Below are 111,580 nucleotides of genomic sequence, written 5' to 3'. Positions count from 1 at the left end.
TCACCCCGAGGTCGCGGGCCTGTTGGCGCTCATGCTGTTGCACCATTCCCGTCGCGCAGCCCGGACCACGCCCGACGGTGCGCTCGTTCCCCTCTCCGAGCAGGACCGCTCGCTCTGGGACACGCAAACGATCTCCGAAGCGGTCGATATCCTCCAGGCCGCGTTGCAGCGGGATCGGTTGGGCGAGTATCAGGCTCAGGCTGCGATCGCGGCCCTGCACGCCGACGCCCTGACCGCCGAGGAGACCGACTGGGTGCAGATCGTGGAGTGGTACGACGAGCTCGCACGACTGACGGAGAGCCCCGTCGTCCGACTGAACCGGGCCGTCGCGGTCGGCGAGGCTGACGGCGCCCGATCGGGGCTCGCGGCGCTGGCCCCGCTCGATCCCGCACTTCCCCGCTACGTCGCCGTGTCGGCATACCTGCATGAACGCGCTGGCGACACCACCCGGGCGGCGCAGTTGTACGCCGAGGCTGCGGAGCTCGCGACCAACGTGCCCGAACGGAATCACCTTTTCGTGCAGGCGGCGCGCCTCAATTCGGCGACGTGAACCGCAGCGGAGAACGGATCACCGCGACTGAGGAACAAGCGGGGCTGGCGAGCGTCCGGATCGGTGCGATACGCCCCGAGTCTTGACCAATACGATCGTATGGGAGAGTATGAACCATACGATCGTATTGATTTCGAGGAGGTTCGGTGTTCCGCATTCTGGAGGTCGTCGGCATGCTCGCTCCCGTCGCGGGCATCGTCGTCATGTGCGTGTATCGGCGTCGTGCCGCCACCGGTGTTGCCTGGGGCGTCGTCGGCGCAGTCGCCGCGTTGGTCGCGTCGGCCGTCGGGTTCTTGGGGCCGAGGCTGTCCCTTCTAGGTGGTGGCATGGACTCCGGGGATGCTCTGCTGGGCAACATGCGCTCGTGGGCGCTACTCCGAGTGGGGCTCCTGCTGCTCAGTGTGGTTCTCCTGGTCGTCGGCGCTTTCTCGGGACGGGGCGGAGATCGGACGCCGGTCGTTTGGCTCGCCGCCGGTATTCCGCTGGTGATCGTCGGATTCGCGCTGACCTTTGTTCATGTGCGCTTCGGCGGGGATCACGAGGGTCTGTCGGAGATCGTGGGCCTGCTGGTCGAGACGGCGCAATTCGCGCTGCTGGGGCTCGGGGTGCTCCTCCTCTGTCTCGCCGTCGTGAGCGGGCGTTCCGCAGCGGACGGCCGGCGCGAGCCGGCGCAGATGGTGATAGGAGCCGCTATGCAGGCCAAGCAGTTCTACGATCGTGTCCATGCCCGCCGCCGCTGACGCCCTCACTGAGCATGTCATCGCCCAGATCTCCGAGTCGGGGCTCGACGGACTGAGTGTGCGGACCGTTGCGACCCGGGCCGGCGTGTCGATCGGCGCGGTGCAGCATCATTTTCCGACGAAAGCGGCGATGCTGCGGGCTGCGTTGCGCACCGTCGCCGCCCGGGCCGCCGAGCGCTATCGCGGGGCGGCGGAGATCGACGGTGCACGCGAACGTCTCGTCGCGCTCCTTGATCTGCTGCTGCCCAGCGGGATTGACGACGACACCGCGCGAGTCTGGGTCGCGTTCTCGGCGCGAGCGCTCACGGATCCGGAGATCGGGGAGGTGTACCGCGACCTGTGGTCGCGATTACGGTCAGCGATAGCGGATCTTGTCGAGGAGGCCGGAGCTCCGCGGACTCCTCGGGCCGAGGCGGATCGCATTGCGATGACGGCGCTGGCTCTGGCCGACGGGCTGACCGTCGACGTTCTCGCTGGTGCGGTATCGGTCGAGGAGGCTCGTGCCGCTATGGCCGCAGCGGTGTGATGCCGCGTCCACGGGCGGCACGTCGTGATCGACGTATTACTCGAGGCGTACTGCCGGTCACCAGGCGATGTCGCCGACGCTCTGGAGCGGCCGGTGGTCGGCGAGACTCTCGGGCGCGTTGTAGGTGTCACCGCCGCGGAGCTCGTCCGCAAAGCGCAGTTCAGTCCGCTCCTCGATGGTCGTGAGGCTCACCTGGTAGGCGCGGAACTCGTCGAGATCGAGCGCTTCGAGCCGGTCGAGGTTCTGGGTGAGGAGGAATCCGCGGGCGACGAGCTTCCCCTCGCTGACGAAGGCGACCACCTTGAAGAACTCGCGGGGGAGTGCGACGCCCCGGTAGGTGCGGTCGTCGTCGCCGAAGACAGGCCCGCCGAAGACGCTGACCTTCAGGTTCTCCGCCTCGGCGTCGGCCAGGACGGCGTTCTCGATGAGTCCCCAGATGCCTTGGCGGGCACTCTGGTTGAAGTCCTCGACCTGAGGGGAGATGTTGGTGTAGTAGAAGGAGTCGGTGTTCGCCTGCTCGGCTTCGGCGGTGCTGCCCCAGGTGAGATCGGCGCGGCGCGCGACGTGTCCGCGGTCGATGCGGTTGCCGGAGTAAAGCTCGTTGCCGACCTGAGTGTCCGCGGGGAGGCGGGGGTCGAGGACGAACTTCGATCCGCTCCGCTGGATGTTCTTGAGGGTGTTGCCGTCGATGTTCCAGGCGACCCAGCGGGTAAGGCGGCGCGACCGGCTCTGCGTCAGCGAGAAATGCGTGTAGTCGATGATCGGGCTGCCGTCGACCTCCACCGCGTCGTCGGCCACGCTCGCATCCACCCCGGGCACCGGCACCGCAGCACCGAGGAAGTCGGGGTCGTACCCGGCGCCGATCCGAGCCCCACCCGCGGCCTGCGCCGCGGGGGCACCGTCGGGCGGTGTGAGGGTGATGCCGAGCTTGGTGAACACGGACTTGCCGAGGCACGCGAGTGCGTGGTCGTCGGGGCTGCCGGCGGCTTCCCCGCCGAAGTGCAGGCCGGCGAAGACTCCTGTGGGGCGGCCGTTGGCGGCTTTGAACAGCCACACGGCTCCGGAGTCGCCGCCTTCACTGATCTGGTTGTCGGGGGCGGGATTCCGGGGATCGGGCCCGATCTCGAAGCCACCGATCTGCTGTTCGCCGACGCTGCCGCCGTAGTCGATCTTCACGACGACGTCGACGCGGCGCACGAGGCCGTGCGTCACGCCCGTGGTGCGGCCGCTCTTGATCACTTTGTCACCCAGCTCGGGCTCGCCGAGCTCGGTGGGCGCGACGGTCAGCCCGAGCGGTTCGGGGGTGTAGCCGCGGTCCACGATGGTGGCCACGGCGCAGTCGCCGGCGACGCCGAGATGCGAGCGGCACAGCACCCCGAGGCGATTGTCGTCGACCCGGTCGTCGTCGTAGGCGCCCGGCTGGACGACGGTGTCGCCGATCTTCCCGTCGGGGCCGTTGAGGACGTGCCAGTTCGACAGGATGAGCGGGGTGCCGTCAGTACGGTCGTAGACGATCGCGCCGATAGTGCCGGCGGAGACCTTCACGTTGCCGACGCTGATGCCCGGCCTGATCGGGTCCAGGCGGGCCTTGGCCTCGGCCGGCGCCGCCTCGGGTTCGGCGACGATCCGGTACGAGGCCTCGTAGCTGCGCTCGAGCACATCCGTGGGCACCGCGACACCGTCGACCTCGACGGACTCCGGCAGCAACGAGGTACCCAGGCTCTCGAGCGCCTCGGGCGCGACCTTCCGGCGTACCGTGAACTGCACCGCGACGGTGTCGGTCGGCTTGCCGTCGACGACCTTGTAGCCGATCCCCACTGACGTCACGTTCGGGTCGGCGAGGTAATCGGCGGCGCGTGCGCGGACGAAGCTGCGTAGTGCCTCCGTAGACGCAGGAGCGGCGCCCTTGGCCTGCTCGGTCGACGGTGCTGTGGGCTTCCGTTTGTTACCGGCCATAACTTCAACGGTAGGCGAAGTCGCCGAAGCCGGCCGGGTGAGCGAGTACCACGCGTCTCACCGGGGGACTCACCGGGAGGGGTACTCGCCCCCGTTGACCGCGAAGGTCTGCGCGGTGATCTGGCGCGAGTCCGGGTGTGCGAGAAATGCGACCGTGTTCGCGATGTCCGCCGGAACGCCGGCGCGCTTGGTCATCGCTGCGTCGATCAAGGAGGCGCGGCGGGCGTCGGTGAGGGCGTCCCGGAAGAACTCGGTGCGGGCGATGTACCCGGGGGAGACCACATTGGCGGTGATTCCGCGCGCCCCGACGCGGCGAGCGAGTCCGATGTTCCACGACGCGAGCCCCGCCTTGGCGGCCCCGTACGACTCTGCTCCCTTGTCGGCGGCGATCGAGCCGATGGAGATGATCGCGCCGCCACCCGTCATGGTCGGGAGCACCGCCTCGGTCATCAGGACCGCGCTGATGAGATTGCTCTCGAGGTTGCGCCGCCACGCTGCCGCGAGCGCCGGGAGATCGCCCGGTTCGGGGTGGTCGAAATCGGTGTTGCCGCCCGCGTTGTTGACCAGGACGGTCGTCTCGGTGATCTCCTGGTCGACGAAGGCCTGGATCGCCTCGGGATCGGTGCCGTCGAGAGGCGCGGCTCGGACGGTGTCACCGATCTCGGCTGCCGCGGCGGACACGACGTCGGCACGGCGGCCGGTGATGACGACCTCCATGCCGTCGGCGGCGAGGCGCTCGGCGATCGCCCGGCCGATACCGGTTCCGCCGCCCGTGACGATTGCGATGGTGGACATCCAGATCCTCCTGCGCTAGATTACGTTTAGACCTAAACATAGACGGAGTGGTGCGCGGTGGCAAGAGAATTGAGCGAGTCCGATCCGGTCGACGCGATCGCCCTCGCGTGGCAGCGCGAACGCCCGGACCTTCCGGTTCAGTCGATCGGTGTCATCACGCGAATCTGGCAGGCCGCCAAGATGCTCGGCGACGAACGGACGCGCCTGCTGCGGGAGCAGGGGGCGGACACCGCGACGCTGGATCTGTTGTCGACCCTTCGCCGGTCCGGGCAGCCGTATCGGCTGACCACTCGGGAGCTCGGGCAGGCGGCGATGGTGACGGCGGGCGCGATCTCGCAGAGGGTCGAGCGCGCCGAACGTGCGGGTCTCGTGCGTCGCGCGAACAGACCCGGAAGCCGCACGGTCGACGTGGAACTCACCGAAGCCGGCCACCGCGAGGTGGACCGACTCGTGACGGAGGTTCTCACCCGCGAACAGGCCCTCCTCGCAGGATTGTCGCCGGACGGTATGAGCGACCTCGCCGAGTCGCTTCAGGGCCTACTGGAGCACCTGCACGGCGAGTTGGGCCGGACGAGACCGAGTCAGGTCGGAGACGGGTAGGAACCGCTGGGGTGTGTCCGCGCCGCGTGTACGTCCGTGCTGGGAACGAACGACGCCGCCCGCCCTGAGAGTCAGGGCGGGCGGCGTCGTCAGAAGCGCTGTGAATCAGTACTTGCCGAAGGCGAGCGCCACGTCGTGGCCGCCGAAGCCGAACGAGTTGTTCAGGGCGTACTTGAAGTCACCCTTGCGCGCCTCGCCGTGCACCACGTCGAGCTCGATCTCCGGATCCTGGTTCTCCAGGTTCAGGGTCGGCGGGATGACGCCGTCGCGCAGCGACAGCACCGTCAGGGCGGCCTCGAGGGCGCCGACGGCACCGATCGAGTGGCCCAGCGCGCCCTTGGGGGCGTAGATCGCCGCGTCGGTGCCGACGACCGCGTTGATGGCCTTGGCCTCGGCGAGGTCGCCGATCGGCGTCGCGGTGGCGTGCGCGTTGATGTAGTCGATGTCCTCGCGCTTGAGGCCGGCGGTCTCCATGGCGCGCTTCATGGCACGAGCGGCGCCGCCGCCCTCCACGTCGGGGGAGACCATGTGGTAGCCGTCCGAGGTGATGCCGGCGCCGAGCAGGCGGGCGATGGGCTTCGCGCCGCGGGCGAGGGCGTGCTCCTCGGTCTCGATGATCATCAGCGTCTGGGCCTCGCCGAAGACGAAGCCGTCGCGGTCCTTGTCGAACGGGCGCGAGGCGGCCAGCGGATCGTCGTTGCGGGTCGAGAGGGCGCGCATCATGGCGAACGGGGCGATGACGGGGCTGTCGATCTTGCCCTCAATGCCGCCACAGACGGCGATGTCGGCGTCGCCCATGACGATCTGGCGCCAGGCGTGGGCGATGGCCTCATTGCCGGTCGAGCAGGCCGAGACGGGGGCGATGGCGCCGGCGCGGGCGCCGATCTCCAGGGCCGAGACGGCGCAGGCGCCGTTGGGCATGGCCATCTGCACGGTGAACGGCGAGACCTTGCGGACGCCGTGATCGCGCAGTGCGTCGACGGCCTCGACCATCGACTCGCCGCCGCCGAGACCGGTGCCGACGACCGCGGCGAGGCGGTTGTGGTCGACGTCGGGGCGGCCCGCGTTGTCCCAGAGGCGCTTGGTGATCACGTGTGCGGCCTGCTCCACGTAGGACATGCGGCGCTTGGACACGTGCTGCTTGCTGATGTCGCCCGCGTACTTGCGGTCGGGGCGCTCGGGGACCTCGGAGGTGGGGTCCTCGAGCAGCTGGCCGCCGAAGCGGACCGGGAGGTCGGCGATGTCGACGCCGATGAAATCGCCCTTGAGCTCGCGAATGCCGCTCTTGCCGGCCAGAAGGCCCGCCCACGTGGACTCGGTGTCGGTGCCGATCGAGGTGGTCATCTCGATCGCGGTGACGACGACGTTGGGGAACTGTCCGCCGAGCGTGCTGAAACTCCGGATGTCTGCCATGCCTTCCATGAAACAGGATCGAAACGTCCTTCCGGCTGTTCTCAGGTGAGAACTTCACAGCCGTCTCTTGTGGGATCGTCACGAACCGTTCGGTTCACCTTCAGTCGTCGTCGGCCCCGCGGTCGATGCGCAGCACCCCGTCGACGCCGCCCAGGGCAGCGCCGGCCTCGGTCACACCCCGTCCCACCAGGGACAACGCGACGGTGACCTCGTGGCCGTCACCGTCGTCGTCGACGGGCCCGTCGACCACCGTGAGCGACGCCACAGTCCAGCCCCGCCGCGAACAGGCGCCGAGGACCTCCCGCAGGACGCCGGCCCCGTCGCGGTAGGTGAGGGTGAATCCGCGCTCGGCGGTCCCTCGCGCCGCGACCATCCTCCCGAGGGGCGTGAACCCGAGGACCGCTACGAAGTGCAGGACGGTCACCGCGACGGCCAGGATCTCGAGCCCCGCCCCTGCGGCCATACCGATCGCGGCGGTCTCCCATACCGCCGCGGCGGTGGTGAGCCCGCGGATCGCGCCCCGCCGCGTGATGATGAGCCCCGCGCCGAGGAAGCCGATCCCCGAGACGATCTGCGCCGCGACGCGGGACGGGTCGAGGACGACGGTGCCCGGGGCCAGGACATTGCCGAAGCCGTACTTGCTGACCAGCAGGATCAGCGCGGACGTGGTCCCGACGATGGCCTGGGTGCGCAGGCCGGCGCTCTTGCCGCGGAACTCGCGCTCGAGCCCGACCACGGTGGACAGGGCGAACGCGAGGACGAGTTGCTCGATCTGGCGCCACCCCTGGCCGGCGCTGATCCATGAGTCCGCGAGCGTGCTCACACCTCCATGGTGCTCCCGATCGGCTCGGATGCAACCGGTTCCCGATAGCGGACGCGGAAGGTCAGGGCGACCGCCCCGGCCCCGATCGCGAAACAGAGCAGCGTGAAGGGCAGGTTCCCGATCGGATCCCCGGCCGCGCTGACGCCGTCCTTCGCGCCGAAGTAGTCGGGGAGCGCCGCGATCCACAGGCCCGCGAAGACCACGAGGTACAGGCTCGCGTACGCCTGGACCAGGGGGTTGCGGTGCACCGGGCCCGACGGTGCGCCGGGGGACAGGGACCGTCGGACCGCGTACAGGGCCGCCCCCGCCATCACGGCCAGCTCCAGGGCGTACACGGTGCCGCGCACCGTGTCACCGGCGAGGCCGATGACCGTTGCGGGCAGGGGCAGGACGAACGTGCCCACCGATGCCGCGAGGCCGATGACGACCGTGCGCCACACCAGCTGCGGTCCGGTGAACCGGGCGCCGGCGTCGACGTGCCGACCGACCATGTATTGCACGCACAGCGCCAGCGACATCGGCCAGAGCGCGGCGAAGACCACGACCGAGCCCATCGGAACGGACGCGAAGAAGGGCAGGTTGATCGGGTTGTCGGGCGCCCACTCCCACCACCGCAGTTGCGGCCCGATGTGATCGAAGATCTCGTAGAACGCGCCGTGCACCAGCCCGACGGTGCACGCGCCCAGGATGATCCCGCACCGCCGGAAGACGCCGAGCATGCGGACGATCTCGAACGACATCGTGGCCATCAGGGGGTAGATCGCCACGATGTACAGCGGGAGCCGGCCCCAGAGGAAGTCGACGGTGAAGAGGTTGTGCGCGAACATCGTGTCCACGTGGCCCTCGATGCCGAACGCGCCGGGGAAGTACAGCGGCGGCTCGATGATGAACAGGTAGGCGGTCGCGCCGAACCAGACCGCCAGGTTCGTCGCGTCGCCCTGGCGCCAGCGGCGGACGGCGTGCACCAGCATGAGGACCGAGCCGACGACGATCGTCACTTCGAGGACGGGCAGCGTCCAGTTCTCGAGGTGGAACGGGCTGCGGAAGGAGACGAGGCCGCCCGTGTCGTCGCAGGTGAAGCCCATGCGACGAGCGAGTGCGTCGAAGGTGGGGGTGCACATGTCCATCGGTCAGGCCCCGATCGCCGCGTCCGAGGTGTACCACCGGGTGCAGTCGACGCCCTCGTCGTACCGGCGCAGCCACTCGCCGGCGAGGACGGGCAGGTTCTCGTGCGCGGGGTCGTGCAGGGGCATCTGGCTGCGGATGATGCCCTTCATCGCGACGGCCTGCTCCGCCTTGGGGAGCACGTCGAAGGCGCGCGGCATGGCGCCCTTCGTCAGGTGCGGCGCCACCGCGACGAGCACCTTCTGCTTGAGTCGGTAGCGCCCGAACATCGAGAGGGCGTCGACCTTGCGGTCCTTGAGCGGCACGTGCTGGTTGAAGCCGGCGCATGCGATCCGGATCACCTTGAGCACGTGCGCGAAGATCGACGGTGCCATTCGCATCCGGTAGACCTCACTGCCGACCAGCGCGTTGTAGATGATCAGCGCGGAGCTCCGGTGCTCGACCTCCTCGACGAAGTGCCACAGGAACATCGACGCCACCCGGTCGTCGCCGGGCCGGAACAGCGCCTCCTCGTTGTCGAGCATGAGCTTGAAGACCGGCGTGAACGTGGCCTCCAGGTCGGCCGTGTAGGCCAGCCGGTAGTCCGTGGACGTGGCCTCGGTGAGGAGGTCGAACTCGCCGATCACCGCGTCGAGGGTGTTCTCCAGGCCCGGGTACCGATCGATCAGCGCCTGGACGTGTCGACGGTGCGCGGTCGAGTGATGCCCCTCCTGCTGCATGAACGCGGTCGCCTCCGCGGCGACCTCCTCGTTGGGGAACTCCTTGCGCACCTGCAGGATCAGCTTGACGATCATCTTCTCGAAGCCGACCGCGAGGAAGCTGACCGCGTTCATCATCGACGAGAAGGCGGGGTTGTCGGGGTTCCACAGGAAGGGCACGGGAGCCTCGTCGAAGTGGAAGTCCATCTTGCGGGGGTGCAGGTCCGTCATGGGCTCACCATACACATAGAACAGGTTCTGTATGGTGAGAACGCGCGAAGCTGTAGCCTGGGGCGATGGCACGCAGGGGATGGGGTGGTTCGCCGCCGGCCGGCGACGAGGAGGCGTCCGCACGCATCGTTGCCGCCGCGGTGGAGATCATCGGTGAGCGCGGCACCACGTCCATCGCGGAGGTCGCCGATGCGCTCGGCGTGATCCGGCAGACCGTCTACCGCTACTTCCCGACGGTCGATGCGCTGCTGCAGGCGGCTGCCGTCCAGTCGGTTGGCGCCTTCCTCGACCGGCTCGCGGAGCACGTGCACGGCATCGGTGACCCCGCGGAGGCGGTGGTCGAGAGCATCGTCTTCACCCTCGATCAGGTGCCGCGGGCCCCGCACCTGCGCCTGATGCTCGCGGGGGAGCACTCGCACACCGAGGCCATCGCGTCCGGCCAGGCGATGGCCTTCGGCATGACGATGATCCGCCGGTTCGACGTGGACTGGCCCGCTCACGGTTACGACGAGGCCCGGCTGCGCGAGCTGGTCGAGTTCCAGCTGCGCATCATGCAGTCCTTCTTCATCTCCCCGGGCGACCCGCCTCGCACGCCCGACGACCTGCGCGCCTACCTCCTCCGGTGGGTCGCGCCTGCCGTCGTGTCCGTGGCGTTCAGCGAGTAGGCGCCGATATCCGAAAGCCCGGTTGAATCGCGGTGATTCGTGCCTGCTGGCCGTTCACCAGGTCGACTGCGTCGCCGACCTGCACCAGCTTCAGGCTCTGCCCGAACCGGGATTCGTGCGAGACCGTCTCGTACTCGGTGTCGGTATCCCGTTCGGTGAGGACGAAGGTGTCCTGTTCGCCGTCGGGGTACTCGATCGTCACGATCGATCCTCGGAATGCCCTGCTGTCGGTCGAGACGCCGTTCCGCCTCGCCCAGTCGGCCGCCCGATCGCGTTGCCTCAGGTAAGTCCCCTTCGCGCGTTCCAGGTCGGCGAGCCGCGTTGCGATAGCGCGGTCGTCGTCACTCAGTTGTTGGTAGTCCTCGAGGCGTTCGCGGCTGTCCCGGCACTCGTCCATTCGGCTCCGCAGGTCGCGTCGCCGCGCGAGGAGCGCTTCCTCGGCGATGCGGTACTGCTCGATCTCCCGGTCGAAGGCGGCTTCGTTCGGAGTGTTCGTGGGGGCGTCAGCGGATGCTGTTCGATGGTCCGCGGTCGTCGTGCCGGCTGTCGTCCGGTCCGCGGCGGCCCCTTCGCCTGCGGCCGAGGGGGTGGCCTGCCGGTCTGACGATGCGGAATCGATGTCCGGCGTCTCGTCCGACTGCTGCCGCACGGTAGGGGCGGGCTCATTCGTGGTTCGCGCGACGTAGCGATCTTTGAGGTCGCCGAGCTTGCGGCTGACGATCCGCCACCGTGTGCGGCCGGGCTGGTCGTTCATGTCGGGCGGCTCGTCCGCAGCGGCGCCACTGGACGCTGGAGTGATCGTGCTGTTGTAGAACATCTGCCGTGGATCGCGTAGATGGCGGGCGGCCGCCGTGAACGACTCCTCGATCTCGCGGGCGTACTTCTCGACCTGCGCCGGTGATTTGTACGCGGGATTGGCGGCGAGCGGGTGCCAGGAGTCGATCACGCGGACGCCTGCTGCGAGTTCGGGGTACGCCTGCTGGAGCCGCGGCCACGCCGCCTTCGCCTGTACTCCGTGGAGGAGCACGACGCGCAGCCGTGGAAGGAGTGCCACGAGTCGCGCGAGCGCGTCGGTCGCGTGGCGTACGTCCTCCTCGGTCGGGGCCAGCGTGCGGTGACCGCGCCGGACGGTCGTCGTGGGCTGCCATGGGAAGCTGTTCCACGCCTGGATGTCGCTCACGTCGATGCCCGCCTCGGCGAGCAGCGTCTTGTAGCGCTCAGCGGTGGGGTCGGCGTTCTCGATGCAGAGCATGCCCGAGCCGTCGTGGCTGTCGGCGCGAGTTTTCGGTCCGGGGTCCTGCAGGAGCGCCAAGAGGCGGGCGTTGACTCCGCCGTACGTCGGTGCGACGTACGGAACGAACGCCCCGTCCCGCTCCTCCCGCAGCCGGTCGACCAGCTCGTTCACGGGCCGCACGTGAGGGTCGTACCGCCGTCGGTAGAGGTCCTCGCGATACGTCGCATCGCTGCACCACTGCATGATTCCCACCCTTCTGGAGACTCAGCTCGCTGAGCCGGTCGCCTCCTCCTCGACCTGCACTGCAACCCTGCTGCAACGCTTGACTCGTAGTGTTCCAGATCACACCGACACGAACCGTCGGTGAAACACGCCGATACCGCCCCGGAAACACACCGGGAACAGGATCGACCGTGATCAGGAAGGCCCACATGAGTACAGAGCGCCAGGCGCCGCACCAGCTCCACCACGACGGGGTGGACGCGACCATCGAGTCCGACGACTACCTCGCCAAACGCACCCTCCGGTCGGGATCCGCCGGCTGGGTGCTGCTGGCGGGGCTGGGCGTGAGCTACGTGATCTCCGGCGACTACGCCGGATGGAACAACGGCCTCGCGCAGGGCGGGTGGGGCGGTCTCGCGATCGCCGCGGTGATCATCGCCGGCATGTACCTCGCGATGGTGCTCGGCATGGCCGAGATGTCCTCGGCGCTGCCGGCTGCCGGCGGCGGCTACACCTTCGCCCGTCGCGCGCTCGGCCCCTGGGGCGGCTACGCCACCGGCATCGCGATCCTCATCGAGTACTCGATCGCGCCCGCCGCGATCGCGACCTTCATCGGCGCGTACGTCCAGTCCCTCAACCTGTTCGGGATCACCGACGGCTGGTGGGTCTACCTGTTCGTGTACGCGCTGTTCATCGGCATCCATCTCACCGGTGCCGGCGAGGCGCTCAAGGCGATGTTCGTGATCACCGCGATCGCGCTCGTCGGCCTCGTGATCTTCGCGATCTTCGCCATCGGCAAGTTCGACGCCCACAACCTGACCGACATCGCGGTCACGAACGCCGTCGGCGCCTCGAGCTGGCTCCCGCACGGCTACCTCGGCATCTGGGCCGCCGTGCCCTTCGCGATCTGGTTCTTCCTCGCCATCGAGGGCGTCCCGCTCGCGGCCGAGGAGGCGCGCGAGCCCGAGAAGAACGTGCCCCGCGGCATCATCGTCGCGATGCTCATGCTCGTCGTCACCGGCGCGACGGTGTTCTTCCTCGCGCCCGGTGCCGTCGGCGCGCAGGCGATGTCCACCTCCGGCAATCCGCTGGTGGAGGCGCTCGGCGAGGGCACTGCTGCGAAGGTGGTCAACTACATCGGCCTCGCCGGCCTGGTCGCGAGCTTCTTCTCGATCATGTACGCCTACTCGCGTCAGACGTTCGCGCTCTCGCGTGCCGGCTATCTTCCGAAGAGCCTGTCGGTCACCAACTCTCGCAAGGCGCCGGTCCTCGCGCTCATCGTGCCCGGCGTCATCGGCTTCGCTCTCTCGCTCACGGGTAAGGGGGCGATGCTCCTCAACATGGCCGTCTTCGGCGCCGCCGTGAGCTACGTGCTCATGATGATCAGCCACATCGTGCTGCGCCGCCGCGAGCCCGACATGCCGCGCCCCTACCGCACTCCCGGCGGCGTCGCGACCACCTCGTTCGCTCTCGTCATCGCCTGCGTCGCCGTGGTGGCCACCTTCCTCGTCGACCCGACGGCGGCCGGCCTGACCCTCGCCGCGTTCGCCGCCTTCCTCGTTTACTTCGGGGTCTACAGTCGGCATCATCTGGTGGCCAATTCGCCCGACGAGGAGTTCGCCGCCCTCGCCGATGCCGAACGGGATCTGCAGTGATGCGCCGTCGGGCGGCCGTGCTCGCCGCGGCCGTGCTCGCCCTCACCCCCGCAGCGGTGGCCTGCTCCTCGAGCGAGGCGGGTTCGCAGTCCGCCGAGTGCCGCACCCTCGCCTCCGACAAGGGCTGGTACGGCGACAACCGTGAACGTCTCCAGAAGCTGATCACCGAGCGCGGCCACTGCGGCACCACGCGCGACGGCGCCGCCCCCGTCGCGCTGTTCGACTGGGACAACACCGTGGTGCGCAACGACATCGGCTCGGCGACCGCGTACTGGATGATCCGCACCGGCAAGATCCGTCAGCCCGCGAACGGCGACTGGCGGACCACGAGCCGCTACCTGGTCCCCGAGGCCGCGCAGGCGCTCGCGGACGCGTGCCCCACCGCGCTCGCCGCCCCCGGTGCGCCGCTGCCCACCGATCGGGACGCCCGCTGCGCGGACGCGTTGGTCGCGGTGGTCGACGACGGTGAGATCGGCGGCAAGCCGGCCTTCGCCGGGTACGACCACAGGCGGATGGAGCCCGCGTACGCCTGGGTCGTCCAGCTCATGGCGGGATACACCGAAGCCGAGATCGAGGACTTCGCGAAGAGCGCGCGCACCGAGGCGCTCGCCGCGCCGGAGGGTGCGAAGCAGCGCATCGGGACCACCGAGGTCTCGGCCTGGGTGCGCTACTACAGCCAGATCAAGGATCTCATCGGGACGCTGGCGGACAACGGCTTCGACGTCCGGATCATCTCCGCGTCCGCGCAGCCCGTCGTGCGGGCGTGGGCGCCCGAGGTGGGCCTCGCCCCCGACAAGCTGATCGGCATCCGCCCCGTCGTCACCGACGGGAAGATCGTTCCGCACCTGCGCGGATGCGGCGATGTGCCCGACGGTGACGACTCGATGATCAACTACATCGACGGCAAGCGGTGCCTGGTCAACCAGGAGGTCCTCGGTATCACCGGGGCGCAGGCCTGGCAGCAGGCGCCGGAGACCCGGCGGCAGGTGTTCTCCGCCGGCGACTCCGTCACCGACCTCACCTTCCTCGGCGATGCCACCGGCCTGCGGCTCGTGATCAACCGCAACGTCCCCGAGCTGATGTGCACGGCCTACGCGAACACCGACGGCAAGTGGCTGGTCAACCCCATGTTCATCGAGCCCAAGCCGCAGGCGAAGCCCTACGCGTGCGCCACTGCGGGCACGGACGCCGCCGGCGCGAAGGTGCCGGTCCGCGGCGCCGATGGCGCCCCGCTGGGCTCCGTCGCGGATACCGTCTACTAGAAGTCACGTCTGAAAACGGAGCAATCATGATCCGCAGCCAATCCGTCCGTGGGGAGACCTTCACCTTCACGTCGATGGCCGACCTGCTGGCCAAGGCCACGCCTCTGCGCTCGGGCGACGAGCTGGCCGGATGCGCGGCCGCGTCCGACGCCGAACGCGCGGCGGCGAAGTGGGCCCTCGCCGAGGTCCCGTTGACCGCAATGCTCGAGGAACTCGTGGTGCCCTACGAGTCCGACGAGGTCACCCGCCTCATCATCGACACCCACGACCGGTCCGCCTTCGCCCCGATCGCGCACCTCACAGTCGGGGACCTCCGGGACCTCCTCCTGCGGATCTCCGTCGCCGACGATGCCGGTGCCCGGCTCGCCGCCCTCGGCCCCGCCCTGACGCCGGAGATGGTGGCGGCGGTGAGCAAGCTGATGCGCAACCAGGACCTCATCGCCGTGGCCCGGGCAGTCCGCGTCACCGCGGGCTTCCGGACGACGGTCGGCCTGCCGGGCACTCTCGCGACGCGGCTGCAGCCCAACCACCCCACGGACGATCCGCGGGGCATCGCCGCCGCCACCCTCGACGGCCTGCTGCTCGGCTGCGGCGACGCGGTGATCGGGATCAACCCCGCCACCGATTCGCCGCACGCCACCTCGGACCTGCTGCACCTGCTCGACGAGGTGCGCACCAGGTTCGACATACCCACCCAGTCGTGCGTGCTCAGCCACGTCACCACGACGCTCGGCCTCATCGAGCAGGGCGCTCCCGTCGATCTGGTCTTCCAGTCGATCGCCGGGACCGAGGGTGCCAATTCCGCCTTCGGCGTGACGATCCCGCTGCTCGAGGAGGCGAACGCGGCCGCGCGCGAACTGGGGCGCGGCACCGTCGGGAACAACGTGATGTACCTGGAGACCGGGCAGGGCTCGGCGTTGTCGTCGGGCACGCACATCGGTACCGACGGCGCTCCCGTGGACCAGCAGACGCTCGAGACCCGGGCGTACGCCGTCGCTCGGCACCTCGACCCGTTGCTCGTGAACACCGTGGTCGGCTTCATCGGGCCGGAGTACCTCTACGACGGCAAGCAGATCACGCGCGCCGGCCTCGAGGACCACTTCTGCGGCAAGCTGCTCGGCCTGCCCATGGGCGTCGACGTCTGCTACACCAACCACGCCGAGGCCGACCAGGACGACATGGACGATCTGCTGACGCTCCTCGCCGTCGCCGGGGTCTCCTTCGTCATCACCGTGCCCGGTGCCGACGACGTCATGCTCGGCTACCAGTCGCTGGCCTTCCACGACGCGCTCTACGTGCGCCGCGCGCTCGGCCTGCGGCCCGCGCCGGAGTTCGACGCCTGGCTCGCACGGCAGGGGATGACCGACGAGTCCGGCGGCCTCCGCGACGTCGCCGTCGAGGCCTCTCCGCTCCGCGAACTCGCGGCCGGAGTCGGGCGATGAGCTCGCTAGAGCGCGCCGACGGCGCCTTCTGGGACACCCTGCGGACCACGACGCAGTCGCGGATCGGACTGGGCCGCACCGGCGATGCGCTGCCCACGCGCCGGGTGCTGGAATTCTCCGCCGCGCACGCCGCGGCGCGGGACGCCGTGCACCAGCCGCTCGACACCGATGCCTTCGTCGCTCGCGCACGGGGGCTCGGCCTCGGCGAGCCGATCGTCGTGACCAGCCGCGCGGCCGACCGCGGGGAGTACCTGCGCCGCCCCGACCTCGGGCGCGCGCCGTCCGATCTCTCCGCTGTCCCGAAAACGGGGGCGGACCTCGGTCTCGTCCTCGCCGACGGCCTCTCGCCGAAGGCCCTCACCGATCACGGGACGGCGCTGGCGGGCGCGATCCTCGCCGCCCTGCCGCCCGATGTGACGGTGGCGCCACCCGTCATCGCGACGCAGGCGCGCGTGGCGCTGGGCGATCACGTGGCCCGGGCGCTCGGCGTGCGCACCCTGCTCGTGCTGATCGGGGAGCGTCCAGGACTGTCGGTGGCCGACAGCCTCGGCATCTACCTGACTCATCGCGCCGACCCCGAGGACTTCGGGTCGGGCGTCACCGACGCGCACCGCAACTGCATCTCCAACATCCACCCGCCTGAGGGCCTGGGCTACGCCGACGCCGCCCGGATCGCGGCGTCCCTGGTGGTCGGTGCCCGGCGGCTCGGGCGCTCCGGTGTGGATCTCAAGGACACCTCGCGGGCGGAACTGGAAGGCCCTGACCAGCGCGGACTACACTGACGACAGTCCGAGCGAAGGAGTCGGAAGATGATCGGCAAGCGGATCCAGGAGAACATCGACGCGGTCACCCGCATCGCCGCCGATTCGGTGCGCAAATCCGGTGAGATCGTCGAGGGCGCCGGTGAGGCGCTGAAGGGCGACGTGATGGGCGGCGTCAGCAGGATGGCGACCAGCGCGGCCGACATCGCGACGTCCGCCACCGCCGAGGGGGTCAAGCTCGCAGGGGAGAACCTCTCCGCCGCACGCGAGGCCTCCGATGCGGTGGCCGACAAGGTGACCCGGAAGGACTGATCACCGCGCGGTCCGCCGGTATCCGCCGGGTGTGAACCCGAGGACCTTGCGGAAGTCCCGCACGAGGTGCGGCTGATCGGCGTAGCCCAGCTCCGCGGCGATGTCCGCGATCGCCGTGTCCGGCTCGGTGCTGAGCAGGTGCGCCGCCTGCTGCAGCCTGCGCCTGTGGATCAGCGCCAGCGGGGTCAGGCCCACGTACCGGCGGGTGAGGCGCTGCGCCGTCCGAGGGGAGACTCCGATCGTTGCGGCCGCGTCCTCGACGGTGACGATTCCCTCATCCTCCTCGATCGCGACGACCAGGCGATTGGCGAGCTCGGCCTCGTCGGACACCGTCGGAACCCGTGCCGTGAGCCAGTTCTCGACGGTGCGGCAGGCGCCTGCGATGTCGCCGCGCGCCATCGCCGCGGCGACGTCCGCGTGCAGGTCGGGGGCGTCGACGGCGGGGTAGTCGTCGAGGATCGCGCGGGCGTCGTCGGTGACGGCCGGCGTGGCTGCGGGGCGCAGCAGTGCGCCCACGGCCCAACCCGTGCCGACGAGGTCGCGGTGCGAGCGCTCGGTCGTCGCGCCGGCGAGCCCGACGAGGTCCGTCTCGACCACGAGATTGAGAGCGGGAAAGGCGAGTACGTCCTGGCGGGAGGTGCGGCCGGGGGCGATCACCCACTGGGAGATCCAGAACCAGCGCACCAGCGGCTCCGCGGCGGGCGACGGCGCGCGGCGCTCGAAGGTCGGCAGTCGCGCCGGATAGAGGATGCCGCGGGGATTCACGCGTCGATCCTAGGCGCGCGGGATCTGTCGCGAATGTTCAATCACGGGTGCCGGGCAGGCTCGTAGCGTGAGGGGCATGACAGAGAACACGACCGCCGCGAACGGCGCACACACCACCGATGGCGTCCCCAACTCCTTCTCCTCGCTGACGCCCTTCCTGGCGATCCCGAACGCCAAGGCCGCCATCGACTTCTACGTCTCCGTGTTCGGAGCCCGCTCGCTCGGCGTCACCGAGATGGGCGGCGTCGTCGTCCACGCCGAACTCGACTTCGGGCACGGTCGGCTCCAGCTCGGTGAGCCGAACGAGCAGTTCGGCCTCGTCGCCCCGCCCGACGGTGACGCGGACTGCTACTCGCTCGGCCTGTACTGCGGCAACGTCGACGAGGTGGTGGCACGCGCCGAGGCCGCGGGTGCCACGATCCGGGAGCCGGTCACGAACTTCGTCTCCGGCGATCGGTTCGCCAGCATCCGCGACCCGTACGGCGTGCGCTGGTCGATCATGACCCGCGTCGAGGACCTCAGTGACGAGGAGAGCGCCGCCCGCGTCGAGGAGTGGGCGGCGGCCCAGGGCTAGTCCGCGACCTGCGGCGGGATCGGGTCCAGCGGCTGCGGGGTGTCCTGCGGCATCGTCTGGAACCGGACGTCGGCGGAGCCCGTCGGGTTGGCGTTGGCGTCGCCGGGGTTCAGCCACTTGAACCGCACGGTGATCTGGCCGGGGCCGTTGCTGCCGACCACGGACGTGAAGGCGTCGCCCTTCGGCGTGGGAGTGCCGGCGAACTTCTGGTGGTCGAACAGCAGAATCTGTACGGGCGAGCTGCCGGTGCCGCGGTCGGTGTCGAGGCGCACCCAGTTGAGTGTGCAGTCGACGGACCCGCCCATCGCCGTCACGCGCCAGGGCACGCCCGGCAGCGGCGGTGCGATCGTCCGGATCGCGTCGTCGATGCGGTTCTGCGGGAGCTCGGGGCAGGACACGGGAGCGGCACCGGCCGCGCCGGTCCCGACTGCGCCGGATCCGATACCGGAGGCGACGGCCGCAGCGGAGACGGCGAGTGCGATCAGAGGCTTGCGCATGGCTTCGTTCCTTCCATCACGGGAGGTCGACGCGGGCTCCATCGACGGGTACTGCTTGTATCGGGTAACGATCCGCCGACGTTACCTCGCAGGCGCGGCCGCCGGTCACTAGCCTGAGTTCATGAGCGAGGAACAGGGCAGCTACGTCACCGAGAACCAGCCGTACGAACGCGATACCCGATACATCGAAACCCGCATCACCCGCGACGGTCGGGACGGCTACCCGGTCGAGGCGGGCCGCTACCGGCTGGTCGCCTCGTACGCGTGCCCCTGGGCCACCCGCACCATCATCGTGCGGCGGCTGCTGGGCCTCGAGGACGCGATCTCCCTGGGCATCGCCGGACCCACGCACGACAAGCGGTCGTGGACCTTCGACCTCGACGAGGGCGGGCTCGATCCCGTGCTCAAGATCCCGCGCCTGCAGGACGCGTACTTCAAGCGGGTCCCCGACTACCCGAAGGGGATCACGGTGCCCGCGATCGTCGACGTCCCGACGGGCGCCGTGGTCACCAACGACTTCCCGCAGATCACGATCGACTTCTCGCTCGAGTGGACCGACTTCCACCGCCCCGGCGCGCCGCAGCTCTACCCCGAGGACCTGCGTGGCGAGATCGACGAGGTGAACAAGGTGGTCTACCGGGACGTCAACAACGGCGTCTACCGCTGCGGTTTCGCGGGCTCACAGGAGGCCTACGACGCCGCCTACGACCAGCTCTTCTCGCGTCTCGACTGGCTCACCGAACGGCTCTCGACGCAGCGGTACCTGGTGGGGGACACCATCACCGAGGCCGACGTGCGGTTGTTCACCACGTTGGCCCGGTTCGATCCGGTGTACCACGGCCACTTCAAGTGCAATCGGGAGAAGCTCAGCGAGATGCCGGTGCTGTGGGCCTACGCCCGCGACCTGTTCCAGACGCCCGGCTTCGGCGATTCCACGCACTTCGACCACATCAAGCGGCACTACTACGAGGTGCACCGCGACATCAACCCGTCGGGCATCGTCCCGAAGGGGCCGGATCTGCGGAACTGGTTCACCGAGCACGGCCGGGAGAAGCTGGGCGGCAGTCCCTTCGGTGCGGGCACCGCGCCCGCGCCGCTACCGATTCCCGCCGGCTGACACCGCGGCGCACGGGTAGTCGCTGTAGCCCTCGGCCGCGCGGCCGTACAGCACGTTCTCCCGGATCGTCGACAGTGCGACGGAACGCCGGATCCGTTCCACGAGGTCCGGGTTCGCGATGAAGGCGCGCCCGAACGAGACGAGGTCGGCGCCGTCGGCCAGTGCCCGCTCCGCGTCGGGGGCTGACGTGGGTGCGCGATTCTCACCCACGTTGGCGATGACGGTGCCGGCGAACCGCGACCGCAGGTCCGCGAGCGCGGGGTAGTGGTCATTGTCGGTGAGGTGCAGGTACATCAGGCCGCGTCCGCTCAACTCGTCGACGAGGCTCCGGTACAGGCCGGCGGGATCGCGCTCGACCATCGAGAACTGCGGATTGCCGGGCGAGAGCCGGATCGCGGTGCGTTCGGCGCCGATCGCATCCGACACTGCATCCACCACCTCGAGGGCGAAGCGCATCCGGTTCGCGGCCGTCCCGCCGTAGCGGTCGTCACGCAGGTTCGTATTGTCCGCGAGGAACTGGTGGATCAGGTAGCTGTTGGCGCCGTGCAGCTCCACCCCGTCGAAGCCGGCGGCGACGGCACGGCGTGCGGACGCGACGTACTGGTCGATCGCGGCGGCGATGTCCGCCGCCGACATCGCGGCCGGTCGCGGCCACGCAGCCTTCGAACCGTCGAGCAGATGCAGGACGTCGCCGTCGGGCACGGCCGACGGTCCCGCGGGAACCGAGCCGTCGATGCGTGCGGCCGGGTGCCCCTTCCGGCCGCCGTGCATGAGCTGGGCGACGATCCGGCCGCCGCCGGCGTGCACCGCGTCGACCACCCGGGTCCATGCCCCCTGGTGCCGGTCGGTCGCGAGTCCGGGCACCCATGCCTCGCTCTGCCCCGAAGAATGCGGCCACATGCCCTCGGTGATGATCAGCCCGGCGCCGGCGCGCTGGCGGTAGTAGTCGGCGACGTCGGCGGCGGGAGAGCCGTCCGGTTCGGAGCGCAGGCGGGTCATGGGCGCCATGACGACGCGATTGGGGAGGTCGAGGGTGCGGCTGCGGTACGGCGTGAGGAGTGACATGTCCGTACGCTAGAACCTGACATTGATGTGAGGGGCAAGCGATGCGGATCGGTGAACTCGCGGAACGGTCGGGCGTCAGCGTGCGCTCGCTGCGGTACTACGAGGAGAAGGGGCTACTCGCGTCCACTCGCACCGCGGCGGGACAACGCGTGTACCCGGACCGCGCCGTCGACCGGGTCGTGCGGATCCAGGAGCTGTTCGCCGCCGGCCTCGCCAGCGGCGTGATCGTCCAACTGCTGCCGTGTATCCACGACGAGGACGGCTCGCCCAACGCGAGCGCCACGCCCTGGCTCACCGCCACGCTGCGTGCCGAGCGCGACCGCATCGACGCGGGAATCCGGGACCTCCTGCGGGCGCGGGAGGTCCTCGACGCGGTGATCGACACCGCAGGCGACGTCCCCGCTGCGGTGGGCTTGCGCGATGGCGCTGGATCCGCCTAGGCCGCCTGCGGCGGTGCGGTGGATCGGTGCACATGTCCGGTGGGCGTTCGGGTTTCGACGGTGTGCCGTCCGCTCGGGTCGGCGATGACGGTGCTGTGCCAGCCGGCGGCTTCTTTAGCGTAGTTGCATGCTGCGCAGAGGCCTTGGCCGTTGTCGAACTCAGTGGGACCTCCCGCGGCGTGGGAGACGACGTGGTCGGTGTGGGCGATCGGTGCGTCGCAGTATGGGGTGCGGCAGTACCGGTCCCGGGCGCGGATCATCTCCGCGAGTCCGTCGGGGAAGCAGCGTTGCCGCGAATCCATCGCCACCACCGCACCCGACTCCGGCGCCACGAACAATCGCTTGACCCAGGCGATGCCGGCGGCGGTGGCTTTGCCGACGAGGTTGCGGGCGATCTCCGCCGGCATGGTGCCGCCGCCGTCGAGGTGCGCGGTGCCGGGCATGTCCCCGAGAAGCACGGTGGCAGGGAGGGTGAGATTGACGAGTACCGGCTGCCCGGCGGTGGCTTCACGGCCGGTGATCCGGGCGAACGCGGTGTCGGCCATGATCTGGCCTCGTGTGCGCAGGTCCTCGCCGATGCCGATGAGGGTGGCGGCGTGCTTGCGCAGCGCCGCATACACCCCGACGCCCTGCGCGACGGGCAGCAGCAGCGACACCCGCGCCATCCCGTCCGGCAGCGGCCGGATGGTGACGGTGCGATCCTTCTCCGCCGCGGCGTTGCGGTCGAGGGTCGCCTGGGCGTCGAGCTCGTAGGCGAGCTTCTTCACCAGGTCCGAGATCCGGCCCAGCCCGCACCCGGCCAGGATCGCGGGATCGGCGCACAGCAACTCGTCCGCCCGCTCCCGATCCGAGACGTCCAGATGAGACAGACCCGCCATCAGGATCGGGATCGCCTCCGGGGCCAGGTCACCGTCGCGCAACCGTGCCCGGGCGTGCGGCATGTGCTTCTCCAGCTCCACCGCCCGCGCCAGGAACCGAGCGGCCGTGTGCGGCGACATCCGCAGTGCCAGCCCGATCTCCGCAGCCACACCCTGCCGCCACCGGTCCTGCGGCAGGCCGGCTGCGATCCGTTCGCACACCCGCTCCCGCAGCAGATCTGCCGCCAGCTCGTACTGTTCGAAAACGAGCCGACACCGCCGCACATGACTCGAACGCAACCGCTCCGCCACTAGCGCATCAGGAGGCGGATCCACCTCTACCGCAACATCTTCTTCCATACCCGAACACTACGCTGCCCCCCACCGACAAGTGTTCGAATATCCAAATAAAACTCGAACAGAGGAGTGTCTCGCGCTCAGCCGTGGTGCCGGAGGAAGTCGATGACGGCGTCGGCCGTCGGTTCCGGCTCCTGTTCGGCGGGGTAGTGGCCGGAATGCGCGAGCACCAGCCCGGTGACGTCGGAGGCCACCACGCGGAGGCCGTCCTCGACGGCGGTTCCCATGGCGTAGCGGCCGCCGAGTGCGAGGGCGGGCGTGGGGATCGGCCGTTCCCGCAGGCGGGCGACATCGGCGAGATCGCCGGAGCGGCTGCGGTAGTGCGCGAGCCCGGCCGCATGCACCTCCGCCGGCCGGTACGCGTCGACGTACGCCGCGACCGCGGCGGCGTCGAGCCCCGTGGGTCCGGCGCTCTGCCGGAGGAAGGCGCCGTAGTAGGCGTCCTCCCGGCCCGGGACGAGGGCCTCTGCAAGGCCAGGCGCTCGGTTGAACGCGCCGTGCCAGTCCGGATAGTGCGTGCTCCCCGGAACGGGCACGGCCACGTCGATACCGGGGAGGATCTCCTCCTCGATGACGAGGGCCGCGACCAGCGCCGGCGCCGCCGCGGCAAGGTGCACGGCGACGGTGCCGCCCCAGTCGTGGCCGACCACGGCGCACCGTCGAACGCCCTCCGCCGCGAGCCGATCACGCAGCCGCGCCGCGAGCGCACTCTTGCGGAAGTCGACGACGCCGTCGGCCCCGGTGCCGAGACCGGGCAGCGTCACGGGGAGCGGATCGAATCCCGCGTCGCGCAAGCGCGGCGCCAGACCCCGCCAGTGCGCGTCCGTCACCGGCCAGCCGTGGAGTAGCACCACGGGAAGTGCGGCGCTCATGATGCCGCGCCCAGGTGGGACCCCGCCAGGTCGGCGACGGCGAAATCGTGTTCCCGCCCGTCGGTTTCGCCGTCCTCGTCGAACCACGCGGCGGACAGGCCCGCGAAGGCGAGCGTCCACCGCAGCAGGCGCTCGCGGGGCAGGCCGGACGTGGCGACGATCACGTCGAGCTGCCGGGCGAACCGCGCGGGGTCCGCCGCCGTCGGCAGGTCCGGGTTGGTGAGCAGATTCGCGTAGTCGTAGCCGCGCTCCCCGACGACGCACTTCGGGTCGATCGCGAGCCAGCCCCGCTCGCCGAAGTCGAGGACGTTGTCGTGGTGCACGTCGCCGTGCAGCACCACCTCGTCGCGCGGATCGGCGAGCAGGGACTCGGCGGCCTGCCACGACCGGCGGTACCGCGGATCGGCGTCGCGCACCTGCTCGAGCGAGCCGAACCAGTCGCGCAGCGGAACCAGCTCGGTGGCGGGAGAGCCGGGGCGAGGCCGGTGCAGGTGTTCGACGGTGCCGCACAGGATCCGGGTCGCCTCGTCGTCGCGCCCGCAGAGTGCCATCGCCATGAGATCGCCGGTGCCGGTCGCGCGCTCCATGAGCACGGTGTCGCCCTCGTGCTCGAAGACCTCGGCGGCACCGTCGCCGCCCCACCACCGCAGCACGGCGGCCCCTGCCCGCTCCTCGGGGGTGTTCGCGCGCTTGAGCATCGCGGCCCGGCCGTCCTGCCGTACCGGCAGCAGATCGCTGCCGGGCGTGGCGAAGGGCGCGCCGTCGGGGGGAGAGGTTCCAGCGACCGAGCACGCCCAGCCAGGAATCGAGGGGATCCACGATTCCCGACCCTAACGGGGGCGCATGATGGTCGGATGAGCGACGAGGCGAACGAGACGTCGGTGGCGATGGCGCGGGTACGGGCGCATGATGAAGCCGTGAGCGACTTCAATCAGGGCATCATCGACGAATTCCGCGCGAACAACGGCACCGTGACGGCGATGGGCTTCGGCCGTGCGCTGGCCCTCGTGCACAGCGTGGGTGCCAAGTCCGGCGAGCCGCGGGTCAATCCGCTCGCGGCGATCCGCGACGACGAGGGCTGGCTGCTGCCCGCCTCCGCGGGCGGCGCGCCGAAGAACCCGGCCTGGTACCACAATCTCAAGGCGCACCCGGACATCGAGATCGAGTACCCGGACGAGGACGGCGGCATCTCCACGGCACAGGTCACCGCGACCGAGCTGACCGGCGCCGCGCGCGACGAGGCATGGGCCCGGTTCAAGGCCCGCTCCTCCGGCTTCGCGGAGTACGAGGCGAAGGCTCAGGGCCGGGTGATCCCGGTCTTCCGGCTGACCCGGCGCTGACTCACGCGCTCACGGGCTCCGGCGCGGGACGTCGGTCGCGCATCACGACGAACGCCGCGATCGCGGTGGCGACCAGCAGCGCGCTGGACACGCCGACGGTCGTGGTGACCGCGTCGACCCAGGCGGACCGGGCGGAATCGGCGAGTGCCGGCGCATCGGGGCCGGTCAGTTCGTCGACCCGGGCGAGCGTGTCGCCCAGCGTGCGCGACATTCCGTCGTGGCGGGTGAAGACGGCGGTCGCGACCGAGCCGAGCACGGCGAGCCCGAGGGCGGTGCCCAACTCGAAGCTCATCTCGGACATCGCCGAGGCCTGGCCCGCCCGCTCCGGCGGCGCCGCGTCGAGCGCGACCGCGGAGACGAAGGTGAACAGCGTGCCGTAGCCGACGCCCGCGACCACGGTGCCCAGAACGTACAACCAAGACGGTCCGTCGGTGCCGAGCCCGACGAGCAGCAGCTGGCCGGCGGCGGCGAACAGCAGCGCCGTCACGAAGGTCGCGCGCCGGCCCAGGTACTGCTCGATCCACGGCGCGCGCATCGAGAAGTAGGCGACGACGGCCGCCGCGGGCAGGCCGAGCAACGCCGCGGCGAGCACGTCGAAGCCGACGACCGATTGCAGATAGATGCCCGTGAGATAGGACATCGAGCCCAGCGTGGACATCGCGAGGATGGTGCCCACGATCGCCATGGCGAAGACGCGGTTGCGGAACAGGTCGAACGGGATCAGCGGGTACGGCGTGCGGCGCTGCTGCGCGATGAAGGCGGCGAGCATCGCCACGCCGAACGCGCCGATCGCGAGAGTGGAGCCGTGCACGCCGTGGCCCGCCGCGGACTTGACCGCGTAGACCAGCGGGAAGATCGCCGCCATCGACAGCGCGACTCCCACCAGATCGAAGCGCGCGGTGGAAGCGCCGCGGAAGTCCGGGATGAGCAGCGGGCCGGCTACCAGGAAGGCCAGGAAGACCGGCGCGTTGATGAGGAACACCGAGCCCCACCAGAAGTGGTGCAGGAGCATGCCGCCGATGACGGGTCCCACCGCCATGCCGAACGAGAAGGCGGCGGTCCAGATCCCGATCGCGATCCCGCGGGCCTTCGGGTCGCGGAAGATGTTCGCGATCAGTGCGAGGCTCGCGGGCAGCAGGGTGGCGCCGCCGACGCCCATCAGGGCGCGCGCGGCGATCAGCAACTCGGGCGACGGCGCGAAGGCCGCGACGACGGACGCGATGCCGAACAGCCCCGCACCCCAGGTCATGAGACGGCGGCGGCCCCAGCGGTCGCCGAGGTTGCCCATGGTGATGAGCAGGCCGGCCAGCATGAACGGGTAGATGTCCAGGATCCACAGCTGCTGCTCCGGGCTCGGGTGCAGCGCGCCGGTCAGGTGCGGCATCGCCAGGTACAGCACCGATGCGTCCATCGAGACCAGGAACACCGGCAGGAGCAGGGCGGCGAGACCGGCCCAGGCGCGGCGCGGGGTGGTGGACACTTCGAACTCCTCGGAGGCGATGACGGCATGCGCGTACGGTGTACGCAGGACGACTGAGTACACTGTACGCAGACTCATCGACCACGGTCAACGGAGAAAGGGTGCGGGTGTCCGAGACCACTCTGACGCGCGAGGCCATCGTGGCCGAGGCCGTGCGCCTCGCCGACGAGGGCGGCCTCGGGCACGTCTCCATGCGACGGATAGCCGACGCGCTCGGCGCCGGTGCCATGTCCCTGTACCGGCACGTGCCCGACAAGGACAGTCTCGTGCGCGAGATGGCGGCCACCGTCGGTGCGGAGTACCTGTACCCGGCGGAGCTGATGGGGGACCCGGACTGGCGCGCCCGCGCGCACGCGGCCGCGGAGGCGGACATGCGGCTCTACCTGCACCACCCGTGGGTCCTGCTCGCGCACTCGATGCCGCGTGCGGCGATGGCCCCGTCGGCGGTCTCCTGCTTCAACTGGCTCGTCGAAGCCTTCACGCACCTGACGGGCACCGTTCCCGAGGCGGCGGAGCTCACCTTGCACGTCTGGAATCACGTCCAGGGGGCCGGCGTCGGGGCCGTCGGCCGGCTGCTGCTGGCCCCCGGCTCGTCGCTGGAGGGCGCCGGCTTCGTCGCCGATCTCGCCGACAACCCCGTGATCGAAGAGCTGCCGCTGCTCCAGGAGCTCGTCGCGGTGGACCGGCCCGACCTGTGTGCCGCCATGCCGCTGCTGCACTCCGGCGTCGAAGCGCTCTGCGACGGCTTCGCGCAGCGCTACCGGCGCTGAACCGTCGTCGCCCGTTCAGTGTCGCGCCACCGTCGATTCAATCCGATGGACCACCGTGGCAATCGTGAGCACGGCGAATCGACGCACCTTCCTCAGGGGAGCCCTGGGCGGCGGTATCGTCGCCGGTATGGGTCTGCTCCCGCCGTCGCTGACCGAGGCGCTGGCCGAGCCCGCGCCGTCCGGCGGGCTGCGGGACCTCGAGCACGTGATCTTCCTGATGCAGGAGAACCGCTCCTTCGATCACTACTACGGCAGCCTCCGCGGCGTGCGCGGGTTCGACGACCCCGCCGCGATCCGGCTCCGCTCGGGCCACGACGTCTTCTTCCAGCCCACCCGCTCGGGACTGACGGTGCCGCCCTTCTCCGTGCGCGGCGCCGCCGACCGGCAGCGGATGGACGCGGAGAACATCGACGCGCTGGACCACACGTGGAAGGGCGGCCACGCGGCACTCGCGGACGGCTGGCACGACGGCTGGATCACCGCGAAGACCGACTCGACGATGGCCTACTACGACCGGGAGGACATCCCGTTCCACTACGCCCTGGCCGATGCCTTCACCATCTGCGACCACTACTACTGCAGCTCGCCGACCTCGACGTCGCCGAACCGGAACTTCTTCTTCTCGGGCACGACGGGGTACGAGCCGCTCACGGGGGAGCGGGCGGTCGAGAACACCGCCTACGACCGCGGGCACCCGGGGTACGACTGGCCCTGCATCGGCGAGATCCTGCAGGCCGCGGGCGTGCACTGGCAGGTCTACCAGGAGTGGGACAACTTCACCGACAACAACATCGAGTTCTTCCGCCGCTTCAAGGCGGTCTCGAAGGCGGTCTTCGGGGATTTCGGCACCGAGATCGACGACTTCTACCAGGGGCTGCGCCGCCTACCGGCGGCGGAGGCGCACCGTCGGTCCGAGGAGGTGGACGCGCGGGCGCGGGCGCTCCCGCCCACCGACCGCGACCTCTTCTTCCGCGGCCTGCGCCGCACGGCCACCGGCACGCTCACCGACCGGATCTCCGCCGATATCGCCGCGGGCACCCTGCCCGCCGTCAGCTACGTCGTCGCGTCCGAACGCGAATCCGAGCACCCCAGCGGCTCCTCGCCGCGGGCCTCGGCCAACCTCGTGTACCGCATCCTCGACGCCCTGGGGCGCAACCCGGAGGTGTGGCGGAAGACCGCACTGTTCCTGCTCTACGACGAGAACGACGGCTACTTCGACCACGTCCCGCCGCCGCGCCCGCCGCGTGATCGCGCCGACGAGTGGGTGGGCGACCTGCCGCTCGGGCTCGGGGACCGCGTCCCGATGACGGTGGTGTCGCCGTGGACCGTCGGCGGCAACGTGGCTTCGGAGACCTTCGACCACACGTCCACGCTGCGTTTCCTCGAACGCTGGCTGGGCATCTCGGTGCCCGCGATCTCCGGCTGGCGGCGCACCGTCTGCGGCGATCTCACCAGCGCCTTCGACTTCCGCAGCCCGCGGGCGCTTCCGGCGCCGTCGCGCCCGCGCTCCGTCGGATCGCTCAGCCCACGGTGGAAGCCGCACGCGCCCGCCGTCGGGCGACGGCCCACCCAGGAACCGGGTGTGCGCCCCGCACGACCCGTGCCCTACGTGCCGGGCGCCACCGTCGTACCCGGGGCCGACGGTGCCCGCGTACGCCTGAGCAATACCGGGACGCGAAGCGCACACTTCATCGTCTTTCCCTATCACGCACCGGATTCCGTGCCGCTGCATGCGGACGTCCTCGGTGAGGCGGAGCTGTTCGTCCCAGCGCCCCGAGGGCGGTACGACCTGATGGTCCTCGGACCGGCGGGGGAGCACTGGCGGTTCGTCACGTCCGCCGCCGACGCAGGATGAACGCGGCGGTCCCCGCGATCCGGGGATCGGAATCGGCCTGCAGGTCCCGGAGGGCGGACTCGGCGCCGGTCGTCGGGATCTCCGCGAGTGCCTGCACCACCCGTTGCCGCACTGCGTAGTCCTCGGTGCTCGCGGCCACGGACGCGAGCTCTGCGCTGATCGTCTCCGGAGCGGGCGCCGCGATCGCGATCACGCCGAGCGCTTCCGCGGCGTCCACGTCCTTCTGGCCGGTCCGCACCATCGCGACCAGTTCCGGCGTGGCGACGGCGTCTCCGCGCCGCCCCAGCGCGACGGCCGCGAGCCGCCGCACGGTCCCGTCCTCATGGCCGAGCGCGGACCGCAGCGCCTCGTCCTGACCGGGCACCTCGGCGAGGGCCTCCACGGCACGGTGCCGTACCGCCGGATCGGGGGAGTCGAGGGCGACGACCAGCGGTGTCGGGTCCGCTCCGTCGGCGTGGGCGAATGCCCACCGCAGCGCCCCCGCGACGTTCGTGCTCTCCTCCTTCAGGAGTGCCTCGGCGAGCGCATCGGCGGGAGCTGCCGCCCCCGCCGCCAGGACCGCGCGCTGCCGGGCGCCGGGGGAACCGGTGTCCAGCTCGGAAAGCAGACCGACGACGGCGAGCACCTGTTCCCAGTCCGACGGCGCGGTGCCGGCCACGTGCTGCAGCCGCTCCAGGAGATCGGTCTCCAGGCGGATGCGCTCCCGGCTCCGCTCGATCATGTCCGCGACGAGCCGATCCGGCGCGAACGAGGGATCGTCGAGCGCGCGCCCGATCTCCTTGAGCGACAGTCCGAGTGACCGCAGGCCCTCCACGTGGAAGATGCGCCGGATGTCCTGCGCCGAGTACTCCCGGTAGCCCGCGGACGAGCGCGCGGACGGCCGGACGAGCCCCAACGCGTCGTAGTGCCGGAGCATCCGCGCGCTGACCCCCGACCGCTGCGCCACGTCGCCGATCCGCATCCCGTCGCCTCCGTTCAGTCCGTACGGCCGAGCGCCGCCACGCGTCGCGCCTCGTGGACCGCGCTCGCGAAGCCGGCGTCGGGGTCGTCCAGCAGCCGCAGGGTCTCCGCGACGTGCTCCCCGACGTCGTCGCTCGTCGCGGGCGCGGAAGGCAGGGCGTGGACGCCCTCCTCGCCGAGGCCGAGGATCGCGCGACTGAGGCTGCGCCGGGTCTCGGGGCCGCCGTGTCCCAGCCGGGCAACCAGGGCCGTCGCGGCGGACCGTCGGGCGGCGGCGTCCGGGGCGAGCGCCACTGCCGAGCGCCAGGCCGCCCGCGCGACCTCGTCGTCGGCGTCCGCGGCGAGGGCGAGCACCTCGTCGAACGCCGCGGTCGCGTGCGGGCCGCCGATCTTCGACAGTGAATGCAGTGCCTGGCTGCGCGCCTGCGGAACCGTGGACGCCAGTTCGGCGCGGAGCAAAGGCACGGTCGTCGCTGCGGGCAGTCGCGTCAGCGCCCAGGTCAGCATGTCGCGCACGAAGAAGTCCGGCTCGACTCCGCAGCGCGCGACGAGCGGCGCGGCGTCGACGTCCGTCGGGGACGTCCCCGCGTCGAGCGCCGCGCGCAGGCGGATCGAGGCGTTCTGATGATCGAGCAGGGTCCGGGCCATGGTGGCCACCTCCGTTTCTCCGTCGGTGGCACCATGGAAGACCCTGTCACGATGTCAAGGTCAAGAACCGCTGGTCAGCGGCTCACTCCTTGTCGACGTCGACCACCTTGGCGCCCTCGGCGGCGCGCTGCACCGCGGCGGCACCGTCGTGCGCGCCCTTGCGCGAGGCGTAGGCCTGGCCCGAGGCCACGACCTCTCCGTTGCCGGCCTTGAGCCGGAAGCGGAACTTGCCGGCGCTGTCCTCGTACACCTCGAACTTGCCTGCCATGTGGAACACCCTTTCTCGTGGTGATCCCCGTCGTCGGGGCCGGATGCAGCGTAAGACGTGGACCGGGCGAATGTGAGGTGAAGCGTTCGACACGCCGAATCGGAATCTCCGTGATCACGAATGTGAGGATCAGTGGGCCATCAGCCGACGCCAAGCGGCGTGGCTATCGTGGATCGCGACGACAACGAAAGCAGGGGTGGCAGCGCAGATGGGGATCATGGACAGGGTCCGGGGTGAGCTCGTCGACATCATCGAGTGGCTCGACGACGACCGTTCGACGATGGCCTGGCGCTTCCCGCGCTACAACAACGAGATCAAGAACGGCGCGCAGCTCATCGTGCGGGAGGGCCAGGAGGCGCTGTTCGTCTACCGCGGGCAGCTCGCCGATCGGTACGGCCCGGGCGGCTACCAGTTGGTATCCGAGAACATGCCGATCATGTCCACGCTGCAGGGCTGGCCGCACGGCTTCAAGAGCCCGTTCCGCAGCGAGGTCTACTTCATCAACAGTCGTCCCATCACCGACCTGCGGTGGGGCACGCCCAATCCCATCACCATCCGGGACCAGGACTTCGGCATGGTCCAGGTGCGCGCGAACGGACTGTGCGTCGTGCGGGTCGTCGACGCGCCGACCTTCCTGCGCCAGGTGATCGGCACCGACTCGAACGTCGACTCCGACGAGATCGCGGAGCTGCTGCGCCGCACGATCTCGACCGCCTTCTCGGAGATGCTCATCGAGACCGGCGTCGGTGCGATCGACCTGCAGGCCCGCCAGCGCGAACTGGCCGCGAAGCTGCAGCAGTACGTCCAGTCGAAGATCGGCCAGCCCTACGGCCTCGCCTGCGAGGCGATCGAGCTGAACATCTCGCTGCCCGACGAGATCACTCAGGCGATGACCCGGGGCGTCGCCCGCGGTGTCGAGGAGAAGGGCTACTACGGCAACGTCGGCGACATGAACCGCTTCCAGCAGGGCCGCGCAGCGGATTCCATGCTGGGCGCCGCGACCAACGAGGGCGGCGGCGGGGCCGGCCAGTTCCTGGGCGCGGGCATGGGCATGGCGATGGGCCAGCAGTTCGCGCAGAACTTCCAGAACCAGCCGGGGGTGCCGGCGCAGGGCGCGCAGCCGGCGGGCGGCCAGTCCGGTCCGCCTCCGCTGCCGAATGCGCAGGTCTTCCACGTCGAGCAGAACGGGCAGTCCGCGGGACCGTTCCCGATCGATCAGCTGCGCGGGATGAACCTCACGCCGCAGACGCTCGTGTGGTCGCCCGCGCTGGCCGGGTGGACTCCCGCCGGGCAGGTGCCCGCGCTGGCCGCCCTGTTCGGGCAGAACCCGCCGCCGCTGCCGCCCCGGTCGTAGCGATGACGGTGCCGCCCCCGCTCCCCGGGCAGCCGCCGCCGGGACAGGAACCGCCGCGCCCGCTGATCGCCGGCGCGCCGTCGGCCAACGACCGGGAGATGCTGCAGGTCACGGAGCAGACCCGCACCTACCCGTGCGGCAACTGCGGTGACGCATTGGTCTACGACCCCGCGATCGGGCAGCTGCGCTCGCCGAGCTGCGGCAGCACCTATCCCGTGCTGCTCGACACGCGCAAGGCCCTGATCCCGCACCCGTTGGGCCCCACCATGAACGCGTTGTACGCCCGTGCCGCCGCGGCGGTGCCGGTCCGGGTGGTCGACCACGAGGTGGTGTGCCAGAACTGCGGCGGGCACACGCTGTTCAGCGGCACGCTCACCGCGGTGCGGTGCCCGTACTGCAACACGCCGATCCAGCGGACCGACGTGCAGGTCGCGCCCGCACGGCTGCCGATCGACGGGATCCTGCCGCTGCGTGTGGGTCAGGATCAGGCGCGGCAGAACATCGAGGCGTGGGTCAACAGCCGGTGGTTCGCGCCGCGCGAGTTCAAGAAGTACCGCGTGCTCGGCTCGTTCAGCAGCGTCTACCTCTCGTATTACAGCTACGACGCGGAGGTCACCACCGACTACTCGGGCTCGCGGGGCGTGCACCGCACCCGGCGTGACAGCGACGGCAACATCGAGACCTACACGGACTGGTGGCCCGTCAGCGGCCGCGTGCACGACAGCATCCGGCAGCTCGCGGAGTCCGCGAACACCGGTCTCGATTCGGCCCGCGTGCGCGACCTCGAGCCCTGGCCCACCGAGCAGGCCGTGACCTACACGCCCGAGTTCGTCGCGGGCCACCTCGCCAGGACGTACGACGGTGACGCGGCTCAGGTCTTCGAGGCGCAGGCGCGTCCACGGATCGAGGGCATCGTCGAGAACACCGTGCGCCGCGACATCGGCGGCGACGAGCAGCGCATCAGCCGGATGAACCCGGTGTATCAGTCGATCGACTTCCTGTACCTGCTGATGCCGGTCTGGCTGCTCACGGTGACCTTCGCGAACAAGCCCTTCCAGGTCTTCGTCAATGGCGTCACCGGAGAAGTGCAAGGTCAGAGGCCATGGAGCGCGATCAAGATCGCCTTCGCGGTCACCGCGGGCTTGCTGCTCGTCGGGCTGGCGGTGTACCTGTACATGCAGGCCCGCGGCGGGTAGCCGAGCGGGGGCGAGGAGGTACGTCATGTCCTGGATCATCGTGGTGCTGCTCGTGGTCGTCGTGCTGGCCGTGCTCGCGGCCACCGGCTTCGCGGTGGCCCTGGTGCGCAACAGTCGCCGGCAGCAGCAGGCGGAAGCGGCGATGCCCTTCCCGTCCCGCGCGCCCCTGTCCTGGTCCGGCTCGCACGTCCCCGAGGCCCGGCTGCACCGCCGGATCCGCACGGCACTGCGCGCGTTCGAGCAGCCTGCGGGGGTGCTGACCGCGGCGCAGCTCGACGAGCAGGTGCGGCTGACCGTCGGTGCTCAGGAGATCGACGACCGGCTCGTCGCGATTGCATCTTTGCCCGAGTCCGAGAAGGCTCCGGCGCTCGACGCCGCCTCCGCCGATGTCGCCGACCTCGAGCGACGGATCGCGGACACCGTCGTGGTGCGCCCACAGCTACCTCCCGGCTAGGACGCAGTGAACGCCCAGGCGCGGTCGGCACGCTGAGCGGGTGACTGTGACCGCGGCCCTGCGCCGCCGACTGCCCTTGATCGTCCTGCTGCTGGCCACGGCGGCGATCTACCTCATCGGGATCACCCGGAACGGGATGGCGAACGACTTCTACGCGGCCTCCGTCTGGGCGGGCAGCGAGGACTGGAAGGCGCTCCTGTTCGGCTCGCTCGACCCGTCGAACTCGATCACCGTGGACAAGCCGCCCCTGTCGATCTGGGTGATGGGGCTGTCGGCGCGGATCTTCGGATTCTCGAGTGCGTCGATGCTGGTTCCGCAGGCACTGATGGCCGTCGCCTCCGTGGGCCTGCTGTACGGGGCGCTGCGGAGGCTCGCGGGTGAGCCCGCCGGCCTCATCGCCGGCGCCGTGCTCGCGCTGACACCCGCCGCGGCACTGATGTTCCGGTTCAACAATCCCGACGCGGCGATGGTGCTGCTCATGATCGCCGGAACGTACTGCACGGTCCGGGCGCTGCAGGGCCCGGGCGGACGGTGGCTCGCCCTGGCCGGCGTCTCGCTCGGTCTGGCGTTCCTCGCCAAGATGCTCGAGGGGCTGCTGGTGCTGCCCGCACTCGGGCTAGTGTACCTCGTGGCCGCGCCCGTCGACTGGCGCAAACGGCTCCTGCACCTCGTGGGCGCTGCGGCCGCGCTCGTCGTGAGTGCGGGCGCTTTCGTGCTCCTGACGATACTGTGGCCCGCGGATTCGCGCCCCTACCTCGCCGGTTCCACGGACAACTCGTTCATGGATCTCGTTCTCGGATACAACGGCTTCGGCCGGGTGCTCGGCCAGAACCACAAGGGCGGTGGCGGATTCGCCGGAATTCCCCAGGACTGCCTGACGGCGCTGCAGGACCGGTTCGGCGGCGCTCACGGCGCCGGAGGCCATAGCGGCGGGCACGGGGCCTTCGGGCAGCAGCCCGGCCTGACGCGGTTGTTCACGGGCGAGTGGGGTCTGGAGATCAGCTTCCTGCTGCCCGCGGCCCTCGTCGCGCTGGTGGCGGTGCTGTGGTTGCGGCGGCGCGAGCCGCGCACCGACCTCGTCCGCGCAGGTGCGATCCTGTTCGGCACCTGGACAGTGGTCGACGGTCTGCTCCTGGCGGAGATGAAGCAGGCGGCGCACCCGTACTACAGCCTGTCCGTCGCGCCCGGCATCGCCGGACTCGTCGGGATCGGTATGTGGTCGGCATGGCAGCGTCGCGGCGATCGATCAGGTCTGGTCGCGCTGCTGCTGCAGATCGCCGCGGGCGGCGGCTGGGCCTTCGCACTGCTGTGCCGGAACGACGGTGCCGCGGTCTGGGGGCGGTGGGTCGTGCTCGGGGCGATGGTGGCCGCCCTCGGTGCGGTTCTCGCGACACGGGGTGCCGACGGGCCGCGGTGGCAGCGGGCGATCACGTGGTGCCTCATCGCGGTGTCGATGCTGCTGGGCCCGGCCGTCTACGTGTGGTCCGGCATCGCGCACTCCCAGACCGGCGGTAGCCCGATGGTCTCGACCTCCGAGCACCGTGCGGGTTTCGGGGGCCGGGGCGGTGGCTCGTCCGCCCGGATCACCGCCCTTCTGAAGGCGACGGACACGACGTGGGCCGCGGCGACCAATGGCTCCTCGTCCGCGGCGTCGATGGAACTGGATTCGCGGCGGCCCGTGATGGCCGTCGGCGGCTTCACCGGCGCCGACCCGTCGCCCACGCTCGCGCAGTTCCAGGAGGACGTGAAGCACGGACGGATCCGTTACTACATCGCCTCCGCGCAGGGACGCGGAGTTCCTGGCGACGTGCTCGCGGACCTGCCGGACCAGTGCCGCGACGTCGACCTGGGCGGAAGCGGCTCGACGACCGGCGCCATCGCGGCCTGGGTCCAGCAGAACTACGGCTCGGAGAAGGTCGGGAGCGCGACGGTCTACGACCTGACGAAACCTGTCGGCGCGCATCACTAGACTGCCCGTGTGACTTCTGCGAACTCCTCGGCCACCGTCGCGCCCGCCTCCGGATCGCCTTCGGGGGCGGGTGAGAAGCCCACGATGCTGCTCATCGACGGGCACTCGATGGCGTTCCGCGCCTTCTTCGCGCTCCCGCTCGACGGTGGCCGCTTCCGCACCAAATCGGGGCAGCCCACCAACGCGGTGTACGGCTTCACGTCCATGCTGATCAAGCTGCTGGGCGACGAGGCGCCGGGTTACGTGGCGGCGGCCTTCGACGTCTCCCGCCAGACCTTCCGCGCGGAGATGTACCCGGAGTACAAGGCGCAGCGCAGCTCCGCACCGGACGATTTCCGCGGCCAGGTGGACGTGGTGAAGGACGTGCTCGCCGCGATGGGCATCCCCACGATGGCGCAGGAGGGGTACGAGGCGGACGACATCATCGCCACGATGACCACCCGCGCCCAGGCAGAGGGCTTCAAGGTCCTCATCGTCACCGGTGACCGGGACGCGCTGCAGCTCGTCAACGACGACGTGACCGTGCTGTACCCGCGCAAGGGCGTCTCGGACCTCACCCGGTTCACGCCGGAGGAGGTGGAGGCGAAGTACGGCCTCACCCCGTCGCAGTACCCGGACTACGCGGCGCTGCGCGGCGATCCGTCGGACAACCTGCCCGGCATCCCCGGTGTGGGGGAGAAGACCGCGTCCAAGTGGATCCGCGAGTACGGCAGCCTCGAGGGCCTCGTCGAGAACGTCGACAAGGTGAAGGGCAAGGTGGGCGACTCGCTGCGCGAGAACCTCGCGACGGTGCAGCTCAACCGCCAGATCACCGAGATGGTCCGCGACATGGCGCTGCCCTACGCCCCGCAGGACCTGGCACTGCAGCCGTGGAACCGCGAGGCCATCCACCAGCTCTTCGACGACCTCGAGTTCCGCGTCCTGCGCGAGCGCATCTTCACCGAGCTGTCGTCGTCGGAGCCGGAGGCCGAGGAGGGCTTCGAGATCTCCGGCGGCATCGTCGCGCCCGGCACCGTCGCGGAGTGGCTGGCCGAGCACGGGGCCTCCGGCGCCCGGTCCGGCCTGGGCGTCATCGGGCCGGAGGTGGTCTTCGACGGCGACGCGGAGGCCGTGGTCATCGCCGCTCCCGACGGTGAGGGCGGGTACTTCGAGCTGTCCACGCTGACGCCGCACGACGAGTCCGCCCTCGGCGCCTGGCTCGCCGACGACGCGCAGCCCAAAGCTGTGCACGAGGCCAAGTGGGCGATGCACGCCCTGTCCAGTCGCGGTTGGCGGCTCGGAGGCCTCACCTCGGATACCGCCATCGCGGCATACCTCGTACGGCCCGGCCAGCGCAGCTTCAACCTCGACGATCTCTCGGTGCGCTATCTGCATCGTGAGCTGCGTGTGGAGGCCGCGGGTGACGATTCCCAGCTCTCACTCCTCGATGACCCGGACGATTCGGCGGGGGAGAGGGCGCAGCAGGCGATCCTGCGGGCGCGCGCCGTTGTCGACCTCGCCGAGGCACTCGACGGGGAGCTCGACAACATCGAGTCCCGTCCGCTGCTGGCGGAGATGGAGCTACCGCTGCTGCGCGTGCTGGACGTCATGGAGGCCACGGGCATCGCGGTGGACACCGCGCACCTCGAGTCGCTGCACGCCGAGTTCAGCGAGCGGATCCGCGCCGCCGAGGCCGCGGCCTTCGAGGAGATCGGCGAGCAGATCAACCTCGGGTCGCCGAAGCAGCTGCAGGTGATCCTGTTCGAGAAGCTGGGCCTGCCGAAGACGAAGAAGACCAAGACCGGCTACACCACGGACGCCGCGGCGCTCGAGGCGCTGTACGAGAAGGAGCCGCATCCCTTCCTGCAATACCTGCTGGAGCACCGCGACGCGACGCGGCTCAAGGTCACCGTCGAGGGACTGCTCAAGACGGTCGCGTCCGACGGGCGCATCCACTCCACGTTCAACCAGACGGTGGCGGCCACCGGCCGCCTCTCGTCGACGGATCCGAATCTGCAGAACATCCCCGTCCGCACGGAGGCGGGCCGACAGATCCGCAACGCCTTCGTCGCCGGCGAGGGCTACGAGACGCTGATGACGGCCGACTACAGCCAGATCGAGATGCGCATCATGGCGCACCTGTCGGGCGACGCCGGGCTCATCGAGGCCTTCAACACCGGTGAGGACCTGCACAATTTCGTCGGGTCGCGCGCCTTCGGCGTGCCCATCGACGAGGTGACGCCCGACATGCGCCGCCGGGTGAAGGCGATGTCCTACGGGCTCGCGTACGGGCTGTCCGCATTCGGTCTCGCCGCACAGCTGAAAATCTCGCGGGACGAGGCGAAGGAGCAGATGGAGGCGTACTTCTCCCGCTTCGGCGGAGTGCGCGACTACCTGCAGGACGTCGTCGTCGAGGCGGGCCGCAACGAGTTCACCGAGACGATCTACGGCCGTCGCCGGTACCTCCCGGATCTCACGTCCACGAACCGGATGCGCCGCGAGGCGGCCGAGCGGATGGCGCTCAACGCGCCCATCCAGGGCAGCGCCGCCGACATCATCAAGGTCGCGATGATCCGCCTGGACGAGCAGATCCGCGAGGCGGGCCTGAAATCCCGCATGCTGCTGCAGGTGCACGACGAGCTCGTGCTCGAGGTGGCCGCGGGGGAGCGGGAGCAGCTGGAGGCGCTGGTCCGTGACACGATGGGCAGTGCGGCGGAGCTCTCTGTGCCGCTCGAGGTGTCCGTCGGCTACGGACGCAGCTGGGACGACGCCGCACACTAGACGCCGGTCCTCTGGCGCCGCATGTCCATGCGACCGGCGACGGCGTAGCCTCGGAATCCGTGTTCACCATCGGCTTCGACCTGGATCTCACGCTGATCGACTCGCGGCAGCGGATCCTCACAGCGGCGCAGCGGGCGTTCACCGATCTCGGGCACTCCGTGAGCGATGCGGCGCTGCTGCCGCACATGGGCGTTCCGATCGACGATGTGGCGCGCGAACTGGTGTCCGGGATCGATGCGGCGGAGTTCCTGCGGCGCTACCGCGTCCATTACGACACGGACGTCACGACGCCGGTTCCGGTGCTCGACGGTGCGCCAGAACTCCTCGCCGCGATCCGCGCGGCCGGCGGGACGGCGGTCGTGGTGTCGGCCAAGCAGCAGGCCGCCGCGGAACGGGCCGTCGCCGAGGCGGGACTCGACGTCGCCGCCGTCGTGGGCGGTCACTTCGGTGAGCGCAAGGGGGAGGCGCTCCGGCGATTCGAGAACGTGCGCGCCTACCTGGGCGATCACGTGGAGGACGCGGCCGCGGCCAGAGCCGCGGGGTGCCCCTTCATCGGCGTCACGACGGGCGAGTTCGATGCGGTCGCGCTGGAGCGAGCGGGGGCGTCGAGCACCGTCGGCAACCTCGAACAGGCCGTCTGTGTCATCCCAGAACTCGCACGTCTTCAGCGCCCGTAGCTGGACATTTCCCCGAGTCTTTGATATTGCATAACCTATGGGGCAGACAATCGCAGGCTCACCGGACACCGTGAAGCCGATGAAGGCACGGAAGATCGAGTGGGGTACCTACGGGGATTCGTTGGCCCACCGCCTGGTCGTCCTGCGGAGGTCGCGGGGGCTGTCGCAGGAGCGACTCGCCGAGCTGGCGGGTCTGCACCGCAATCAGATCTCCAACATCGAGCGCAACGTGAGCTCGAACGACGGTGTCTCGGATCCGCACCTGTCGACGGTCTACCGGCTCGCCGCAGCGCTCGACGTCGCGCCGGCGCTGCTGATGCCCGATCTCGACCGTCGCGTCGCCAAGAAGTCGCCCGAGCGGGCGTCCGGCAAGGCGATCGCGGCCGTCGAGGCGACCCTGCGGGACGCGCTCGACGGCCTGTGACGAGCTACTTGGCCTTCGCCGTGCTGCAGGTGCGGTAGGCGTCGCCCACCGCACGCTGCACGTTCGCCTGCTCACCGGCGAGGCTGGCGATGTTGCCGGTGCTCTGGAACGCGAGCGAGGCGACACGGAGCTGCCGGGTCAGGCCGTCCGATGCGGCGATGTCCGCGAACTGCTGCGGTCCGCCCGCGGCGTCCTCGAGCCGCTTCGACAGCCCGGGCGAGGAGCGATCGATCGCCACGCGCAGCTGGCCCACCGTGCACGAGGTGCCGGGCACCGCGCGCGCCGACGCGGCGTTCGGCTTGGGCGCGGGCTTGGGCGTCGGATCGGCGGTGGCGGACGGTGCGCAGGCCAGGGCGATCGCGCCGAGGACGGCGGCGGTGGCGGCGGAGCGGCGGAAGGTCATGCGGGGGTGCCTTTCGATGGCGGTCGAGGTCAGTACTTGTCGCAGGTCGCGATGACCTTGGCGATCTTCGCATCGATGTCGGTGCGGTTCGCCTTGTAGTACGCAGCGGCTGCCGGGTTGTCCTTGGTCAGCCGGTCGATGATCTTCTGCCGGTCCTCGGGCTTCGCGGTGAGGAGCTCGGTGGCCTGAGCGCGGCCACCGGGGGTGGCGTCCATGACGGCGATCGCCTCGGGGGCGATGACCTGGGTGGCGCGCTCGACCTGGGCCACGGTGCACTTGGTCCCCGGGACCTTGTCGTTGGGCGCGGCCGACGCGACGGCGGGCGCCAGCGCGAGCACGCCCGCGAGGGCGGCCACAGCGGCGGAGATGCGGATCCGGTTCATGACTCTCCCTATCGGGCGGTGGACGATTGCTCAGCGAGACTACCGGTTCGGCGTGAACGACGAAAGGACGGCGCCGGGTATGAACAACCCTGCGCCGTCCGATCGAAACCCGGGTATCAGCTACTGCTGCAGGTGCTCTTGATCGTCGCGATCTTCTGCTCCACCTGCGCCTTCGTCGGCTTGGTCTTGCCGTCGCGAGCCTTCGGGTGGGCCGGCTTGGACTGTCCCGGGTGCGTCTTCTGCCACTCCGCGCGCCGAGCCTCGCGCTCCTTCTTCGCCGCCTCGCGGGCGGCCGTGCGCTGCTCCGGCGTCTTGACGAGCATCTGCTCGAAGCGATCCTTGGCCTTCGCATTGCCACTCACGTGCCGCCAGAACTCCGGGGCGACCTTCGCGGTGGCGCGCTCGACCTGACCGACGTTGCACTGCGTGCCGGGGACGGGGGCGCTGGGCGAGACCGGGGCGGCGTTCGCGGCGCCCGGGGACAGCAGGGCCGCGCCGGACAGTGCGGCGGCCGCAGCGGTCGCGGCGGCCAGCCGGGTACGGGTGATTCGGTTCATGCGTCTCTCCTCGGAACGGGCGGTCGCACTCGGACCGCCCTCAGCGAGGAGACACCACGCCGGTGAACGCCGGCCGTCCGTTCGCTGTGAATCACCTGGAGATCGGGCATCCGGCGCAGAAGGGACCTAACGGGGCTTTTCGCAGCAGAAGATCGCGGTCCCGGGGAAGATCGCGCCGCGCAGCGGGCTCCACTGCCCCCACTCCTCGGTGAATCCCTCCGGCCATTCCGGCTCGATCACGTCCACCACCCGCAGCCCGGCGCCCACGATCTCGCGGATCCGGTCGCCCATCGTCCGGTGGTGCTCGACGTAGGTGGGCACGCCCTCGTCGTCGGTCTCCACGTACGGCGAGCGGTCGAAGTAGGACAGCGTCGCGACGAGCCCGTCGGGCCCCGGATCGTCGAGGAACATCCAGCGCATCGGGTGATTGACCGAGAAGACGAACCGGCCGCCGGGGCGCAGTACCCGGAAGGCCTCCGCCATGACCTGCGCGGAATCGGCCACGAAGGGGATGCCGCCGAAGGCGGAGCAGACGATGTCGACGGCCCCGTCGGCGACCGGCAGGCTCTCGGCGCCGGCCTGGACCAGGACCGGGTTGCCGCCGCGGACATGGGGCAGTCCGTGCCGGAGCATGCCCGCGGAGATGTCGAGGCCGATCACCGACGCGCCCTGCGCGGCGAGCCAGCGCGCACACGGGGCGCTCCCGCAGCCGATCTCCACCGCCACCGTGCCGGGCCCGACGGTGCCGAGCAGGCCTGTCTCGGCCTCGCGCACGCCCTCGGGGCACCAGACGAAGTCGCCGTCGGCGGTGTCGACGCCGAGGAAGGCGGCGTGCTCCGCGTGATAGGCGTCCGCGTCGGCGTCCCACCAGGAGCGGTTCGCGGCCTCCGAGCCGGCGCTGTCGCGGCTCATGTCCGGTTTCGGGCGGTAGGTCACGGAGCGCCTCATCATCTCCAGGGCGGTTTGCCCAGGTTGCACGCGGTGGAGTAGCCTGGACCACGCGTGTGCCCATGCGTGCGCGATTTCGACCAAACTACTAGCACCCTGTCCGGAGCAACTTACCCAATGCCCACCACCACCGTTACGTCCCCGCAGGTCGCCGTCAACGACATCGGCACCGCGGAGGATTTCCTCGCCGCGATCGACGCCACGATCAAGTACTTCAACGATGGCGACATCGTCGAGGGCACCATCGTCAAGGTCGACCGTGACGAGGTCCTGCTCGACATCGGTTACAAGACCGAGGGCGTCATCCCCTCCCGCGAGCTGAGCATCAAGCACGACGTCGACCCGTCCGAGGTCGTCAACGTCGGCGATGCCGTCGAGGCCCTCGTCCTCACCAAGGAGGACAAGGAAGGCCGCCTGATCCTGTCCAAGAAGCGCGCGCAGTACGAGCGCGCCTGGGGCACGATCGAGGAGCTCAAGGAGAAGGACGAGGCCGTCAAGGGCACCGTCATCGAGGTGGTCAAGGGTGGTCTCATCCTGGACATCGGCCTCCGCGGCTTCCTCCCGGCCTCGCTGGTCGAGATGCGTCGTGTGCGCGACCTCCAGCCGTACATCGGCAAGGAGATCGAGGCGAAGATCATCGAGCTCGACAAGAACCGCAACAACGTGGTCCTGTCGCGCCGTGCGTGGCTCGAGCAGACCCAGTCCGAGGTCCGCAGCGAGTTCCTGCACCAGCTGCAGAAGGGTCAGGTCCGCAAGGGCGTCGTGTCCTCGATCGTCAACTTCGGTGCCTTCGTGGACCTGGGCGGCGTCGACGGCCTCGTGCACGTCTCGGAGCTGTCCTGGAAGCACATCGATCACCCGTCCGAGGTGGTCACCGTGGGCGACGAGGTCACCGTCGAGGTCCTCGACGTCGACCTGGACCGCGAGCGCGTCTCGCTGTCGCTCAAGGCGACCCAGGAGGATCCGTGGCGTCAGTTCGCCCGGACCCACGCCATCGGCCAGATCGTGCCCGGCAAGGTCACCAAGCTCGTCCCGTTCGGCGCGTTCGTCCGCGTCGAGGAGGGCATCGAGGGCCTCGTCCACATCTCGGAGCTGGCCGAGCGCCACGTCGAGGTCCCGGACCAGGTCGTCTCCGTCGGCGACGACGCCATGGTGCGTGTCATCGACATCGACCTCGAGCGTCGTCGCATCTCGCTGAGCCTCAAGCAGGCCAACGAGGACTACACCGAGGAGTTCGACCCGTCGAAGTACGGCATGGCCGACAGCTACGACGAGAACGGCGAGTACATCTTCCCCGAGGGCTTCGATCCCGAGACCAACGAGTGGCTCGAGGGCTTCGAGAAGCAGCGCGAGGAGTGGGAGGGTCGCTACGCCGAGGCGGAGCGCCGCCACAAGATGCACACCGCGCAGATGGAGAAGTTCGCGGCCGACGAGGCCGCCGAGGCCGCTGCCGGTGGCCCGGCCGCGGGTGGCGCGAACTACTCGAGCGAGTCGTCCTCGAACGACCGGGGCGGCAACGAGGCCCCGCAGAGCACCGGCGGTTCGCTGGCCAGCGATGCGCAGCTCGCTGCTCTCCGCGAGAAGCTGTCGGGCAACGCCTGATCCGCTTCACTGCTCGCACGGGAACGCCCCGCATCCTCAAGGATGCGGGGCGTTCCCCGTTCTGCGGCCCTAGTTGAGCCGGTCACCCGTCTCGGGATGGAACAGGTGGACCGCCGGCTCGACCTGTGCCAGGCGCACCCCGTCGCCGATCCGCGCCGCGGTGCGTCGCGGGCAGCGCGCGACGAGCGTGACGGGGGTGCCGTCGACGGTCGTCACGTCCGGATCGTCCACGCGCGCGTAGACGAAGGTGTCGCTCCCCAGGTCCTCGGTGATGGCGACGGTGCCCCCGACGCCCGCGTCGGGCCCGGCGAGCCCGAGGCTCTCCGGCCGGATGCCGACGGTGACGCGGTCCAGCCCCGAGGCGCGGACGGCGGCCTGTGCCTCCGCGTCCAGGTCGACGGTGCCGCCGGCCACGGCGATCGCGCCGTCGCGCACGGGCGCCGTGAACAGGTTCATCGCCGGCGAGCCGATGAACCCGGCGACGAAGGCGTTGCGCGGCCGGTCGTAGAGCTCCGCCGGTGTCGCGAACTGCTGCAGCACGCCGAATTTCAGCACCGCCACCCGGTCGCCCATCGTCATGGCCTCCACCTGGTCGTGGGTGACGTAGACGGTGGTGGTGCCCAGCCGCCGCTGGAGCGCGGCGATCTGCGTGCGGGTCTGCACCCGGAGCTTCGCGTCGAGATTCGACAGCGGCTCGTCCATGCAGAAGACCTGCGGTTCACGGACGATCGCGCGGCCCATCGCGACGCGCTGCCGCTGCCCTCCCGACAGGCGGGCGGGCTTGCGGTCGAGGTAGTCGGTGAGGTCGAGCAGCTTCGCCGCCTCGGCGACCTTCCGCTTGCGCTCGTCGAGCGGGACGCCCCGCATCTTCAAGGCGAAGCCCATGTTCTCGCCGACGGTCTTGTTCGGGTACAGCGCGTAGTTCTGGAAGACCATCGCGATGTCGCGGTCCTTGGGGGCGACGCCCACCATGCTGCGGCCGCCGATGGAGATCGCGCCGGAATCGATCTCCTCGAGGCCGGCGAGCATGCGCAGCGCAGTGGACTTGCCGGAGCCGGACGGTCCGACCAGGACGACGAACTCGCCGTCGGCGATGTCCAGGTCGAGGGAGTCGACGGCGAGGGTGTCGGCGCCGGGGTAGACGCAGCACGCCTGGTCGTAGGTGATGGAAGCCATGTCTCGCTCCTAGATTCGGATGTGGGGGCGGCTACTTGATGGCGCCGAAGGACAGGCCGCGGACCAGCTTGTTCTGGGCGATCCACCCGCAGATGACCACGGGGAGGGCGGCCAGCACGGAGGCGGCGGAGAGCTTGGCCCAGAACAGGCCCTGCCCGGACATGAAGCCGGTGAGCGCCACCGGCATGGTCTGGGCGTTGACCGCGGTGAGGTTCACCGCGAAGAAGAACTCGTTCCACGAGAAGATCACGCAGATCAGCGCGGTGGCGGCGATACCGGGCGAGATGATCGGGAGGATCACCTCGCGCACCGACGTCCACAGGCCGGCGCCGTCCATCCCCGCCGCCTCGAGCAGTTCGCCCGGTACCTCGAGGAAGAACGAGCGCATCATCCACACGGCGATCGGCAGGTTCATCGCGGTGTAGAGCACGACCAGCGTCCAGATGTTGTCGAGCATGCCGATCCGTCCGACGATGACGTACAGCGGGATGATCGCCGCCACGATCGGCAGCATCTTGGTGCTGATGAAGAAGAACAGCGCGTCCTGCGTCTTCCGCACGGGTCGCAGAGAGAGGGCGAACGCCGCGGGGACGCCCAGCACCAGGACGAGCGTCGTCGAGACGACCGTGGCGAAGACCGAATTGAGCAGCGGCACGCCGATGCCCGAATCGAATACTGCCGTGAACTGGTCCAGCGTCGGTACGAAGAAGACAGTGGGTGGCCGCGTCGCCGCGTCGCTCTCCTGCTTGAACGCCGTCAGCACCATCCACAGCACGGGGAAGAAGAAGCCGATGGCGATGATCCAGGTCAGTGCGGTCAGTGCGCCGCCCTGGGGATCCCGCCGCTTGCGGGGTACGAGGGACGTGGACATCAGGCTGCTTCCTCTCCTGCGCCGAAACTCTTGAAGATCAGGCGGATCGCGAGCGTCGAGACGACGATCGTGCCGACCACGGTGACGACGCCCATCGCGGCGGCCTGACCGATGTCGAAGCCGAGGAAGGCGCGCTGATAGATGTAGAAGGGCAGGTTGGAGCTGGCGACGCCCGGCCCGCCCGAGGTCATCATGTACACCGCGTCGAAAGTGTTGACCAGGTAGATCGCCCCGAGGACGGCACCCAGTTCGATGAACCGTCGCAGGTGCGGCAGCGTCAGCTCCCGGAACAGGCGCACGCTGGTCGCACCGTCGACTCGTGCCGCCTCCTGGACGTCGCGGGGCATGGACTGCAGGCCCGCGAGGATCAACAGCATCATGAACGGCGTCCACTGCCAGACGAGTTCGGCGACCACGGACGCGAGCGGGTACTCGGAGAGCCAGTCGACGTGAACGCCGAGCGGGCTCAGGGCCCAGGCGACGAGGCCGTTCGTGGGGGAGAGCAGGCTCGTCTTCCACAGCAGAGCGGCGGCCACCGGAGTCACGAGGAAGGGGGTGATGAGCAGCGTGCGGACCACGCCGCGCCCCAGGAACTTCCGGTCCAGCAGCAGGGCCAGGATCAGTCCCAGGATCACCGACAGGACGACGGTGCCCACGATGAGCAGCACCGTGTTGAGCGTCACCGTCCAGAACTGGGTGTCGCGGAAGACCTCGACGTAATTGTTGAGCCAGTTGAACTTCCGCGAGCCGGGACGCACCAGATTCCACGACTGGGTGGAGTAGTAGAGCGTGACCAGGAAGGGGATCTGCGTGACGATCACCATGAAGACCAGCGCCGGCAGCAGGGGGCCACGCCGCCGCCACGCCTCGGCGCGGGTGATCCGATCGCGCTTGGAGCGCAGGGGTGTCGCCGGTGGCGCTGCAGTCGGCGTGCTGGTCGTGGTCATCGTGCTGCTCCCGTCCGGTCGTGGCTGTCGCGATAGCTCTTCCCGACGACCTCGGCGTACTTCTGGGACTGGGCCAGCGCGTCGGCGACGGAGATCTGCCCGGCGATGGCGGCACTGATCTGCTGACTCACCCGGGTTCCGAGGTCCTGGAACTCGGGGATCGCGAGGAACTGGATGCCGTTGTAGGGCACGGGCTCCAGCGTCGGACGCGACTGGTCGGCGGCGAGCATCGAATCGAGCGTCTGCTTCGCGAAGGTCGACGACAGCTCCTTGTAGGCGGGGAGCTCGTAGGTCGACAGGCGGCTGCCGGGTGGCACCCGGCTCGGCCCCAGCTTGTCGGCGACGCCGGCGATGTACCGCTTGCTCGTCATCCAGGAGACGAACTTCCACGCGTCGGAGGCGCGGCTGCTCTTCGCGGGGATGCCCAGTGACCAGGTGTAGAGCCAACCGTTGCCGGATTTCGCCATCCGCGGCGCGGGGAGGTACCCGACCTGTCCGGCGATCTTCGAGGTCTCGGGGCTCTCGAGGGAGGAGACCGCCGCCGTGGAGTCGTACCACATGGCGGCCTGCCCCTGCGCCAGCAGATTCCCGCATTCCTGGAAGCCGGTGGACGCGGCGCCCGCCTCGCCGTAGTCGCGCACGGTGTCCACGTAGAACTGCACCGCGTCCCGCATCTGCGGGGAGTCGAACTGCGGCTTCCACTGCTCGTCGAACCAGCGGCCGCCGAAGGCGTTGATGACCGTGTTCAGCGGCGCCAGCACCTCGCCCCAGCCGGGCTTGCCGCGCAGGCAGATGCCCGCCACGTCGCGCGAGTGCAGCGTGCGGGCCGCGGCCGCGACCTCGGGCCACGTCGGCTCGGCGGGCAGGCTGATGCCCGCCTTCGCGAACATCTGCTTGTTGTACATGAGGAACGAGGACTCGCCGTAGAAGGGCACGGAATACATCCGTCCGTCGTACGAGAGGGCCTCGCGCAGAGTGGGGATGAAGTCGCCCGGGTCGTAGGACGGATCGCGTTCCATCAGGGCGGAGAGGTCGGTGAGCCAGCCGTTCTGCGCCCACATCCGCGTCTCGTAGTTGCTGATCATCACGACGTCGAACTCGCCGCCACCGGTGGAGACCGACGCGGTGATCTTGGCGCGGGCCTCGTTCTCGGAGAGCGTGATGAACTTGAGCTTGACGCCGGGATTGGCACGTTCGAACTCGGGGGCCAGGCCCACCGCATCGGTCATCTGCGAGTTCGACACCATGGCGACGGTGACGGCGGAGTCGCCCCCGTCGGTGAAGACACCCGCGCCGGAGCAGCCTGCCAGCAGTGCCGTCACGGCGGCGAGGCCGCCTGCGGCCGCGGCGCGGCGTCGAGCGGATCTGCGGATCACGGTCATCCCTTCTGTTCGGCGAGCAGCCACTGCGCAGTGGGGCGGTCCGTGACCAACGCGGTCGCGAAGCCGCCCCGCAGGGCGCCCAGGATCGATTCCCGGCGGTGTTCGCCGCCGGAGGTGAGAATCGCTGTGGGGCAGTGCCGGATGTCCTCGAGCGGTACCGAGACCGTGCGATCGACGAGTGACGAGGCGACCGGCGTCCCGTCGAGTCCGTAGAAGCGACCACCGATCTCGCCGACGGCACCGAGGTCGCGGAGCTCGCCCAGGACCTCGGTGTCGATGTACGCGCCCTCGAAGAGGGTCGTGGAGGTCGACACGGAGCCGACGCCGAAGAGCATCACCTCGGCGGAGCGGGCCGCCTCGAGCGCCTGGGAGACGATCGAATCGCGCTCGAGCGCACGGACCGTCTCCGGGTCCGCGAACAGCGGCGCGACGAGGCGCACGGGCCGCGCGCCGAGCCGTTCGGAGAAGCGGCCGAGGGCGTGATCGACGCCGGTGTGGTACTCGACGGAGGTCATCGAGCCGTCCATCTGCACGACCCGGGCGCAGGTCGCGCCGCCACCGAGCGCGTCCGCGACCGCGACCTGTTCGGGGCCCCAGGTGAAGCCGAACGTGTCCGTGGACTGCAGGCGACGGGTGAGCACGGAGGCGCCGGCGCGCCCGAGCGCGGCGTCCCCCGAGGGCGTCCCGTCGGCGTCCTCCGCGATGATCAGTGCCTCGGTGAGCCCGAACGCGGCCTCCAGGTCGCGTTCGAGACCGGGGTGGATCGAATCCGCGAGATGCGCGGGTGCCGAGACGGTCACCGTGACGAGTCCCTGTGCGCGGGCACGGGCCACCAGGCGTCCCGCGGTGGGGCGGGAGACGCCGAGACGCTCGGCGATCTGCGCCTGCGTCAGTCCCTCCAGGTGGTACATCGTGGCCGCACGCACCAATAGGCGCAGATCGTGACCGGGTTCCCCGGAGGTGCGCTGCGGTGACGTCACTCGATGCTCCATCCATCGTGAGCAAATGCTCACTAGCGGTGATACTGCTCACTACGCTAGCATCGGGAATGTGACCCAGGCAACAGTTCCGAGTGAAATGCGCGCCAGCGTGCTGCACCCCGGGGGCCGGATGGTCCTCGAGACGAGGCCGGTCCCGAGACCCGACCCCGGGGACGTTCTCATCGAGGTCGCGGCGGTGGGCGTGTGCGGATCCGACACCCACTACCTCCGTCACGGCCGGATCGGCGAGTTCGTGGTCTCCGCCCCGCTCGTGCTCGGACACGAGGCGTCGGGCCGCATCGTGGCGGTGGGGTCGGACGTCCCGGCGGCGCGGATCGGCGAGCGGGTCTCGATCGAACCGCAGCGTCCCGATCCGCACAGCGCGGAGTCGCTGCGCGGCGAGTACAACCTCTGCCCGGCCATGCGGTTCTACGCGACGCCACCGGTCGACGGGGCGCTCGCCGAGTACGTGACCATCGGATCGGCCTTCGCCCATGCGATCCCGGATTCGGTGTCCGACGAGGCGGCGGCCCTGTTCGAGCCGCTGTCCGTGGGTATCGCGGCGCTCCGCAAGGCGTCGGTCGCGCTCGGCGGCGGCGTTCTCATCGCCGGCGCCGGGCCGATCGGGCTGTTGTGCGCGCAGGTCGCGCGCGCCTCCGGGCTGACGCGGATCGTGGTGACCGACCCGGACCCCGCGCGGCGACGCGCGGCGGAACGGTTCGGCGCGACGATCGCCGCCGAGCCGGGGGAGGCCACCGTCGGGGCGGGCTTCGACGCGTTCATCGACGCGTCCGGTGCGCCGCCGGCGATCCGCGCCGGCATCCCCGCCGTCCGACCCGGCGGTCGCATCGTGCTCGTGGGCATGGGCGCCGACGACCTCGCACTGCCCGTCTCGCTGATCCAGTCCCGCGAGCTGGTCCTCACCGGAGTGTTCCGGTACGCCAACACCTGGCCGACCGCGATCGCGCTCGCCGCGACGGGCCGTGTCGACCTCGACGGCATGGTCACGGGCAGATTCGCCCTGGAGGACGCCGAGGCCGCGCTCAACGCCGACCGCGATCCGGGCAGTATCAAGGCCGTGGTGCACCCCGCCGCCCCGCCGCGCACCGAGGAGGAGTCATGACCGCATCCGTCGCCCTGACCGCGGCCGCGCTGCCCGCCATCAGGGCCGCGTCAGTCCCCGGGTACGACCGCGCCGCCGTCCGCCCCGGCATCGTCCACTTCGGCGTCGGGGGGTTCCATCGCGCCCACCAGGCCGTCTACGTCGACCGGCTGCTCGCGGCCGGACCCGAGGCAGCGGGCTGGGGGATCTGCGGCGTCGGACTGCGGCCCGCCGACGCCGCGATGCGCGACGCCCTCGTGCCCCAGGGAGGGCTCTACACGGTGACCCTCAAGCATCCCGACGGTGCGGTGGAGACCGCCGTCGTCGGGTCGATCGTCGACTACCTGTACGCCCCCGACGATCCCGAGGCGGTCCTCGAGCGGCTCGCCTCGCCGGAGACCCGCATCGTCTCGCTGACGATCACCGAGGGCGGCTACAACTTCTCCGCGACCACCGGCGACTTCGACGCCGAGAACCCCGACGTGCGCCACGATCTGGAGCCGGACGCCGCGCCGCGCACCGTCTTCGGGTACGTCACCGAGGCGCTGCGTCGACGGCGCGCGCGAGGCGTCCCGGCGTTCACGGTCATGTCCTGCGACAACATCGAGGGCAACGGCCACGTCGCGCGACGGACGTTCACCGCCTTCGCCCGGCTCGCGGATCCCGCGCTCGCCGCATGGATCGAGGAGTCCGTCCGGTTCCCGAACTCCATGGTCGACCGGATCACGCCCGCGACGCCGGGCGCGCTGCGCGGGGAGGTCGCTGCGCGCACGGGCGTGGACGATCGCTGGCCGGTGGTCGCCGAGCCCTACACCCAGTGGGTACTCGAGGACGACTTCGGCTCCGGGCGTCCCCGCTTCGAGGACGCGGGCGTGCAGGTGGTCGACGACGTCGCTCCCTACGAACTCATGAAGCTCAGGCTGCTCAACGCCGGACATCAGGCACTCGGGCACTTCGCCCGTCTCCTGGGCTACGAGTTCGTCCACGACGCGGCCGCCGATCCCGACGTCCACGAGCTGGTGCGGCGATACATGCAGGACGAGGGCCGCCCGACGCTGCGACCGGTTCCGGGTATCGATCTCGACGACTACATCGACACCCTGTTGGAGCGGTTCTCCAATCCGGCGATCGCCGACACCGTCGCGCGCCTGTGCCAGGACGCCTCCGACCGGATTCCCAAGTGGCTCGTGCCCGTCATCGCCGCGCGCCTCGACGACGGTGCCACCGCACCTCTGGCGGCCGCGGTGGTAGCGGCGTGGACACGCGGCTGCGAAGGGGCCGACGATGCCGGCGCTCCGATCGTCCTGAACGACCGCCATGCGTCCGGCCTCGCGGAGCGCGCGGCGCGCTCGCGGACCGAGCCGCTCGCCTTCGTCGACGTGCCCGACCTCTTCGGGGACCTGGCGCACCGGCCGGGCTTCGCCGAGCCCTACCTGGCGGCGCTCACCTCGCTCCGTGAGCGCGGAGCGCGCGCGACGGTGCGGGCGCTCCTGGGCGGCTAGGTCGCCGGGCGGTCCAGAACCCGTTCCGCCGCGGCGCGATAGCGGTCGTACACCGCGGGCGTCGGGGCGGCGGAGCAGCTCTCGGCCGTGGGCCGCGGCCAGGCCGGGGCCGGCCCGTCGCCCCGTAGAGCCCACGCCGCCTGCCGCGCCGCGCCGCGGGCGACGTACTCGCCGTCCGCCGGGAAGTCGACGTCGCGGCCGAAGACCGCGGGTGCGATCGCCCGCACCGCCGCGGAGCGTCCGCCGCCGCCCACCACGAGGATCCGCTCCACCGCGGTGCCCTGCGCGGCGATGGCGTCCAGGCAGAACCGCAGCGAGCACAGCAGGCCCTCCACGGCGGCCCGCGCGATGTTCTCCCGGGTGAGGTTCGCGCCGGTGACGCCCTGCAGCGCGCCCGTGGCGTTCGGCAGGTTGGGGGAGCGCTCCCCGGAGAAGAACGGGACCAGGACCAGGCCCTCCGCGCCGGCCGGGGCGGCCAGGGCGAGCCGCGCGAACTCCTCGAGGTCGGCCCCCAGCATGCGCGCGGTCGCCGCGAGCACCGGCGCTCCGTTCAGGGTGCAGACGAGGGGGAGCTGATGCCCCGTGGCGTCCGCGAATCCGGCGACGATGCCCGACGGGTCCCGCGGTGCTGTGGCCGTGACGGCGCTGACGACGCCCGATGTCCCGAGGGAGACGATGCAGTCGCCGGGCCGGGCATCGAGGCCCAGTGCGGCACCGGCGTTGTCGCCCGCCCCCGCGCCGAGCAGTGTCCCCCGGCGCAGCGGACCGTCGTCGATCCGGACCGGTACCGACGCGGCCGGCCCGAGCACCCGGGGTAGTGCGGGGCGGCGCCCCCGGAGGGCGAGTTCGAGTATGTCGGTGCGGTACTCGCCGCTCGCGGCGCTGAAATAGCCCGTCCCCGAGGCGTCGGAGCGGTCGGTCACGAGGGCATCGAGCCGACCGCCCCCGAGCCGCCAGGTCAGCCAGTCGTGCGGGAGGCAGACCGCCGCGGTCGCGTCCGCGTGGCCGGGCTCGGTGTCGGCGAGCCAGCGCAGCTTCGCCGCGGTGAACGCCGCCACGGGGACCACACCGACCGCGGCGGCCCACTGCTCCGCCCCGCCGAAGTCCGCGACGAGTCGGTCCGCGGCGGTCGCCGATCGGGTGTCGTTCCACAGCAGCGCATCCCGGACGACCGCGCCGTCCCGGTCGAGGCAGACCATGCCGTGCTGCTGTGCGCCGACGGAGGCCGCCGACACGTCGTCGAGGCCTCCCGCGGCCCGCGCCGCCGCGCCGAACGCCTCCAGCCACGCGGCGGGCGGGACCTCGGTGCCCGGCGGGTGCGGGGCGGACCCGGAACGCACGACCTCGCCCGAATCCGCGTCGCAGACCACGACCTTGCAGGATTGGGTGGAAGAATCGACACCGGTGACGAGGGGCATGGTGGCGATCCTCCCAGACGGCCGAGCGGCACATGCACGTATCGCCATGGCGATCTTTGACAATGATTTTCATCAACCATGACACTTGCCGCCATGTCTCTTCGATTCCGCTTGACTCTTCCTCTTCTCGCTGCCGCGCTATTGGCCGCCGGATGCGGTTCCTCCCAGTCCGATTCGTCACCGTCGTCGACCGCCTCCGGCGCGTCCGATGCGGACGCTCCCGGCGGCGCGACCGAACAACGACGCGCGGCACCGCGGCTCGCGATCACCTACGAGGGCGGTGTGCAGATCGTCGACGCCACCACGCTGCAGAAGGTCGCCGACATCCCCGGCGAGGGCTACCTCCGCGTGAACCCCGCGGGCGACGGCCGCCACGTCTTCCTGTCCGAGGGCACCGGGTTCCGGCTGCTCGACCTCGGCGCGTGGTCGGTGCCGCACGGCGACCACCAGCACTTCTACACCGCAGCGCCCCGTCGCACCGACATCCGGATCGAGGCGCCCGAGCCCGGCCACGTCGTCCGGCACGACGGGCGCACCGTGCTCTTCTCCGACGGTACCGGCACGGTCACGTCCATCCCGTCGGACACGGTGGGCGACCCGACCGCACCCCGCGCGACCTACACCGCGCCGAAGCCGCACCACGGGGTCGCCGTCGAACGCGCCGACGGCTCGATGCTCATCACCGTCGGCGACGAGAAGGCCCGCACCGGCATCGCGATCCTGGGCAAGGAACGTCAGGAGATCGCGCGCAACGAGCAGTGCCCGGGCGTGCACGGCGAGGGCGCGGCCGAGGGCGGTGCCGTGATCTTCGGCTGCGAGGACGGCGTCCTCGTCGTGCGCGGCGACGAGATCGTCAAGACCGCTGCGCCCACCCCGGGCTACGCCCGCACGGGGAACGTCGCCGCCACCGAGGCGCACGCCGTGGTCCTCGGCGACTACAAGGTGGACAAGGCCGCGAAGCCGGAGCGTCCGACGCGGGTCAGTCTGATCGACACCCGCACCGGTGCCGTGAAGCTCGTCGACCTGCCCTCGTCGTACAGCTTCCGCTCACTCGCCCGCGGCCAGTTCGGCGAGGCGCTCGTGCTGGGCACCGACGGGGTGCTGCGCGTCCTCGACCCGGAGACCGGCGCCGTCGTGCGCGAGGCGAAGGCGACCGCACCGTGGACCGAGGACGCGAACTGGCAGGAGCCGCGGCCCGCGGTGTTCACGCTGGGGTCGACCGCGTTCGTGACCGAGCCCACCACCAAGTCGATCGTCGCGATCGACATCCCGTCGGGTAAGGAACTGCGTCGCGGCACCCTCGAGCACACCCCCGACGAGGTGTCGGGCGTCACCGGGGTCAGCGCGACTCACTAGTCTCGAGGGCATGTTGCGGATCGGACTCACGGGCGGCATCGGCGCGGGCAAGTCGACGGTGGCGAAGGAGCTCGCGGCGCTGGGCGCCGTCATCGTGGACGGTGACAAGATCGCCCGCGAGGTGGTCGAGCCCGGCACGCCCGGCCTGGCCGCGCTGGTGGAGGCGTTCGGGCAGGGGATCCTCGCGGAGGACGGCAGCCTGAACCGGCCCGCCCTCGCGGCGATCGCCTTCTCCGACGACGAATCCCGCGCGAAGCTCAACGCCATCACCCACCCACTCGTGGGAGCGCGGTCTGCCGAGCTCATCGAGGCGGCCGGACCGGATGCCGTGATCGTGCAGGACATCCCGCTCCTCGTCGAGAACAAGGTGGCGCCGATGTTCCACCTGGTGATCATCGTGTGGGTGGACGTGGAGGAGCGGGTGCGCCGCCTCGTCGGCTCGCGCGGCATGGTGGAGGACGACGCCCGCGCGCGGATCGCCGCGCAGGCCACGGACGAGCAGCGTCGCGCCGTCGCCGACGTCTGGCTGGAGAACACCGGCACGGAGGAGGCGACCCGTGCTGCGGTCCGCGCGCTCTGGCGGGACCGGATCGAGCCCTTCGCCGCGAACGTGGCCGCGCACCGTCCGGCCGCCGGTGCGCCGCGGGTCGACGATCCGGCGTACGCCGAGCGCCTGACGAACCGGCTGTGGGTCACGCTCGGTGCGAAGGCCTCCGCGGTCACCGCCGGCGATGCTGCAGCCACCGTGGTCCTCGCCGACGGTGTCGGGGAGGACGACGTCCGGCACGCGCTCGGTGACGCCGGCTTCGCCCGGGTGGGGGCGGGCGAGTACCGCGGCGCGGACCCGGGGCGCGCTGTGACGGTACGCGTCGAACTCTCCGCGTAGGACCTGTCCAGCTTCATACTGAGCCTTACTTTGCGTTACGGTGCCCGAATGGCCGGTTGCACCAGCGAGGCGAGGTAGGCATGTCCGAGACCCGAACCAGCTCCACTCCTCCGCCGGCGGGAATCTCGCGCGAGGACGATGGCTACACCAAGGGCATCAAACCGCGCCAGCTGCAGATGATCGCCATCGGCGGCGCTATCGGAACCGGGCTCTTCCTGGGCGCGGGCGGTCGGCTGCACGACGCCGGCCCGGGGCTGTTCCTCGTCTACGCCGTGTGCGGCGTCTTCGTCTTCCTGATCCTGCGGGCCATGGGCGAGCTGGTGCTGCACCGCCCGTCGTCGGGATCCTTCGTCTCCTACGCCCGCGAGTTCTACGGCGAGAAGGCGGCCTTCGTCGCGGGCTGGATGTACTTCCTGAACTGGGCGATGACCTCGATCGTCGACACGACCGCGATCGCCACCTATTTCCACTATTGGAAGGTCTTCGACCCGATCCCGCAGTGGTTGCTGGCGCTGATCGCGCTGGGCATCGTGCTGTCGGTCAATCTGGTCTCGGTGAAGCTCTTCGGCGAGATGGAGTTCTGGGCGGCGCTGATCAAGGTGGTCGCGCTGGTGGCCTTCCTCGTCGTGGGCACGGTCTTCCTCGCCGGGCGTTACGAGATCCAAGGTTCGAGTACCGGCCTGGGCATGGTGGCGCACCACGGCGGATGGTTCCCGGTCGGGGTGCTGCCGCTCGTCGTCGTGACCTCGGGGGTCGTCTTCGCCTACGCCGCGGTCGAGCTCGTGGGCACCGCCGCCGGCGAGACGGCGAACCCCGAGAAGGTCATGCCTCGGGCGATCAACTCCGTCATCGCCCGCATCGCGATCTTCTACGTGGGCTCCATCCTGCTGCTGGCGCTGCTGCTGCCCTACACCGACTACTCCGGCACGGAGAGCCCCTTCGTCACCTTCTTCTCGAAGCTGGGTTTCGACGGCGCCGGAGACCTCATGAACGTGGTCGTACTGACCGCGGCGTTCTCCAGCCTCAACGCCGGCTTGTACTCGACCGGCCGGATCCTGCGGTCGATGGCGATGAACGGCAGCGGTCCGCGGTTCACAGGTGTGATGTCCAAGCACGGCGTCCCCTACGGCGGAATCCTGCTGACCTCGGTGATCTGTCTGTTCGGTGTGGTGCTCAACGCTTTCAACCCCGGCCAGGCCTTCGAGATCGTGCTCAACGTCTCGGCATTGGGGATCCTGGCGTCGTGGGCCACGATCGTGCTCTGTCAGATGAAGCTCAAGACCGAGGCGGATGCGGGGCGCATGACACGTCCGGGGTTCCGGATGCCGCTGGCCCCGTGGTCCTCGTACATCACTCTGGCCTTCCTGTTCGCGGTGCTCGTGCTGATGGGCTTCGACCGGCCGATCGGCACCTGGACGGTCGCCAGCCTCGTCGTCATCATTCCGATGCTGATCGGCGGCTGGTACCTGGTCCGCGGCCGGGTGCTGGCGGAGGCGCGGGCCCGCGAGGGCTACACCGGCGAGTTCCCGGTGGTTGCGAACGTGCCGGTCGACGGCGGAACCGGCGGACCCTCGTGGTGGAGCCGGATCCGCGACCGCTACCGCTACGCCTCGCGGCCCCCGCTGTACGGCATGGCGCTCGTCTTCGCCGCGATGGCGGTCGTCGCCGTCACCGCGTACTACCACCTCGGCTGGTGGTCGATCATCGGTTACGTCGTGGCCGCGATCATGGCGGTGGTCGGCTTCGCGCTGGCCTTCCGCGACCTGTCGTAGCGCGCGAAGTAGTCCCGCGCGTCGAGGGTCGCCAGCGGCGTCCACCGGGGAACCGGGCGGTCGTGGACCGTACCGTCGGGCTGCGGCGCGGCGGCCCCCGGCCCCGTGCCGTACCCCTGCAGGGTGAGAACGGTGTTCGGCTCGTTGTCGACGAGGACCGCAAGGGCGTAGAGCGCCGCGAGCACGTGCACACACATCGTGCTGCGCGCCGTGCAGGAGCAGTCTGCGGCCTCCAGCGCCGGCGCCGGGTCCGCCCCGGCGGCCCGCACCGCGGCGTGCACGGCGTCGTCGGGCTCGGGGCGCGCGCCGAGCGCCTCCCGGAACGCCGCGGCGGTCACCGGCGTCATCGCGGCGAACTCCAGGTGGGCGATCGAGGCGCTGCCGCCGCGGTGCACGCGCGCGGTGACCTGCCTCCCGTCGAGCTCGAGCGTGACGCCGCCGCCCCGCGCGATCATGCGGGCACGAGGGGCGTGCTTGTTCGGGAGCTTCGCGGAGATGGGCTCGGCGAGGCGGACGAGGGCGGCACCGAAGGCGGTGAAGCCGAATTCGAAGACGGCCATCAGGCCTCCCGGTTCCGTCGGAGGACGTCGAGCAGTCGCTCGTCATCCAGGGTGGCGAGGGTGGAGACGATCGAGCCGTCGTCGGCGTGCACCCCGAGCATCGCCTTGCGGCGGTGCATCTCGTCGATGTGCTCCTCGATCGTGGTGGCGGTGGTCAGGGTGGTCACGGTGACGGGGCGGTCCTGGCCGATGCGATGCGCGCGGTCGGTGGCCTGAGCCTCGACCGCGGGGTTCCACCACCGGTCGTAGTGGATCACCTCGGTGGCGCGGGTGAGCGTCAGGCCCGAGCCGCCCGCCTTCACGCTGATCACCAGGACCGGCGGACCGTCGCCGGATTGGAACCGGTCGCCGATCGCGGTGCGCTCGGCGAGGGGGAGGCCGCCGTGGAAGAAGGGCACCTCGGTGCCCACGATCGCGGACGCGGCGCGCGCGAGCAGCTCACCGGTCTCGCGGTACTGGGTGAAGACCAGGGTCGCGCGACCGGCGGCCGTGTTGGCCTCGAGGATCTCGCTCGCCACGTCCAGCTTGCCGGAGCGTCCCGGTTCCGGGGTGGCCGTGCCTCCGTCTTGCAGATCCGGGTGGTTGCAGATCTGCTTGAGCGAGGTGAGCACGGCGAGCAACCGGCCGTGGCGCTCGAGGCCGGAACCGAACCCGTCGTCGGCGGCCTTCGCCAGGCACGCGTCGTAGCGCCGCGCCTGTTCGTCCGAGAGATCGCACAGGACGGGGTTGTCCAGCTTCGGCGGCAGTGACCCGGCGGCGCGCTCCTTGGTGCGGGCGAGCATGACGGGGGAGACCGCGGCCCGTAGGCGGCGCAGGGCACCGTCGTCGCCGGACTCGACGGCGCGGGTGAACCGGCGGCGGAAGACCGCCTTGATCGGGAACAGCGACGGCGTCACCACGCGCAGGATCGCCCATAGATCATCGAGCGTGTTCTCGATCGGCGTGCCCGTCAGTGCGATCCGCGCGCGGGCGTTGAGCGCCTTCGCCGCGCGGGAGACCTGCGTGCGCGGGTTCTTCAGCGCGTGCGCCTCGTCGAAGACCACTGCCGCCCAGTCGGTGCCGGCGAGCTCGTCGACGGACAGCCGCAGCCGCGCGTACGAGATCACGGTGACCCGCGAGAGGAGATCCGGTGCGAAACGGGCGATCTCGCGACGCCAGTTGGTGATCACGCTCGTGGGGCAGACGACGAGGCACGGACCGTCGTCCAGCACGGTGAGCGCGGTGATCGCCTGCAGGGTCTTGCCGAGGCCCATCTCGTCGGCGAGGAGGGCGCCGCCGTGCAGGCGCAGTGCGCGGCGCAGCCAGGCGACACCCGCGACCTGGTACGGCCGCAGGGTCGCATCCACCGTCAGCGTCTTCTCGAGTGCTACGGCGTCCGAGAAAGCGGTGACGGCGTAGTCGGGGGCGGTCACCGCGGTGCCGGTCGGGTCGGGTTCGGCGTGGGCCGCGATCGGCAGGTCTGCTGTTCCGCCGGCGGCGTGCTCCGCCCAGGCCGCGTGCGATGCGGATCGCCGGGCGCGGGGCGGAACGCCGTCCACGTCGACGAGGTCGCAGCGGACGTCCGCGACGGCGAGCGCACCGTCGACGGGTAGGACGAGGGGGAGGATCGTGGCGCGGTCGGGATCGTCCGGATGGTGCGACGACCACAGGGCGAACTGGTGGAGATCGGGGAGGTACGTGACTTCGAGGCTCAGGGCGCGTCCTTCGCGGGAGTCGAATAGAGTACGTTGTACGGAGTACACGAACAGTGTACACAGTACGGAGAAAGATGTCGATGACTCCCGAAGAAGAGGGGCGGGCGCTGGTCCAACTGCTCTGGCGGTCCGAGGCCGGCGAGCCCGCGCGCGCCCGCAAGGGGCCGAAGCAGCGCCTGACGGTCGACGAGGTGGTCGATTCCGCAATCGACCTCGCCGACGTCGAGGGGCTCTCGGCCGTCACGATGCGCGCCCTGGCGGCGCGGCTCGGCGTGGGGCCGATGAGTGTCTACACGTACGTCCCGACCCGGGACGTCCTGGTGGCTCTCATGGTCGACGCGGTCGCCGCGGCCCAGCCGCCCGTCGAGCGCCTCGCGACGCTGCGCGACTCCCTCGTCGCAGCCGTCCGGGCGCGACGCGACGAGTACCTCGCGCACACCTGGCTGCTCGACGCTCCGTCGTGGCGCGACGTGCTGGGGCCCGGTCGGATCGCACAGTACGAGGCGCAGCTCGCGCTCCTGGAGGACCTGCCGATCGGTGACCTCGAACGCGACTGGCTGATCGTGCTCCTCGAGAGCTTCGCCGCAGGCGCGGCCCGCAGCTCCGGGGCGCGCGGCGCCGCGTCGCGGCCGCTGACCGACGCGCAGTGGTGGGCAGTCGTCGGGCCGGAGCTGGCCACCGTGATGCCGGAGGGGAAGTATCCGATCGCGGGGCGCGTCGGATCGGTCGTCGGTGAGTACTACAGCGGGCCGGGGGATCCCGACGCGGGCTTCGAACTGGGACTGCAGGTGCTGCTCGACGGCCTCGAGTCGAGGATTCCGGGCCTCAGCGCCAGGTGATCGGCGCACCTTCCGCCGCGAGCCACGCGTCGACGCTGTGACCGTGGGCCGTGACCCCCGCGACGGCGCGCGTCGCCGCGTACAGCGCGCGCTCGGCGTCCTCGGCGGACAGGAGATCGGCCGCCGTGGCGGCCAGCAGCTCGTCGACGTCGATGAGCTCGATCGGCCGGCCCGGATGTTCCACCAGGTCGAGGTACCAGTCCTCGGCGTGCCAGAGGTTCCCGTCGCGCCACGTGCGCGCGACGTCGAGGTAGACGCGTTGGTCGCGCTCGTGACCCGCCGTGAAGTGGAAGATCGTCGCGCGCAGGTCGAGCGCGGGCAGCAGCCACGATTCGATCGCGTCGAACGTCGGATGATCCGCGGCCCGGACGAGGTAGAGCCCGAAGGGCGTCTCCCGGAACTCCTCCACCTCGCGCACGAAGCCCTTGGGGTCGGTGTTCGTCATCGCCGGCGGATCGAAGACCTCGCGCTTGGGCGGATGCACCGCCCCGTCGTCCACGGCGGCGTCGGCGGCCAGGCGCAGCACGAGCGTGACCTCCGTGCGCCCGCGCGGGCGGCCGGCGACCGCGCCGGACGGCCGGAAGCCGTGGCGGCGGAGCAGGGAGGAAAGGTCCTCGTCGGACGTGCGCACGAGGATTCCGTCCAGGCCCTCCGCGCGTTCCCGCGCCTCGCGCAGCAGCGCGGGCACCGCGTCCTCGGCGGCGTCGAGCACCGTCAGGTCCAGCCATCCGCCGGCCACGGCGCCGTTCGCCGCGGCGCCGTCCACGGTGAGCTCGAAGGTCGTGTCCGCGTCCATTCGTCCACGATACGACGCCTCGCTAGGATTCCCGGGTGCCCCAGTACTCCCTGCTCCCCGCCCCTGCCGCCAATCGTGTCTACGCCGAGGCGACGGCGTCGATGGTGCGCGCCGAACTGACGGTGCTCAGCCGCGCGGCGATGAACGGGCGGATCGGCGCGATCGAGAGCACGACGATCGCGGGCGTCGAGCATCTCGTCTTCGAGGCCGACGAGCTCACCCCGCGCGACCTCGGTCTCCTCGGGCTGACCTCGGCCTTCTACGCCCTGTTCGCGCACGAGGGCGAACTGCTGCGGCCCCTGGCCGTGCCCTCGCCGGACCGCTACCCGTCCGACCTGCTGACCATCCTCAAGTACCAGGGCAAGACCAACGAGCAGTTCACGCGGCTCGTGCTCAACGTGACCGCGGCGTCGACGACCCGACCCGACGGGGTGCTCGACGGTTCGCTCCGCGTGCTGGACCCCGTGTGCGGGCGCGGCACGACGCTGAGCCAGGCGGTGATGTACGGACTGGACGTGACCGGCGTGGACATCGATACGAAGGATTTCGAGCTCTACAGCTCCTTCTTCACCACCTGGCTCAAGGACCACCGGTTCAAGCACTCCGCGTCCACCACGCCGGTGCGGCGCGAGAAGTCGGTGATCGCCAAGAAGTACGACGTCGATTTCGCGGCCGAGAAGGGGGACTACCTGGCGGGGAGGAAGCAGTCCCTGACCTTCTACGCCGCCGACACCCTGCTGACCTCCCAGCTGGTCAAGCCCGGCACCGTCGACGTGGTGATCGGCGACCTGCCCTACGGCGTGCAGCACGGCAGCCGTGGGCCCCGCGGCCTGGTGCGCAACCCCCTCGAGCTGCTCGAGGGTGCGCTCCCGGGCTGGGCCGGCCGGTTGCGCACCGGCGGTGCGATGGGGCTGGCGTGGAACACGCGCGTCGCGCCGCGGAACCGGGTTGCGCAGCTGCTCGAGTCCGCAGGCCTGACGGTGCTCGACGGCCCCGGTTACGACGATCTGCGGCACCGCGTGGACCGGTCGATCACCCGGGACGTGATCGTCGCGCGCAGGGACTGAGTGAGCGCCGCCGCTGGCGGAAAACTTGTCGGTGGGTCGGCATAGTCTGGACGCATGGCATTCGCGGCAGAGCAACCGGTGGTGGCGCACTCCGAGCACCGGCCGATCGGTGAGATCGAGCGGTCGTCGGCGGAGTTCACGGTCGTCAGCGAGTACGAGCCGGCGGGCGATCAGCCCACCGCCATCGCCGATCTCGAGCGCAGGCTCAAGGCGGGGGAGCGGGACGTGGTGCTGCTGGGTGCCACGGGCACCGGTAAGTCGGCCACCACCGCGTGGCTGATCGAGCGGGTGCAGCGCCCCACTCTGATCATGGCGCCGAACAAGACCCTGGCCGCGCAGCTGGCCAATGAGTTGCGGGCCATGCTGCCGCACAACGCGGTCGAGTACTTCGTCTCGTACTACGACTACTACCAGCCGGAGGCGTACATCGCGCAGTCCGATACGTACATCGAGAAGGACTCGTCGATCAACGACGATGTGGAGCGCCTGCGGCATTCCGCCACGTCGTCGCTGCTCTCCCGGCGCGATGTCGTCGTGGTCGCCTCCGTCTCGTGCATCTACGGCCTCGGTACCCCGCAGAGTTACCTCGATCGATCGGTGCAGCTCGAGGTAGGCCAGGAGGTGGATCGAGACGCGCTGCTGCGGCTCCTGGTGGACGTGCAGTACAGCCGGAACGACACGGCCTTCACCCGCGGCTCGTTCCGGGTCCGGGGTGACACGGTGGAGATCATCCCGTCGTACGAGGAACTGGCGATCCGGATCGAGTTCTTCGGAGACGAGATCGAGGCCCTGTACTACCTCCACCCGCTCACGGGCGATACGGTCCGGCAGGTCGACAACCTGCGCATCTTCCCCGCCACCCACTACGTCGCGGGGCCCGAGCGCATGGCGCGCGCGATCGAGGGCATCGAGGCCGAGCTCGAGGAGCGCCTCGCCGAGTTCGAGCGGCAGGGCAAGCTCCTCGAGGCCCAGCGCCTACGGATGCGCACCCAGTACGACGTGGAGATGATGCGGCAGGTCGGCTTCTGCTCCGGCATCGAGAACTACAGCCGGCACATCGACGGGCGCGCCGCCGGCTCGGCGCCGGCCACCCTCATCGACTACTTCCCGGAGGACTTCCTCCTGGTGATCGACGAGTCGCACGTGACGGTGCCGCAGATCGGCGCCATGTTCGAGGGCGATGCCTCGCGCAAGCGGAACCTGGTGGACTTCGGCTTCCGGCTGCCCTCCGCCGTGGACAACCGCCCGCTCACCTGGGAGGAGTTCGAGGGCCGTATCGGCCAGACGGTCTACCTGTCGGCCACGCCCGGCCAGTACGAGCTCGGCCAGACGGGCGGTGAGTTCGTCGAGCAGGTGATCCGGCCCACGGGCCTCGTCGATCCGCAGGTGGTCATCAAGCCCACCAAGGGCCAGATCGACGATCTCATCCACGAAATCCGGGACCGCACCGAGAAGGACGAGCGCGTCCTGGTCACCACGCTCACCAAGAAGATGGCGGAGGATCTCACCGACTACCTCCTCGAGGCCGGGATCCGGGTCCGATACCTGCACAGTGACATCGACACGCTCCGCCGGGTCGAACTGCTGCGGCAACTGCGGCTCGGCGAGTACGACGTCCTGGTCGGTATCAACCTGCTCCGCGAGGGCCTCGATCTCCCCGAGGTCTCGCTGGTCGCGATCCTCGACGCCGACAAGGAGGGCTTCCTGCGCTCCACCACCTCGCTCATCCAGACGATCGGCCGCGCGGCCCGCAACGTCTCGGGCGAGGTGCACATGTACGCCGACAAGGTGACCGAGTCGATGCGCGTCGCGATCGAGGAGACGGAGCGCCGCCGGGAGAAGCAGATCGCCTACAACAAGGAAATGGGCGTCGACCCGAAACCTCTGCGCAAGAAGATCGCGGACATCCTCGATCAGGTTTACACCGAGGCGGAGGACACGGAGCAGGCGATCGGCGGATCGGGGCGCAATGCCAGCCGCGGGCGCCGCGCCCAGGGCGAACTGCGGGCGGTGCCCGCGGTGAGCGCCGGAATGTACGAGGGTGAGGACGTCAAGTCCATGCCGCGCGCGGAACTCGCGGACCTGATCGCGGAACTCACGGACCAGATGATGAATGCGGCGCGCGAGCTGCAGTTCGAGCTGGCGGGTCGCATCCGCGACGAGATCGCCGATCTGAAGAAGGAGCTCCGCGGAATGGACGCCGCCGGTTTGCAATGACCTGCGAATCGGACGACATCGCCAGCACCGGTGTGTTCCCCGCCGCAAACTGCCTGTTCCCGGGGACAATGAGGCTATTGTGTCGGAGAAGTATTGCTAGGGCATTCCCGTGGCAGAACTCCGCTGGAGAAATGTAGAGAAAGAGGAGACTCGATGAGTGGCTACAGCACGATCGTCGTCGGCACCGACGGCTCGGAGTCGTCGCTGCGCGCCGTGGAGCGCGCCGCTGCACTGTCCGGCGACGCGAAGCTGGTGATCGCCTGCGCATTCCTGCCCAGCGAGGGCGCCGATCCCGCCGCCGCCGACATCCTGGGCGCCGACGCCTACCAGCTGCAGGGTGCGAACCCCGTCAACGACATGCTGCGCACTGCCGAGGGGCGTGCGATCAAGGCCGGCGCGGCGAACGTCGAGAAGCGGGCCATCAAGGGCCAGCCCGTCGACGCGCTGCTGGACCTGGTCAAGTCGCTCCCCGAGCCGGCCCTGCTGGTCGTGGGCAACAAGGGTATGAACTCCCTGACCGGCCGACTGCTGGGCTCGGTGCCCTCGGACGCCGCCCGCAAGACCTCCGTGGACATCCTCATCGTCCATACCACGTAGTACCGGGGCCTCAGGCCTCCAGCGCGCGCAGTGCGCGCGGCAGCGACCCGGACGCGACCACGGTCAGCGTCTGGGTCGCTCGTGTCAGGGCGACGTACAGATCCCGCAGCCCGCGGTCGAACTCCACCTCCGCCGGCTCTCCGACGATCAGTCCGGGTTCCACCACGACGACGTGGTCGAACTCCAGGCCCTTCGAGTCGCGGACGCCCATCACCCGTACGTTCGGGGCCGTGAGCCGGCGCAGCGGCGCCACCAGACTCGACGGTGCCAGCACCGCCGTGAGGCGCGCGGGATCGTCGGGCAACTGGGCCCGCACCGTCTCCACGAGCAGCTGCCGATCGGCACCGTCGACGCGGACCAGACGCGGGCGTTCCGCCCCCGACCGCACGGATGTGGGCGGTGACAGCGAGGGGTCGATCTCGGCCAGCACGTCCGCGGCCAGGTCCATGATCTCCTCGGGCGTGCGGTAGTTCACCGTGAGCTCGGCCACGGTGAACCGGCCCGGAACGTACGGGTCGAGAGCCTCGCCCCAGCTCGTCATCCCGGCGGCATCGCCGGTCTGTGCGGTATCGCCGACCAGGGTCATCCACCGGTTCGGGCTGCGTCGCATCAGCATTCGCCAGGCCATCGCCGAAAGCTCCTGAGCCTCATCGACGATGATGTGGCCGAAGGTCCACGTGCGGTCGTCGCGGGCGCGGTCGGCGGTGGAGTTGAACTCGCGCACCGTCTGCCGCTGCGCGAGCTGCTCGGCGTCGATCAGGTCGTACGCCATGAGGATCTCGGCGTCGAACTCGTCGTCGAGATCCTGGGGCGCCGAGCCGGTCAGGATGTCGAGCGCCTCCTGCGCCTCCTCGAGCCGCTGGCGCCACTGCCGTTCGGCCTCGTCGGCGTCCAGGTCGTCGTCGCCCAGGAACTCGGCGATCTCGTCGAGCAGTGGTGCGTCGGCGGGGGAGAAGGCGGGCCGGCCGTCGGGCCCGGTGACGGCCTCGCGGTGGAGGTCCGCGCGCTCGGCGTCGGTCAGATCGGGAGCGGCCTCGGCGAGCCGGTCCGCGTCGCGCAGCAACTCCGTCAGGACGCGCTGCGGAGTCAGCGCGGGCCACAGCTGGTCGAGGGCGCCCAGCACCTCGCGGTCCTGCGCCAGCTCGTCGCGGATGTCGGAGATGTCGGTGCGCGAGAGCAGCATCGTGTTGTCCACGACCGACGAGCCGATGGTGGCGGCGTGCTGGGCGGCCAGGGCGTCGAGCGCGGACTGCCGGAAGATCGCGCGGGCCGTGTTGTGCGGGCGCCGGGACGAACGCGCCCGTCCGCGCGCCCGTGTCACGAGCTTCTTGTCGAGGGTCAGAGGGTAGCCGTCGAACTTCAGGACGATCGGCTCGTCGGGCACCGTCTGCCACCCCCGGACGGCCTGCTTGCACACCTCGACCATCGCCGTCGAGCCCTTCAGCCGCGCGGCCGCGGCCGAATCCTCCAGTGTCGCGACGACGCCGGGGAAGAGATCGCCGATCGTGCTCAGCAGCACGCCCGTCTCACCGAGGCTCGGGAGCACCTGGCTGATGTAGTTGAGGAAGGTCTCGTTGGGGCCGACGATGAGCACGCCCGTGCGGGAGAGATTGGAGCGGTAGGTGTAGAGCAGGTAGGCGGCGCGGTGCAGCGCCACCGCGGTCTTGCCGGTGCCCGGCCCGCCCTGGACCACCAGGACGCCGCGATGCTCGGACCGGATGATCGCGTCCTGCTCGCGCTGGATGGTCTCGACGATGTCGGCCATGTGCCCGGTGCGCGCTCGATTCAGGGCCTCCACCAGCGCGGACTCTCCTGCGACGTTCGACCCGAGGCCCTGCCCGGCGGCGGCCCCGTCGGGCTCGGTGTCCGTGAGGGTGAGGCGCTCGGCGACCACCCCGGTGAGATCGCGGCCGCGGGTGCGGACGTGCCGTCGCACGGCGACGCCCTCGGGCTGTGCCGGTGTGGCCAGGTAGAACGGGCGGGCCAGCGGCGCACGCCAATCGAGCAGGAGCGTGCTCAGATCCTCGTCGTCGTCGAGGACGCCGATCCGCCCGATGCGCCGGACCGCGTCCGGTGAGCCGCCCTGGTCGTCGTTCATGTCCAGCCGGCCGAAGTACAGGTTCTGCTCCGCGGCGTCGTACTTGGCGATGTCATCCGTGTAGAGCTGGTGGTACGAGTCCCGCTCCGAGATCTCCTGCGGGTTCTCGCCCACCTCCTGCAGGTTGTCCGCCCGCCGCCGGTTCGCGGTGCTGCGCATGGAATCGATCCGGGCGTACACCCGATCGAGGTGCGCCTGCTCCTCGGCGAGCAGGGGATCGCCAACTGCTGCAGGGTCGGTCTTCACGGGACTCCTCGTGGACGGCTGCGATGAATCAGACCGTCCATTGTCCACGATCCGCGCGGCCCGTGGGGTGAGCGCCCTCACCCGCGGTCGGGTCGTGCTCTGCCCTGCAGCTCCGCGGCCGAGGCGACGTGCCGGGCGACGCTGAGCCGGAGGAACTCCTCGATCGCGGCGAGCTGCGCATCGTCGAACCGACGCAGCGCGGTATGCGCCTCCGCAACCCGATCGCTGAAGAGCTCGGTGATGATCTCGACGCAGCGCGGCGTCGGGGTGACGAGGACCCTCCGCCCGTGATCGGGATCGCTGATGCGGTGGACGTATCCGGCGGTGACGAGCCGGTCGGTCATCGTGGTGACCGATCCGGGGGTGAGGCGCATCAGCCGGGCCAGGTGCCGCACGGGCTGCGGGCCCTGCCGGAAGACGATGTCCAGGCAGCGCAGATCCGTACGGCCGATGCCGAGGTGATCGGCCAGTGCCTGGTCGTCCGTGTCGATGGCGGCCTGCAAGTCGGCCATGGTGCGACCGATCGACCGTTCGCGCTCGGCACGTTCGTTCTCGACAGGGAGCATGTCTCCAGGTTAGTGTTTGATCATCAAACACTCAAGCGGAGGATGATCATGACAGCACGTGACGAACGCCCCTCGGCGACCGACTCCGCCCTTGGCGGTGCGCTGGCCTGGCTGACGGGCAAGGATTCGGTGAAACGCGGGAGGTCCCCGCTCGACGGTGCGGTCGGTGAACTGCTCTCGTGGGTCACCGGCAAGGGCGGCAAGAAGGACAAGACCGTCGGATAGCGCGGCCGCGTGGTCGGCTAGCGCCGGATGATCGTCCGCACCATCAGGTAGCCCATGATCACCACGTACGCCGCCAGGAGGAGACCGACGACGGTCTTCGTCACGGGGTCGCTATCGAGGAAGGTCACGCCGATCACCGGTGCACCGACGAACGCGAGAAGGAACAGGACGGTGGCCTTGCGCCGTGTCCGCCGCATGTCCGGCGGGGGAGTCTCGACGTTGCCGGAGCGCAGGCGCTCGCGGGCACTGACCGCCTCGCCGGGGATGTCGTCGTCATCCATGTGAGTTCGCTGCGGAGTAGTCGGGCAGGTCGATGCCGTTGATCGCGCGCTCGATGACCGCCATGTCCCACTCCGCGGGGGAAGTCGGCGGCTCCTCGCCGGGAGCGGGGACCACGCGGCTCGCGGCGTTCCATCGAGCCACCTGTTGGTTCGCGTCCACCATCGGGCGCAGGAGCCGCTCGTACTCCGCGAACGCGGGTCCGGGGTTCCATCTCGCGGCCGCGAGCTCGCCGGCGAGGACGTACGCCCCCACCAGCGCGAGGCTGGTGCCCTGTCCCGACATCGGAGACGAGCAGAACGCGGCGTCGCCCAACAGCACCACGCGGCCCGTGGACCAGGTGTCCATCACCACCTGGGCGACCTCGTCGAGGTAGAAGTCGTCGGCGGCGTCGAGGTGCTCGAGAATGCGGGGCGTCAGCCAGCCCATACCCTGCATCCGCTCGCGCAGCAGACGTTTCTGCGCCACGACATCGCGTCTACCCGCGTCGCGATCGGGCTCAGGCGAGGCGAACGAGAACAGAGCCATGCCGAGCGTCGCGTCGCGGATGGGGCGCAGTCCCGCGGTGCGGCCCGGCGTGGTGCAGTCGATGAGCCAGCGGTCGAGCCCGAACTCGTTGGGCGCGGTGTAGAAGGCCATCGTCTGCCCGAGGTGGTGCAGGTACCGCTCGTGCGGGCCGAAGGCGAGGGCGCGGAGCGACGAGCGCAGGCCGTCGGCGCCCACGACCAGTTCGAACCGACGCTCCTCGCCGTGCTCGAAGCTCACGTCGACGCCGTCGGCGTCCTGCGTCAGCGCGGTGATCCGATCGCCGAAGACGTACTCGACCCGGTCGGCCGTCGCGTCGTGGAGGACCCGGGAGAAGTCACCGCGCAGGATCTCGATGTCGGCGATGAAGCCATCGCCGCCGTCGTCCTCGGCGCTGAAGGTCTCGAGGACCGTGCCGTCCTCGTCGACCATGCGGGCGCCCGCCGTCTCGGTGCGCGCGGCCCGGACCTGCTCGTCGAGACCCATGCGACGGATCACCTCCCGGGCGACCCCGCGTGCATCGACCGCCTGGCCGCCCGGGCGGAGGGCGGGAGCGCGCTCCACGACGGTGACCTCCGCGCCGTAGCGCGCGAGCCAGTGCGCAAGCGCGGGACCCGCGATGCTCGCGCCGGCGATCAGTACTCGGGGGCCGTTCACGGCTCTCCTCCCGTGGGTGGACGTGGTCGAGCCTATCGGGGCGCCGGCACTGGGCCCGTGAAGCGGACGGACCGCCGCGGGCGGCGGCGCTGACCTACACGCTCGACTCCCCGCCGTCGACGGCGATGGTCTGGCCGGTGAGGAAGTCGGGGGCGTACAGCGACAGGTAAGTAACCACCCCGGCGATCTCCTCCACCGTCCCCATCCGGCCGGCCGGGATGCCCCGCAGGACGTGCTTGTACAGGGCGGTATCGGCACGCAGCTCGGCGTTGATGTCGGTCGCGATGAGTCCCGGTGCGACAGTGTTCATCTGCGCCCCGACACGCGCCCATTCGACCGCCACGGAACGCGTGAAGCTGATGACGGCGCCCTTCGAGGCGGAGTACGCCGCGAAGCCGGACCGGCCGACCAAGCCGAACACCGAGGCGATGTTGATCGCGCGGCCGGCACCGGCCTCGTGGAACCGTCGCCCGGCCTCGCGGCTGCACAAGAACATGCCGCGGACGTTCGTGGCGAACACCTGCTCCCAGTCGGATGCGGTCAGATCCTGCAGTTCCGTGTGCGCGCCGACCCCGGCGTTGTTGACCAGGACGTCGACTCGCCCGAAGGTCTCGTCGGCGGCCGCGAAGAGGCTGGCGACCGAGGCCTCGTCGGTGACATCGGTGGGGTGCACGAGGGCGGTGCCGCCGTCGGCCTCGATCGCTGTCCGTACCGACTCGAGGGACGACGCAGTGCGCCCCGCAAGCACGACGCGAGCGCCGTCCTTCGCGAGCGATCGTGCGATGCACCCGCCGATCCCGCGTCCGGCACCCGTGACGACAACCACTGATTCAGTCATGCCGACGACCTTGCCCGACGGTTCGGTCTTGGAACAAACGATGTGACCTCTTGTCACACTGCGCTGTTCACCAGCCGCGCTCGCGCCACTCCGCGAGGTGCGGGCGCTCGGCACCGAGGGTGGTGCCCTTGCCGTGGCCGGGGTGTACGACGGTGTCGTCGTCGAACCGGTCGAACAGCTTGGTGGTCACGTCGCCGTACAGGCGGTCGAAGTCGCCGGGCTCCCAGGTCTTGCCCACCCCGCCGGGGAAGAGACAGTCGCCGGTGAACAGGTGGACCGGCGCACCGTCGAACTCGGGTCGCAGGGCGAGCGCGATCGATCCGGGCGTGTGCCCGACCAGCTCGATGACGTCGAAGACGAGGTCGCCGATCGTGAGCACCTCGCCGTCGGAGAGGGGGCGGTCGGTGGGTACCGGGATGCCCTCGGCGTCGTTCACGCCCGCAGCCGACGGGACGCCCAGCCCGGCCTTGACCTCGGCCAATGCCTGCCAGTGGTCGGGATGGCGATGGGTGGTGAGGATCAGTTCGACGCCGCCGATCTCCCGCGCGGCGGCGAGCACCTCCTCCGCATCGTTGGCGGCGTCGATGAGCAGGGTGTGTCCGGCGGAATCACCGACCAGGTACACGTTGTTGTCCATGGGGCCGACGGAGATCTGGCTGATCGTGGTGGTCACGGGCCTCACGCTACCGCGCGGGGAAAAACTTGTCGGTGGCCTTCTCTAGCATTGTTGCGGGCCCATCTGTGGGCCGCGAGGGTCGAAGACGGAAGAGGATGAGACGGTGGCTGATCGCCTGATCGTGCGCGGAGCGCGCGAACACAACCTGCGGGGTGTCGATGTGGATCTCCCGCGCGACAGCCTGATCGTGTTCACCGGCCTGTCCGGGTCCGGCAAGTCCAGCCTCGCGTTCGACACGATCTTCGCGGAGGGGCAGCGCCGCTACGTCGAATCGCTGTCGGCGTACGCGCGGCAGTTCCTCGGGCAGATGGACAAGCCCGACGTGGACTTCATCGAAGGTCTCTCGCCCGCGGTGTCGATCGACCAGAAGTCGACTAACCGCAACCCGCGGTCCACCGTCGGCACCATCACGGAGGTCTACGACTACCTGCGCCTGCTGTACGCCCGCGCGGGCACGCCGCACTGCCCCGAGTGCGGTTCGGTGATCGCACGGCAGACGCCGCAGCAGATCGTCGATCAGGTGCTCGAGATGGAGCAGGGAACCCGGTTCCAGGTGCTCGCGCCCGTCGTCCGCACTCGCAAGGGTGAGTTCGTGGACCTGTTCAACCAACTGCAGACGCAGGGCTACTCGCGCGCCCGGATCGACGGGGTGGTGCACCCGCTCAGTGAGCCGCCCAAGCTCAAGAAGCAGGAGAAGCACGACATCGAGGTCGTGGTGGACCGGCTCGCGGTGAAGACCTCCGCGAAGCAGCGGCTCACCGACTCGATCGAGACCGCGCTCCGGCTGGCCGACGGCATCGTCGTGCTCGATTTCGTGGACCGCGAGGAGAACGATCCCGAGCGGGAACGGCGGTTCTCCGAGAAGATGGCCTGCCCCAACGGCCACCCCATCGCCGTCGACGATCTGGAGCCCCGTTCCTTCTCCTTCAACTCGCCGTACGGCGCGTGCCCGGAGTGCGACGGACTCGGCGTCCGCAAGGAGGTCGACCCGGAGCTCGTCGTGCCCGATCCGCTGCTCTCCCTGGCCGACGGCGCCATCGCCCCCTGGTCGTCGGGGCAGAGTGCCGAGTACTTCCTGCGCCTGCTCTCCGGCCTCGCCGACGCGATGGGCTTCGACCTGGACACCCCGTGGAAGGACCTGTCGGCGAAGGCCCGCAAGGCCGTCATCGAGGGCTCCGAGCACCAGGTGCACGTCAAGTACCGCAACCGGTACGGCCGCACCCGCTCGTACTACGCGGAGTTCGAGGGCGTCATGCCCTTCCTGCACCGCCGCTTGGAATCCACCGAGTCGGAGCAGATGAAGGAGCGGTACGAGGGCTACATGCGCGACGTGCCGTGTCCGGCCTGTTCGGGCGCCCGCCTGCGTCCCGAGATCCTCGCGGTCACGCTCGATCATCCGCGCTTCGGGGAGAAGTCGATCGCGGACGTCTCGGCGATGTCCGTAGGGGAGTGCTCGGACTACCTGTCCGATCTCAAGCTCGGCGCGCGCGAGGCGGCGATCGCCGGTCGCGTGCTCAAGGAGGTGCAGGCCCGCATAGCCTTCCTGCTGGACGTGGGCCTGGAGTACCTGTCGCTCTCGCGCGCGGCGGGCTCGCTGTCCGGCGGTGAGGCGCAGCGCATCCGGCTCGCCACGCAGATCGGGTCGGGCCTCGCGGGCGTGCTGTACGTGCTCGACGAGCCGTCGATCGGCCTGCATCAGCGCGACAACCGCCGCCTCATCGACACCCTCGTCCGCCTGCGCGACCTGGGCAACACACTCATCGTGGTCGAGCACGACGAGGACACGATCCGCATGGCCGACTGGGTGGTCGACATCGGCCCCTACGCGGGTGAGCACGGCGGCAACGTGGTGCACAGCGGCACGTACAAGGCGCTGCTCAAGAACAAGGACTCGCTGACCGGCGCCTACCTTTCGGGGCGGCGCGCACTGCCCGTGCCCGCCGTGCGGCGGCCGATCGACAAGAAACGCCAGCTCAAGGTGGTCGGCGCGCGCGAGCACAACCTGCAGAACATCGACGTGGCCTTCCCGTTGGGCGTGCTGACGGCCGTCACCGGTGTATCGGGTTCGGGCAAGTCGACTCTGGTCAACGACATCCTCTCGACGGTGCTGGCGAACAAGCTCAACGGCGCGCGGCAAGTACCGGGGCGGCACAGCCGCGTCACGGGTCTCGACGATCTGGACAAGCTGGTGCAGGTCGACCAGTCGCCGATCGGCCGCACGCCGCGGTCGAACCCGGCCACGTACACCGGCGTCTTCGACAAGATCCGCACGCTTTTCGCCGCGACCACCGAGGCCAAGGTGCGCGGCTACCAGCCCGGACGGTTCTCGTTCAACGTCAAGGGCGGCCGGTGCGAGGCCTGCTCGGGTGACGGCACCATCAAGATCGAGATGAACTTCCTGCCGGACGTCTACGTTCCGTGCGAGGTGTGCCATGGCGCGCGGTACAACCGCGAGACGCTGGAGGTGCACTACAAGGGCAAGAACATCGCCGAGGTGCTCGACATGCCGATCGAGGAGGCCGCCGACTTCTTCGAGGCCGTCACCTCGATCCACCGTTACCTCAAGACGCTGGTCGAGGTCGGCCTCGGCTACGTCCGGCTGGGGCAGCCCGCCACCACGCTGTCCGGCGGCGAGGCGCAGCGCGTCAAGCTCGCCGCCGAGCTGCAGAAACGGTCCAACGGGCGCACGATCTACATCCTCGACGAGCCCACCACGGGCCTGCACTTCGAGGACATCGCCAAGCTGCTCCAGGTGATCGACGGGCTGGTCGACAAGGGGAACTCGGTGATCGTCATCGAGCACAACCTGGACGTGATCAAGACCGCCGACTGGATCGTCGACATGGGGCCCGAGGGCGGCAGCGGGGGCGGCACCGTCGTGGCCCAGGGCACGCCCGAGGACGTCGCCGCGGTCCCCGAGTCGTACACGGGGAAGTTCCTCGCGGAGGTCCTCGGCGCCTGACAGCGGCCCTGATGGCACCGCAGGTCGGTGCCGAACGGAGGTAACGATGGACTTCACCACACCCGAGGCCCTCACCACCCGTCCCACGCTGCGGGGGTCCTTCGGGATGAGCGCGTCGACCCACTGGCTCGCCACCGCCGCCGCGCAGGCGGTGCTGGAGCGGGGCGGCAACGCCTTCGACGCCGCGGTCGCCGCCGGCTTCGTGCTCCACGTGGCCGAGCCACACCTCAACGGGCCGGGCGGAGACCTCACGGGGGTCTTCTTCGACGTCCGCACCGGCGCGCCGCGCGTGCTCATGGGGCAGGGGCCCGCCCCCGCCGGCGCCTCCCGCGAGCACTTCCTCGCGGAGGGGCTGGAAATGGTGCCCGGTGCGGGCGCTCTGGCGGCAGCGGTCCCCGGGGCTGTCGACGCGTGGCTGCACCTGCTGGCCGAACACGGCACCTGGGAGCTGTCCGAGGTGCTGGAGTTCGCCATCGGCTACGCCCGTGACGGCTGCCCCATGGTGGGCCGCGTCGGTGACGCGATCGCGGCGGTCCGCGAGCTGTTCGAGCGGCACTGGCCGACATCGGCGAAGGTCTGGCTGCCCGACGGACGTGTGCCGGCCGACGGCGAGGTGCTCCACAACCCCGCCTACGCCCGCACCCTGGAGCGATTGATCGACGCGGGCGCGACGGTGGCGGGCGACGGAGAGGAGGCGCGCGTCGCACGGATCGAGGCCGCGCGTACGGCGTGGTCGACGGGCTTCGTCGCCGCGGCCGCGGCGGACTTCGTCGTGGCGCCGCACCGGCACTCGACGGGGACCGACCACGCGGGCGTCATCACCAGGGCCGACTTCGCCGGGTTCCGGGCGGGCGAGGAGGAGCCGGTCACCATCGTCTTCCGCGGCCGCACCATCGCCAAGACCGGCCCCTGGGGACAGGGCCCTGTGCTGTTGCAGACGCTGCGGATCCTCGAGGGCTACCAGGACCACGAACTCGATCCGTCCACCGCCGACGGGGCGCACCGCATCATCGAGGCGCAGAAGCTGGCCTTCGCCGATCGCGAGGCCTACTACGGCGACGCGACCGAGGCACCACTCGAGCAATTGCTCTCCCCGGAGTACGCGGCCCAGCGTCGGGCCCTGATCGCGCCCGATGCATCGCTCGAGTTCCGGCCGGGCATCGTCGCCGGACGGACCGCCTTCCTTCCGCCGCTGCGCGCGGACTACGACACCCCCGCAGGAGGCGGCGCCGGCGAGCCGACGGTGCGCGTGACCGGCGAGGTCCGCGGCGACACGTGCCACCTCGACGTGGCGGACCGTCACGGGAACATGGTGTCCATCACGCCGTCGGGCGGCTGGCTGCAGTCCTCCCCGCTGATCCCGGAACTCGGTTTCTGCCTGGGCACCCGCCTGCAGATGACCTGGCTGGAACCGGGCGGACCGGCGACACTGACGCCCGGGCGGCGCCCCCGGACCACGTTGACCCCCACGCTCGTGCTCGTCGACGGGGTTCCCGTCACCGCACTGGGCTCGCCCGGAGGCGATCAGCAGGATCAATGGCAGCTGCTCTACCTGCTACGGACGATCGTCGGTGGATACAGCCCGCAACAGGCGATCGACGCCCCCGCCTTCCATACCACCGCCGTGCCGAGCTCTTTCTGGCCGCGCACCTGGACGCCGGGAGGCGTCGTCGTCGAGGACCGCCTCGGCGACGACGTGATCGCCGGTCTCGAGGCACGGGGCCACCGCGTCACGCGAGCGGGGGACTGGGCACTGGGGCGGCTGTCGATGGCGGGGCGCGAGCCCGGGACCGGACTGCTCTGCGCGGCCGCGAACCCGAGGGGAGCGCAGGGCTATGCAGCGGGACGGTGACCGAGTGGCTCCCGCGTCGGCTCGTGGACGCGATGGATCGGTACACATCCGCTGCTTCGGCGTTTCCTCCACAGACGTGGCCCGATTCGCGTTCTCACCTGCTCCGGGACCCGGTCGGATGGGGATCGAGCTGTGGAGGAACTGTGCACCAAACCCTTGATCTTGTGCAAATTGCAGGGATGTAACACAAGATGTAGTGTTGACGGCATGAGTAACGTGACCGTCTACACCAAGCCCGCGTGCGTGCAGTGCACGGCGACCTACCGTGCGCTCGACAAGGCGGGTGTCGAGTACACCTCGGTCGACATCAGCCTCGACGAGGAGGCGCGGGAGTACGTCCTCGCCCTCGGTTACCTGCAGGCGCCCGTCGTTGTCGTCGACGGCGCCGACCACTGGTCGGGCTTCCGTCCTGACCGCATCAAGGCGCTCACGGTGCAGGTCGCGGCCGCCGGCGCCTGAGTCGCAGCGGCACGTCGAACGGGCCCTCAGTCGCGGGGATGCGACTGAGGGCCCGTTGTCGTCGGGGCCGGCGCTATTCGCCGGCGTAGCTGCTGAACGTCCAGACGTGTCCCTCGGGATCGGAGCAGGCGTACTCACGCACGCCGGCCAAGGAGTCGTGGATCGGGTTGAGGATGGTCGCCCCCGCGGCGCGGGCCCGCTCGGCGTGCGCGTCGAGTTCCTCGTCCGGGATGCGGACGCACAACGCCTGTGCGGTGCCGCCGAGGGCGCCGGGGGCGTGCATGCCGTACCGGTCGTCCGGGCGGTCGCGGCTCATGAAGATCAGATCGGTGCCCACCCGTAGCTGCGCGTGCTCGACGGCGCCGTCCGCGGCTTCCACTTCGAAGTGCGGAGCGAAACCGAAGGCCGCTACGAGGAAGGCGCTCGCCGTACGTGGGTCCGCGTAGCGCAGGTTGGGGTACACCGACTGGAGCCGTTCGTCCTGCGTCATGGCCGGCACGCTACGCGGGTCCGCGATCGGCTGTCGGCGGATCGCGGACCCGCGCCGGCTCGCATCAGCGGTGCGGGTAGCAGCGGCCCGGCTCCCAGTGGCCCGGGACCCACCTGCCCTGCTCGTACCATCCCGGGTTCCACCGCGGCTGGACCCAGTAGCCGGGGTGCCAACCCCACTGGTCCAGCCAACCCGGGCGCCAGTAGCCGGGGGACCACCAGCCGTTGTGCCAACGCCCCGGCGTCCAGTAGCCGCCGACCCAGCGTCCGGGTTCGCACCACCCGTGCCCGGGGTGCGAGACCGCGGGGGTCGGGGCGGCCGTCGCTGTCGCGGCGGTGACGCCCCCGAGTGGGGCCAATACTCCTGCAGCGACCAGTACGCCGGCCGCAAGCGTTCTCATCCGTGTCATGCCTGGACGGTACGCCCGGTGTGACCTGGAACACTAGACCTATTTACACAGGTCAGGGTGCTTTTGGGGGATAACCCTGAGGGTTAGCTGTACACCGGTCCGGTGTATTTCTCGCCCGGACCGTGGCCCGGTTCATCGGGGTAACTGCTGTATTCGCGGAAGGCCAGTTGGAGGGACTTGAGACCGTCCCGGTACGGCCCGGCGTGCGGGCCGAGGTACTCGACGGAGGCCGTGGTCAGGCCGGCGAGTGCGGTGATGAGGCGACGCGCCTCGTCGAGGTCGAAGTGCGGGCTCTCGCGCGGATCGAAGCCGGCTGCTTCGTCGCCCTCCGCTGCCGTCAAGCCGAGTTTCTCCGCCGCGGCGCTCATCAGCAGCATCCATGCGCTCGAGATGACCTCGATCGACGGCGAGTCCGCGACCAGGCGCTCCAGGGTGTCGGGCTCGGGGGACGAATTCGGATTCTCACTCACGACTGCTACACTGTCATGTGCGACCGCTCCGGCTTTGTCCGGGGCAGCAAGTGGAGTCCACTCCCACCACGTCGACCCAAGGTCGGCTGGTCCGGTCGCCGCCGCGGAATCCGTGCAGGAATTCCCGCGGCGGTCTCCTTGTTCAAGGAGGGGTCGATCGTCGGCGTACGCCGTCGGGGGCCCGAATCGGTCGGTGTGGGCCCCGTCAGGCAATCGCCTGGTCGGGGCCTTTTCGCTGTGTGGGACTTGGTGGGCCTCGTCGGCTGCGCGGCGGTCTACGAGTGAAGACCGCTCGCAACGAGACACGAGCACCTATTCAAGGAGGCCCCATCAGCACTGAGACACGCACCAACGGTCAGATCCGCGTTCCCGAGGTCCGACTCGTCGGCCCCGGCGGCGAGCAGGTCGGGATCGTGCGAGTTGAGGATGCGCTCAAGCTGGCGTACGAGGCGGATCTCGACCTGGTCGAGGTGGCGCCGAACGCCCGCCCGCCCGTGTGCAAGATCATGGATTACGGCAAGTTCAAGTACGAGGCCGCGCAGAAGCTGCGCGAGTCGCGGAAGAACCAGCAGCTGACCGTGATCAAGGAGCAGAAGCTCCGCCCGAAGATCGACGACCACGACTACGAGACCAAGAAGGGTCACGTCGTCCGGTTCCTGGAGCAGGGCTCCAAGGTCAAGGTCACGATCATGTTCCGCGGCCGCGAGCAGTCGCGTCCGGAACTGGGTTTCCGTCTGCTCCAGCGCCTGGGCGCCGATGTCGCCGAGTACGGCTTCGTCGAGACGTCGGCGAAGCAGGACGGCCGCAACATGACCATGGTCCTCGCCCCGCACAAGGGCGCGAAGACCCGCGCCAAGGCGCAGCAGGACAAGGAAGCCCCGGTGGCGCGGCCCGCCGCGCCCGAGGCTCCGGCCGAGTAGCGACGCACGTCGCGCCCGGCAGTAGAACGAGACAGAGAGACGAACACATGCCGAAGAACAAGTCCCACAGCGGTACCTCGAAGCGCTTCAAGCTCTCGGGGAGCGGCAAGGTCCTGCGCCAGAAGGCCGGCCGTCGCCACCTGCTCGAGCACAAGAGCTCGCGCGTGACCCGTCGCCTCGACGGTGTGGCCGAGGTGGCCCCCGCCGACGTGCGTCGCGTCAAGAAGCTGCTCGGCAAGTAAGCCGTTCCCGGTACCCGCTAGAACTTTTTCATCACGTAAGGACGAAGACCTATGGCACGCGTCAAGCGCGCAGTGAACGCTCAGAAGAAGCGTCGTTCCATCCTCGAGGCCTCGAAGGGCTACCGCGGTCAGCGGTCGCGCCTCTACCGCAAGGCCAAGGAGCAGCAGCTCCACTCGCTCACCTACGCGTACCGCGACCGCCGTGCGCGCAAGGGTGACTTCCGCAAGCTGTGGATCACGCGTATCAACGCCGCCGCGCGGGCCAACGACCTCACCTACAACCGCCTGATCCAGGGCCTGAACCTGGCCGGCGTCGAGGTGGACCGCAAGAACCTCGCCGAGATCGCCGTCTCGGATCCGGCCGCCTTCACCGCGCTCGTCGAGATCGCCCGCAAGGCGCTTCCCGCCGACGTGAACGCGCCCGTCGCGTAATTCGGCCCCACCAGGTTGAATCAGCACTCGCAACGACCCGCGGACCAGCTCTTCACGGAGCGGACTCCGCGGGTCGTTGCTGCATCCAAGCTCCTCCGCGCGGCCGGGCGCCGCAAGGCCGGGCTGTTCCTCGCCGAGGGCTCCAACGCCGTGACCTCCGCGCTCGAAGCCGGCCTCGTCGAGGAACTCTTCGTCACCGAGGAGGGGGCCGAGCGGTACACCTCGCTCCTCACCGGGCGCGAGGCCTACGTGACCGAGCGCGCGATGCGGGGCCTGTCGGACACCGTCACTCCGCCCGGCATCGTGGCCGTGTGCCGGGCCCTTCCCGAGGCCCGAGTGCCCGACGGTGCGCGGCTGGTCGCCGTCCCCGTCGACGTCGCCGAGCCCGGTAACGCGGGCGCCGTGATCCGTGTGGCCGACGCCGTCGGCGCCGACGCGGTACTCCTCGCCGGCGACGCCGTCGACCCGATGAACGGCAAGGTGGTGCGCGCCTCGGCCGGCTCGGTCTTCCATCTGCCCGTCGTGCAGCACCGCGACCCTGTTGCGGCGATCGCGGAACTCAAGGATTCGGGCCTGATGGTGCTGGCCACCGCCGCCGACGGCGAGGTCTGCCTCGACGACGCCGATGAGCTGCTCGTCGGATCGACGGCCTGGCTGTTCGGCAATGAGGCGCACGGCCTGCCGCGCGAGCTGCAGGCCCTCGCCGACCACCGGGTCGCCATCCCCATCCGCGGCCGTGCAGAGTCCTTGAACCTCGCCACCGCCGCGTCGATCTGCCTCTACGCCAGCTCCCGGGTGCAGAATCGCGGATAGGTCCTCACCCGGATCGGGTAGGACTACTCATCCCTGACGGCGCCCGCGCCGGAAGCATGGTGACCATGAGGTTCCTGCCCGACCGCACCACCGTTCTCGACGGCACCCCGGACACGCGCGACCGCGCGATCGACGTGGCCCGTATCCTCAGCCTGCTCGTCGTCATGTTCGGGCACTGCGTACTCCTCCTGGCGACCGTCACCCCGTCGGGCGTGTGGGTGGGCAACACCCTCGGCGCGCAGCGCTCGCTGCAGCCCATCACCTGGGTACTGCAGGTGATGCCGCTCTTCTTCCTCGCCGGCGCCGCGTCGTCCGCGTACGGCTTGAAGCCGGGCACGCCGTGGGGTGGGTGGCTCCTCGAACGAGCGCAGCGGCTGGCCCGCCCCGTGTTCTGGTACCTGGCGTTCTGGTCGCTCGCACTCGGCGCGACCAGGGTTCTGTTGGGGGAGTCGAGCGCCGTGCGCCTCGGCGGCGAATCCGTCGCGCTCCTGTGGTTCATCGGCGTGTACCTGGTGGTCCTGGCGTTCGTTCCGGCACTCATGCGGTGCGGGGCGATCGCGCTCGCCGGGATCGTCGTGGCGCTCCTCGTCGCGTCCGCGGGGTTCGACGGTGCCCGCCTCGCCGCCGGCGCGATCGAGTGGGGCTTCCCGAACTTCCTGATCGTGTGGCTGATCCCGGTGGTCATCGGCGTCGCCTACGCGCGGCGGATGATCCCGGTTCGGGTCGCGCTCGTCGTGGCGGCGCTCGCCTTCGCCGGGGCGGTGGCGGCGGTCGCCGTCGGACCGTACGACGTGCCCCTCGTCGTGACGGGCACCGAGACCTTCTCGAACACGACGCCGCCCACCTTCCTCCTCGGCCTGCACAGCGTGTGGGTGAGCCTGCTGTTCGTGGCCGCGGCACCCGCGATCGGACGGTGGGCCCGGCGCCCGCGGGTCTGGTACCCGGTGGCGGTGGGTAACGGCGGCGCGATGACGCTCTACCTCTGGCACATCCCCGCCATCGCCGTCGCGGCCTTCGGCCTGCACGCCGTCGGCATCGACGCGGCCGACCCTGCGCAAGCCGGCTTCTGGGGCCTGATGGCACTGCGGGCCGCGGTCTTCGCGGTCGTCATGTTCGCGCTGTTCGTCCTGCTCTCGCCACTCGAGCACCGTCCGTTGCCGTGGTGGGACGCGCGCGTGACGGCAGCGGGTGGCCGAGGAGCGCTGGTGGGCGGTCTCGTCTGCATCGCCGGGGTGGCGGCGCTGCTGATGGCCAAGGAGGGCCTCGGCTCGTCGTTGGGGTGGCAGGCGCTCGCGGTGTTCGTGCTCGCGCTCCTCGGCGCGCGGGCCGCGTGCAGGCCGGCGACTGTCATCGTCGAACGCGGAGCCGACCGGCCCCAGACCGATGCGCTCGACGGCGCCGCGAGCGCCGGCCCCACAGTCCGCGGGTCGCAGGCCGGGGCTGAGGGGCCGGGGCTTCACCGGAGCACACCGATCGCATGATCGGTGCCGTCGCTCAGGCCGATGTGCGTGTGCCCGGGTCTCCGCTGGCCGACGGTGCCGCGCCGGCTCCGTCGTGCACCTGACCGGAGCGTTCGTCCTGGTCGGGGACTCCGATCGCCGGCCCGGCGGCCACGATCGACGGCTGCGCGGGGGCACCCGGCAGGAGGACGTTGAAGAGAAGGTTCAGGAGTACCGCCACGATCGCCGCCGCGCTGATGCCCGAATGGAAGATCACCACGAACCAGGCGGGGAACGCGTGCCAGAAATCCGTGGAGACGACGGGGATCAGCCCGAAGGCGATCGACGCCGCGACGATGAGCAGATTGTTGTTGCCCTGGTAGTCGACCTTCGCGAGGGTGCGGATCCCGCTGGCCGCGACGGTGCCGAACAGCACGATTCCGGCGCCCCCGAGCACCGGCCCGGGGATCACGCTGAAGGCGGCAGCCGCCATCGGCGACAGCCCGAGGAGCAGGAGGACCGCGCCGCCCGCCGCTACGGCGAACCGGCTCTTGATCCCGGTCAGGGCGACCAGCCCGACGTTCTGCGCGAACGCGGTTGCGGGAAACGAGTTGAACACCGGCGCGAGCAGCGAGGACGCCATGTCGGCCCGCAGTCCGTCCGCCACCCGCCGCGAGTCGACCTTCGTGCCCACGACCTCGCCGACCGCCAGGATGTCCGCGGTGGTCTCGACCATCGTCACCACGATCACGACGGTGAGTGAGACGATCGCGCCGATCTCGAACATCGGCCCGCCGAAGGCGAACGGGTGGGGGAGGGAGAAGACCGACGCGGATCCCACGGCGCCGACGTCGGCGCGGCCGACGATCAGCGCGGCGACGGTGCCGACCACCAGCCCCAGCAACACCGACAGCCTGGAGAACGCGCGCATCTTGCTGAGCAGGACGACGGCGAGGAACGTGAACATCGCGAGGGCGATGTTCGGAAGCGCGGCGAAGTCCGGGTTGGCGACCTTCCGCCCGTCGACCATGACCGTCGGCTGCCCCGTGATCCACCCCGCCGCGACCGGCATGAGCGACAGGCCGATCACCGTGATGATCGATCCGGTGACGACAGGTGGGAAGAATCGGATCACGCGCGCGAAGAACGGGGTGATGGCCAGACCGATCGCCGCGGCGACCAGGAGTGACCCGAAGACGACCCGGAGTCCGTGCTCGGGGTCGCCGGCGAGGATCGTGAGGATCGTCGACACGGTCGCGAAGCTGGTTCCCTGCACCAGGGGGAGCCGGCTGCCGAAGAACGGCACGGCGAGCGTCTGCAGCATCGTCGCCAGGCCGCTGACGAACAGCCCGCTCGCGACGAGGAGCGCCTTCTGTGCGCTGTCCAGTCCGGCCGCGCCGCCCACGATCAGTGGAACGGCGATGACACCGCCGAACATCGCGAGGATGTGCTGGATCCCGTATCCGAGAGTCTTCCCGACGCCGAGGTACTCGTCCTCGGGTCGCGTGTGCGGCGTGCCGCCGTCCGTCGTCGTGATCGCCATGGCCCGACGGTAGGCACGCCGATCCGTCGATCGATTGCCTCGATGTGACGACGGTGTTGCATCATGCGAGCGCGATGTTGCCCGCAGCGCTCCCGTCCGCGTTCTTGCTCGCCTGGTAGGTCCGGGACAGGTCGTCGTAGACCGCGAGAAGGCGTTCCAGCCGGTCGGGGCACTCCGCCTGTGCGAGCGGCATGAGGTCCGTCGCGCGGAAGAACGCGTTGGTGCGGTTGTACAGGTCACGTCCGGGTGCCGGCGCCGGGCGGTCCGGGTCGGGCACCGCGTAGACCTCGGTCAGGATCCGGATGTCGTGCGGGATCGCGAAGGACCGCTCGGAGTCGCTGTGGCTGAACAGGTAGGAGAAGTTGTCGAAACCGGACCAGGCGATGCCCGACAGGCAGAGCGAGCATGGTTCGTGGGTGGCGAGAAAGATGCAGTCCGCGGGCGCCGGGCGGTCGTCGAGCTCGTAGAACTTCTTGATCGCGTGGATCTCGCCGTGCCAGAGCGGGTTGGACGTCTCGTCGTTGGTCGCCGCGATCACCGTGCTCACATCACTCTTGAGCAGGATCGCCGCACCGAACAGCTTGTTCCCAGCCGCGACGGCGGCGCGGGTGAGTGGCACGATCTCGTCGGCGATCACGGCCAGCAGGCGGTCCACGTCAGTCATCGGCTCATCACACCGCATGGGTGCTCCGGGCGCGCGACGACCGCCGACCGTGTGATGTGATAAATAAGAGGTGTCGAATAATGTGGAGGAGATCGAGATGAAGCGCATCGTCGTCGCGGGAATCATCGGACTGGCCGCGGTCGGTGCACCGGCCACGGCCCAGGCGGCGCCCGGCACTCCGGTCACGGTGACCTGCGACGTGTACGCGCAGCAGTTCGGCAACCAGTTCTCGTCGTTCGCGGGCACCGTGCACGGCACCGGCCCGAACCGCGCGGCCGCCCGTGCCAACGCGGAGTCGAAGATCTGGGGTCCGTACGGCTCGATGCCGTACGTCGCCAACTGTCGCTGACCCGGCGTACCGTCGGGCGCATGACGAGGGCGGCGCGGGTCGAGGACGTGGCGGAGGTCGCGCTCGCGCTGCCGCGGGTCGTCCAGATCGCCGGGTGGGGTGGTCGGCCCGCATGGCAGGTGAGCAAGAAGGTGTTCTGCGGTCACCGCTCGCCCCGGCCCGACGCGGTCGACGCCGACGGTGTCCGGCTCGACGATGTCATCCTCATGCGCACACCCGACGAATCCGACAAGCTCGCGCTGGTCCAGGCGGACGGGCCCTTCTTCACCACGTCGCACTTCGACGGCTACAACGCGGTCCTGATCCGAGCCTCCCGGCTCGCCGAGATCACCCGCGCCGAACTGGCCGAGGTGATCGAGGACGCGTGGTGCGCCTGCGCCCCGAAGACCGTGGTCAGGGCGTGGCTCGCCGAACGCGGTGCCTGACGACGCCCCGGGGCGTACCAGCGGTAATGCGATTCCGTCCGCGGAACGCCGTCGACTACTCTGGTCGGGTACCGTTCCTACCCGCACCGAGGAGCCCAGAGCAGTGTCGGAAGACCAGATCGCCCCCGTCGACGACCTCAGCGAAGCCGCGCTCGACGCGTTCGCCGCGGAGGCCGCGCAGGCGTTCGGCGCCGCGACCGACCTGGAGGCTCTGAACACCGCTCGCCTCGCGCACCTGGGGGAGAAGTCGCCGCTCGCGCTCAGCAAGCGTGCGCTCGGCTCCATCCCCAAGGAGGAGCGCAAGGATGCGGGCAAGCGGGTCAACATCGCGCAGGGCCGGGCCCGCGAGGCCTACGAGCAGCGCAAGGCCGTGCTCGAGGCCGAGCGCGACGCGGCGGTCCTCATCGAGGAGTCGATCGACGTGACGCTGCCGTCGGCACGCGCGCCGCAGGGTGCGCGGCACCCCGTCAGCATCATCGCCGACGAGGTCGCCGACTTCTTCGTGGGTATCGGCTGGGAGATCGCCGAGGGCCCCGAGGTCGAGACCGAGCACTTCAACTTCGACGCGCTCAACTTCCTCCCGGACCACCCGGCGCGCTCCATGCAGGACACCTTCTACGTTGCGCCCGAGGGTTCGCGGCAGGTGCTGCGCACCCACACCTCCCCGGTGCAGGTGCGCTCGATGCTCACGCGCGACGTGCCGATCTACGTGGCCTGCCCGGGCCGCACCTTCCGCACCGACGAGCTCGACGCCACACACACGCCCGTGTTCAGCCAGGTCGAAGGCCTCGCAGTCGACAAGGGCCTGACGATGGCGCACCTGCGCGGAACCCTGGAGGCCTTCGCCAAGGCGATGTTCGGCCCCGAGACCACCACCCGGATGCGGCCGAACTACTTCCCGTTCACAGAACCGTCGGCCGAGGTCGACGTGTGGTTCCCGAACAAGAAGGGTGGCGCCGGCTGGATCGAGTGGGGCGGCTGCGGCATGGTCAACCCGAACGTGCTGCGCGCCTGCGGGATCGACCCCGAGGAGTACTCGGGTTTCGCCTTCGGCATGGGCCTCGAGCGCACCCTGCAGTTCCGGACCGGCCTGTCCGACATGCGTGACATCGTCGAGGGCGACGTCCGCTTCACCCTGCCCTTCGGCGTCCGCGGCTAGCGCCCGACGCGCCCAGCACACCAGACTCACCCAGGAGAAGGACTTCCACCGTGCGCGTTGCACAGTCATGGCTCACCGAGATCCTCCGCCGCGACACCCCCGAGTGGGGCGTCACGGCCGACGAGCTGGACGCAGGGTTCGTGCGTGTCGGTTTCGAGGTCGAGGAGCTCGACTCGCTCGACACCGTGACGGGCCCGCTGAAGATCGGCCGCGTCGCACACATCGAGGAGCTCACGAACTTCCGCAAGCCCATCCGCTACTGCCAGGTCGACGTCGGCGAGGGAGAGCCGCGCGGCATCGTCTGCGGTGCGCGGAACTTCGCCGAGGGCGACCTCATCGTGGCGGCGCTCCCGGGCGCCGTCCTGCCCGGTGGCTTCGAGATCGCCACCCGCAAGACCTACGACCACATCTCCGACGGCATGATCTGCTCGGTCTCCGAGCTCGGTCTGGGCAACGACCACTCCGGCATCCTCGTGCTGCCCGAGGGCACGGCGCAGCCGGGTGACGACGCCAAGCCGGTCCTGGGTATGGACGACACCGTCATCGAGCTCAACGTGACGCCCGACCGCGGCTACGCCTTCTCCGTCCGCGGCCTCGCCCGCGAGCTCGCCTGCGGCTACGACCTACCGTTCACCGACATCACCACGCCGTCGGCGAAGGCCGGCAGCGGCACGGGCGGCGTGGACGTCACCGTCGAGCCCGAGTCCGGCTGCACCCGCTTCACGGCGCTGCGCGTCGAGGGCATCGACCCGAACGCGGTGACGCCGTGGTGGATGCAGCGCCGCCTGCTCACCTCCGGCGTCCGCCCGATCAGCCCCGCGGTCGACGTGACCAACTACCTCATGCTGCTCAGCGGCCAGCCGCTGCACGCCTTCGACGCCGACACGGTGCAGGGCGGGCTGACGGTGCGTGCCGCGCGCGCCGGCGAGACGTTGGAGACGATCGACCACGTCACGCGGAAGCTCGATCCCGAGGACGCGGTCATCGTCGACGGGACCGGCCCGGTCTCGCTCGCGGGTGTCATGGGCGGCGCGACCACCGAGGTCGGCGACGGGACCGTCAACGTGATCCTCGAGGGCGCGATCTGGAACCCGGTCAAGGTCTTCCGCACCGGCAAGCGGCACAAGCTCAGCTCGGACGCCGCGAAGCGGTACGAGCGCACCGTCGACCCGGCGATCTCCGTGTGGACGGTCCGCGAGGCGGCCCGCCTGCTCACCGAGATCGCCGGCGGCACCGTCGTCGGGGACATCACCGACCTGGGCGGCTACGACGAGCGCCCGCAGGTGACGATCGCCGCCGACCGGCCCGACCGCGTCGCGGGCATCACCTACGCGCCGGGCACGACGGTGCGTCGCCTCACCCAGATCGGCTGTGCCGTCGAGGGCGAGAGCAGCCTGACGGTGACCCCGCCGACCTGGCGCCCTGACCTGACCATGGTCGCCGACCTGGTCGAGGAGGTGCTGCGGCTGGAGGGACTGGAGCAGATCCCGCCGGTGCTGCCCGCCGCCCCCGGGGGACGCGGCCTGAGTGCACGCCAGAAGCGCCGCCGTGTCGTGAGCCGCTCGCTCGCGCACACCGGCCACGTCGAGGTGCTGACCAGCCCGTTCCTGCCCGCCGATGTCTTCGACACCTGGGGCCTGGAGGCCGACGACCCGCGTCGCACCACCACGAAGGTGCTCAACCCGCTGGAGTCGGATCGTCCGTCGCTCGCGACCACGCTGCTCCCCGGGCTGTTGGAGATCCTGGCGCGCAACGTCTCCCGCGGCCAGCGCGACCTCGCGCTGTACACGATCGCCCAGGTCGTGCTCCCGACGGAGCAGACGGTCGCGGTCGACCCGATCCCCGTCGACCGTCGTCCCACCGCCGAGCAGATCGCGGAGCTGAACGCCTCGCTGCCGCAGCAGCCCGAGCACGTCGCGCTCGTCTTCACCGGCGCCCGCGGCACCGCCGGACCGTGGGGCCCGGCGCGGCCCGCGGACGCCACGGACGCCTTCGAGGCCGTCCGCGAGATCGGCCGGGCGAGCAACGTCGAGCTCACCCTGCGCGCCGCGCAGTACGCGCCCTTCCACCCCGGCCGGTGCGCCGAGGTCTTGGTGGGCGAGACCGTCGTCGGGCACGCCGGCGAGCTGCACCCCGCGGTGCTCGAGCGCGCCGGGCTCCCCGCCCGCACCTGCGCCGTCGAGATCGACCTCGACGCGGTCCCGCTCGTCGAGAACCTGCCCGCGCCCGTGGTCTCGCCGTTCCCGGCGGTGCTGCAGGACGTGGCCGTCGTCGTCGACGCGGCGGTGCCCGCGGAGACCGTCCAGGCCGCGCTCGCCGACGGTGCCGGCGAGCTTCTCGAGGCGATCGCGCTGTTCGACGTCTTCACCGGCACGCAGGTGGGCGAGGGGCGCAAGTCCCTGGCCTTCTCGTTGCGCTTCCGCGCGGGCGACCGCACTCTCACCGAGGACGAGGCCTCCGCCGCTCGCGACGCCGCGGTGGCGAAGGCGTCGGAGGCCGTGGGCGCAGTCCTGCGCTGAGACGCCCTGGATATGGAGCCGGCCCCGTCGACCAGTGTTCTGGTCGACGGGGCCGGAGTCTTTGTGCCGGCTAGCTGGTGTGGTGCACCTCGGCCAGCTTGTAGACGGGGGTGTCGATGCCCTCGTAGCGGGCCTTGAGCTGCAGCGCCAGGTACAGCGAGTAGTGCCGCGACTGGTGCAGGTTGCCGCCCATCATCCAGAGGCCGGGCACCTGCGTGGGCTTCCACATGTTGCGCTGCTCGCCCTCCCAGGGGCCGGGATCCTTGGTGGTGTCGGAGCCGAGGCCCCAGCACTTGCCCAACTTGTCGGCGGTCTCCTGGCCCATGAGGTCGGCGGCCCAGCCGTTCATCGAGCCGTAGCCGGTCGCGTAGACCACCAGGTCGGCGGGCAGCTCGGTGCCGTCCTTCAGCACGACGCTGTTCTCGGTCAGGCGGTCCACCTGGCCCTTGGCCAGCTTGATCGAGCCGTCGATGATGAGGCCGGCGGCACCGACGTCGATGTAGTAGCCCGAACCCCGTCGGAGGTACTTCATGAACAGGCCCGAGTCGTCGTCGCCGAAGTCCAGTTCGTAGCCGGCCTCCTCGAGGCCACGATAGAAGTCGGCGTCGATCTCGCGGACCTTGTCGTAGATCGGCTTCTGGAACTCGTTCATGATCTTGTACGGCAGCGAGGCGAAGATCATGTCGGCCTTGTCGGTGGTCACGCCGCTCTCGACGGCCCGCTCGCTGTACAGGTCGCCCAGGCCGTGCTCCATGAGCGACTCGGACTTGATGATGTGCGTCGAACTGCGCTGCACCATCGTCACCTCCGCGCCCGCCTCGACGAGCGCCTTGCTGATGTCGAGCGCCGAGTTGTTCGCGCCGATGATCACGACCTTCTTGCCCGCATAGGCGTCCGGGCCGGGGTGCTTGCTCGAGTGGTGCTGCTCTCCGGCGAAGACGTCCATCCCGGGGAAGTCGGGGATGTTGGGCTTACCGGACATGCCCGTCGCCAGCACGAGCTGCTTGGGGTGCAGGGTCAGCTTCTCGCCGTCCTTGTTCACCTCGACGGTCCACTCGCCCTTCGCCTCGTCGTAGGAAGCGGACAGCGCTTCGGTGCGCGACCAGTAGGGCACCTCCATGACGCGGGTGTACATCTCGAGCCAGTCGCCGATTTTGTCCTTGGGGGCGAAGACGGGCCAGTTGGCGGGGAAGGGCAGGTACGGCAGGTGGTCGTACCAGACGGGGTCGTGCAGGCACAGGGACTTGTAGCGGCCGCGCCACTGGTCGCCGGGGCGGTCGTACTTGTCGACGACGAGCGCCGGCACGCCGAGTTGGCGCAGTCGCGCGCCGAGCGCGATGCCGCCCTGGCCGCCGCCGATGACGAGGGTGTCGGGTTGGACGGAGTAGCCGAGCTCGGCCTCCTCCTGCTCGCGACGCTCGGCCCACGTGGGGGCCGCATTGTGCGCGCCGTGCACCGCTCCCATCGGGCGCCGGGCCCCGAAGGACTCCTCGTGGCCCTTGAGCTCGCGGAGTGTGGTGAGCAGCGTCCACGCGCGGTCGACTCCGTCCTCACCCTGGCGGATCCGCACATGGCCCTTGCCTCGGCCCACACCGGTCTCGAAGCCGATGAAGGCCTCGGCCACCTCGTCGCCCGATGCCGGGTCGGTGGTGACGAAGCCGCTCGGCGCGGTGTCACCGAGTCGTTCGGTGAGCATCGCGGTGATCTGGTCGCGGCCCTCGCTGGTGTGCAGGTTCCAGGTGAAGGACACCAGATCGCGCCAGAAGCCGCCGGGCTCGAACAGATTCGCCGCCGCGCTGACGTCCCCCGCGGCGAGCGCCGCCTCGAATTCGGCGAGCCAGGCGTCCACGCGCTCCTGGGGGCCGGCGGCGACGGTCTGCTCCGATTCCGCGATCGCGGTCATGTCGTACTCCTTCAGGTTCTGTGTGGTGCTGTGGTGTGAATCACACGCCGGGTGTGACGCATGCGACAAGGGTTGCGCCCCGTTGCATGGTTCCGCCGGAACGCCCTTGCTGCGACGAGCGACGATGCAGAATCGAGGAGTGGCACACGCAGTGGAGCCCGCGGTCGCGCACGGAGAGGATCCCCGGACCTACGCGCGCCTGCTGGCCGAGGTCTACGACGCGACGATGGCCGGGGAGCGTCCGCCGGCGCGTCCACGCGAGGTGATCGGCGATTCCTGGGAGCGCGTGATCGCCGCAGGTCTGCGGCCTGATTCCGGGGCCGGCCCGGCGATCCACTCCGCCGACCTGGCCCGGCTGCGGCGCGAATCCGGCCTCGGCGGACTGATCGACGACTTCACCGGCGGCCTTGCCCCCATCACCGACGCCGGTTCCAGCATCATGGTCGTCTCCGACGCCGAGGGGCGGCTGCTGTGGCGGAGCGGCTCGCCGCGAGTGCTGCGGGAGGCCGATCGGCTCGGCTTCGTCGAGGGCGCCGCCTGGTCGGAGAACGATGTGGGGACCAACGCCATCGGCACCGCGCTGGCCTCGCGCGCCCCGGTGCAGACCTTCTCCGCGGAGCACTTCGCCCGCAATCAACATCCCTGGACCTGCTCCGCGGCGCCGATCAGGGACCGCCGCACGGGCCGGGTGCTCGGCGTCGTGGACGTGAGCGGACCGGCGTCCACGGTGCATCCCACGACGCTTGCGCTGGTGGCGGCGGTCGCCGGCCTCGCCGAGGCGTCGCTGCGGGAGGCGCATCTCGCGGGTCTCGATCAGTTGCGCACCGTCGCCGCGCCCCTGCTCGCCGGGCTCGGTGGGCCGGGTCTCGTCGTGGATGCACACGGCTGGGTCGCCGCGGTGGGGCAGCTCGCCCCCTGCACGCGGGTGACGCTGCCGACGGCGGTGGATTCCGCACACCTCTGGCTGCCCGAGCTCGGGCAGTGCTCCGTCGAGCCGCTGCCGGGCGGATGGCTGCTGCGTCCGGTCGCCGACGCGGCGCGGGGCGCGGGCACGCGGGTCGTGCTGGACCTGCGGGCCGGGCGCACGCCGTCCGTCACGGTCACGGGCGCTGCGGGAGAGTGGCGGCACCAGCTCACGCCCCGGCACGCCCAGATCCTCGCGCTCCTGTCCGACGGGCGCGGGCGCACCGCGGCGCAGATCGCGGAATCGTTGTTCGGCGACGCGGCCCGCGTGGTGACCGTGCGCGCCGAGATCTCCCGCCTGCGGCGCGTGTTGTCCGGCCTGATCGCCGCACAGCCCTACCGGTTCGCGGACTCCGTGGCGGTCGAGACCCTGCGCTGATCGCCCTGCAAGGGCGCAACCCCACGCAACCTTTGTCGTGTGTGGCCCGGGTCACATAGACCGGAGTCGTACGTCGACGAAGGGACACACGATGGCACGCATCGCACTGGTGACGGGAGCGGGACGAGGGATCGGCGCAGGGATCGCCCGACGGCTGGCCTCCGACGGCATCGATCTGGCTCTCGTCGACCTCACCGCCGACGGCGTGGAGGCCGTCGCGGAGGAGATCCGGGCGACGGGTCGTCGCGCCGTGGCGCTCACCGCCGACGTCTCCGACCGTGACGCGGTCTTCGGCGTCGTCGCCGCCACCGTCGATGCGCTCGGCGGGCTCGACGTGATGGTCAACAATGCCGGCGTGGCCCTGGTGGGGCCGGTCGCGGACGTCACTCCCGAGCAGCTCCGCCGCCTGTTCTCCGTGAACGTCGACGGTGTGCTGTGGGGTATCCAGGCCGCGGCGGCCTCGTTCATCGAGCGGGGCGTGCGCGGAAAGATCGTCAACGCCGCGTCCATCGCCGGGCACGAGGGCTTCGCGATGCTCGGCGCCTACAGCGCCACCAAGTTCGCGGTGCGCGGCTTCACCCAGGCCGCCGCGAAGGAGTACGCGGCGCACGGCATCACCGTCAACGCCTACTGCCCGGGCGTCGTGGGCACCGACATGTGGGTCGAGATCGACCGGCGGTTCGCCGAGCTCACCGGGGCCGAGGTCGGCGCGACGTACGACCAGTTCGTCGGCGGCATCGCGCTGGGCCGGGCCCAGACCCCGGAGGACGTCGCCGCGTTCGTCTCGCACCTGGCCTCACCCGACTCCGACTACATGACCGGCCAGGCCGTGCTGATCGACGGCGGCCTCGTCTACCGCTGACCGGAACGGGAGGGAATCGCATGACGGAACCGGCCGTGTCCGCGGGCGAGGATCCGCGGCGCTACGCACGCCTGCTGTCCGAGGTGTACGACGCGACGATGAGCGGTGCGCGTCCGCCCGCGCGGCCGCGCGGTGTGATCGGCGACTCGTGGAAGCGTGTCCGCGCCGCGGGGCTCGTGCCCGACGCGGACGCCGGGCCGGCGCTCGGCTGGATGGACGTCGAGCTGGGCCGTCAGGAGTCCGGGCTCGGGCCCGTGCTCGAGGAACTCACCGCGGGCCTCGCCCCGCTCACCGCCGACGGTGACAACATCCTCGTGGTCGCCGATCGGTTCGGCCGGGTGCTGTGGCGCTCCGGCTCGCCGCGCGTGCTCTCCCACGCCGACCGGCTCGGATTCGTCGAGGGCGCGGGGTGGGCCGAGGAGCAGGTGGGAACCAACGCGATCGGCACCGCGATCGCCTCGCGCACCCCCGTGCAGATCTTCTCCGCGGAGCACTTCGCCCGCAGCCACCACTCGTGGACCTGCGCCGGAGCGCCGATCCGCGACGTCCACACCGGGCACATACTCGGGGTCGTCGACGTCTCCGGTCCTGCGGCGACGGTGCACCCGACCACGCTCGCGCTGGTCTCGACGGTCGCCCGGCTCGCTGAGGCCAGGCTCCGCGAGGCCCATCTCGCGGGGTTGGAGCGGCTGCGATCGGTCGCCGCCCCGATGCTCGCGGGTCTCGGGCGTCCGGGGCTCGCCGTGGATACCAACGGGTGGGTCGCCGCGGTGGGCGATCTCCCGCCGCGGTCGCGCGTGGCCCTTCCCAGTCGTCTGACGGGCCCGTCGGTACGGCTCCCGGAGCTCGGGCTGTGCACCGTCGACGCGCTGCCCGGCGGCTGGCTCCTGCAGCCCGACCCGGGCGACGGTCCGGACACCGTGACCCACGTGACGATGGACCTGCGGCGGGGCCGCGCCCCGGAGATCGAGGTCACCGGCGGTGGCGGCTCGTGGCGGTACCAGCCCTCGCCGCGGCATCTGGAGATCCTCACCCTCCTCGCCGACGGTGCCGGCCGCACCGCCGCGCAGCTCGCGGACGCGCTCTTCGGCGATCCCGGTCGGGTGGTGACGGTGCGGGCGGAGATCTCGCGGTTGCGGCGCGTGCTGTCCGGCGTGATCGCTGCGCAGCCCTACCGGTTCGCCGACGGCGTCTCGGTCGAGTTGCTGCGCTGACCGGTCCCGGCCTCTAGCGTGGGGGTGTGACCGAGCCGCAGAGCTTCCCCGAGGACTGGACCACGGCGCTCGTCCTGGTGGCGCACCCGGACGACCCCGAGTACGGGATGGCGGCGGCCGTCGCCCGCTGGACCTCCCAGGGGAAGACGGTGGTCTACGGGCTCGCCACCTCCGGCGAGGCGGGCATCGAGGGCATGTCCCCGGGCACTGCGGGACCCGTCCGCGAGGAGGAGCAACGACGGTCCGCCGCGGTCGTCGGGGTCGACGAGGTGCGGTTCTGGGGCTACCCCGACTCGCGGCTGATCAACACGCCGGAGCTGCGGGAATCGGTCGGCAAGTCGTTCGCGCGGTACCGGCCCGACATCGTGCTCACGCTGTGGGGCGGCCCCGACTGGGGCAACGGTGTACCGAATCAGAGCGACCACAGGGAGTTCACCCGCGCCGTGGCCGAGGCGGCCGAGGCGGCGGGCGTCACCGCCTATCAGACCGCGCCCGAGCCCACCCTGATCGTGGACGTCACCGGTTTCACGGAGCGGGCCGTCGAATCGCTCGCGGAGCATCGCCAGTACCTCTCCGTCCTCGATCCGACGACACCGGTCATCGAGCAGGCCCGGGCGCAGGTCGCGTCGGCCACACAGCCGCGGGGCGGGTTCCGGCACACGGTCGGTTTCCGCCCGCTCGCCTGAGCGGCGTGGTGGTGTGGAAGGCTCGGCGCCGACGATCATTCGCTGAGAGGAGCGCGCATGTCCGACGATCCGGGTCTGGGGTTCGGTGTCGATGAGCGAGGCGTCGCGACGATCACGCTCCTGCGGCCCGATGCCGCCAACGCGTTGAATCAGCCCCTGGCGGATGCGCTGCTCGCGGCGACTCGGACGATCGCCGCAGATCCCGCCGTCCGCGTGGTGGTGCTGCGCGGCGAGGGACGGTTCTTCTGCGCGGGCGGCGACGTCAAGGCCATGGTCGTGGCCGAGGATCGCGGGGCGATGCTCGATCGGCTCGCGGGTACGATCCACGACGCCCTCGCGCAGATGGATCAGCTGGCGGTGCCCGTGGTCGCCGCGATCCAGGGGCCCGTCGCAGGCGGTGGCCTGGGATTGGTTCTCGCGGCCGACGTGGCGGTCGCGAGCGACGCGGCGCACTTCTCCACCGCGTATGCGGGCGTCGGGCTGAGCCCGGACTGCGGAGTCTCGGCGCTGCTACCGAAGGTGGTGGGGATGCGGCGCGCCCTGCGGATGCTGCTGCACGGCGAACGGATCGACGCGGCGACCGCCGCATCGTGGGAGCTGATCGATCGGGCCGTTCCCGCGGACGACCTCGATGCCGAGGTGGGTGCCACGGTCGACGGGCTTCTCGCCGGACCGCATCCGGCCCTCGGCGAGGCGCGCCGATTGGTGCGGGCCTCGTACGCGCGCAGCTATGCGGACCAGCTCGACGACGAGCGGCGGACCATCACCCGTACGGGCGCGACGGAAGCCGCGGCGGCGTTGCTCGCGCGCTTCGCCTGACGCGCGTCAGCCCAGGTGGAAGGCCTGCGTGATGTGATTGCCGCGGCGGTGATCACCCACCAGGCTGGGGCGGCCGCGCCCCATCTTCACGAGCATCGCGCGGTTCTCCACGCGCGGTGCGAAACCGTCGAGGACGCGGTTGACGGTGCCCCGGAGGCCGCGCTCGCGGCGCGGCAGGGACAAGGGCTGCGTGAGGGCGTCGGGGGAGGTCGGATGATCATTGCGCATGTGAAGTCCTTCGGATACGGGGTGCGTTTCGTTACCGGTATCCAGAGTGCCGACGGTGCCTGAAGAGCGGCTGGGCGCAGCCTGTGGGACGCCGGGAAGCGTCTTTCGCCACCCTGGCTGAATAGGCTTGCATGATGGTGCATAATCATCACATGACTGTTTCCGTGGCGATCGCGGGCGCCAGCGGCTACGCCGGGGGAGAGATCCTCCGGCTGCTGCTGAACCACCCGCACTACCTGTCCGGCGAGCTCACCATCGGCGCGCTCACCGCCGGCGGCAACGCCGGCAGCACGCTCTTCGAGCATCACCCGCACCTGCTGCCGCTCGCCGACCGCGTGCTCGCCGAGACGACGCCGGACACCCTGCGCGGCCACGACGTCGTCTTCCTCGGCCTTCCGCACGGTAAGTCCGCGGAGATCGCCGAGGCGCTGCCCCCGTCGACGCTCATCATCGACTGCGGTGCCGACTACAGGCTCAAGGACGCCGCCGAGTGGGAGCACTACTACGGCAGCGCGCACGCCGGCACCTGGCCCTACGGCCTGCCGGAGCTCCCGGGCAACCGGGACGTGCTCGCAGGCGCGTCCCGGATCGCCGTCCCGGGCTGCTACCCGACGGTGTCCACCCTCGCCTTCCTGCCCGCCGTCGCGGCCGGCATCGTCGCCCCCGAGGTCACTGTGGTCGCGGTGAGCGGCACCTCCGGCGCCGGGAAGTCGCTGCGGACGGACCTGCTCGCCTCGGAGGCGATCGGCTCCGCGCGGGCCTACGGCGTGACGACCCACCGGCACACCCCGGAGATCACGCAGAACCTCTCGGCGGCCGCGAATTCGCCCGTCACCGTGTCGTTCACGCCGATCCTGGTGCCCATGGCCAGGGGCATCCTCGCCACCGTCTCCGCCCCGACGACGGTGACCGCCGCCCGCGCCCGGGAGGTCTACGCGCAGGCCTACGCCGACGAGCCCTTCGTGCACCTGCTCCCCGAAGGAGCGCAGCCGCAGACGAAGTCGGTACTCGGCAGCAACGCCGTGCAGGTGCAGGTGGCCGTCGACGAGCGGGCGGGCCGGCTCGTCGCGACTGCGGCGATCGACAATCTCACCAAGGGCACCGGCGGGGCCGCCGTCCAGTCCATGAACCTCGCGCTCGGCTGGCCCGAGACCGCCGGCCTCTCGACCGTAGGAGTCGCACCATGAGCACGTTCAAACTCGTTCGCAGCCAGGGGGTCACGGCGCCGCTGGGCTTCAAGGCCGCGGGAATCGCGGCGGGGATCAAGGCGTCGGGCAAGCCGGATCTCGCCCTCGTCTTCAACGAGGGGCCGCACTACGCGGCGGCCGGCGTCTTCACCCGCAACAAGGTCCGTGCCGCGCCCGTGCTGTGGAGCGAGCAGGTGATCAAGGACGGCCACCTGCGGGCGGTGATCCTCAACTCCGGCGGCGCCAACGCCTGTACCGGACCCGGCGGCTTCCAGGACACGCACGCCACGGCCGAGAAGGTCGCGGAGGCCCTGAGTCACTGGGGGACCGAGACCGGCGCGGGCGAGGTCGCGGTGTGTTCGACCGGTCTCATCGGCGACCGGCTGCCGATGGACAAGGTGCTCGCCGGCGTCACCGAGATCGTGCACGAGATGGGCGGCGGCCTCACCGGCGGTACCGATGCCGCGCACGCGATCATGACCACCGATACCGTTCCCAAGGAGACCGCGCTGCACCACAGCGGCGGCTGGAACGTGGGCGGTATGGCGAAGGGCGCGGGCATGATGGCCCCCTCGCTCGCCACGATGCTCGTGGTGCTCACCACCGACGTGCACGCCGGCCCGGAGCAGCTCGACGAGGCCCTGCGGTACGCCACGAGCTACACCTTCGACCGGCTCGACGTGGACGGCGCCACGTCGACCAACGACACGGTGCTGCTGCTCAGCAGTGGCGCGAGCGAGAAGACCTGCACCCAGGAGGAACTCAACTCCGCCGTGCGCGAGGTCTGCGACGATCTGGCCGCGCAGCTGCAGGGCGACGCGGAGGGCGTCACGAAGCGGATCCTCATCACGGTGACCGGCGCAGCCTCGGAGGAGGAGGCGCTCATCGGCGCCCGCGCGATCGCCCGCGACAGCCTGGTGAAGACCGCGCTGTTCGGTAGCGACCCCAACTGGGGCCGCGTCATGGCGGCGATCGGCATCGCCCCCATCGAGCTGGTGCACGACAAGCTGTCCGTCTCCTTCAACGGGCAGCCCATCGCCGAGCAGGGCTGCGGAGTCCCCGGGGCGCGCGATGTGGATCTCTCCGGGCCGGAGATCGACGTCACCGTCGACCTCGGCCTCGGGCGGGGCACCGCGACGATCCGCACCACGGACCTCTCGCACGCGTACGTCGAAGAGAACTCGGCGTACTCCTCATGAGCGCCCCCGAATCGACCCCGCAGCTCACTCCTCTAGATAAGGCGGGGGTCCTCGCCGAGGCGCTGCCGTGGCTGCTGGACTTCCACGGCAAGACGGTCGTGGTCAAGTACGGCGGCAACGCCATGGTCGACGACGAGCTGAAGAGCTCGTTCGCGCAGGACATGGTCTTCCTGCGCACCTGCGGCCTGCATCCGGTGGTGGTGCACGGCGGCGGCCCGCAGATCAACGCCATGCTGAAACGTCTCGGCATGGAGGGCGAGTTCAAGGGCGGCTTCCGCGTGACCACGCCCGAGGTGATGGACGTGGTCCGCATGGTCCTGTTCGGGCAGGTCGGACGCGAGCTCGTCGGGCTGATCAACTCCTACGGGCCGTTCGCCGTCGGCATGTCGGGGGAGGACGCGCACCTGTTCACGGCCACCCGGCGGGAGGTCGTGGTCGACGGTGCCCCCACCGACATCGGGCTGGTCGGCGACGTCACGGAGGTGAGCCCCGACGCGGTGAACGATCTCATCGCCGCCGGACGCATCCCCGTCATCTCCACCATCGCCCCGGACGCCGACGGGGTGGTGCACAACATCAACGCCGACACCGCCGCCGCCGCGCTCGCGGAGGCGCTGGGGGCCGAGAAGCTGGTGGTCCTCACCGATGTCGAGGGGCTGTACACGAACTGGCCGGACCGGTCCTCGCTGACCTCCGAGATCGACACGGATGCTCTGACGGACATGCTGCCGAGCCTCGACTCCGGCATGGTTCCCAAGATGGAGGCGTGCCTGCGAGCCGTGCGCGGGGGCGTCCCCACCGCGCACGTCATCGACGGGCGGGTGCCGCACTCCGTGCTCCTCGAACTGTTCACGAGCAAGGGCATCGGCACCATGGTGACCCCGCCGAAATCCTCGACAGAGACCTGGATCTGACAGACATGACGAACGAAGCAATGCAGTCGCGGTGGAACGCCGCCGTGATGGACACCTACGGCACGCCGCCGATCGCGCTGGTCTCCGGCCGCGGCGCGACGGTGACCGATGCCGACGGCAAGGAGTACGTCGACCTGCTCGGGGGCATCGCCGTCAACGCTCTCGGCCACGCGCACCCGAAGATCATCGAGGCGGTGACGCATCAGGTCTCGACCCTGGGGCACGTCTCGAACCTGTACATCAACGAGCCCGTCGTGCGGCTCGCCGAGCGGCTCACCGAAGCCGTCGGTGTGCCGGGAACCCGGGTCTTCTTCAGCAACTCGGGCGCCGAGGCCAACGAGGCCGCCATCAAGATCGGGCGGCGTACGGGACGCACGCGGATGGTCGCCGCCGAGGGCGCCTTCCACGGTCGCACCATGGGCTCGCTCTCGCTTACCGGCCAGCCCGGCAAGCGGGAGCCCTTCGAGCCCCTCGTCGAATCGGTGACCCACGTGCCCTACGGCGACAGCGCGGCCCTGCGCGCCGCGCTCTCCGACGGCAGGGGCGAGGTCGCCGCGGTCTTCCTCGAACCCATCATGGGCGAGGGTGGCGTCGTCGTCCCGTCCGAGGGCTACCTCGCGGAGGCCCGCGCCGCCACGACCGAGGCCGGCGCGCTCCTCGTCCTCGACGAGGTGCAGACCGGCATCGCTCGCACCGGAACGCTGTTCGCCTACCAGCGGGCCGGCGTCACGCCCGACGTCTTCACTCTCGCCAAGGGACTCGGCGGCGGCCTGCCCATCGGAGCGACGGTGGCCGTCGGCGCCGCGGGCGAGCTGCTGACGCCGGGCCAGCACGGCACGACCTTCGGCGGCAATCCGGTGGCGGCCGCGGCGGCGAACGCCGTGCTCGACGTGATCGAGGCGGAGGGCCTCGCCGAGCGCGCCGATGCCCTCGGCAAGCACATCGCCGCCACCGTGGAGGGCTTCGGCCACCCGCTGGTGACCGGTGTCCGCGGCTCCGGCCTCCTGCTCGGGATCACCCTCTCCCAGCCCGCCGCCAAGGCGATCGAGACCGGCGCCCGTGACGCGGGTTTCCTGCTCAACGCCGCCCAGCCCGACGTGGTTCGCCTGGCCCCGCCGCTGGTCCTCACCGACGAGCAGGCCGACCGCTTCCTCACCGCGCTTCCCGCCCTTCTCGATGCAGCCCAGGAGAACTCATGACCCGGCACTTCCTCCGCGACGACGACCTGACGCCGGCAGAGCAGCGCGAGGTGCTCGCGCTGGCCGCGGAGCTGAAGGCGCAGCCCTTCTCGCGGCGCCCGCTCGAGGGGCCGAAGGGCGTCGCGGTGCTGTTCGACAAGAACTCGACCCGCACGCGGTTCAGCTTCGACGTGGGCGTCGCCCAGCTCGGAGGCCACGCCGTGGTGGTGGACACCAAGTCCACCCAGATGGGGCGCGACGAGTCGCTCGCGGACACCGCGCGCGTGCTCTCGCGGTTCGTCGACGCCATCGTCTGGCGCACCTACGCGCAGGAGGGCCTGGAGGAACTGGCCCGGTATTCGACGGTGCCCGTCGTCAACGCCCTCTCCGACGACTTCCACCCGTGCCAGATCCTCGCGGACCTGCAGACCATCGCGGAGCGAAAGGGTCAGGCGCGGACGGATGGCGGTGGAGCGTCGGTCGCCGGCCTGAAGCTCACCTACCTCGGCGATGGTGCCAACAACATGGCGCACAGCTACATGCTCGGCTGCGTCACCGCCGGCATCGACGTGACCATCAGTGCACCGTCGGGCTTCGAGCCGGACGAGAGGTTCGTGAACGCGGCCCGGGAACGCGCGAAGGAGACCGGGGCCGAAGTCAGCGTGATCTCCGATCCCGTCCTCGCCGTCGCGGGCGTGGACGTGGTGGTCACCGACACCTGGGTGTCGATGGGGCAGGAGGACGACGGGATCGACCGCAACGCGCCCTTCCGGCCGTACCAGGTCAACGCCGAACTGCTGTCGCACGCCGATCCCGACGCGATGGTGCTGCACTGCCTGCCCGCGCACCGCGGGGACGAGATCACCGACGAGGTCATCGACGGCCCGCAGTCCGCCGTCTTCGACGAGGCGGAGAACCGCCTGCACGCCCAGAAGGCGCTGCTCGCCTGGTTGCTGGAGCACTCGTGACCGGGAGCGCGCGGTGACCGACCAGCCGCTCGCCACCCGCGCCGGGCGGCAGGCGGCCATCGTCGAGATCCTGGCGAACCATCAGGTGCGCAGCCAGGCCGAGCTGCAGGCGCTGCTCGTCCGCGGGGGCTACGAGGCCACGCAGGCGACCATCTCGCGCGATCTCGACGAGCTCGGCGCCGTCAAGCTGCGCGGCGCGGACGGCGGTGCGGGTGTGTACGTGGTGCCCGAGGACGGCTCGCCCGTCCGTGGGGTGTCGGGCGGCACCGAGCGGCTGTCGCGCCTGCTGGGCGAGTTGTTGGTCTCCACCGACCACAGCGGCAACATCTGCGTACTGCGCACCCCGCCCGGCGCCGCCAACTTCCTGGCCAGCGCGCTCGACCGGTCCTCGCTCCCGGAGGTCGTCGGCACCGTCGCCGGCGACGACACCGTGCTCGTCGTCGCGCGCGAGCCCCTGACCGGCAAAGACCTGGCCGAGCGCCTCGTGGCGCTCGCCTGAATCCGAACACTCACCACCAGATAGGCTTATCGACCATGTCTAAGGTCCTCTCCACCCTGCCCGTCGGCGAGCGCGTCGGCATCGCCTTCTCCGGCGGCCTCGACACCTCCGTGGCCGTCGCCTGGATGCGCGACAAGGGCGCGGTGCCCTGCACGTACACCGCCAACATCGGCCAGCCCGACGAGCCGGACATCGACGCGGTCCCCGGCCGTGCCAAGGAGTACGGCGCCGAGATCGCGCGCCTGGTGGACGTGCAGCCGCTGCTGGTGCAGGAGGGCATCGCCGCCCTGCAGACCGGCGCCTTCCACATCCGCTCGGGCGGCAAGACCTACTTCAACACCACCCCGATCGGCCGCGTCGTGACCGGCACCATGCTGGTGCGGGCCATGAAGGAGGACGGCGTCGACATCTGGGGCGACGGCTCCACCTACAAGGGCAACGACATCGAGCGGTTCTACCGCTACGGCCTCATGGCGAACCCCGCGCTGCGCATCTACAAGCCGTGGCTCGACTCGCAGTTCGTCACCGAGCTGGGCGGCCGCAAGGAGATGAGCGAGTGGCTCGTCGCGCACGGCTTCCCGTACCGCGACTCCACCGAGAAGGCCTACTCGACCGACGCCAACATCTGGGGCGCGACCCATGAGGCCAAGGACCTGGAGTACCTCAACACCGGCGTCGTCATCGTCGAGCCGATCATGGGCGTCGCTCCGTGGGACGAGTCGGTCGAGATCACGACCGAGGACGTCACGGTCACTTTCGAGGCGGGCGTGCCGGTCGCGATCAACGGCGTCGAGTACTCCGACCCGGTCGAGCTGGTCCGCGAGGCGAACCGCATCGGCGGCCGCCACGGCCTGGGCATCTCCGATCAGATCGAGAACCGGATCATCGAGGCCAAGTCGCGCGGCATCTACGAGGCCCCCGGCATGGCGCTGCTGCACGCGACCTACGAGCGCCTCGTGAACGCGATCCACAACGAGGACACGATCGCGACGTACCACAACGAGGGCCGTCGCCTGGGCCGCCTGATGTACGAGGGCCGCTGGTTGGACCCGCAGTCGCTCATGCAGCGCGAGGCGATCATCCGCTGGGTGGCCTCCGCCGTCACCGGCTCCGTCACCCTGCGCCTGCGCCGTGGCGACGACTACTCGATCATCGACACCACCGGCCCCAACCTGAGCTACCACCCGGAGAAGCTCTCGATGGAGCGCGTGGGCGACGCCGCCTTCGGCCCCGACGAGCGCATCGGCCAGCTCACCATGCGCAACCTCGACATCGCGGACTCGCGTTCGCGCCTCGAGCAGTACGCCGCGCAGGGCATCGTCGCGGGCGAGACCGCCGCTCTGGTGGGCGAGCTCGAGCAGGGCGGCGCCGACGCCATCGTCTCCGGCGGCGAGAAGATTCCGTCCGCACTCGACGAGGCGAGCAACCACGCCGCGTTCGACCTCGGCACCGACTAGGAGATCCGTTGAGCGAGAAGCACGGCACGAACGAGGGCAGCCTGTGGGGCGGGCGCTTCGCGTCCGGCCCGGCCGAGGCCATGGCCGCGCTGAGCAAGTCCACGCACTTCGACTGGGCGCTCGCCCCGTACGACGTGCGTGCCTCCCAGGCGCACGCCCGCGTGCTGAACCGTGCCGGGCTGCTGTCCGACGCGGACCTGACGTCGATGGTCGCGGCGCTGGAGCAGCTCGGAGCCGACGTGGCCTCGGGCGCCTTCCAGCCGGCGGAGTCCGATGAGGACGTGCACGGCGCGCTGGAGCGCGGGCTGATCGAGCGCGCGGGCGCCGAGGTCGGCGGGCGCCTGCGCGCCGGCCGGTCCCGGAACGACCAGGTGGCCACGCTGTTCCGCATGTGGCTGCGCGATGCGGTGCGCCTCGTCGCGGTCGGCGTGCTCGACGTGGTGGACGCCTTCGTCGCGCAGGCGCAGGCGAACCCTGAGACGATCCTGCCGGGCAAGACGCACCTGCAGGCGGCGCAGCCGATCCTGCTCGCGCACCATCTGCTCGCCTACACGCACCCGCTGCTGCGCGACGTGCAGCGCCTGCAGGACCTGGACAAGCGGATCGCGGTCTCGCCGTACGGCTCCGGCGCGCTCGCCGGATCGTCGCTGGGACTCGACCCCGACGCGATCGCCGCCGACCTGGGCTTCGACTCCGCCGCGGACAACAGCCTCGACGCCACCGCCTCGCGCGATTTCGCGGCGGAAGCGGCCTACGTCTTCGCGCAGATCGCCGTCGACCTGTCGCGCTGGTCCGAGGACGTGATCCTGTGGAGCACGGCCGAGTTCGGCTATGTGACCCTCGCGGACGCCTGGTCCACCGGCAGCTCGATCATGCCGCAGAAGAAGAACCCGGACGTCGCGGAGCTCTCGCGCGGCAAGGCCGGCCGGCTGATCGGCAACCTCTCGGGCCTGCTGGCCACGCTCAAGGCGCAGCCGCTCGCGTACAACCGCGATCTGCAGGAGGACAAGGAACCGGTCTTCGATTCGGTGGAGCAGCTGCGCCTCCTGCTGCCCGCCGTCGCCGGCCTCACCGCGACGCTCACCTTCCACCCGGAGCGCATGGCGCAGCTCGCCCCCGCGGGCTTCACGCTGGCGACCGATGTCGCGGAGTGGATGGTGCGGCAGGGCATCCCGTTCCGCGTCGCGCACGAGGCGGCGGGCGAATGCGTCCGCGCCGCCGAGGCGCGCGGGGTCGGCCTCGACGGACTCACCGACGAGGAGTTCGCCGCGATCCACCCCGCGCTGACCCCGCAGGTCCGCGAGGTGCTGACGGTGAGCGGGTCCGTCGCCTCCCGCAGCGCGCGGGGCGGCACGGCACCGTCGGCCGTCGCGACGCAGCTCGACCGCGTGACCGCCGCCGTGCCGGCCCTGCGCGGTTGGGCGGAGACCGCTCCCGGCGCCTAGTGCTCGGCCCGCTGCAGCGGGCCGGTGATCACCTGCTGCAGCGGAGGTGCCGCGAGGTCGACCACCTCCTCGACGGCGAGCGAGGCGAGCGGCTCGAAGCCGACGACGTAGCGGGAGACCAGGAGCCCGAGCACCTGCGCGATCATCAGGTTCGCGCGGACGGGCCCGTCGCCGTACTCGGCGTCGATCCGGTCGACCAGTTCGGCGAGCACCAGTTCCATGAGGAAGCCGCGCACGATCGCGGGTTCGCCGCCCGCGCCGAGGTTCGTGCGCACCACGGCGACGCCGATCTCGCGCAGCGGACCGTCCCACATCGGTAGGAGCGCGCCGAGCAGCGTGCGGGCCGCGACATCGAGCGGTGCCTCGCGCAGCGGAGCGCGCACGAACTCGGGGTCGACGGGGATCACCAGCGCCGCGAGGTACAGCTGCTGCTTCGTGCCGAAGTAGTGGTGCACCAGCGCCGAATCCACGCCAGCCGCCTCGGCGACCGATCGCACCGTCGTTCCCGCGAGGCCGCCGCGGGCGAACGCGGCCCGGGCGGCGGCGAGGATCTCCGCCCGCGTGTCCGGGCTACCCGTACGCCGGCCGGACCTGCGGCCCGCGCCGCTCACGCGACCTTGCGCGGCAGGGTGGCGGCCGCCAGCGCCAGGGCGGCGATCGCGAAGCCCGCGACCACAGCGAGCGAAGTCCACATGGTGGTGGTCGCGGCACCATGGGCCCCCACGTCCTGGAGCGCCTTCACCGCGTAGGTCATGGGCAGGACGTCGGCGATGCCCTGCAGCCAGCCGGGCATCGCGTCGTGCGGCACCAGCAGGCCGCAGAGGAAGATCTGCGGCACCACGACGACCGGCATGAACTGCACCGCCTGGAACTCCGTGCGGGCGAAGGCGCTGAACAGCAGCCCTAGAGCCACGCCCAGCCAGGCGTCGACGACGGCGATCAGTACCACCAGCCAGACGCTGCCGGCGGTCTCCATGCCGAGCAGGTACGCCGACACCGTCGTCGCGACCACTGCTTGCACCGTGGCCGCCGCCGAGAAGGCGATCGCGTAGCCGAGCAGCAGATCGGCCTTGGCCAGCGGCGTGGTGAGCAGGCGCTCGAGCGTGCCGGAGACCCTCTCGCGCTGCATGGCGATCGAGGTGACGATGAACATCAGGGCGAAGGGCAGGACGCCCAGCAGGACCAGGGCGATGCGGCTGAACAGTGCCGAACCGCCGGGGGAGTCGCGGTAGAGGAAGTACATCAGCGTCAGCAGTGCCGTCGGCACGACCACGATCATGGCGATGGTGCGCGGATCGGCACGGAGCTGGCGGAGCACGCGGACCGCGGTGGCGCGGGTGATGCTCGGGTTCAGGACGGTGCTCATGCGGCGCTCTCCTGTTCGCGGACCAGCGCCAGGAAGGCGTCGTCGAGGGTGGGGGCGCCGGTACGCGAGAGCAGCTCCGGCGGGGTGAGCGCGGCGACGAGACGCCCCTCGCGCAGCAGGAGCAGGCGCGCGCAGTGCGCGGCCTCGTCCATGACGTGACTGGAGACGAGCAGCGTGGTCCCGTCGGCCGCCATCGCGGCGAACCGCTCCCAGAGTTCGGCGCGGAGCAGGGGATCGAGGCCGACGGTCGGCTCGTCGAGGATGAGGAGTTCGGGGTGGGCGACCAGCGCGCAGGCGATGCTGACCCGCGAGCGCTGCCCGCCCGAGAGTGCCTCGGCCCGGCGATCGGCGAAGCCCTCCAGCCCGACGGCGGCGATCGCCTCGATGACGTCGGCCCGTGCCGTGGCGCGGCGCGCGGGGTACAGCGCGGCGAAGTACTCGACGTTCTGGGTGACCGTGAGGTCGCCGTAGACGGCGGGCGACTGCGTCGTGTATCCGACGCGGCTGCGCAGGTCGGGGCTGCCCGCGGGGCGGTCCAGGACGGTCGCGCTGCCGCCGGTGATCCGCTGGGCCCCGACGATCACACGCATGAGCGTGGTCTTTCCGGAGCCGGACGGACCGAGGAGCCCGGTGATGGCGCCGGCGGGGATCTCGGCGTCGAGGCCGTCCAGCACCGTGGCGCCCGAGCGCACCACGGTCAGGCCGGACAGGATGATCGCGCAGTTCATGGCGCCTCCAATAATTCATTATGCGATGAATTCATCGACGAGTGAATTGTGCGCCTCGAGTCGGAGGTGCGTCAAGAGCGACGGGAACGTGTTCCCGTTTTCGGCGCGGACCTCGGAGAACATCGGATAACATCGCGGTATGACCGCAGAGCGCACCGTCCGCGGGCTCATCGACGAGCCGCAGCACACCGAACCCACCGAACTCGCCGGGCTGTTCGCGCAGCTCGAGCCCGTCTCGATCGACTTCATGCTCGGCGACTGGCACGGCGGCGAGCTGCCCTCGGGGCACCCGATGGACGGAGCGCTCGGCAAGGCGCGGTGGTACGGCAAGAGCTTCCGGTCCGCCAACGACGTCCAGCCGTTGGTGTGCCTCGACGAAGCGGGGGAGAAGTTCTCGAACGTGGCGCTCGGCAAGGGCGAGGCCTCGCTGCGGCTGATCGACGTCGACGGCACGGTGACCGCGTCGATGGTCTACGACGGTCAGCCGGTGATCGATCACTTCGTCAAGGTCGATGACGACACGGTCATGGGCGTCATGACGGGGAAGAAGCTGGCCCCGCCGTACTTCTACTTCTACCTCGAACGCGACGCGAGCCCGGCGTCGTCCGGCGGCTGTCTGGCGGACCGGTGACGGGCACTCTCGCGCGGGTCGTCACCGCGCCCGGCGAGGCACCGTCGCCCCTGGAGATCGACCTCCCCGCGCCGACCGGCAACCAGGTGCTGGTGCGCATCCACGCCGTCGGCGTCTGCCACACCGATCTGACTCTCGCCGCGCAGTGGCCCGAGCAGGGACTGCCGGTGATCCTTGGCCACGAGGGCGCCGGCGTCGTCGAGGCGCTCGGCCCCGACGCCCGCGGCCTCGCCGTCGGCGACCGGGTCTCGCTCACCTTCGACAGCTGCGGCGCCTGCGAGTTCTGTGCGGCCGGCGCGCCCGGCTACTGCGAGCAGTCGATCACCCGCAACTACCTGGGGCTGCCGGGAATCCGATCGGGCGAGACCCCGGTGACCGGCGGCTTCTTCGGGCAGTCGAGCTTCGCCGGCCTGGCACTGGCGACCGACCGCAACACGATTCCCATCGGTGACCTGCCCTTCGAGCTGGCCGCGCCGCTCGGTTGCAGCGTGCAGACGGGCGTCGGCACGGTGACCCGCGCGCTGAGGGTCCGACCGGGGGAGTCCGTCGTGGTCTTCGGGACCGGCGCCGTCGGTCTCGCCGCCGTCATGGGCGCGAAGCTCGCCGGTGCGACCACGATCGTGGCGGTCGACCCGCGCGAGGATCGTCGAGAACTCGCCCTGTCGCTCGGCGCGACTCACGCGGTCGAGGCGGGGCCGGAGGCCGCACAGCGGGTCATCGAGGCGACCGGCGGCGGCGCCCACGCCGCCGTCGACACCACGGCCCGCGCCGACGTCCTGAGCCAGGCGGTCCTCGCCCTGCGCCCGCGGGGCACACTCGCGGTGGTCGGGCTCGGCGCTCCGTCGGCGGACCTCCCGGTCATGCTGATCATGGCCCGTGGCCTGCGCGTGATCGGCGTGATCGAGGGGGACTCGGAACCGTCGGAGTTCCTCCCGGAGCTCGCCGCCGCTGCCGCGGCCGGACGGCTGCCCGTCGACCGGCTGGTGACCACCTTCACCGACTTCGACGAGGCGTGGGCCGCGGCCCGCGAGGGCACCGCGGTCAAGCCGGTCTGGCTCCCCGCTGGGTAGCATGGCGCCATGGCCATCGACGCGACGCTGCTGAAGATCCTCGCCTGCCCGCAGGACAAAGGGCCGCTGTTGTACGTGCCGGACGAGCTGTTCTACAACCCGCGCCTGCGTCGCGCCTATCCGATCGAAGACGGTCTGCCGGTGCTGCTCGTCGGCGAGGCCCGCGACGTGGACGACGCGGAGCACGAGTCGATCCTGGCGCGCGCCGAGCAGTGACCCCCGGCCGGGCGCGGGAGCGCCTGTCCGGTCATCCCCTCGCGGCCGCACGGCTCGTGCTGGGTTCCGTCCTGGAGGTGGGGGAGGTCCGAGCCCGGATCGTCGAGGTCGAGGCCTACGGTTCTCCCGCGGACGGACCCTGGCCCGATCCCGCCGCGCACATCTATCCGGGGCCTACGCCGCGCAACGCGGTGATGTTCGGGCCCGCCGGCCACCTGTACGTCTACCTCTCGTACGGCATCCACCAGTGCGTCAACGTCACCGCCGGCCCCGACGGCGAGGGCGGAGGCGTCCTGCTGCGCGCAGCCGCCATCGAATCCGGGATCGAGCTCGTGCGTGAGCGCCGCGCCGTCCGCGATCCCGATGCGCGCCTCGCCGCCGGTCCCGGCCGACTCGGGCAGGCGCTGGGGATCACCGTGGCGGACAAGGGGATCGACGTCCTGTCCCCGGACTCCGCGGTACGCCTGGAGATCGCCGCCCGACGGGGCCCGGTCGCGTCCGGTCCCCGGATCGGGATCAGCAAGGCGGTCGAGCTGTCGTGGCGCCTGTGGCTGGACGGACACCCGGCGGTGAGCCGCTGACCCATCGCTCCAGGTGGATGCCAACCACGGAGCAAGCGCGACCGGGTGGACTTGCGGCGTGAACGCCTCCGACGATCTCACCCGTGACCGCGGCCTCAACGCCGTCCACGCCCGAGCCTTCGCCCATCCGGACGAGACGCAAGCTGCCCGCGCCATCGTGGGTGCGCCCTTCCCCGCGACGACCGCCGGCCTCATCGAGGCGGGGTGGGCGCTGGTGCCGATCCTGCGTGCACGGTCGGCGACACCGCTCGCGACCGCCGCCGAAGCGCGCCTAATCTCGATCGTCGGCCTGCTCGACCTGCGCCGACTCGACTCCGCCTCGGTGCGGGCGCGGGACGAACTCGAGGGGCATCGGCGGGCCGCACACCGCGCGCAGATGCCGGTCGAGGGCGCCGCAGCCCTCGCCATCGGGCTGTTCCTGGCCGCGGCGGCCACCGCGGTGGTGTGGCTGGCGTCGTTGGCCGGCGCCGTCTTCGGCGTCGGGGTGCTGGTCGCGACGGTGGTCGTCGCAGCAGGGGTGTTCGTCATCCTGCGTGCCATGACCCGCGCCGAGCTCGCGGCGGGTGGCATCGGCGTGCACGGATTGCGGATCGATCCCTGGCTCCGCGACCTTCCGCCGGTCGCCGCCGCGGCGGCGCAGACCTTCTTCGACCTGCCGCACGGGCTCGCCGATCTGGAGTTCGTGGAGCGGCGTGACCTGGTGAGCGTCGCAGACGATGCCGGGACGGTCGCGATCGTCGACCGGTCGCGCGTGTTGTGGGACCTGGCGCGGACGGCACCGTCGACCGCCGACGAGGTGCGGGAACTCCTGACCTGCTACCTCCGGACCGAGGTGCCGGGCGCGCTCCTGCTCCGGGGTTCCGTGCCCGCGCCGGCCTGGCTGCGCGGTCCGTTCGACGACTGGGAGCGGCTGTTCGATCGCTTCGGCACCGTGGGGGCGATCAGTGCACGATGGACGGTGCGCGGCGGGGCGGTGATCGCCGAACTCGCACCGGAGTACGAGGACGAACCGGTGGCGGTCATGGTCGGCGACCTGGTGGCGATCGCATCGGCATCGGGCGCCGCGGGGTTGACCGACAGGGACGCGGCCGCCAGCGCTGTCGCGGACCTGCTGGTGAATCAGCTGGTGCACGGCGATCTCGTGATGTTCACCCGCGGCGGCGGGGCGGCCGACCGGGAGCTGCTGGTGACCGCACTCCAGGGCGGCGACCTCGGGGAGGCGGCGGTTCGTTCACAATGGACCCGTGAGCACTGACATCCTCGAGGAATTGTCCTGGCGCGGCCTGATCGCGCAGTCCACCGACATCGAGGCGCTCCGCGAGCGCCTCGCCGCGGGGCCGATCACCCTCTATGCCGGGTTCGACCCGACGGCCTCCTCGCTGCACGCCGGGCATCTCGTTCAGCTGCTGACCCTGCGTCGGTTCCAGGAGGCGGGCCACCGCCCGATCGTCCTGGGTGGCGGCGCGACCGGGCAGGTGGGGGACCCGCGCGACGTGGGGGAGCGGGTCATGAACTCGGTGGACACCGTCGCCGAATGGGCCGCGAAGATTGACACCCAGTTGCAGCGATTCGTCTCCTTCGACGGCGACAACGCCGCGATCCTGGTGAACAATCTCGACTGGCACGGGCAGATGAACGTGCCCACCTTCCTGCGCGACGTGGGCAAGCACTTCTCGATCAATGTCATGCTCGCGCGCGACACCGTCAAGCGTCGACTCGAGTCGGACGGGATCAGCTACACCGAGTTCAGTTACATGCTGCTCCAGGCGTACGACTACGTGGAGCTCGCGCGGCGGTACGAGACGGCGCTGCAGATCGGCGGGTCCGACCAGTGGGGCAACATCGTCGCGGGCGTCGACCTGAACCGGAAGATCGACGGCCGGCATGTGCACGCGTTGACCACGCAACTGGTCACGTCGTCGGACGGGAAGAAGTTCGGCAAGTCCACCGGCGGCGGCTCCCTCTGGCTCGATCCCGAGATGACCAGTCCCTACGCCTGGTACCAGTACTTCGTGAACACGGCCGATGCCGACGTCATCCGGTACCTGCGCTGGTTCACCTTCCTCACCCGGGAGCAGATCGCGGAGCTCGAGCGCGAGACGGCGGACGCGCCCCATAAGCGGACGGCCCAGAAGAGGCTCGCCGCAGAGATGACGACCCTGGTGCACGGCGAAGAGCACACCCGGGCCGCCGAGCTCGCCTCGCAGGCGCTGTTCGGCCGGGGTGAACTGGCGGATCTGCCGGAGCCCACGCTCGCGGCCGCGCTGACGGAGGCATCGGTCGTCGAGGTGGCGCAGGACGAGCCGCGCTCGATCGTCGATCTGCTCGCGGCGTCCGGGCTGTGCGAGTCGAAGGGGGCTGCCCGGCGCGCGGTCAAGGAGGGCGGTGCTTACGCGAACAACGTGAAGGTGGAGTCCGAGGATTGGGAACCCACCTCCGAGGACCTGCTCCACGGGCGCTGGCTGGTGCTCCGACGCGGCAAGAAGAACTTCGCCGGCGCCCGATTCGCCTGAAACACCTGGTCATGACCACTGAGGCCGCTCCGCAGCTTTCCGCGGGGCGGCCTTTGTGCTGCAGGTCACAAACGTGTGATTCGGTGGCGCCTCAGTCTCGTCGAAGCGCTGACCTGCGCAGATGAACAATGTGTTACGCGCTGACCTGCGGATTTGTGCTTCCGTTCCACGGTGCGTAACTTATTCGAAGTCAGCGCGACACCGACCAGGACGGGGCCGAAAAGCCCAGGTCAGACGGTAAAAACGCAGACAGCTTTGACAACATGGAGTCGGCCCCGGTTTGACACCGAGATCGACTCCGATATAAGCTGGAACGGTTGCTCCGAGCAGCTGGCCACAGCGCGGAGACCTACTTTCGACGGTGTCACATCATCGAGAGGGTTCGAGCGTGCGGTTGAGCGGTTCAGAGTGCTTCCGGGAGCGGCTCGCGAGAGCGAGTTGCACACGGAAATCCGATCTGCTAAGCTTGAACGGTTGCTCCGAGCGGGTGAGGCCAGTGAGTTTGACTGGTTGACTTGTTTAGGGTAGCATGAACGGCCTGCGAAGGTGCGGT

110 protein-coding genes and 1 pseudogene (1 of these 111 cut by a window edge) are annotated in these 111,580 nt (G+C 70.4%); 65 read left to right on the top strand and 46 right to left on the bottom strand.

Annotated elements, in window-relative coordinates; all coding sequences use genetic code 11:
* From FK268_RS21015 to FK268_RS21005, 3 genes are all read left to right on the top strand, one after another.
* A protein-coding gene (locus tag FK268_RS21015) for an RNA polymerase sigma factor (RefSeq protein WP_146437403.1) crosses the window boundary here: on the top strand, nt 1–550 show its 3' portion. It extends 590 nt beyond the left edge of the window; the window shows 550 of its 1,140 coding nt (coding positions 591–1,140); its start codon lies beyond the left edge, outside the window; the stop codon is at nt 548–550.
* A 146-nt stretch (nt 551–696) separates the two neighbouring features.
* The gene (locus tag FK268_RS21010; protein ID WP_146437402.1) at nt 697–1,290 is read left to right on the top strand and encodes a hypothetical protein; all 594 of its coding nucleotides are present in this window, start codon (nt 697–699) and stop codon (nt 1,288–1,290) included.
* Nucleotides 1,274–1,816: a TetR/AcrR family transcriptional regulator gene (locus FK268_RS21005; protein WP_146437401.1), complete on the top strand. Its 543-nt coding sequence runs from the start codon at nt 1,274–1,276 to the stop codon at nt 1,814–1,816. Before FK268_RS21010 ends, FK268_RS21005 begins: the two co-directional genes overlap by 17 nt.
* 57 nt (nt 1,817–1,873) lie before the next feature.
* Here the strand turns inward: FK268_RS21005 and FK268_RS21000 are convergent, their stop codons facing one another.
* Nucleotides 1,874–3,772, bottom strand: a complete 1,899-nt coding sequence (locus FK268_RS21000) for a DNA/RNA non-specific endonuclease (protein WP_146437400.1) — start codon at nt 3,770–3,772, stop codon at nt 1,874–1,876.
* A 69-nt stretch (nt 3,773–3,841) separates the two neighbouring features.
* On the bottom strand, nt 3,842–4,567 hold the full coding sequence (locus FK268_RS20995; RefSeq protein ID WP_146437399.1) for an SDR family NAD(P)-dependent oxidoreductase: 726 nt from the start codon (nt 4,565–4,567) through the stop codon (nt 3,842–3,844).
* A 57-nt stretch (nt 4,568–4,624) separates the two neighbouring features.
* Here FK268_RS20995 and FK268_RS20990 point away from each other — a divergent pair, with 57 nt between their 5' ends.
* On the top strand, nt 4,625–5,167 hold the full coding sequence (locus tag FK268_RS20990; RefSeq protein WP_231707197.1) for a MarR family winged helix-turn-helix transcriptional regulator: 543 nt from the start codon (nt 4,625–4,627) through the stop codon (nt 5,165–5,167).
* A gap of 105 nt (nt 5,168–5,272) precedes the next feature.
* Here FK268_RS20990 and FK268_RS20985 read toward each other — a convergent pair whose 3' ends face one another.
* From FK268_RS20985 to FK268_RS20970, 4 genes are all read right to left on the bottom strand, one after another.
* A complete protein-coding gene (locus FK268_RS20985; RefSeq protein ID WP_146437398.1) occupies nt 5,273–6,580 on the bottom strand; it encodes a KasA/KasB family beta-ketoacyl-ACP synthase in 1,308 nt (435 codons plus the stop codon).
* Nucleotides 6,581–6,680: 100 nt separating this feature from the next.
* Nucleotides 6,681–7,403 (bottom strand): MgtC/SapB family protein, encoded by a 723-nt coding sequence (locus FK268_RS20980; protein WP_146437397.1) that lies wholly within the window; start codon nt 7,401–7,403, stop codon nt 6,681–6,683.
* Nucleotides 7,400–8,530, bottom strand: a complete 1,131-nt coding sequence (locus FK268_RS20975) for a DUF7802 domain-containing protein (protein WP_146437396.1) — start codon at nt 8,528–8,530, stop codon at nt 7,400–7,402. The genes FK268_RS20980 and FK268_RS20975 overlap by 4 nt, the downstream gene beginning before the upstream one ends.
* Before the next feature lie 3 nt (nt 8,531–8,533).
* Nucleotides 8,534–9,457: a metal-dependent hydrolase gene (locus FK268_RS20970; RefSeq protein WP_146437395.1), complete on the bottom strand. Its 924-nt coding sequence runs from the start codon at nt 9,455–9,457 to the stop codon at nt 8,534–8,536.
* A gap of 65 nt (nt 9,458–9,522) precedes the next feature.
* Between FK268_RS20970 and FK268_RS20965 the strand changes: the two genes are divergently transcribed.
* Nucleotides 9,523–10,122 (top strand): TetR/AcrR family transcriptional regulator, encoded by a 600-nt coding sequence (locus tag FK268_RS20965; protein ID WP_146437394.1) that lies wholly within the window; start codon nt 9,523–9,525, stop codon nt 10,120–10,122.
* Here the strand turns inward: FK268_RS20965 and FK268_RS20960 are convergent.
* Nucleotides 10,112–11,599: a uracil-DNA glycosylase gene (locus FK268_RS20960; protein ID WP_146437393.1), complete on the bottom strand. Its 1,488-nt coding sequence runs from the start codon at nt 11,597–11,599 to the stop codon at nt 10,112–10,114. The genes FK268_RS20965 and FK268_RS20960 overlap by 11 nt on opposite strands.
* 188 nt (nt 11,600–11,787) lie before the next feature.
* On the opposite strand from FK268_RS20960, the gene eat reads away from it, so the two are divergent.
* Genes eat through FK268_RS20935 form a run of 5 tightly spaced genes read left to right on the top strand, consistent with a single transcriptional unit; the run spans nt 11,788 to nt 17,010 of the window.
* Complete coding sequence (gene eat / locus FK268_RS20955) at nt 11,788–13,233, top strand: ethanolamine permease (RefSeq protein ID WP_146437392.1); 1,446 nt, start codon at nt 11,788–11,790, stop codon at nt 13,231–13,233.
* On the top strand, nt 13,233–14,495 hold the full coding sequence (locus FK268_RS20950; RefSeq protein ID WP_146437420.1) for an HAD family hydrolase: 1,263 nt from the start codon (nt 13,233–13,235) through the stop codon (nt 14,493–14,495). The genes eat and FK268_RS20950 overlap by 1 nt, the downstream gene beginning before the upstream one ends.
* Nucleotides 14,496–14,521: 26 nt before the next feature.
* Complete coding sequence (locus tag FK268_RS20945) at nt 14,522–15,937, top strand: ethanolamine ammonia-lyase subunit EutB (protein ID WP_146437391.1); 1,416 nt, start codon at nt 14,522–14,524, stop codon at nt 15,935–15,937.
* On the top strand, nt 15,934–16,719 hold the full coding sequence (gene eutC / locus FK268_RS20940) for an ethanolamine ammonia-lyase subunit EutC (protein ID WP_146437390.1): 786 nt from the start codon (nt 15,934–15,936) through the stop codon (nt 16,717–16,719). Before FK268_RS20945 ends, eutC begins: the two co-directional genes overlap by 4 nt.
* A gap of 27 nt (nt 16,720–16,746) precedes the next feature.
* Complete coding sequence (locus tag FK268_RS20935) at nt 16,747–17,010, top strand: Rv1893 family protein (protein ID WP_146437389.1); 264 nt, start codon at nt 16,747–16,749, stop codon at nt 17,008–17,010.
* Here FK268_RS20935 and FK268_RS20930 read toward each other — a convergent pair whose 3' ends face one another.
* Nucleotides 17,011–17,775 (bottom strand): helix-turn-helix transcriptional regulator, encoded by a 765-nt coding sequence (locus FK268_RS20930; protein WP_231707196.1) that lies wholly within the window; start codon nt 17,773–17,775, stop codon nt 17,011–17,013. It abuts the gene before it with no gap.
* Between the two features lie 76 nt (nt 17,776–17,851).
* Between FK268_RS20930 and FK268_RS20925 the strand changes: the two genes are divergently transcribed.
* Nucleotides 17,852–18,349, top strand: a complete 498-nt coding sequence (locus FK268_RS20925) for a VOC family protein (protein WP_146437388.1) — start codon at nt 17,852–17,854, stop codon at nt 18,347–18,349.
* On the opposite strand, the gene FK268_RS20920 is transcribed toward FK268_RS20925, so the two are convergent.
* Complete coding sequence (locus tag FK268_RS20920) at nt 18,346–18,846, bottom strand: LppP/LprE family lipoprotein (RefSeq protein ID WP_158636181.1); 501 nt, start codon at nt 18,844–18,846, stop codon at nt 18,346–18,348. The genes FK268_RS20925 and FK268_RS20920 overlap by 4 nt on opposite strands.
* Nucleotides 18,847–18,967: 121 nt before the next feature.
* Here FK268_RS20920 and FK268_RS20915 point away from each other — a divergent pair, with 121 nt between their 5' ends.
* A complete protein-coding gene (locus FK268_RS20915) occupies nt 18,968–19,963 on the top strand; it encodes a glutathione S-transferase family protein (RefSeq protein ID WP_146437386.1) in 996 nt (331 codons plus the stop codon).
* On the opposite strand, the gene FK268_RS20910 is transcribed toward FK268_RS20915, so the two are convergent.
* Entirely contained in the window at nt 19,943–21,028 is a 1,086-nt protein-coding gene (locus FK268_RS20910) for an oxidoreductase (RefSeq protein WP_146437385.1), read from the bottom strand. The two genes, FK268_RS20915 and FK268_RS20910, sit on opposite strands and share 21 nt — an antisense overlap.
* Before the next feature lie 41 nt (nt 21,029–21,069).
* Between FK268_RS20910 and FK268_RS20905 the strand changes: the two genes are divergently transcribed.
* A complete protein-coding gene (locus tag FK268_RS20905; RefSeq protein ID WP_146437384.1) occupies nt 21,070–21,468 on the top strand; it encodes a MerR family transcriptional regulator in 399 nt (132 codons plus the stop codon).
* Here FK268_RS20905 and FK268_RS20900 read toward each other — a convergent pair.
* The 3 genes from FK268_RS20900 to FK268_RS20890 form a co-directional block, all read right to left on the bottom strand.
* Nucleotides 21,465–22,685, bottom strand: a complete 1,221-nt coding sequence (locus tag FK268_RS20900; protein WP_146437383.1) for an HNH endonuclease — start codon at nt 22,683–22,685, stop codon at nt 21,465–21,467. The genes FK268_RS20905 and FK268_RS20900 overlap by 4 nt on opposite strands.
* Before the next feature lie 77 nt (nt 22,686–22,762).
* Nucleotides 22,763–23,554 carry an alpha/beta fold hydrolase gene (locus FK268_RS20895; RefSeq protein WP_146437382.1) on the bottom strand — a complete coding sequence of 264 codons (792 nt, stop codon included), beginning with the start codon at nt 23,552–23,554 and terminating at the stop codon, nt 22,763–22,765.
* The gene (locus tag FK268_RS20890) at nt 23,551–24,282 is read right to left on the bottom strand and encodes an aminoglycoside phosphotransferase family protein (protein ID WP_231707200.1); all 732 of its coding nucleotides are present in this window, start codon (nt 24,280–24,282) and stop codon (nt 23,551–23,553) included. Before FK268_RS20890 ends, FK268_RS20895 begins: the two co-directional genes overlap by 4 nt.
* A gap of 126 nt (nt 24,283–24,408) precedes the next feature.
* On the opposite strand from FK268_RS20890, the gene FK268_RS20885 reads away from it, so the two are divergent.
* Entirely contained in the window at nt 24,409–24,894 is a 486-nt protein-coding gene (locus tag FK268_RS20885; protein WP_306461499.1) for a nitroreductase/quinone reductase family protein, read from the top strand.
* Between the two features lies 1 nt (nt 24,895).
* On the opposite strand, the gene FK268_RS20880 is transcribed toward FK268_RS20885, so the two are convergent.
* Nucleotides 24,896–26,374 (bottom strand): MFS transporter, encoded by a 1,479-nt coding sequence (locus tag FK268_RS20880; protein ID WP_146437381.1) that lies wholly within the window; start codon nt 26,372–26,374, stop codon nt 24,896–24,898.
* A 107-nt stretch (nt 26,375–26,481) separates the two neighbouring features.
* Between FK268_RS20880 and FK268_RS20875 the strand changes: the two genes are divergently transcribed.
* Both FK268_RS20875 and FK268_RS20870 read left to right on the top strand, forming a co-directional pair.
* The gene (locus tag FK268_RS20875; protein WP_146437380.1) at nt 26,482–27,144 is read left to right on the top strand and encodes a TetR/AcrR family transcriptional regulator; all 663 of its coding nucleotides are present in this window, start codon (nt 26,482–26,484) and stop codon (nt 27,142–27,144) included.
* A gap of 64 nt (nt 27,145–27,208) precedes the next feature.
* Entirely contained in the window at nt 27,209–28,999 is a 1,791-nt protein-coding gene (locus FK268_RS20870) for a phosphocholine-specific phospholipase C (protein WP_231707195.1), read from the top strand.
* On the opposite strand, the gene FK268_RS20865 is transcribed toward FK268_RS20870, so the two are convergent.
* The 3 genes from FK268_RS20865 to FK268_RS20855 all read right to left on the bottom strand — a co-directional run bounded on the left by FK268_RS20865 (nt 28,974) and on the right by FK268_RS20855 (nt 30,875).
* The gene (locus tag FK268_RS20865) at nt 28,974–29,960 is read right to left on the bottom strand and encodes a HEAT repeat domain-containing protein (protein ID WP_146437379.1); all 987 of its coding nucleotides are present in this window, start codon (nt 29,958–29,960) and stop codon (nt 28,974–28,976) included. The genes FK268_RS20870 and FK268_RS20865 overlap by 26 nt on opposite strands.
* A 14-nt stretch (nt 29,961–29,974) precedes the next feature.
* The gene (locus FK268_RS20860; protein WP_146437378.1) at nt 29,975–30,607 is read right to left on the bottom strand and encodes a HEAT repeat domain-containing protein; all 633 of its coding nucleotides are present in this window, start codon (nt 30,605–30,607) and stop codon (nt 29,975–29,977) included.
* A gap of 82 nt (nt 30,608–30,689) precedes the next feature.
* Nucleotides 30,690–30,875, bottom strand: a complete 186-nt coding sequence (locus tag FK268_RS20855) for a YegP family protein (protein WP_146437377.1) — start codon at nt 30,873–30,875, stop codon at nt 30,690–30,692.
* A 196-nt stretch (nt 30,876–31,071) separates the two neighbouring features.
* Here FK268_RS20855 and FK268_RS20850 point away from each other — a divergent pair, with 196 nt between their 5' ends.
* The 7 genes from FK268_RS20850 to FK268_RS20820 all read left to right on the top strand — a co-directional run bounded on the left by FK268_RS20850 (nt 31,072) and on the right by FK268_RS20820 (nt 39,709).
* Nucleotides 31,072–32,229 carry an SPFH domain-containing protein gene (locus tag FK268_RS20850; protein ID WP_231707194.1) on the top strand — a complete coding sequence of 386 codons (1,158 nt, stop codon included), beginning with the start codon at nt 31,072–31,074 and terminating at the stop codon, nt 32,227–32,229.
* Between the two features lie 2 nt (nt 32,230–32,231).
* Complete coding sequence (locus tag FK268_RS20845) at nt 32,232–33,425, top strand: TFIIB-type zinc ribbon-containing protein (RefSeq protein ID WP_146437376.1); 1,194 nt, start codon at nt 32,232–32,234, stop codon at nt 33,423–33,425.
* Between the two features lie 25 nt (nt 33,426–33,450).
* The gene (locus FK268_RS20840) at nt 33,451–33,879 is read left to right on the top strand and encodes a hypothetical protein (RefSeq protein ID WP_146437375.1); all 429 of its coding nucleotides are present in this window, start codon (nt 33,451–33,453) and stop codon (nt 33,877–33,879) included.
* A 40-nt stretch (nt 33,880–33,919) separates the two neighbouring features.
* A complete protein-coding gene (locus tag FK268_RS20835; protein WP_146437374.1) occupies nt 33,920–35,848 on the top strand; it encodes an ArnT family glycosyltransferase in 1,929 nt (642 codons plus the stop codon).
* An 84-nt stretch (nt 35,849–35,932) separates the two neighbouring features.
* Nucleotides 35,933–38,608 carry a DNA polymerase I gene (gene polA, locus FK268_RS20830; protein ID WP_438696009.1) on the top strand — a complete coding sequence of 892 codons (2,676 nt, stop codon included), beginning with the start codon at nt 35,933–35,935 and terminating at the stop codon, nt 38,606–38,608.
* Between the two features lie 59 nt (nt 38,609–38,667).
* The gene (locus tag FK268_RS20825; protein WP_158636180.1) at nt 38,668–39,285 is read left to right on the top strand and encodes an HAD family hydrolase; all 618 of its coding nucleotides are present in this window, start codon (nt 38,668–38,670) and stop codon (nt 39,283–39,285) included.
* 79 nt (nt 39,286–39,364) lie between these two features.
* The gene (locus FK268_RS20820; RefSeq protein WP_146437372.1) at nt 39,365–39,709 is read left to right on the top strand and encodes a helix-turn-helix domain-containing protein; all 345 of its coding nucleotides are present in this window, start codon (nt 39,365–39,367) and stop codon (nt 39,707–39,709) included.
* Between the two features lie 4 nt (nt 39,710–39,713).
* On the opposite strand, the gene FK268_RS20815 is transcribed toward FK268_RS20820, so the two are convergent.
* From FK268_RS20815 to FK268_RS20800, 4 genes are all read right to left on the bottom strand, one after another.
* Nucleotides 39,714–40,112 carry a hemophore-related protein gene (locus FK268_RS20815; protein WP_146437371.1) on the bottom strand — a complete coding sequence of 133 codons (399 nt, stop codon included), beginning with the start codon at nt 40,110–40,112 and terminating at the stop codon, nt 39,714–39,716.
* Nucleotides 40,113–40,141: 29 nt separating this feature from the next.
* Nucleotides 40,142–40,495, bottom strand: coding sequence for a hemophore-related protein (locus tag FK268_RS20810; RefSeq protein WP_146437370.1), 354 nt, complete (start codon nt 40,493–40,495; stop codon nt 40,142–40,144).
* A gap of 116 nt (nt 40,496–40,611) precedes the next feature.
* The gene (locus FK268_RS20805; protein WP_146437369.1) at nt 40,612–41,052 is read right to left on the bottom strand and encodes a hypothetical protein; all 441 of its coding nucleotides are present in this window, start codon (nt 41,050–41,052) and stop codon (nt 40,612–40,614) included.
* A gap of 126 nt (nt 41,053–41,178) precedes the next feature.
* Nucleotides 41,179–42,000 carry a class I SAM-dependent methyltransferase gene (locus tag FK268_RS20800; RefSeq protein ID WP_146437414.1) on the bottom strand — a complete coding sequence of 274 codons (822 nt, stop codon included), beginning with the start codon at nt 41,998–42,000 and terminating at the stop codon, nt 41,179–41,181.
* Between the two features lie 117 nt (nt 42,001–42,117).
* On the opposite strand from FK268_RS20800, the gene rpsA reads away from it, so the two are divergent.
* Entirely contained in the window at nt 42,118–43,602 is a 1,485-nt protein-coding gene (gene rpsA, locus FK268_RS20795) for a 30S ribosomal protein S1 (RefSeq protein WP_068568982.1), read from the top strand.
* Between the two features lie 69 nt (nt 43,603–43,671).
* Here the strand turns inward: rpsA and FK268_RS20790 are convergent, their stop codons facing one another.
* From FK268_RS20790 to FK268_RS20770, 5 genes are read right to left on the bottom strand one after another with little or no spacing between them, the layout of a single operon-like run.
* Nucleotides 43,672–44,778, bottom strand: a complete 1,107-nt coding sequence (locus FK268_RS20790) for an ABC transporter ATP-binding protein (protein ID WP_146437368.1) — start codon at nt 44,776–44,778, stop codon at nt 43,672–43,674.
* Nucleotides 44,779–44,809: 31 nt separating this feature from the next.
* Nucleotides 44,810–45,649, bottom strand: coding sequence for a carbohydrate ABC transporter permease (locus FK268_RS20785; protein ID WP_146437367.1), 840 nt, complete (start codon nt 45,647–45,649; stop codon nt 44,810–44,812).
* Nucleotides 45,649–46,596: a carbohydrate ABC transporter permease gene (locus FK268_RS20780; RefSeq protein WP_146437366.1), complete on the bottom strand. Its 948-nt coding sequence runs from the start codon at nt 46,594–46,596 to the stop codon at nt 45,649–45,651. The genes FK268_RS20785 and FK268_RS20780 overlap by 1 nt, the downstream gene beginning before the upstream one ends.
* A complete protein-coding gene (locus FK268_RS20775; protein WP_146437365.1) occupies nt 46,593–47,978 on the bottom strand; it encodes an ABC transporter substrate-binding protein in 1,386 nt (461 codons plus the stop codon). Before FK268_RS20775 ends, FK268_RS20780 begins: the two co-directional genes overlap by 4 nt.
* Complete coding sequence (locus tag FK268_RS20770) at nt 47,975–48,958, bottom strand: sugar-binding transcriptional regulator (RefSeq protein ID WP_231707193.1); 984 nt, start codon at nt 48,956–48,958, stop codon at nt 47,975–47,977. Before FK268_RS20770 ends, FK268_RS20775 begins: the two co-directional genes overlap by 4 nt.
* A gap of 97 nt (nt 48,959–49,055) precedes the next feature.
* On the opposite strand from FK268_RS20770, the gene FK268_RS20765 reads away from it, so the two are divergent.
* The gene (locus FK268_RS20765; RefSeq protein WP_146437363.1) at nt 49,056–50,081 is read left to right on the top strand and encodes an NAD(P)-dependent alcohol dehydrogenase; all 1,026 of its coding nucleotides are present in this window, start codon (nt 49,056–49,058) and stop codon (nt 50,079–50,081) included.
* Nucleotides 50,078–51,562 (top strand): mannitol dehydrogenase family protein, encoded by a 1,485-nt coding sequence (locus tag FK268_RS20760; RefSeq protein ID WP_146437362.1) that lies wholly within the window; start codon nt 50,078–50,080, stop codon nt 51,560–51,562. The genes FK268_RS20765 and FK268_RS20760 overlap by 4 nt, the downstream gene beginning before the upstream one ends.
* On the opposite strand, the gene FK268_RS20755 is transcribed toward FK268_RS20760, so the two are convergent.
* Nucleotides 51,559–52,980 (bottom strand): FGGY family carbohydrate kinase, encoded by a 1,422-nt coding sequence (locus FK268_RS20755; RefSeq protein WP_146437361.1) that lies wholly within the window; start codon nt 52,978–52,980, stop codon nt 51,559–51,561. The two genes, FK268_RS20760 and FK268_RS20755, sit on opposite strands and share 4 nt — an antisense overlap.
* 93 nt (nt 52,981–53,073) lie before the next feature.
* Between FK268_RS20755 and FK268_RS20750 the strand changes: the two genes are divergently transcribed.
* From FK268_RS20750 to FK268_RS20740, 3 genes and pseudogenes are all read left to right on the top strand, one after another.
* Nucleotides 53,074–54,336 carry a hypothetical protein gene (locus tag FK268_RS20750; RefSeq protein WP_231707192.1) on the top strand — a complete coding sequence of 421 codons (1,263 nt, stop codon included), beginning with the start codon at nt 53,074–53,076 and terminating at the stop codon, nt 54,334–54,336.
* Nucleotides 54,337–54,346: 10 nt separating this feature from the next.
* Nucleotides 54,347–55,222 carry a dephospho-CoA kinase gene (gene coaE, locus FK268_RS20745; RefSeq protein WP_146437359.1) on the top strand — a complete coding sequence of 292 codons (876 nt, stop codon included), beginning with the start codon at nt 54,347–54,349 and terminating at the stop codon, nt 55,220–55,222.
* A gap of 80 nt (nt 55,223–55,302) precedes the next feature.
* A pseudogene (locus FK268_RS20740) lies at nt 55,303–56,772 on the top strand (amino acid permease); the annotation flags it as partial.
* A 158-nt stretch (nt 56,773–56,930) separates the two neighbouring features.
* Here FK268_RS20740 and FK268_RS20735 read toward each other — a convergent pair.
* Both FK268_RS20735 and FK268_RS20730 read right to left on the bottom strand, forming a co-directional pair.
* Nucleotides 56,931–57,554 (bottom strand): SWIM zinc finger family protein, encoded by a 624-nt coding sequence (locus FK268_RS20735; protein WP_146437358.1) that lies wholly within the window; start codon nt 57,552–57,554, stop codon nt 56,931–56,933.
* Complete coding sequence (locus FK268_RS20730; protein ID WP_231707190.1) at nt 57,554–59,296, bottom strand: DEAD/DEAH box helicase; 1,743 nt, start codon at nt 59,294–59,296, stop codon at nt 57,554–57,556. Before FK268_RS20730 ends, FK268_RS20735 begins: the two co-directional genes overlap by 1 nt.
* A gap of 32 nt (nt 59,297–59,328) precedes the next feature.
* Between FK268_RS20730 and FK268_RS20725 the strand changes: the two genes are divergently transcribed.
* Nucleotides 59,329–60,087, top strand: a complete 759-nt coding sequence (locus tag FK268_RS20725) for a TetR/AcrR family transcriptional regulator (protein ID WP_146437357.1) — start codon at nt 59,329–59,331, stop codon at nt 60,085–60,087.
* Here the strand turns inward: FK268_RS20725 and FK268_RS25770 are convergent.
* Complete coding sequence (locus FK268_RS25770; RefSeq protein ID WP_438696008.1) at nt 60,074–60,883, bottom strand: ribonuclease FAU-1 family protein; 810 nt, start codon at nt 60,881–60,883, stop codon at nt 60,074–60,076. The two genes, FK268_RS20725 and FK268_RS25770, sit on opposite strands and share 14 nt — an antisense overlap.
* Before the next feature lie 35 nt (nt 60,884–60,918).
* On the opposite strand from FK268_RS25770, the gene FK268_RS20715 reads away from it, so the two are divergent.
* From FK268_RS20715 to FK268_RS20705, 3 genes are all read left to right on the top strand, one after another.
* Nucleotides 60,919–61,950, top strand: a complete 1,032-nt coding sequence (locus FK268_RS20715) for a TRM11 family SAM-dependent methyltransferase (protein ID WP_146437356.1) — start codon at nt 60,919–60,921, stop codon at nt 61,948–61,950.
* Nucleotides 61,951–62,004: 54 nt separating this feature from the next.
* Nucleotides 62,005–64,167, top strand: a complete 2,163-nt coding sequence (gene uvrB / locus FK268_RS20710; RefSeq protein ID WP_146437355.1) for an excinuclease ABC subunit UvrB — start codon at nt 62,005–62,007, stop codon at nt 64,165–64,167.
* A 153-nt stretch (nt 64,168–64,320) separates the two neighbouring features.
* Complete coding sequence (locus FK268_RS20705) at nt 64,321–64,764, top strand: universal stress protein (RefSeq protein ID WP_068531579.1); 444 nt, start codon at nt 64,321–64,323, stop codon at nt 64,762–64,764.
* A gap of 10 nt (nt 64,765–64,774) precedes the next feature.
* On the opposite strand, the gene FK268_RS20700 is transcribed toward FK268_RS20705, so the two are convergent.
* Together FK268_RS20700 and FK268_RS20695 are read right to left on the bottom strand one after the other, a co-directional pair.
* Nucleotides 64,775–67,108 carry a HelD family protein gene (locus FK268_RS20700; protein WP_146437354.1) on the bottom strand — a complete coding sequence of 778 codons (2,334 nt, stop codon included), beginning with the start codon at nt 67,106–67,108 and terminating at the stop codon, nt 64,775–64,777.
* Between the two features lie 77 nt (nt 67,109–67,185).
* A complete protein-coding gene (locus FK268_RS20695; RefSeq protein WP_146437353.1) occupies nt 67,186–67,674 on the bottom strand; it encodes a MarR family winged helix-turn-helix transcriptional regulator in 489 nt (162 codons plus the stop codon).
* Between the two features lie 48 nt (nt 67,675–67,722).
* Here FK268_RS20695 and FK268_RS24315 point away from each other — a divergent pair, with 48 nt between their 5' ends.
* Nucleotides 67,723–67,899 (top strand): hypothetical protein, encoded by a 177-nt coding sequence (locus tag FK268_RS24315; protein WP_158636179.1) that lies wholly within the window; start codon nt 67,723–67,725, stop codon nt 67,897–67,899.
* 17 nt (nt 67,900–67,916) lie between these two features.
* Here the strand turns inward: FK268_RS24315 and FK268_RS20690 are convergent, their stop codons facing one another.
* From FK268_RS20690 to FK268_RS20675, 4 genes are all read right to left on the bottom strand, one after another.
* Nucleotides 67,917–68,180: a hypothetical protein gene (locus tag FK268_RS20690; protein WP_146437352.1), complete on the bottom strand. Its 264-nt coding sequence runs from the start codon at nt 68,178–68,180 to the stop codon at nt 67,917–67,919.
* Nucleotides 68,173–69,360, bottom strand: a complete 1,188-nt coding sequence (locus FK268_RS20685) for an FAD-dependent monooxygenase (RefSeq protein ID WP_146437351.1) — start codon at nt 69,358–69,360, stop codon at nt 68,173–68,175. The genes FK268_RS20690 and FK268_RS20685 overlap by 8 nt, the downstream gene beginning before the upstream one ends.
* Before the next feature lie 94 nt (nt 69,361–69,454).
* Nucleotides 69,455–70,198 carry an SDR family NAD(P)-dependent oxidoreductase gene (locus FK268_RS20680; protein WP_146437350.1) on the bottom strand — a complete coding sequence of 248 codons (744 nt, stop codon included), beginning with the start codon at nt 70,196–70,198 and terminating at the stop codon, nt 69,455–69,457.
* A 67-nt stretch (nt 70,199–70,265) separates the two neighbouring features.
* Nucleotides 70,266–70,835, bottom strand: a complete 570-nt coding sequence (locus FK268_RS20675; protein ID WP_146437411.1) for an MBL fold metallo-hydrolase — start codon at nt 70,833–70,835, stop codon at nt 70,266–70,268.
* 142 nt (nt 70,836–70,977) lie between these two features.
* Between FK268_RS20675 and uvrA the strand changes: the two genes are divergently transcribed.
* From uvrA to nrdH, 3 genes are all read left to right on the top strand, one after another.
* Complete coding sequence (uvrA, locus tag FK268_RS20670) at nt 70,978–73,836, top strand: excinuclease ABC subunit UvrA (RefSeq protein WP_146437349.1); 2,859 nt, start codon at nt 70,978–70,980, stop codon at nt 73,834–73,836.
* Nucleotides 73,837–73,882: 46 nt separating this feature from the next.
* A complete protein-coding gene (locus FK268_RS20665; RefSeq protein WP_146437348.1) occupies nt 73,883–75,688 on the top strand; it encodes a gamma-glutamyltransferase family protein in 1,806 nt (601 codons plus the stop codon).
* 207 nt (nt 75,689–75,895) lie between these two features.
* Complete coding sequence (nrdH, locus tag FK268_RS20660; protein ID WP_146437347.1) at nt 75,896–76,147, top strand: glutaredoxin-like protein NrdH; 252 nt, start codon at nt 75,896–75,898, stop codon at nt 76,145–76,147.
* 73 nt (nt 76,148–76,220) lie between these two features.
* Here the strand turns inward: nrdH and FK268_RS20655 are convergent, their stop codons facing one another.
* From FK268_RS20655 to FK268_RS20645, 3 genes are all read right to left on the bottom strand, one after another.
* The gene (locus FK268_RS20655) at nt 76,221–76,637 is read right to left on the bottom strand and encodes a VOC family protein (RefSeq protein WP_146437346.1); all 417 of its coding nucleotides are present in this window, start codon (nt 76,635–76,637) and stop codon (nt 76,221–76,223) included.
* A 64-nt stretch (nt 76,638–76,701) separates the two neighbouring features.
* Complete coding sequence (locus FK268_RS20650; RefSeq protein WP_146437345.1) at nt 76,702–77,046, bottom strand: hypothetical protein; 345 nt, start codon at nt 77,044–77,046, stop codon at nt 76,702–76,704.
* An 83-nt stretch (nt 77,047–77,129) separates the two neighbouring features.
* The gene (locus tag FK268_RS20645) at nt 77,130–77,516 is read right to left on the bottom strand and encodes a recombinase RecA (RefSeq protein ID WP_146437344.1); all 387 of its coding nucleotides are present in this window, start codon (nt 77,514–77,516) and stop codon (nt 77,130–77,132) included.
* Between the two features lie 281 nt (nt 77,517–77,797).
* Between FK268_RS20645 and infC the strand changes: the two genes are divergently transcribed.
* From infC to FK268_RS20620, 5 genes are read left to right on the top strand one after another with little or no spacing between them, the layout of a single operon-like run.
* The gene (gene infC / locus FK268_RS20640; protein WP_146437343.1) at nt 77,798–78,436 is read left to right on the top strand and encodes a translation initiation factor IF-3; all 639 of its coding nucleotides are present in this window, start codon (nt 77,798–77,800) and stop codon (nt 78,434–78,436) included.
* Between the two features lie 47 nt (nt 78,437–78,483).
* The gene (gene rpmI, locus FK268_RS20635) at nt 78,484–78,678 is read left to right on the top strand and encodes a 50S ribosomal protein L35 (protein WP_068531598.1); all 195 of its coding nucleotides are present in this window, start codon (nt 78,484–78,486) and stop codon (nt 78,676–78,678) included.
* Nucleotides 78,679–78,729: 51 nt separating this feature from the next.
* Nucleotides 78,730–79,110 (top strand): 50S ribosomal protein L20, encoded by a 381-nt coding sequence (gene rplT, locus FK268_RS20630; protein WP_146437342.1) that lies wholly within the window; start codon nt 78,730–78,732, stop codon nt 79,108–79,110.
* 15 nt (nt 79,111–79,125) lie between these two features.
* Nucleotides 79,126–79,923 carry a TrmH family RNA methyltransferase gene (locus FK268_RS20625; protein WP_146437341.1) on the top strand — a complete coding sequence of 266 codons (798 nt, stop codon included), beginning with the start codon at nt 79,126–79,128 and terminating at the stop codon, nt 79,921–79,923.
* A 56-nt stretch (nt 79,924–79,979) separates the two neighbouring features.
* On the top strand, nt 79,980–81,404 hold the full coding sequence (locus tag FK268_RS20620) for an acyltransferase family protein (RefSeq protein WP_146437340.1): 1,425 nt from the start codon (nt 79,980–79,982) through the stop codon (nt 81,402–81,404).
* A gap of 13 nt (nt 81,405–81,417) precedes the next feature.
* Here the strand turns inward: FK268_RS20620 and FK268_RS20615 are convergent, their stop codons facing one another.
* Together FK268_RS20615 and FK268_RS20610 are read right to left on the bottom strand one after the other, a co-directional pair.
* Entirely contained in the window at nt 81,418–82,905 is a 1,488-nt protein-coding gene (locus tag FK268_RS20615; RefSeq protein ID WP_146437339.1) for a nucleobase:cation symporter-2 family protein, read from the bottom strand.
* Between the two features lie 61 nt (nt 82,906–82,966).
* A complete protein-coding gene (locus FK268_RS20610) occupies nt 82,967–83,569 on the bottom strand; it encodes a nucleoside deaminase (protein ID WP_205124507.1) in 603 nt (200 codons plus the stop codon).
* A 97-nt stretch (nt 83,570–83,666) separates the two neighbouring features.
* Here FK268_RS20610 and FK268_RS20605 point away from each other — a divergent pair, with 97 nt between their 5' ends.
* The 4 genes from FK268_RS20605 (at nt 83,667) to pheT (ending at nt 88,021) form a co-directional block, all read left to right on the top strand.
* A complete protein-coding gene (locus FK268_RS20605; protein WP_146437337.1) occupies nt 83,667–83,918 on the top strand; it encodes a hypothetical protein in 252 nt (83 codons plus the stop codon).
* A gap of 20 nt (nt 83,919–83,938) precedes the next feature.
* Nucleotides 83,939–84,343 carry an MmcQ/YjbR family DNA-binding protein gene (locus FK268_RS20600; RefSeq protein ID WP_146437336.1) on the top strand — a complete coding sequence of 135 codons (405 nt, stop codon included), beginning with the start codon at nt 83,939–83,941 and terminating at the stop codon, nt 84,341–84,343.
* Nucleotides 84,344–84,446: 103 nt separating this feature from the next.
* Complete coding sequence (gene pheS / locus FK268_RS20595; protein WP_146437335.1) at nt 84,447–85,502, top strand: phenylalanine--tRNA ligase subunit alpha; 1,056 nt, start codon at nt 84,447–84,449, stop codon at nt 85,500–85,502.
* Between the two features lie 50 nt (nt 85,503–85,552).
* Nucleotides 85,553–88,021 carry a phenylalanine--tRNA ligase subunit beta gene (gene pheT / locus FK268_RS20590; protein WP_146437334.1) on the top strand — a complete coding sequence of 823 codons (2,469 nt, stop codon included), beginning with the start codon at nt 85,553–85,555 and terminating at the stop codon, nt 88,019–88,021.
* 70 nt (nt 88,022–88,091) lie between these two features.
* On the opposite strand, the gene FK268_RS20585 is transcribed toward pheT, so the two are convergent.
* On the bottom strand, nt 88,092–89,924 hold the full coding sequence (locus FK268_RS20585; RefSeq protein ID WP_146437333.1) for a flavin-containing monooxygenase: 1,833 nt from the start codon (nt 89,922–89,924) through the stop codon (nt 88,092–88,094).
* Nucleotides 89,925–90,063: 139 nt separating this feature from the next.
* On the opposite strand from FK268_RS20585, the gene FK268_RS20580 reads away from it, so the two are divergent.
* The 5 genes from FK268_RS20580 to FK268_RS20560 all read left to right on the top strand — a co-directional run bounded on the left by FK268_RS20580 (nt 90,064) and on the right by FK268_RS20560 (nt 94,847).
* Entirely contained in the window at nt 90,064–91,266 is a 1,203-nt protein-coding gene (locus FK268_RS20580; RefSeq protein ID WP_231707189.1) for a helix-turn-helix domain-containing protein, read from the top strand.
* Between the two features lie 91 nt (nt 91,267–91,357).
* A complete protein-coding gene (locus tag FK268_RS20575) occupies nt 91,358–92,128 on the top strand; it encodes an acetoin reductase (RefSeq protein ID WP_146437331.1) in 771 nt (256 codons plus the stop codon).
* Between the two features lie 20 nt (nt 92,129–92,148).
* Entirely contained in the window at nt 92,149–93,342 is a 1,194-nt protein-coding gene (locus FK268_RS20570) for a GAF domain-containing protein (RefSeq protein WP_146437330.1), read from the top strand.
* Between the two features lie 26 nt (nt 93,343–93,368).
* Nucleotides 93,369–94,028, top strand: a complete 660-nt coding sequence (locus tag FK268_RS20565) for a PIG-L deacetylase family protein (RefSeq protein WP_146437329.1) — start codon at nt 93,369–93,371, stop codon at nt 94,026–94,028.
* A gap of 57 nt (nt 94,029–94,085) precedes the next feature.
* The gene (locus FK268_RS20560; protein WP_146437328.1) at nt 94,086–94,847 is read left to right on the top strand and encodes an enoyl-CoA hydratase/isomerase family protein; all 762 of its coding nucleotides are present in this window, start codon (nt 94,086–94,088) and stop codon (nt 94,845–94,847) included.
* Nucleotides 94,848–94,853: 6 nt separating this feature from the next.
* Here the strand turns inward: FK268_RS20560 and FK268_RS20555 are convergent, their stop codons facing one another.
* Nucleotides 94,854–95,075 carry a hypothetical protein gene (locus FK268_RS20555; RefSeq protein WP_146437327.1) on the bottom strand — a complete coding sequence of 74 codons (222 nt, stop codon included), beginning with the start codon at nt 95,073–95,075 and terminating at the stop codon, nt 94,854–94,856.
* Between the two features lie 152 nt (nt 95,076–95,227).
* On the opposite strand from FK268_RS20555, the gene argC reads away from it, so the two are divergent.
* Genes argC through argH form a run of 8 tightly spaced genes read left to right on the top strand, consistent with a single transcriptional unit; the run spans nt 95,228 to nt 103,922 of the window.
* On the top strand, nt 95,228–96,262 hold the full coding sequence (gene argC, locus FK268_RS20550) for an N-acetyl-gamma-glutamyl-phosphate reductase (protein WP_146437326.1): 1,035 nt from the start codon (nt 95,228–95,230) through the stop codon (nt 96,260–96,262).
* Nucleotides 96,259–97,461, top strand: coding sequence for a bifunctional glutamate N-acetyltransferase/amino-acid acetyltransferase ArgJ (argJ, locus tag FK268_RS20545; RefSeq protein ID WP_146437325.1), 1,203 nt, complete (start codon nt 96,259–96,261; stop codon nt 97,459–97,461). Before argC ends, argJ begins: the two co-directional genes overlap by 4 nt.
* Nucleotides 97,458–98,375, top strand: coding sequence for an acetylglutamate kinase (gene argB, locus FK268_RS20540; protein ID WP_146437324.1), 918 nt, complete (start codon nt 97,458–97,460; stop codon nt 98,373–98,375). Before argJ ends, argB begins: the two co-directional genes overlap by 4 nt.
* A 5-nt stretch (nt 98,376–98,380) precedes the next feature.
* Nucleotides 98,381–99,574: an acetylornithine transaminase gene (locus tag FK268_RS20535; protein ID WP_146437323.1), complete on the top strand. Its 1,194-nt coding sequence runs from the start codon at nt 98,381–98,383 to the stop codon at nt 99,572–99,574.
* Nucleotides 99,571–100,521 (top strand): ornithine carbamoyltransferase, encoded by a 951-nt coding sequence (gene argF / locus FK268_RS20530; RefSeq protein ID WP_146437322.1) that lies wholly within the window; start codon nt 99,571–99,573, stop codon nt 100,519–100,521. The genes FK268_RS20535 and argF overlap by 4 nt, the downstream gene beginning before the upstream one ends.
* Nucleotides 100,522–100,534: 13 nt before the next feature.
* Entirely contained in the window at nt 100,535–101,020 is a 486-nt protein-coding gene (locus tag FK268_RS20525) for an arginine repressor (RefSeq protein ID WP_146437321.1), read from the top strand.
* A 35-nt stretch (nt 101,021–101,055) separates the two neighbouring features.
* The gene (gene argG / locus FK268_RS20520) at nt 101,056–102,477 is read left to right on the top strand and encodes an argininosuccinate synthase (protein ID WP_146437320.1); all 1,422 of its coding nucleotides are present in this window, start codon (nt 101,056–101,058) and stop codon (nt 102,475–102,477) included.
* A gap of 8 nt (nt 102,478–102,485) precedes the next feature.
* On the top strand, nt 102,486–103,922 hold the full coding sequence (gene argH, locus FK268_RS20515; RefSeq protein ID WP_146437319.1) for an argininosuccinate lyase: 1,437 nt from the start codon (nt 102,486–102,488) through the stop codon (nt 103,920–103,922).
* Here argH and FK268_RS20510 read toward each other — a convergent pair.
* The 3 genes from FK268_RS20510 to FK268_RS20500 are packed head-to-tail and all read right to left on the bottom strand — an operon-like array spanning nt 103,919 to nt 106,016.
* On the bottom strand, nt 103,919–104,533 hold the full coding sequence (locus FK268_RS20510; protein ID WP_146437318.1) for a TetR/AcrR family transcriptional regulator: 615 nt from the start codon (nt 104,531–104,533) through the stop codon (nt 103,919–103,921). The two genes, argH and FK268_RS20510, sit on opposite strands and share 4 nt — an antisense overlap.
* On the bottom strand, nt 104,530–105,288 hold the full coding sequence (locus FK268_RS20505; RefSeq protein WP_146437317.1) for an ABC transporter permease: 759 nt from the start codon (nt 105,286–105,288) through the stop codon (nt 104,530–104,532). The genes FK268_RS20510 and FK268_RS20505 overlap by 4 nt, the downstream gene beginning before the upstream one ends.
* Nucleotides 105,285–106,016, bottom strand: a complete 732-nt coding sequence (locus FK268_RS20500; RefSeq protein WP_146437316.1) for an ABC transporter ATP-binding protein — start codon at nt 106,014–106,016, stop codon at nt 105,285–105,287. Before FK268_RS20500 ends, FK268_RS20505 begins: the two co-directional genes overlap by 4 nt.
* 139 nt (nt 106,017–106,155) lie before the next feature.
* On the opposite strand from FK268_RS20500, the gene FK268_RS20495 reads away from it, so the two are divergent.
* The 6 genes from FK268_RS20495 to tyrS are packed head-to-tail and all read left to right on the top strand — an operon-like array spanning nt 106,156 to nt 111,027.
* A complete protein-coding gene (locus FK268_RS20495) occupies nt 106,156–106,647 on the top strand; it encodes a DUF4334 domain-containing protein (protein WP_146437315.1) in 492 nt (163 codons plus the stop codon).
* Entirely contained in the window at nt 106,644–107,717 is a 1,074-nt protein-coding gene (locus FK268_RS20490) for an NAD(P)-dependent alcohol dehydrogenase (protein WP_146437314.1), read from the top strand. Before FK268_RS20495 ends, FK268_RS20490 begins: the two co-directional genes overlap by 4 nt.
* Nucleotides 107,718–107,726: 9 nt before the next feature.
* Entirely contained in the window at nt 107,727–107,933 is a 207-nt protein-coding gene (locus FK268_RS20485; protein ID WP_146437313.1) for a Trm112 family protein, read from the top strand.
* A complete protein-coding gene (locus FK268_RS20480; RefSeq protein WP_146437312.1) occupies nt 107,930–108,514 on the top strand; it encodes a DNA-3-methyladenine glycosylase in 585 nt (194 codons plus the stop codon). Before FK268_RS20485 ends, FK268_RS20480 begins: the two co-directional genes overlap by 4 nt.
* A 58-nt stretch (nt 108,515–108,572) precedes the next feature.
* Nucleotides 108,573–109,769 carry a hypothetical protein gene (locus tag FK268_RS20475; RefSeq protein ID WP_146437311.1) on the top strand — a complete coding sequence of 399 codons (1,197 nt, stop codon included), beginning with the start codon at nt 108,573–108,575 and terminating at the stop codon, nt 109,767–109,769.
* Nucleotides 109,759–111,027, top strand: coding sequence for a tyrosine--tRNA ligase (gene tyrS / locus FK268_RS20470; protein WP_146437310.1), 1,269 nt, complete (start codon nt 109,759–109,761; stop codon nt 111,025–111,027). Before FK268_RS20475 ends, tyrS begins: the two co-directional genes overlap by 11 nt.
* Nucleotides 111,028–111,580: the final 553 nt, after the last annotated feature.

The sequence above is a fragment of the Tsukamurella sputi genome, assembly GCF_007858445.1.
Taxonomy (GTDB): Bacteria; Actinomycetota; Actinomycetes; order Mycobacteriales; family Mycobacteriaceae; genus Tsukamurella; species Tsukamurella sputi.
This window is presented reverse-complemented; position numbering and strand designations above follow the sequence as displayed.

Excerpts from the sequence above, each read along its gene's own strand:
- FK268_RS25770 (WP_438696008.1), bottom strand. The coding sequence starts at position 60,883 with ATGGACGCGGACACGACCTTCGAGCTCACCGTGGACGGCGCCGCGGCG.
- FK268_RS20675 (WP_146437411.1), bottom strand. The coding sequence starts at position 70,835 with ATGGACAACAACGTGTACCTGGTCGGTGATTCCGCCGGACACACCCTG.
- FK268_RS20950 (WP_146437420.1), top strand. The coding sequence starts at position 13,233 with ATGCGCCGTCGGGCGGCCGTGCTCGCCGCGGCCGTGCTCGCCCTCACC.
- FK268_RS20650 (WP_146437345.1), bottom strand. The coding sequence starts at position 77,046 with ATGACACGGATGAGAACGCTTGCGGCCGGCGTACTGGTCGCTGCAGGA.
- FK268_RS20780 (WP_146437366.1), bottom strand. The coding sequence starts at position 46,596 with ATGACCACGACCAGCACGCCGACTGCAGCGCCACCGGCGACACCCCTG.
- FK268_RS20785 (WP_146437367.1), bottom strand. The coding sequence starts at position 45,649 with ATGTCCACGTCCCTCGTACCCCGCAAGCGGCGGGATCCCCAGGGCGGC.
- FK268_RS20790 (WP_146437368.1), bottom strand. The coding sequence starts at position 44,778 with ATGGCTTCCATCACCTACGACCAGGCGTGCTGCGTCTACCCCGGCGCC.
- FK268_RS20945 (WP_146437391.1), top strand. The coding sequence starts at position 14,522 with ATGATCCGCAGCCAATCCGTCCGTGGGGAGACCTTCACCTTCACGTCG.
- FK268_RS20735 (WP_146437358.1), bottom strand. The coding sequence starts at position 57,554 with ATGGCCGTCTTCGAATTCGGCTTCACCGCCTTCGGTGCCGCCCTCGTC.
- FK268_RS20805 (WP_146437369.1), bottom strand. The coding sequence starts at position 41,052 with ATGAACCGAATCACCCGTACCCGGCTGGCCGCCGCGACCGCTGCGGCC.
- FK268_RS20800 (WP_146437414.1), bottom strand. The coding sequence starts at position 42,000 with ATGAGGCGCTCCGTGACCTACCGCCCGAAACCGGACATGAGCCGCGAC.
- FK268_RS20865 (WP_146437379.1), bottom strand. The coding sequence starts at position 29,960 with ATGCGGATCGGCGACGTGGCGCAGCGGTCGGGGGTCAGCGCGCGGATG.
- FK268_RS20570 (WP_146437330.1), top strand. The coding sequence starts at position 92,149 with ATGACGGAACCGGCCGTGTCCGCGGGCGAGGATCCGCGGCGCTACGCA.
- rpsA (WP_068568982.1), top strand. The coding sequence starts at position 42,118 with ATGCCCACCACCACCGTTACGTCCCCGCAGGTCGCCGTCAACGACATC.
- FK268_RS24315 (WP_158636179.1), top strand. The coding sequence starts at position 67,723 with ATGACAGCACGTGACGAACGCCCCTCGGCGACCGACTCCGCCCTTGGC.
- FK268_RS20535 (WP_146437323.1), top strand. The coding sequence starts at position 98,381 with ATGACGAACGAAGCAATGCAGTCGCGGTGGAACGCCGCCGTGATGGAC.
- FK268_RS20495 (WP_146437315.1), top strand. The coding sequence starts at position 106,156 with ATGACCGCAGAGCGCACCGTCCGCGGGCTCATCGACGAGCCGCAGCAC.
- FK268_RS20900 (WP_146437383.1), bottom strand. The coding sequence starts at position 22,685 with ATGGAAGAAGATGTTGCGGTAGAGGTGGATCCGCCTCCTGATGCGCTA.
- argG (WP_146437320.1), top strand. The coding sequence starts at position 101,056 with ATGTCTAAGGTCCTCTCCACCCTGCCCGTCGGCGAGCGCGTCGGCATC.
- polA (WP_438696009.1), top strand. The coding sequence starts at position 35,933 with ATGCTGCTCATCGACGGGCACTCGATGGCGTTCCGCGCCTTCTTCGCG.
- FK268_RS20695 (WP_146437353.1), bottom strand. The coding sequence starts at position 67,674 with ATGCTCCCTGTCGAGAACGAACGTGCCGAGCGCGAACGGTCGATCGGT.
- FK268_RS20885 (WP_306461499.1), top strand. The coding sequence starts at position 24,409 with ATGAGCGACGAGGCGAACGAGACGTCGGTGGCGATGGCGCGGGTACGG.
- FK268_RS20905 (WP_146437384.1), top strand. The coding sequence starts at position 21,070 with ATGCGGATCGGTGAACTCGCGGAACGGTCGGGCGTCAGCGTGCGCTCG.
- coaE (WP_146437359.1), top strand. The coding sequence starts at position 54,347 with ATGTTGCGGATCGGACTCACGGGCGGCATCGGCGCGGGCAAGTCGACG.
- FK268_RS20555 (WP_146437327.1), bottom strand. The coding sequence starts at position 95,075 with ATGCGCAATGATCATCCGACCTCCCCCGACGCCCTCACGCAGCCCTTG.
- FK268_RS20820 (WP_146437372.1), top strand. The coding sequence starts at position 39,365 with ATGAAGGCACGGAAGATCGAGTGGGGTACCTACGGGGATTCGTTGGCC.
- eutC (WP_146437390.1), top strand. The coding sequence starts at position 15,934 with ATGAGCTCGCTAGAGCGCGCCGACGGCGCCTTCTGGGACACCCTGCGG.
- FK268_RS20910 (WP_146437385.1), bottom strand. The coding sequence starts at position 21,028 with ATGTCACTCCTCACGCCGTACCGCAGCCGCACCCTCGACCTCCCCAAT.
- FK268_RS20620 (WP_146437340.1), top strand. The coding sequence starts at position 79,980 with ATGGTGACCATGAGGTTCCTGCCCGACCGCACCACCGTTCTCGACGGC.
- eat (WP_146437392.1), top strand. The coding sequence starts at position 11,788 with ATGAGTACAGAGCGCCAGGCGCCGCACCAGCTCCACCACGACGGGGTG.
- FK268_RS20810 (WP_146437370.1), bottom strand. The coding sequence starts at position 40,495 with ATGAACCGGATCCGCATCTCCGCCGCTGTGGCCGCCCTCGCGGGCGTG.
- FK268_RS20995 (WP_146437399.1), bottom strand. The coding sequence starts at position 4,567 with ATGTCCACCATCGCAATCGTCACGGGCGGCGGAACCGGTATCGGCCGG.
- FK268_RS20560 (WP_146437328.1), top strand. The coding sequence starts at position 94,086 with ATGTCCGACGATCCGGGTCTGGGGTTCGGTGTCGATGAGCGAGGCGTC.
- FK268_RS21005 (WP_146437401.1), top strand. The coding sequence starts at position 1,274 with ATGCCCGCCGCCGCTGACGCCCTCACTGAGCATGTCATCGCCCAGATC.
- FK268_RS20975 (WP_146437396.1), bottom strand. The coding sequence starts at position 8,530 with ATGGACATGTGCACCCCCACCTTCGACGCACTCGCTCGTCGCATGGGC.
- FK268_RS20960 (WP_146437393.1), bottom strand. The coding sequence starts at position 11,599 with ATGCAGTGGTGCAGCGATGCGACGTATCGCGAGGACCTCTACCGACGG.
- FK268_RS20760 (WP_146437362.1), top strand. The coding sequence starts at position 50,078 with ATGACCGCATCCGTCGCCCTGACCGCGGCCGCGCTGCCCGCCATCAGG.
- FK268_RS20775 (WP_146437365.1), bottom strand. The coding sequence starts at position 47,978 with ATGACCGTGATCCGCAGATCCGCTCGACGCCGCGCCGCGGCCGCAGGC.
- FK268_RS20605 (WP_146437337.1), top strand. The coding sequence starts at position 83,667 with ATGAAGCGCATCGTCGTCGCGGGAATCATCGGACTGGCCGCGGTCGGT.
- FK268_RS20855 (WP_146437377.1), bottom strand. The coding sequence starts at position 30,875 with ATGGCAGGCAAGTTCGAGGTGTACGAGGACAGCGCCGGCAAGTTCCGC.
- FK268_RS20985 (WP_146437398.1), bottom strand. The coding sequence starts at position 6,580 with ATGGCAGACATCCGGAGTTTCAGCACGCTCGGCGGACAGTTCCCCAAC.
- FK268_RS20705 (WP_068531579.1), top strand. The coding sequence starts at position 64,321 with ATGAGTGGCTACAGCACGATCGTCGTCGGCACCGACGGCTCGGAGTCG.
- FK268_RS20915 (WP_146437386.1), top strand. The coding sequence starts at position 18,968 with ATGAGCGAGGAACAGGGCAGCTACGTCACCGAGAACCAGCCGTACGAA.
- FK268_RS20725 (WP_146437357.1), top strand. The coding sequence starts at position 59,329 with ATGACTCCCGAAGAAGAGGGGCGGGCGCTGGTCCAACTGCTCTGGCGG.
- FK268_RS20965 (WP_146437394.1), top strand. The coding sequence starts at position 9,523 with ATGGCACGCAGGGGATGGGGTGGTTCGCCGCCGGCCGGCGACGAGGAG.
- FK268_RS20690 (WP_146437352.1), bottom strand. The coding sequence starts at position 68,180 with ATGGATGACGACGACATCCCCGGCGAGGCGGTCAGTGCCCGCGAGCGC.
- FK268_RS20585 (WP_146437333.1), bottom strand. The coding sequence starts at position 89,924 with ATGACCGCGATCGCGGAATCGGAGCAGACCGTCGCCGCCGGCCCCCAG.
- FK268_RS20575 (WP_146437331.1), top strand. The coding sequence starts at position 91,358 with ATGGCACGCATCGCACTGGTGACGGGAGCGGGACGAGGGATCGGCGCA.
- FK268_RS20600 (WP_146437336.1), top strand. The coding sequence starts at position 83,939 with ATGACGAGGGCGGCGCGGGTCGAGGACGTGGCGGAGGTCGCGCTCGCG.
- FK268_RS20610 (WP_205124507.1), bottom strand. The coding sequence starts at position 83,569 with ATGACTGACGTGGACCGCCTGCTGGCCGTGATCGCCGACGAGATCGTG.
- FK268_RS20895 (WP_146437382.1), bottom strand. The coding sequence starts at position 23,554 with ATGAGCGCCGCACTTCCCGTGGTGCTACTCCACGGCTGGCCGGTGACG.
- FK268_RS20765 (WP_146437363.1), top strand. The coding sequence starts at position 49,056 with ATGCGCGCCAGCGTGCTGCACCCCGGGGGCCGGATGGTCCTCGAGACG.
- FK268_RS20840 (WP_146437375.1), top strand. The coding sequence starts at position 33,451 with ATGTCCTGGATCATCGTGGTGCTGCTCGTGGTCGTCGTGCTGGCCGTG.
- FK268_RS20500 (WP_146437316.1), bottom strand. The coding sequence starts at position 106,016 with ATGAACTGCGCGATCATCCTGTCCGGCCTGACCGTGGTGCGCTCGGGC.
- FK268_RS20615 (WP_146437339.1), bottom strand. The coding sequence starts at position 82,905 with ATGGCGATCACGACGACGGACGGCGGCACGCCGCACACGCGACCCGAG.
- FK268_RS20935 (WP_146437389.1), top strand. The coding sequence starts at position 16,747 with ATGATCGGCAAGCGGATCCAGGAGAACATCGACGCGGTCACCCGCATC.
- FK268_RS21000 (WP_146437400.1), bottom strand. The coding sequence starts at position 3,772 with ATGGCCGGTAACAAACGGAAGCCCACAGCACCGTCGACCGAGCAGGCC.
- FK268_RS20920 (WP_158636181.1), bottom strand. The coding sequence starts at position 18,846 with ATGCGCAAGCCTCTGATCGCACTCGCCGTCTCCGCTGCGGCCGTCGCC.
- FK268_RS20845 (WP_146437376.1), top strand. The coding sequence starts at position 32,232 with ATGACGGTGCCGCCCCCGCTCCCCGGGCAGCCGCCGCCGGGACAGGAA.
- FK268_RS20970 (WP_146437395.1), bottom strand. The coding sequence starts at position 9,457 with ATGACGGACCTGCACCCCCGCAAGATGGACTTCCACTTCGACGAGGCT.
- rplT (WP_146437342.1), top strand. The coding sequence starts at position 78,730 with ATGGCACGCGTCAAGCGCGCAGTGAACGCTCAGAAGAAGCGTCGTTCC.
- FK268_RS20755 (WP_146437361.1), bottom strand. The coding sequence starts at position 52,980 with ATGCCCCTCGTCACCGGTGTCGATTCTTCCACCCAATCCTGCAAGGTC.
- FK268_RS20485 (WP_146437313.1), top strand. The coding sequence starts at position 107,727 with ATGGCCATCGACGCGACGCTGCTGAAGATCCTCGCCTGCCCGCAGGAC.
- nrdH (WP_146437347.1), top strand. The coding sequence starts at position 75,896 with ATGAGTAACGTGACCGTCTACACCAAGCCCGCGTGCGTGCAGTGCACG.
- argB (WP_146437324.1), top strand. The coding sequence starts at position 97,458 with ATGAGCGCCCCCGAATCGACCCCGCAGCTCACTCCTCTAGATAAGGCG.
- argJ (WP_146437325.1), top strand. The coding sequence starts at position 96,259 with ATGAGCACGTTCAAACTCGTTCGCAGCCAGGGGGTCACGGCGCCGCTG.
- rpmI (WP_068531598.1), top strand. The coding sequence starts at position 78,484 with ATGCCGAAGAACAAGTCCCACAGCGGTACCTCGAAGCGCTTCAAGCTC.
- argF (WP_146437322.1), top strand. The coding sequence starts at position 99,571 with ATGACCCGGCACTTCCTCCGCGACGACGACCTGACGCCGGCAGAGCAG.
- FK268_RS20750 (WP_231707192.1), top strand. The coding sequence starts at position 53,074 with ATGTCTCTTCGATTCCGCTTGACTCTTCCTCTTCTCGCTGCCGCGCTA.
- argC (WP_146437326.1), top strand. The coding sequence starts at position 95,228 with ATGACTGTTTCCGTGGCGATCGCGGGCGCCAGCGGCTACGCCGGGGGA.
- uvrB (WP_146437355.1), top strand. The coding sequence starts at position 62,005 with ATGGCATTCGCGGCAGAGCAACCGGTGGTGGCGCACTCCGAGCACCGG.
- FK268_RS20655 (WP_146437346.1), bottom strand. The coding sequence starts at position 76,637 with ATGACGCAGGACGAACGGCTCCAGTCGGTGTACCCCAACCTGCGCTAC.
- FK268_RS20665 (WP_146437348.1), top strand. The coding sequence starts at position 73,883 with ATGGACTTCACCACACCCGAGGCCCTCACCACCCGTCCCACGCTGCGG.
- FK268_RS20860 (WP_146437378.1), bottom strand. The coding sequence starts at position 30,607 with ATGGCCCGGACCCTGCTCGATCATCAGAACGCCTCGATCCGCCTGCGC.
- FK268_RS20680 (WP_146437350.1), bottom strand. The coding sequence starts at position 70,198 with ATGACTGAATCAGTGGTTGTCGTCACGGGTGCCGGACGCGGGATCGGC.
- FK268_RS20505 (WP_146437317.1), bottom strand. The coding sequence starts at position 105,288 with ATGAGCACCGTCCTGAACCCGAGCATCACCCGCGCCACCGCGGTCCGC.
- FK268_RS20815 (WP_146437371.1), bottom strand. The coding sequence starts at position 40,112 with ATGACCTTCCGCCGCTCCGCCGCCACCGCCGCCGTCCTCGGCGCGATC.
- FK268_RS20925 (WP_146437388.1), top strand. The coding sequence starts at position 17,852 with ATGACAGAGAACACGACCGCCGCGAACGGCGCACACACCACCGATGGC.